The following is a 113377-nucleotide window of genomic DNA, read 5'->3' on the forward strand; positions in this document are numbered from 1 at the left end:
CCCATGCCCAGGCGCCGGAGCCGCCGGGCCCGGCGCCAACCGCGGGCAGCCAGTTGAGCTGCACCGAGAAGATGATGACCAGCACCATGCCGAGCCAGTAATGCGGCAGCGAGACGCCGGCGATGGCAATTGATGTCGCGACCTTGTCGACCCAGGTGTCGCGGAAATAGCCGGCGATCAGGCCGAACAGCAGGCCGAGCGTGAAGCCGATCATCGCGGCGGCGATCGCCAGCATCACGGTGTTGCCGACTGCGCGCATCACCTCCGACAGGACCGGCCGCCCGGTCGCAATCGAATTGCCGAGATCACCATGGATCGCGCGCCACAGCCACAGGCCGAATTGCACGGGCAGCGGACGATCGAAGCCGTAGGCTGAACGCAGTTGCGCAGCGAGCTCCTGCGAGGCATCGGCCGGCAGCACCGCGACCAGCGGGTCGCCGGGCGTGATGTGCACCAGGAGAAAGCACACCAGCGCGACGCTGAGCACGATCGGAATGACGTAGACGATCCGTCTGGACGTATAGGCGAGCACGTTGCGTTCTCTCTTCCTTCTCCCCTTGTGGGAGAAGGTGGCGCGCGGAGCGCGCCGGATGAGGGGTTCTGTCCGCGGCTCCAGTCAGTTCACGACAATGAGGAGTGTCCGCGGAGACGACCCCTCACCCGGCTTCGCGGAAGCTCACCATCGGGCGGCGCTTCGCGCCGACCCGGTGGCGAAGCCACCCTCTCCCACAAGGGGAGAGGGTGCACCGGTCTACGCCTCCCGTGTCACGGCGCGACCGTGACCGGCGAGAAGTCGACGAACCAGCTCTTCGGCTGCACGAATCCCTTGATCTTCGGGCTCATCGCACGCGGCGCCACGTCGTGGGCGACGTAAAGGAACGCCGCATCATCGACCGAGGCCGCGTGCAGTTCGGCGAGCGCCGCGTCGCGGGCCGCAGGCTCGAAGGTCTGGCGGGCCTTCTTCACCAGCTCGTCGAATTTCGGATTGTTGTTGAAGCCCCAATTGTTGGAGACCGGCGGCGCCATGCCGGATTGCAGGAAGCGCACCAGCGCGAAGAATGGATCCATCGCTGCATAGGTGACGTTGATCGCGTTCGAGCCGTTGGCCGACGGATCCTTGGCGCCGCGCCGCCAGTTGGTGAACAGCGTATTCCACTCGATGACGTCGAGCTGCACATCGAAGTAGCACTCCGCCAAAGCCTGTTGCAGATATTCGTTCATCGGCAATGGCAGCATCTGGCCCGAACCCGACGCCGAGGTCTGGATCTTGACCGTCAGCTTCTTGTTCGGACCGAAGCCCGCCTCCTGCATCAGCTTCTGTGCGGCCGGCTTGTCGTACTTGATCTGGAACGTCGGGTTGCCGCGCCAGGGATGGCCGGGCTCGAACGTGCCGGTCGCAGGCACCATCAGGCCCGCGAGCAGGCCGTCGCGCAGTCCTTCGCGATCGATGCAGAGGTTGGCGGCCTTGCGGACGCGGATGTCGTTCCACGGCGAGCCCTCGACGCGCGAGAACTGCCAGGGCCAGACATGCGGCTCCTCGTTGGAATAGAGATTGAAGCCACGCTGCTTGATCTCGGGCAGCGCGTCCGGCGCCGGTGCCTCGATCCAGTTGACCTGCCCGGACAGCAGCGCCGCGGTGCGCGCGTTAGCCTCCGGCATCGGCAGCAGCACCATCTTGTCGGTCTTCGGCACCCGCGCCTTGTCCCAGTAGTTCTCGTTCTTCACCAGCTCAAGGCGCTCGCGCGGTGTGAAGCTCGACATCTTCCACGGGCCGGTGCCCGACGCATCCTTGGCGAACGCCGCCCATGCGGCCTGCGACTTCGCCTTGGCATCGGCGCCCTCCGCCTTGTCATAGAACTGCTGCCACTTGGCCGGGCTGGCGATGAACAGATTGGTGAGGTTGATCGGCAGGAAGCTGTCGGGCTCCTTGGTGGTCAATTCCACCGTCATGTCGTCGATCTTGCGCGCCGAGACCAAGGTCGGCATGCGCGAGGCGGTGACGCCGACCTGGCTCGCGTCATATTGCGGCGCGTCCTGCTTCAGCACCTTGTCGACATTCCAGACCACCGCGTCGGCGTTGAACGGCGAGCCGTCGTGAAAGACGACGCCGGGACGCAGCTTGAACACCCACTTGGTCTTGTCGTTGTCGTCGACCTTCCACTCGGTGGCGAGGCCCGGGATCATCGCGCTCGCCTTGTCCGACGAGGACAGGTCCCACATCGTCAGCGCGTCGTACATCGTCAGGCCGGTGAAGCGATTGCCCTCAAAACCCTGGTCGGGCTGGCCGAGCGTGCGCGGAATATCGGCAGCCGTCATGCCAATGCGCAGCACGGTCTCGGCGCTGGCGATCGCCGGCGCACAATTGGCCATCGCGAGCGCCAGCATGATCGCCGTCGCATTGGTCTTCCTGTTACGCATCTGAGCAACCCCTTCGAAGTCTGGTGACGTTTTGGTGATTATTTCTTGGGCAAGCGTATGCAATGCCTGTGCCAAGGGGAATAGTTCTTCAGCAATTTACCGCCGGGCGCGTCATTTCTTCCCACCTTAGGCTAAGGCCGGGCCATGGTGCCTATTCTGGCATCATGCTTGCAAGTTTTTGGCTCCGACTTCCCCACCAACGGAGCCTTTATATGCGTGCGCGCAATTCGATCCTGATGGCGGCAATGGCGCTTGCCCTGACTGCAGGCTGGCCGGCGATGTCGGCGCGCGCGGAGTCCATTGTGCGCTATGGCATTTCGATGGCCGACATTCCGCTGACGACCGGCCAGCCCGATCGCGGCGCCGGCGCCTATCAGTTCACGGCCTACACGATCTACGATCCGCTGGTGGCCTGGGAGATGGATGTTGCCGACCGGCCGGGCAAACTGGTGCCCGGGCTTGCGACCGAGTGGAAGGTCGACGACAACGACAAGACCAAGTGGCGCTTCACGCTGCGCAGGAACGTCAAATTCCACGACGGCAGCGACTTCAACGCCGACGCCGTGATCTGGAATCTCGACAAGGTGCTGAACGACAAAGCGCCGCAATTCGACAAGCGGCAGAGCGCGCAGGTGAAGACCCGCCTGCCCTCGGTTGCGAGCTACGCCAAGATCGACGACTTCACCGTCGAGATCACGACCAAGACGGTCGATTCCTTCTTCCCCTACCAGATGCTCTGGTTCCTGGTCTCGAGCCCGGCGCAATATGAGAAGCTCGGCAAGGACTGGGACAAGTTCGCCAGCCAGCCCTCCGGCACCGGTCCGTTCAAGCTGACCAAGCTGGTGCCGCGCGAGCTGGCTGAGCTGACAAAGAACCCGGACTATTGGGACAAGAAGCGGCTCGCGAAGGCCGACAAGCTGATCCTGATCCCGATGCCGGAGGCGCTGACCCGCACCAATGCGTTGCTCGCCGGGCAGGTGGATTTGATCGAAACGCCGGCGCCCGACGCCGTGCCGCAGCTCAAGGCCGCCGGCATGCGGATCGTCGACAACGTGACGCCGCATGTCTGGAATTATCATCTGAGCGTGCTGCCGGGCTCGCCCTGGACCGACATCCGGCTGCGCAAGGCGCTCAACCTTGCGATCGACCGCGACGCGGTGGTCGGCCTGATGAATGGTCTGGCCAAGCCGGCCAAGGGCCAGGTCGACCCGTCGAGCCCGTGGTTCGGCAAGCCGACGTTCGAACTGAAATACGATCTCGCGGCCGCGAAGAAGTTGGTGGAGGAAGCCGGCTATTCCAAAGACAAGCCGCTGAAGACGACCTTCATCATCGCCCAGGGCGGTACCGGACAGATGTTGTCGCTGCCGATGAACGAATTCCTGCAGCAGAGCTTCAAGGAGATCGGCATCGATATCGATTTCAAGGTGGTCGAGCTCGAGACGTTGTATTCCCATTGGCGCAAGGGCGCGGCCGACGAGATGAACGCCGGCATCACCGCCAACAACATCGCCTATGTCACCTCGGACCCGCTCTATGCCATCGTGCGGTTCTTCCATTCCGGCCAGGTGGCGCCGACGGGCGTCAACTGGGGCGGCTACAAGAACCCGAAGGTCGACGCGCTGATCGACGAAGCCAAGCAGACCTTCGACACCGCCAAACAGGATGCGCTGCTGGCGCAGGCCCACGCGCTGATCGTCGACGATGCCGCCCTGGTCTGGGTGGTGCATGACACCAATCCGCACGCGCTGTCGCCGAAGGTGAAGACCTTCGTGCAGGCGCAGCACTGGTTCCAGGATCTGACGCAGATCGGGCTGGAGTAGGTTGCTGGTCGTCGCCGCGTAAACCTCTCCGCCGTCGTCCCGGCGCAGGCCCGGACCCATGACCACGATTAGGTGTTGTTGGAAAGCCGTCTGGCGGCTTGCCCATCACGCCGGCCGCGGCGTGTGGGCCGGCCTGCGCCGGAACGACGAAGCCTACTTCGTCGTCAACGCAAAGGCGCCGTCCCAATCGTCCGGCGGCGGCTCCTTCTGGAAAGCGCGGATGCGGGCCTCATAGAGGCGGTAGAGATATTGCAACGCCTGCGCCTCGTCGGTCTTGCGGCCGCGCTCGATCGCGGCGAGCGCGCCATCCCAATCGCGGCTGCGGTAGCAGGCCAGCATCTCGATGGTCAGGTTGCGCAGCCGCTGGAAGCGGCCGGAGCCGGCGACGTCTTCGCGCCCGGCGATCGCATAGATCACCTCGGGCTCCTTCTTGCCTTTCACCATGATGAAGTCGAGTTCGAGGATCGCGAACTTCTCCTTCACCGCGAGCGCGGTCTTCGAGCCGACGATGATCGGGAAGCCGTACTCCTTGGATTGGCCTTCCAGCCGCGAGGCCAGATTGACGCTGTCGCCGAACACCGAATAGTCGAAGCGGACGTCGGAGCCCATATTGCCGACCACGCAAGTGCCGGTGTTGAGACCGACGCCGATGTTGAGCGGCACATAGACGTGGCCACCCTCCTGGGCCTCCTGCTCACGCGCGCGGTTGAGGACGTCGACGCGCTCCAGCATGTCGAGCGCGGCGTCGCAGGCGTTGAGCTGGTGCTGCTTGTCGTCGAGCGGCGCGTTCCAGAACGCCATGATGGCGTCGCCCATATATTTGTCGATCGTGCCCTTGCGAGCCAGGATCGCGTTGGAAAGCGGCGTGAGAAAGCGGTTCATCAACGTCGTGAGACCCTGCGGATCGCTTTTGTAGGTCTCCGAGATCGTGGTGAAACCGCGCATGTCCGAGAACATGATGGTCATCTCGCGCTCCTCGCCGCCGAGCACGAGCCGCTCCGGCGACTGCGCCAGCTGCTCGACCAGCGCGGGCGACATATATTGCACGAACTGCGACCTGATCTGCCGGCGCTGCTGCTGTTCGCGCACGAAGGCGGAGAAGATCAGCGTCAGATAGATCGCCGTGGTCGACATCAGCGGATAGGTGAAATCGATCAGGAGCCGGTGCTGGGAATAGAAATACCAAGAGGTGCCGATCAGCACCGAGGCGAACAAGCCGCCGACAACGACCAGCGTCACCGGACCGAATTTCGGCGCGAAGGCGATGACCAGGAGCCCCATGATCATCGCGGCGAGGAATTCGATGGCGATGCCGTAACTCGGCTGCGAAACGACGTCACCGGTGAGCGCGCTCTCCAGCACCTGGGCATGAACCTCGACCCCGGGCATGGCCGGCGTCACCGGTGTGGTCTTGATGTCGTTCAGCCCGACCGAGGAAGTGCCGATCAGGATCAGCTTGCCCGCGATCCGGTCCGGCGAGACCCGCCCATCCAGCACGTCGACGGCCGAAACATAGATCGAGGGGTCACGGCGGGCGTAATGGATCCAGAGCTGGCCGTAGAGATCGGTCGGAATCGCAAAGCCCTTGATGCCGAGGCTCTGGATGCCGCCCTTGTCGGCCTTGATCAGGATGGTGCCGGAGCCGCCCGCCACCCGCAGCATTTCGAACGTCAGCGACGGCATGGTGACGCCCTGCGCGACCATCATCATCGGCACCCGCCTGACGATGCCGTCGCGTTCCGGCCTGATCGTGAACAGGCCCCGCCCGGCGGCGGCCTCCTCGAGCACCGGCACGTTGCGCAACAATCCCGGAAACTGGAACATGAACTGCTGCGGCTCCTCGCCGAGCATCGCAAGCCCGGTGACCGGCAGCTTTTCGTTGAGGTCGGCGCGCACATTGGGACCGCCGGATTCGCCGAGCACCACGCGCGAGTTCTTGATGGCGTCGGCGAAGATGCTGTCGTTGCTCGGCAGCTGCCGCAGCCGGGCGCGCATCTCCTCATCGAGGCTGCTGAACGTATCGGCCGCGATATCCGGATTGAGACGGTCCGGCTCGGAGAACACCGCGTCGAACGCGATCACCACGGCGCCGAGCCGGGTGAGATTGATGACGATGTCGGCAAGCCGTGTCCGCGGCCACGGCCATTGTCCGAGCCGGGGATCGGCGAGGCTCTTCTCGTCGATATCGACGATGGTGACGGGCCGCGCGGTCTTCTGGCGGGGTTCGAGCACCTGGAAGGTGTCGAACGTCCTGACGCGAATCTCCTGCACCGGAGCCGGATCCACAGCCCGCAGCGCAGCAAAGCCGATCAACAGCGCCACGCAGGCCAGCCGCGCATAACCGAAGCGCCGTGCGAACCACCTCCGTATCGCCTTCAGCCGTTTCATGCCGTCTGGATATCACGCGCGGAGAGTTTGTTCCAATGGAGCCGGCATGCGCGGTGCACAATCAGCCCGACCCGACCCGCCGCCCATGGCGGCTCGGCCGCACAGCCGTCACGTGACGTGAAGCAGGAAGTCGTTGTGGCCGAGCGCCGCGGGGCTGACGTTGCGCAGCGTGATGGTGTCCGCGCTATCGATCGTGATCAGCGTATCGGCCGCGTTGGTCGGCGACTGCGAGACGTGCTGGCTGATCCAGGTATCGACGCTGCTGGTCGAAACCACCGCGGTCAGGTCGATGTGGTCGACGCCGGGCTTGAAGTTCAGGATCGTGTCGTGGTTGAAGTTCGGCGCGAAAACGAACTGGTCCTGGTAACCCGCCGTCCCGAACAGCACGTCCTTGCCAGTGGTGCTCGTCAGGGTCACCGGCGCGGTCGGATTTTGCTGGACGTTGAAGATCAGGTTGACCGTATCGCTCGCGCCGTTGCCGTCGGTCACGGAGAGCGTGACGGTGTCGGTCGGCGCGGTGCCGGGGTGATAGGTGAGCGCCGACGATGCGAGCGCCGCGTTGATGTCGGTGAGGTGCCCCGCTTGCGCGGGCGGTGTCACGCTGCTGCCCGAACCGACCGTCGTCGCCGCCAGCAGGAAGTTCTCGGTGGCCGTGGCATCGACATCCGTCACGGTGAGGCCGGAGATCGTGTCCGTCCCGTTTGGATTCTCGGTGATGCTGATATTGTCGGTATGGATCACAGGTGCATCGTTGGCGCCGATGACGTCGACCGTCAGCGTCGCCGTTCCAACGGCGCCATGCGCATCGATCGTCTCGACCGTGAACGTGTCGGCAAAGGTCCCCTTGGGTAGCGCGTTGATCGCGGCGGCGTCGGGAACATAGTTGTAGGTGCCGTCCGGGTTGACCGTGAGCAGGCCGTAGAGACCTGAGATCTGCGTGACCGCGGCATGATCGGAGTTGAGGATGGCGTAGCTCAACGTTGCCGTCTCACCGTCGTCGACGTCATGGCCGTGCAGCGTGCCGGTGAGCGGGCTAAACGTGTCATAGGCGGCGGTGTCGGTGAGCGTGCCAGCGTTGACGTCGGCTAGCGTCGGCGCGTCGTTGGCGCCGTTGATCGTGATCGTGACGGGCGTGTTGACGACGCCGCCATGATGATCGTCGAGCTGGATCGTGTAGGTCAGCGTCAGCGTCTCGCCGGCGGCGAGGTAGTCGAAATTCTGGTCCGCGGCCGAGAAGGTCCAGGCCTGCGATCCGGTCAGCCCGCCGGTCGAATCCGTCAGCGTCCCCAGCGACAGCCAGTTCAGGATGATGGACTGGTCCTCGGGCAGGCCTGCGGTCGCTCCGGCTTCGGCGACGCCGGTGATGGTCATCGTGTGGGTGTCGCTGAGGTCCACATCGGTGAAGATCACGGTGCCGGATGCGGTGTCCGGCTTGGATGATCCCGTGGTGTCGGGCTGCTCGGCGATGGTGGCCGTCTGCGCTTCCGACGTGACGGTCGGCGCGTCATTGCTCCCGGTGATCGTGATCGTCACCGGCTGGCTGACCACACCGCCATGATGGTCGTCGACCTGGATCGTGTAGATCAGCGTCAGCGTCTCGCCGGCGGCGAGGTAGTCGAAATTCTGGTCCGCGGCCGAGAAGGTCCAGGCCTGCGATCCGGTCACGTGGCCGGTCGAATCCGTCAGCGCCCCCAGCGACAGCCAGTTCAGGATCGTGGACTCATTCTCGGGCAGGCCCGTGGTCGTCCCCTGCTCGGTCACTCCGGTGATGGACACGGTGTGGGTGTCGCTGAGATCGACGTCGGCAAAGCCCACCACGCCCTGGGCCACGTCCGGCTTCGATGAACCCGTCGTATCGGGTTGCTCGGCGATGGTGGTGGTCTGCGGCTCGGCGGTGAATGTCGGGACGTCGTTGGTGCCCGTGATGGTGATCGTGACGGGCTGGGTGACGACGCCGCCATGATGGTCGTCGACCTGGACCGTATAGGTCAGCGTCAGCGTCTCGCCCGCGGCGAGATAGTCGAAACTCTTGTCCGCGGCCGAGAACGTCCAGACATTCGATCCGGTCACGCCGCCGGTCGAATCCGACAGCGCGCCGAGCGACAGCCAGCTCAGGATCGTCGCCTGATCGGGGAGCCCTGATGTGACGCCCGTTTCGGCGACGCCGGCCACGGTGACGCTGTGGGTGTCGCTGAGGTCCACGTCGGTGAAGGTCACCGTGCCGGACGCGGTATCGTGGTTCACCGAGCCGGTCGTCTCCGGGGTTTCGGTGATGGCGGCGGCCTGGGTCGGCGACGTGACCACCGGCATGTCATCGGTGCCGACGATCGTGATCGTGACCGGGACCGTGACGACGCCGCCATGCTGGTCGTTGATCTGGATCGTGTAGGTCAGCGTCAGCGTCTCGCCCGCGGCGAGATAGTCGAAGCTCTTGTCGGTCGCCGAGAACGCCCAGGCGCGCGATCCCGTCACGCCGTCGGTCGAATCGGTGAGCGCGCCGAGCGATAGCCAGCTCAGCACGGTGGCCTGGTCGGCAAGTCCCGTGGTGACGCCGGATTCGGTGACGCCGGTGATGGTGACCGTGTGGGTGTCGGTCAGATCCGCATCGGTGAACGTGACCGTGCCGTCCGCGGTATCCGGCGCGCCGGAGCTCGTCGTCCATGGCAGCTCGGTGATCGAACCGGCCTGCGCCGCGGACGTCACCACCGGCGCGTCGTTGGTGCCGGTGATCGTGATGGTGACGGTCTTGAACGCGGTCTCGTTGCTCGGCGCATAGTTGTTGTCGACGCGCACCAGATAGGTCAGCGTCAAGGTCTCGCCGGCGGCCAGGAAGTCGAAGGCGCCGTCCGCAAGGCTGTAGGTCCAGGTCGCCGAACCGAAATTGGTGTTGTTCGGATCGGGCGTGAGCAGCAACGGGATCTCGACCGCCTTGATGGCCGCCTGTTCCGCCGCTGTGAGCTGCGAAGTCACGTCGTTGCCGCCGGCGTCGTGGTAGCTGAAGGTGCTGAAGCTGACCGCCGCAGTGGGCTTGTCGCCGAGATTGACGTCCGTCCAGGTGATCTGGCCGGTCACCGTGTCGGGCAGCGTGCTATGGGTCAGCCCGGCCTGTTCGGTGAACGAAGCATTCTGGGTCACGACATGCGGCGCACCGGGAGCATGGTCGGGCTTCACGGAAGGGCCCTCTGGCCCGGCATTGCCGGTCAGGGCCAGCAGGAAGCTTGTCGGCAGGGTCACGTCGCCGGTCGCGAGCTTGAGGATGGTCGTGACCGGGACGATGCTATCCGTGAAGTTCGTCGTGAGCTTGGTATTGGGATTGTTGTTGTCGGTGAACTTCAGCGCGAAGACGTCCGAGATCAGCTTCTGCGCATCGGTCGACAGTTGCGCCGACGAGACGAAGCTGACGCTGCCCTGACCGTTGACGATGGTCTGGGTGCCGGCCTGATCGACGGTCGCGATCGGATTGAGCGTCGTCTTGTCGAACAGGATGTAGGAGCCGGTGGTGCCGTCGGGCTCCACCAGCACCTGGAATTTGGCCGGTGGCACGCCGCCGGAGCCCTGCACGTCGAAATCGATTTCGACCAGCACCGCGGTGCCGCGGATGCCCATGGTCGCGACCGGCGTATCGACCTTCATGTCGCCATGCTTGGCGGTCGCGCCGGCGACGAACGAGATGGTGCCCGAGACGAGGCTCATCAGCGACGAATTGTTCGACCCGTTCGGGTCGTAGATCATCTCGTTCAGCACCATCTTGGCGTTCGGTCCGAGACCGAACACGGTGCCGTCGATGAAGGTGATGCCGAGCGTCGAGTCGCTGCCCGACTGCACCACGTCGCCCTTGTTGACGTTGTCGCCCTGGTTCAGGACAACAGCGACGCCGTTACGGACGGCGGTGGCGCTGCCCGTCAGCTTGGTGACATGGCCGATGACCTTGGCCGGCTCCGCGGCACCGCCGGCCTGGGCATATTGGGTGTAGCCGGTGAGTGCGTTGACGAGGTCGCCGGTGAGATGCGCGCCTTCAGGCGACGCCAGCGCCGCGCGTTTCTCGCCCTTGAAATAGTCGTGCAGGACGAGTTCCCGATCGTCCTTCGAGATGACGAGATCGAGCCCGGTTCGCTTGAAGTCGCCGGTGAACAGCAACTGCCCGTCGTCGACCGTGATCGCGCCAGGCGGAGCATTCGAGGTAACGCTTTCGACGTATGCCGATCCGCGGGCGTAAGCGTCCGCGCTCGGCAAATGGCCGTCGAATTTCTCGACAAAGTTCACTGCGGATCACCGCACGGGGGTTAATATTGGTAAAATATCCGAATGATTACTCCTGCATATCATCGGATAAAGCTTGGCGAAACCATCCTTTGCTTTCGCAAGGTGCTCTGGTCGCGCGGTTTGACCGGATGTGACTTGGCTCACTCTCACATGAATCGTGTATTCCGAACCTGCCTGACGGTACAATGAGATGGGATTTGAGCCAAGATGGGTAGTGAGCCACGTATTCGTGGTATTGATTGGCATTTCTGTACTTGCCTTTATTTCCCCGCAGCCCCGAGAGGGCATTTGACCCGATTTTTCCGGCTAAAGCTGTGACTTGGCTTACAAATCGCAGCTATCCCGTGCGCGGACTGGCTGGGTTAACCAGTAGGCAAGGGTGAGGCGCTTCGCGGTGGAAAAAGGTTCGCGGGCTGGTTTCACAAACCGGTAAAGTTTTCGGGACCCGGACCACGCGCCCTTTAGCCTCCTGCCCGGATCTCCCACATCTTAAGTCGATTCGAAGGGATCGCTGGTCATGCTCGCGGCATGAAACGATCCGGTCGCGTGTGCGGTGTAGTGTCCACCCGCCGATGAGCGGACAGGGGGTGTCACATGGGATTCTCGCTTCGCTCGTTCGCGCTGCGCGCCGTCATGTTGGGTTTCGGCTTGGCTTTGGCCGCGCCAATTGCCGAGCTGAATGCCGCCTCGCTGCTGTCGCCCGGCCCGGCAACCCTGCTCCGACAGTCGACCGAACCGTTCGGCCTTGCGACCAGCCTACTTGCCGGCGGCGGCCTGCACGACAAATGGCTCGGCGTGCAGCGCCAGCTCGCGGATGAACTGGTGCAACTCGCCGCCTGCGAGAGCGACCGCGCAGGCTGTGCCTCGCCCGAAGCGCTGCGGTTCCTGGCGATCGTCGATGCCGGTCGCGCGCGCAACGGGCGCGCCCGTCTCGGCGAGATCAACCGCGCGATCAATCTGGCGATCCGCCCGGGCAGCGATCTCGCGACTTACGGCGAGCCCGACGTCTGGGCCACGCCGCTCGCCACCTTCGCCCGCGGCAGCGGCGACTGCGAGGACTATGCGATCGCCAAGTTCGTGGCGCTCGCCAAGGCCGGTGTCGCGCCGGAGGATTTGCGGATCGTGGTCATGCACGACCTGCTGGGCGGCGAGGACCATGCCGTGGTCACAGCGCGGCTCGACGGCCACTGGCTGACGCTCGACAACCGCCGCATGGCGATGATCGAGGACGCCGACATCAGGAGTTTCCGGCCGACCTTCGTGATCGACCAGCACGGCGTCTACCGTTATGTCGATGCGCCGCCCGTCACCGAGGCCGCGTGGCGGCCGGCGGCGCGGTGAGTCGAAGACAGGGTTCACACACGTTCCGTCATTGCGAGGAGCGGAGCGACGAAGCAATCCATGTTCCCACTCACGAGGATATGGATTGCTTCGCCGCGCTCGCAATGACGGAGTGCCGAACCTCCGCCACGGCTTCAGAACATCAGATTGTCCTTCACCAGAACCCAGCGGCCGCCCTTGACCTGCTGCACCTGGGTGATGGTGTTGGCGAGATGATCCGTCTTGGAGAACTTGGTCGGCGGCGAGCTGAAGATATCGAGGAACTTGTCGCCCGACTCCAGCGCATCGAGCATCTTCTGGCCGGTGAGATCCTTGCCCGCCTTCTGGGCGTAGAAGGCAAACGTCATCACCGCGTTGTAGCCGATGATCGCCTGGGTGTTGGCGTCGGAGTTGAACATCTTCTTGTAGCTGAGCAGCCAGTCCTTCACCTTGCCCTTGGCCGTGTCCTCATAGGGTATCTCGAAGCCCGACGCGGCGTAGAGGCCCTCGACGGCTTCCTTGCCGAGCGCGGGCACTTCGAGCACGTTGGTCGGGGTGGCGCCGAGGAAGGTGACGTCCCAGCCGAGCTTCCTGGCCTCGTTCATCGCGCCGATGGTCTCACGGATCACGGTGCCGAGCACGACGAGGTCACAGCCGTCGGCCTTCATCTTGGCGACCTGCGCCGAGAAGTCGGAGGCGCCGCGCTTGTAGCTGGTGATCGAGGCAGGCTGCACCTTCATCGCAGCGAGCTGCTGATTGAAGCCGTCGAGCACGTTCTTACCGTACTCGTCGTCCTGGTGCATGATGCAGGGCTTCTTGAAGTTCTTCCAGTCCATCATGTATTTGAGCGCGGCGCGCGTGCTCTCGACATAGGGCAGCAGGTTGTTGAACTTCAGCCGCTCCTGCGGCTTGGCGGGATCGAACTTGAAGGTGAATTCGGCAGCGGTCAGCGGGAACAGCTGCAGCACGCCGGCGTCGAACAGGATATCCTGCGCGGCGAGCACGGTCGGCGAGCCCATCGGCCCGATCATCGCGAAGATCTTGTCGCGCTCGACCATTTTCTGCGAGGCCAGCACGGCCTTCTTCGGGTCGTAGCCATTGTCCTCCAGGATCATCTTGATCTTGCGGCCGTTGATGCCGCCGCTGGCGTTGATCTCCTCAACCGCCATCTTCATGCCGTTCGACACCGGAACGCCCCAGACCTTGATCGGGCCGGACAGATCCTGGTGCGTTCCGATCACGATCTCGGTCGGCGAGATGCCTTCATTGGTAACCTTGGTCTGGGCTGCGGCCGGCAGACAGGTCAGCGCCAGCGCGCTCACCGCAAGGCCCAGCGCCTTCAGCGATTTCGACATTGCAGTCTCCTCCTTAACAACGGCCCATGGTGAGCGAAGGGTCGGGCCTTCTCGCTCCTTCGCCAATCGCTTCTCAGCTCTCTCCCTGAGCATGATCTATTCGGAAAACCACTTCACACTTTTCCGGATCATGCTCTATGCCACCGCCCGTTCGCCATACATGGCGTCGATCTCGGCCGCGTAGCGCTTGTTCACGAAGCTGCGCTTCAGCTTCATGGTCGGCGTCAGCTCCTCGTCCTCGGGCGTGAGCTGACGTTCGATCAAATAGAATTTCTTGATAGTCTCGACGCGTGCGAACTTGGCGTTGACTGCCTCGACCTCGCGGTGGATCAGGTCCTGGATCTCGCGGGCGCGGCACAGGCTCGCATAGTTGGTGAACGGAATGTCCTGGTCCTGGGCGTACTTCTCGACGTTCTCCTGATCGATCATGATCAGGCAGGTCAGGTACGGCCGCTTGTCGCCGATCACGACCGCGTCGGAGACGTAGGGCGAGAATTTGAGCTGGTTCTCGATCTCGGACGGCGTGATGTTCTTGCCGCCTGACGTGATGATGATGTCCTTCATCCGGTCGGTGATCTTGACATAGCCTTCATTGTCGATCGCACCGACATCGCCGGTGTGCAGCCAGCCCTTCGCGTCGATCGTCTCGGCGGTCTTCTCCGGCTGATTGAGATAGCCCATGAACAGGTAGTCGCCCTTGATCAGGATCTCGCCCTTCGGACAGATCATCACCTCGCCCCATGGCGCGGCCTTGCCGACCGAGCCGAGCTTGATGCGGTCCGCCGGCATCATGGTCGCGACGCCGCAATTCTCGGTCTGGCCGTAGACCTCTCGCATGTCGATGCCGAGCGCGAGATACCAGCGGATCAGATCCGGCGAGATCGGCGCCGCACCGGTCAGCGCGATCCGGCAACGGTCGAGCCCGAGCATGCGGCGGATGTTGCGGAACACCAGCCAGTAGGCCGCACGGTTGGCGAGCCGCAGCGGCAGCGGCGGCGCCTCGCCCTCGAGCCGGCATTCGGTCATCCGGTTGCCGATCGCGAGCGCGCGCGCGTACATCCAGTTCTGGAACGGGGTCGCGTCCTTCAGCGCGATGGTGATGCCGGAATAGAACTTCTCCCAGATCCGCGGCACCGCGAGGAACGCAGTCGGCTGCACCTCGCGCAGATTGTCCGGCACCGTCTCAGGGCTCTCGGCGAAATTCATCACCGAGCCCAGCGCGAGGGAGATGTAGTAGCCGCCGACCCGCTCGGCGACGTGGCAGAGCGGCAGGAACACCAGCCGCTCCTCGCTGTCGGTCGAGGGATAGAGGTCGTTGGCGTGGCGCATCTGGTGCGTCACGCTGCGGTTGGAATGCATCGCGCCCTTGGGCGGGCCCGTGGTGCCCGAGGTATAGACCAGGATCGCGAGATCGGAGGCGGTGCGGCTGCCGGTCATCTCATCCCACAGGGCATCATTGCCCTGCGCATGATTGCGGCCGAGCGCGGTGAACTCGGCGAGCGACAGCACCATCGGATCGGAGAAGCCGGACAGCCCCTCCATGTCGAACACGATGATCTTCTCAAGCGTCGGACAGCGCGACCGGCAGGTCAGCACCTTGTCGAGCTGCTCCTCGTCCTCAACGAAGATCACCCGCGTGCGGGAATCATTGACGAGGTATTCGACCTGCGCCGCCGAATCGGTCGGGTAGATGCCGGAGGACACGCCGCCGGCGCACAGGATGCCCATGTCGGCATAGACCCATTCCGGCACCGCGTTGGCGATGATCGAGGCGACGTCGCCGGGGCGGAAGCCGGTCGCATGCAGGGCGAAGGCGATGTCCTTGGAGATCTGCAGCCATTCGCGCCAGCTGGTCGGTTGCCAGATGCCGAACTTCTTTTCGCGGATTGCGGGCCTGTCGCCACGCGTTTGCACCGCGAGCAGAAAGCTCCTCGCGATCGTGTCGGCGACCGTCAGCACCGCTGGTCCTGCCATGCGCGCTCCCTCCTCTGCCGCCTGCTTCGCGCGCCGGCTCGGCTGCCGGTCTTGTCGGCGAAACAGGCCTGAAATCTAGCTCCAACTCGCTGCCAGTGCCAAACCTTCCTCAGCGCTACTTTCGTCGACGCCAACCCTTCTCCAGCACCAGGCCTTCAACGCCAAGTCTTCCCTGACGCCAAGTCTTCCCTACCGCCACGTCTTCTTCTTTTTCCAGCGCCGCTCGCCCCGCGCGCCGGCTTCCTTGGCGCCGAGATAGAACTCCTGGATATCGGGCGAATTGAGCAACCGCTCGCAGGTGTCGTTCATGACGACGCGGCCGATCTCCAGCACATAGCCGTAATGCGCCGTCTCCAGCGCGATCTTGGCATTCTGCTCGACCAGCAGGATCGACATGCCCTGCTCCTCGTTGACGCGGCGGATGATGGTGAAGATCTCCTTCACCAGGATCGGCGACAGCCCAAGCGACGGCTCGTCCAGCAGCAGCAGCGTCGGCCGGTTCATCAGCGCCCGTCCGATCGCCAGCATCTGCTGCTCGCCGCCCGAAAGCTGCCCGGCCGGCTGGCCGAGCCGCTCCTTCAGCCGTGGAAAATAGCCGTAGACGCGCTCGAGGTCCTGCGCCACACCGTCGCGGTCCTTGCGCAGATACGCGCCCATCATCAGGTTCTCGCGCACCGACAGGAACGGAAACACCTCGCGCCCCTCCGGCACGTGGCTGAGGCCGAGCCGTACGATCCGGTCGGCCTCCATGCGCTGGATCGGCTTGCCCAAAAATTCGATCGAGCCCTTCTGCGGATCGAGGATGCCGGAGATCGTCTTCAGCACCGTGGTCTTGCCGGCGCCGTTGGCGCCGAGCAGCGTCACGATCCGGCCGCGCGGCACCTCGAGGCTGATGCCGCGGATCGCCATGATCGGCCCGTAGTAGCTCTCGATGTTGGAGAGCTTCAGGATGATGTCCGATGTGCTCATGGCATCATCCTCAGGCGCCGAGATAGGCTGCGACGACGTCGGGATGGTGCTGCACCTCGGACGGCGAGCCCATCGCCAGCACGCGGCCGTAGTTCAGCGCGATCACGCGGTCGGAGACCCGGTTGACCAGCGTCATGTCGTGCTCGACCATCAAGACCGTAATGCCGAGCTCGCTCTTCATGTCGCGGATCCAGAACGACATGTCGTCGGTCTCTTCGACATTGAGGCCTGATGACGGCTCGTCGAGCAGGATCAGCTTCGGCTCCGAGCACAGCGCGCGCGCCAGCTCGATCACCTTGCGCACCCCGTAAGGCAGGCCCGAGATCAGCTTGTCGCGGTAGGGCTCGAGATCGAGGAATTCGATCACCTGCTCGACCCGGCGGCGGTGCGCCTTCTCGCCGGCGCGCACGCTCGGCAGGAACAAGAGCTCCTGCCAGAGCTGGGTGGTGGAATGGCGATGGCGGCCGACCAGGAGATTGCTCAGCACGGTCGCATTCTCAAACAGCTCGATGTTCTGGAAGGTGCGCGCGATGCCGAGCTTTGCGATGTCGTAGGCCGGCTCCTGGGTGATGTCTTGATCCTCGAAGAAGATCTTGCCCGAGGTCGGCGGGTAGATGCGCGAGATCAGGTTGAAGATCGAGCTCTTGCCGGCGCCGTTGGGCCCGATGATCGAGAGGATCTCGCCCCTCTCGACCGCGAAGCTGACGGCATCGACCGCCTTGAGGCCACCGAAATGCAGCGACAGGTTTTCGGCGCGGAAATAGCTCATCGGTTCCGCTCCGATTTCACATAGATCTTCTGCCGCTTGAAGGTCGCGCGCTTGTAGAGCGGGAACAGCTGGAAGAAGAGCTTGATCTTGAGCCAGCGGCCATAGAGTCCCAGAGGTTCAAAGAGCACGAACACCACGATGATGACACCGTAGATCGCGCCCTTCAGCCCGTTGGCGGAGGCAAACGCCGCGACCGCATCCTGGATGTGGCCTGCGCGCTCCGTGCCGGCGCCGAGCGTGGCGGCGGCGCCTGCGATCACGCCGGGCATGTCGTCCTTCAGATAGGTCAGGAACGGATCGATCATGACCAGGAAGATCGCGCCCAGCACCGCGCCGTGCAGGCTGAACGTGCCGCCGATCAGGATCACGATGATGAACTCGATCGAGAGCTGCAACGTGAACATCTCGGGCGAGATGAAGGAGAGCTTGTGGGCGAACAGCACGCCGGCAAATCCGGTGATAGCAGCCGAGATCGCGAACGACTTCACCTTGTAGAGCGCGACATTGATGCCCATGCTGCGCGCCGCGGTCTCGCTGTCGCGGATCGCGACAAAGGCGCGCCCGGTCGGCGAGCGCAGCAAATTGAGCGTGCCGACGATGGTCAGCACCAGCACCGCAAGGCAGAGATAATAGAAGGTCGGGCCGTCGCGCGACACCGTGGTGCCGAGCAGCTGCATGGTCTTGACCCGCATGCCCTCATTGCCGTTGGTCACGCTTTCCCAGCGCGCCATGATCTCCTCGACGATGAAGGCAAACGAGATCGTCGCGATCACCAGGTAGATGCCCTGCAGCCGCAGCGCCGGAAATCCAACCAGCGCGCCGACCACGCCGGTCAACAGCCCCGCGGCGAGGAAGTAGACCGGAAACGGCACGTTGAACTGCTGCAGATAGGCCGCGGTATAGGCGCCGATCGCCAGAAACGCGGCGTGGCCGAGCGAGGCCTGTCCGGTGAAGCCGGTCAGAATCATCAGCCCGACGCCGACCGTCGCATAGATGCAGACGAAGACCAGCTGGCTCATCAGGTAGCTGGACAGCACGTAGGGCGCGATCACCAGCACCGCGAGCAGCAGGCCGTAGGAATAGACGTAGCCGGAATGCGGGAACAGCCTGATGTCGTCTTCGTAGTCGGTCTTGAAGAGAAACCGCATATGTCGCTCCTCAGACCTTTTTTCGAACGTGAAGGCCGAACAGGCCCTCGGGCTTGAGCAGCAGCACTGCGAGCAGCACGATGTAGGGCGCGACGTCCTTCCATCCCTGCGGCAGGTAGAAGCCGGCCATGCTCTCGATCACGCCGATCAGGACGCCGCCGACCACCGCGCCCGGGATCGAGCCGAAGCCGCCGAGCACCGCGGCCGGAAACGCCTTCAGCCCCAGCACCAGGCCGACATTGGAATGGATGAAGGTGATCGGCGCCAGCAGCACGCCGGCGCAGGTCGCCACCGCGGCCGAGATCGCCCAGACGATCGAGACCACGCGCTTGACCGGAATGCCCATGTAATAGGCAGCCAACATGTTCTCGGAGCTGGCGCGCATCGCGGTGCCGAGCGTGGTGCGGTTGAAGAACAGGTAGAGCAGCGCGCACAGGATGATGGTCGCCGCGATCACCGACAATTTGTCATAGGCGAGCACCAGGCTGCCGATCCGCAGCACGCCCTGGCTGAACGGCGTCTCGATCTTGAAGTCGTCGGTGCCCCAGATCATGCCGGCGACCGAGCGCAGGAAATAGCCGAGCCCGATCGTCGCCATGATGATGGAGAATTGCGGATAGCCGAGGATCGGCCGCACCACGAGCCGCTCGGCCAGCATGCCGAACAGCGCCATGCAGATCACCGCGCCGGCGAAGCCGACCCAGTAGTTCAGCCCGAGCATGCCGATGAAGGTGAAGGCGAAAAAGCCGCCCAGCATCATCAAATCGCCTTGCGCGAAATTGACGACCTCGGTTGCCTTGTAGACCAGCACGAAGCCGAGCGCGATCAGGCCGTAAACGCAGCCGAGCGCGATGCCGCTGACGAGCTGCTGAACAAAGTCCAGCATCGTTCCCTCCCCGATGCCCGGCGATTCTTATCCGATCGCTCGTCGCATCCCGCCTTCACGCCCTTGTGTCGGAAGCGCTGAAAGCCGCCTATGTCCGCCCCGATTGAGCCAAAACGGCCGATCCCTGTCAACAAACCGCTGTTCCGGCTATATCATCACATTTACGGAGATATGCCGCAGCACGGACTAATACGGATATCGCATTCGATTTGCCCCGTGCGATTCATTGCACCGAAACGGTTTTTGTCCAAGGTTACGCAACCGACGAGCGAACTCCCGGATCGCCACCACATCATGACATCGCAACTGTCCGCACTGGCCCTGCGAGGGTTAACCAAGCGTTTTGACCGCCCGGCGGTCGACGCGCTCGATCTCACCATCCGGGTCGGCGAATTCTACGCGCTGCTCGGGCCGAACGGCGCCGGCAAGACCACGACGCTGCGCATGGTGGCCGGGCTATTGCGGCCCGATGCCGGTTCGGTGTCGATCCTCGGCATCGATGCGCTGGCCGATCCGGTCGCCGCCAAGCAGATCATGGCCTGGGTGTCCGACGAGCCGATGATCTATGACAAGCTGACGCCGCTCGAATATCTCGAATTCGTCGCCGGCCTGTGGGGCATCGATCCCCGCACGTCGGAGCAGTCGGCGCGCAATCTCCTGATCTCGCTCGGGCTCGAGCCGCATCTCAACGAGCGCTGCGAAGGCTTCTCCAAGGGCATGCGCCAGAAGGTGGCGCTCGCCGGCGCGCTGGTGCACGATCCCCGCCTGATCATTCTCGACGAACCCCTGACCGGCCTCGACGCGCTGTCGGCGCGTCACGTCAAGGGGCTGCTGCAGGAGCGCGTCCGCACCGGCTGCACCGTGATCATGACCACCCATATTCTCGAGGTCGCCGAGCGCATGGCCGACCGGATCGGCGTGATCGCGTCGGGCAGGTTGATCGCCGAGGGCACACTGGCCGAGCTGCGCGAGCGGAACGGCCGCAACGACACCACGCTCGAGGACATGTTCATCGCGCTGGTCGATACCGAAGCGGCGGCCGCGTGAGCTCGACCGCCCATCTCACCTGGTTCGCGCGCCACGAATTCCGCCTGGCCTGGCGCGAATGGCTGGCGATGATGACCGGCGGCCGGCGCCGGCGCAATCGCGCCCTGATCGGTCTCTTGGTCTTCGCGGCGATCCTGCATCTGCCGGCCTATGCCGTGGTCGCCCGCTATGTCGACCTCAGGTTTCCGCTCGATCCGTCCTCGCTGATCGTGCTGACCGCGACGATCTTCCTGTCCTGGGCCTTGATGCTCTCGCAGGCAATCGAATCGGTGACGCGGGTGTTCTACGCCCGCGCCGATCTCGATCTGATCATGTCGTCGCCGGCGAAGCTCACCAACATCTTCTCGATCCGGATCGCCGCGATCGCGCTGACGGTGAGCAGCATGGCGCTGCTGCTGTCGACACCGTTCATCGACGTGCTGGTCTATCTCGGCGGCCCGCGCTGGCTCGCCGGCTTCGGCGTGGTGCTGGCGATCGGCCTGTCGGCGGCGGCCGCGGCGATCGCCGTCACCGCGTTCCTGTTTCGCGTGATCGGGCCGAGCCGGACGCGGATGGCGGCGCAGATCGTCTCCGCCGTCATCGGCGCCGGCTTCGTCATCGCTCTGCAGATCGTCGCCGTGCTGTCCTATGGCACGCTGTCGCGCTTTGCCTTTCTGACCTCCGCCACCGCGGCACGCATCGCCCCCGCGCTCGACAACCTGGTCTGGTGGCCGGCGCGCGCATCGCTCGGCGATCTCGAGATCATGTTGCTGCTGCTCGCCACGGCGCTCGTGCTGCTCGGCGTCGTGATGGCGGTGTTCGCGCCGCGGTTTGCCGACACGGTCGCGCGCGTCGCCGCCAATCCGGCCACGGTCACGCAAGGGCGTTCCCGCACGTTCCGGCCCGGCTCGCGGCAGCAGGCGCTGCGCCGCAAGGAATTCCTGCTGCTGCGGCGCGATCCGTGGCTGCTGTCGCAGAGCCTGATGCAGATGCTCTATCTGCTGCCGCCGGCGCTGATGCTGTGGCGCAGCTTCTCCGGTACGTCGACCGCGATCGTGCTGATCACGCCCGTCATCGTCATGGCCGCAGGCCAACTCGCCGGCGGGCTCGCGTGGCTGACCATCTCGGGCGAGGACGCGCCCGACCTGGTAGCGACCGCGCCGCTGCCGCCGTCACGCGTGATCCGCGCCAAGATCGAGGTGGTGCTGATCGCCATCGCGGTGGTGTTTACGCCGCTGGTGGCCGCGCTGGCGTTTGCCTCGCTCGCTCAGGCCGCGGTCACGGCGATCGCAATCCTGATCGCGACCGCATCCGCCGCCGCGGTCCAGCTCTGGTTCCGCGCGCAGGCCAAGCGCAGCCAGTTCCGCCGGCGCCAGACCTCCTCCCGCATCGCGACCTTCGCCGAAGCGTTCTCCTCGATCGGCTGGGCCGCAACCGCGGCGCTGGCGCTGACGATCCCGATGGCTGCGCTGGTCAGCGGCGTTCTGACGCTGCTGACGCTCGCCATCGCCTGGAGGATCAGCCCGCGCCAAGCCTGATACACCGTTACGCCTTCATCACCTCGATCACGGCGGCGGCAAAGGCCTCCGGCTGCTCCTGCGGCAGGTTGTGGCCTGCGCCCGGGATCACGCGATAGGCGCGGCGAGCCGTGTATTTGGCCGCGCTGGCACTGCCGTCGGTGGCAGCCGTCACCCCGTCATCGGCGCCGTCGAGCGTGATGGTGGGCACGGTAATCACCGGCAATGTGTCCAGCCGCCGCTGCAAATCCGCGTATTGCGGGTCGCCTTCGACAACGCCGTAGCGATGGCGATAGCTGTGGATCACCACATCGACATAATCGGGATTGTCGAATGCAACGGCGGTGCGCTCGAAGCAGGCATCGTCGAATGCCCAGCCCGGCGACCATTGCGACCACAGGATCCGCGCGATGCCGCGCCGGTCGGCGGCAAGCCCCGCGCGTCCCCGCTCGAGCTGGAAGTAATACTGATACCAGAGCGGCACCTCGCGCTCCGGCCGCGCCGGCACCATCGCGTGCGCGATGTCCTGGATCATGTAGCCGTTGGTGCAGACCAACCCGACGCAGCGTTCCGGCCAGAGCGCCGCGCCGATCGAAGCGGCACGGCCGCCCCAATCATAGCCAGCGAACACCGCGCGCCTGATGCCGAGCGCATCCATCAGCGCCATCATGTCGGCCGCGATCGCCGCCTGCTCGCCCGAGCGCGGCGTCGCCTTGTCGCGAAACACCGTCGGCCCGTAGCCGCGCAGATAGGGCACGATGACCCGGCAGCCCTGCGCGGCCAGGATCGGTGCGACGTCGACAAAGCAATGGATGTCATAGGGAAAGCCGTGCATCAGCAGCACGACCGGGCCATCCGCCGGGCCGGCCTCGTAATAGGCGATGTTGAGCACGCCTGCGTCGACATGGCGCAACGGCTCGAGCCGCTTGGTGGATGATGCCCGCGGCGCGGAGGTATTGTCGGTCACGCAGAACTCCCTGATCGCTGTGATCTGCGCGGCATGATAGCGCCTGCCGGCTGAATAATCGCCCGGATCGTATTGCAGCCAGCGCCGTGGAGCGATGCGCCGGCCTCATCATGACGGCACGGCAATTGCGCGCTAGTCTCGCGGCGGTGGATGTCGCCGCCGACGGAACAGCTCATGCTGAGATTGCTCGCCGCGCTTGTCGTGCTGGGAACGCTGACCGGTCACGCGGTCGCGCAGGATGCTCAACGCAGCGAATGCCTGGCGATGGCCAATGCGCCGCCGCGCGCCACCCCGGTGAGCTACCGGCGCATCGCGGCCAAGGCGGATGAGGTCGCGATCACCTATGCCGGCCACTCGACCTACTACATCGACACGCCCGGCGGCATCCGGATCGCGACCGACTACAATGGCGTCTATCAGACCGGACGGCTACCCGACGTCGCGACCATGAACCGGGCCCATGCGACGCATTACACGCTGTTCCCCGACCCTAAAATTGCCCATGTGCTGCACGGCTGGGGCGAGAACGGCCAGGCCGCGCACTACTCGGAGCGGATCGGCGACGTCTATATCCGCAACGTTACCACCGACATCCGCCGCTATTGGGGCGAAGACGCCGGCGGCGCGATGATCAAGGACGGCAATTCGATCTTCATCTTCGAGGTCGCCGGCCTCTGCATCGGCCATCTCGGCCACCTCCACGTCAAGCTCGACGACAGCCAGTTCGCCGCGATCGGCCGGCTCGACATCGTGATGGTGCCGATCGACGGCACCTATACGATGTCGCTCGACGGCGTCTCCGAGATCACCAAGCGGCTGCGCGCCTCGGTGGTGCTGCCGATGCACCGCTTCGCCACCCCGCTCGACGAGTTCATGCGCCTGATCGGCCAACAGTTCGAGATCGACCGCCGCGGCGGCGAGCGGACTTTGAGGATTTCGCGCGACACACTGCCGGCGACGCCGACGGTGATCATCCTCGACGGGGTGTGAGGCAGCCCGCCCCTGACACGATTTCGTCAACCGGCGATTTTCGCGCTTGACCTAGAGTGTGCTCTAGCTTGTTCACTCGGAAGCGTCTGGCGGATCAGCCGCACGTCGCATGATCCCGCCGGCGCCATGAAGGCGGTCTTACCATGATGGATGCCCGAACAACCCAGGCGCCCAGCGCGCTCCACATCGGTGAGATCGCGCGCCGCTCCGGCCGCAGCGTCCACACGATCCGCTGGTATGAGACGCAGGGCTTGATGCCGGGCGTCGTCAGGGACCGCGGTCGCCGCCGCGTCTACAGCGATTACCATATCGGCTGGCTCGACCTGATGGAACGGTTGCGCCTGACCGGCATGTCGATCCGGCAACTCCGCGAATATACCACGCTGGTGAAGCAGGGCAGCGCCAGCCTGCCCAAGCGCCGCGCCCTGCTCGCCGCCCATCAGCTCCGTGTGCATGCGATGATCGCCAAATGGACCGAGGCACTGACGCTGGTCGACGCCAAGGTCGAATTCTACGACGAATGGATGGCGGGCGGCCGCCGGCCAACGATTTCGCCGCAACAGCGGGCGCGCGCCATGCGCTCGGTGAGCAAAGCCTGAACAAGGCCTGAGCGCCTCTTCCGACCTCCTCAGAACAGGATACGCGATGGACGATATGCTTCGGCGTAAACCCTTTGCCATGCGCGCATCGCAGCGACTGACGCTGCTGACGCTGTGCCTCGCCGTCACGATCGCGCACATCGACACATTCATCGTCAATCTCAGTGCGCGTGCGATCGGTGATCATTTCGGCGCCGGTGTCGACCAGTTGCAGTGGATCGTGGACAGCTACAATCTGGTCTACGCCGTCTCGCTGCTGCCCGGCGGGATGCTTGCGGACAAATACGGCCGGCGCCGGATCCTGATCTGCGGCGCCCTGATCTTCAGCTTCGCATCGCTGCTGTGCGCGGCCGCGCCGTCCGCACAGGTGCTGATCGGCGGACGTGCCCTCACGGGTGCCGGAGGCGCGCTGATGATTCCGGCCTCGCTGGCGATCATCCGCGTAGTTTGGGACCAGCCGGACGAGCGCGCCCGCGCACTCGGCATCTGGGCCGCCTGCAACGGCGTCGCCATGACGCTGGGACCGAGCCTTGGCGGGCTGCTGATCCCATGGCTCGGCTGGCGCAGCATCTTCCTGGTGATCGTGCCGCTCGGCCTGCTGGTCGCTGTGATGGCCGGATCGACGGTCCCGGAATCAGCGAACCCGCAGCGGCGCGCGTTTGACGCTCCGGCCCAGTTCTGCGGCGCGCTGGCGCTTGGAAGCCTGACCTATGCCGCCATCGGCGCACGGTCGACGCCGGGCGCGACGATCGCCATGCTGGCCGTCGCCGTGCTTTCGACATTCCTGCTGATCGCGATCGAGCGGAAAAAGGGTTCCGAGGCGCTGCTGTCGCCCGAGATACTCAGCGCCCGTCAGTTCCGCGCCGCGATGATCACCACCACAGGCATGACCTTCGGCGGCTATGGCATGGTCTTCGTCTTGCCGCTGGCCTGGCAGTCGAGCGGGCGGTTCGATGCCCCGGCAAGCGCCGCCGCGTTACTGCCGATGTCGCTGGTGTTCGTGTTGGTCTCGCCGCTCTCCGGCACGCTCTCTGACAAATTTGGACTGCGCGCGACAACATCGGGCGGCGTGACGCTGATGAGCGCCGGCCTCCTGATGATCGGCCTTGGCGGCCTGCAACCAAACATCGCCCTAGCCGAGTTCGGACTGGCCATCACCGGCCTCGGGCTCGGCCTCGCGGCAGGACCGCTCTCGGCGATGGCCGTCGGCGACGTCGCGGCTGCGCGGGCCGGTACGGCTGCGGCGCTGATCAACGTGGCGCGGATCAGCGGTGCAACGATAGGGGTCGCGGTGCTCGGCGGATTGTATGCGGCGACCCGTGGCGGCCGCCAAGGCCTGCTGGTTGCGATGCTCGCCGGAAGCCTCGTTCAGCTCGCCGGCGCCGGCGCCGCATGGATGATGGCGCAGCGGAAGGCTCCGCGGCTGCGCATTTGACCAGTCCGCGCGCGGCTCGTTATCCTTCGCACAGCCGACATCCGATCGGCGGCCGACAAGAGCAAGAACAGGGAGCATCATCCATGGCCAGCACTCTGCCCGCCTCTGCGAGCGGGCTCTATGCCAATCCGCGCGAAGACTGGCTCGCCCAATACACCGAGGAGATCATCGATCCCGGCCGGCCGATCGTCGACCCGCATCATCACCTCTGGGATCGCGGCGGACTGCGCTATCTGATCGAGGAGATGCGCGACGACATCGGCTCCGGCCACAACATCGTGGCGACGGTCTATGTCGACTGCCGGTCAATGTATCGCGCCGACGGGCCGGAGGCGTTCCGTCCGGTCGGCGAGGTCGAGTTCGCCAACGGCGTCGCGGCGATGGCGGCAAGCGGCGGCTATGGCAAGACGGCGATCTGCGCCGGCATCGTCAGCCACGTTAACCTTCTGATCGGCGACCAGGCCAAGGCGGTGCTGGAGGCGGAGATTGCCGCCGGCAACGGCCGGTTCCGCGGCATCCGCCACTCCTCGGCCTGGGACGAGGACCCCAACGTCGCCCACATGTATGCGAACCGGCCGAAGGGCATCCTGCTCGACCCCACCTTTCGTAGGGGGTTCGCGTGCCTGGCGCCGCTCGGCCTCAGCTTCGACGCCTGGTTGTTCCACCCGCAGATCGGCGAGCTCACCGACCTCGCCCGCGCCTTTCCCGACACCAAAATCGTGCTCGATCATTGCGGCGGCCCGGTCGGCACCGGCCGCTTCGCCGGCAAGCGCGAGGAGACCTTTCCGGTCTGGAAGGCCTCGATCCAGGAGATCGCCAAATGCCAAAACGTCGTGGTCAAGCTCGGCGGGCTGGCGATGTGCCTGCTCGGCTACGACTTCCACCTGCGTCCGAGGCCACCCTCGTCGGAGGAACTCGCCGCCGCCTGGCGGCCCTATGTGGAGACCTGCATCGAGGCGTTCGGGCCGAACCGTTGCATGTTCGAAAGCAACTTCCCACCTGACAAGGGACAGTGCAGCTATCAGGTGATCTTCAACACCTTTAAACGGCTTGCATCACAATATAGCGAAGTCGAGAAGACGGCGTTGTTCTTGAAGACGGCAAAGGATGTCTATCGGCTCGATATCGGGTAAACTTCCGACCCATGGATGACGGCATCACCATCCGGCCGCTTCGAGAGGCTGATGCAGAAGCGGTGGTCGAGCTTTACGCAAAGGCAGCTGCGGTGGAACCGCGGCTGGGCCCTGTCACGCTGCCGCAATGGGACCAGTTCCTGAAACTGCCGCAGAACCGTGGCGGGCGCGACTTTCGTGTCGCCGAGCGGCACGGCCGGCTGGTCGGCCTAGCCGAATCCTCGTTGCGCGACCAGGGCACGCATCACAGCCGGTTCCTCAAGATCGTCGTGGCGCCCGAGATGCGGCGTCGCCGCATCGGCCTCGCGCTGTTCGATGACATCATTGCGCTCGACAGCGACGCGGATCTCACCGTGCAGACGCTGGTGAGCAGCGACTGGCCGGCCGGTATGGCCTTCGTGGCCGCCTTCGGCTTTGTTCATCTCGAGTCCGAAATCGGGATGAAGTGCGTCGAGCCGTTGCAACCGGCGCGCACCCTCGCCGCTGCCCGTGCCACCATCGAGCAGGTCAGCGACGTGACAGCCTGCGCGGCCGAGGTCGCGCGCATTCACAACGCCGCCTATGCCTCGGACGCCGCCTTCCGCCTGTACTCTCCGGAGGAGATGGCGCAGGTCCTGACCGAGACCGAAGTCTGGATCGCGTCGGAAGATGGACAGGTATCGGGCTTCTGCCTGACCGAGCCCGAGCGGAACTCGATGTGGATCGAGTCGGTTGCGGTCGACCCGGCACGGCAGGGACGTGGACTCGGTCAGCTTCTGGTCTACCGCGTGCTCAGCGCGCACGACGTGTCGGTCGAGCATCCCTGCTGGCTCAACGTCTCGAGCCGCAACGCGCCCGCGCTGAAGATCTATCGCCGACTCGGCTTCAGGCCGCAGCACGAGACCTGCCGCTTCAGCGCCACGCGAGGCGACCTGCTCGCCGCGCGGGAGCGGAGTTTTCGCTAGCGGGCCGCTACGCCCACTCGCCCTTGCGGAACACCGGCACGCTGCGGCCGTCGGCATGGATGCCGTCGATGTCGGTATGCGCGGAGCCGATCATCCAGTCGATGTGGATCAGGCTCTTATTGCCGCCCTGCTCGGCGATCTGCTGCGGCGTCAGCTTGTCGCCGTTGATGAAGCATTTCGAATAGCACTGGCCGAGCGCGATGTGCGAGGCGGCATTCTCGTCGAACAGCGTGTTGAAGAACAACAGCCCGCTCTTCGAGATCGGCGAGGAGTGCGGCACCAGCGCCACTTCGCCGAGCCGGCGCGCGCCCTCGTCGGTGTCGAGCACCTTCTTCAGCACTTCCTCGCCGCGCGAGGCCTTGGCCTCGACGATGCGGCCTTCCTCGAACCTGACCGAGATATTGTCGATCAGCGTGCCCTGGTAGGACAGCGGCTTGGAGGAGACGACATGGCCGCTGACGCGGCGGCAGTGCGGCGTGGTGAAGACTTCCTCGGTCGGGATATTGGCATTGCAGACGATGCCGTTCTTGGCGGTCGAGGCGCCGCCCTCCCACTCGTGGCCGTCGGCGAGGCCGATGGTGAGGTCCATCCCGGGACCGGAATATTTCAACGCGTGGAAGCGCTGGCCGTTCAGCCATTCGGTGCGCTCGCGCAGCTTCGCGTTGTGCCGTTCCCAGTTGGCGACGGCGCCATCCTGATCGACCCGCGACGCGGAGAAGATCGCGTCCGCAAGCTTGGCCACCGCGACGTCCTCGGCATCATCGGGGAATACCTGCCTGGCCCAGGACGTGCTCGGATAGGCGATGATGTTCCAGTTGGTGTCGAAATTGACGATCTTCTCCAGCGCCGGCTGGTAAGCGATCGAATTGGCCTTGCTGGCGCGCGCGACCTTGGCCGGGTCTTCACCCGACAGCAGCATCGGATTGTCGCCAACGATCGCGAGCCGCGCGGTGTTGGCGCCGAACGCCTTGGCCATGCCCTCGTAGAGCCAGCCGGCGGCACGATCGAAGCTCGCGTCATTGGCGTAGCGGTAGCGCGCCAGCGTCAGCTCCTCGTCCGAGAAGAACGGGGTCACGAGACCCGCGCCGGCCTTGTAGGCATGCTCCACCACCCGCCGCACCAGCGGCATCGCTGCGGCAGGCGCCGTCAGCAGCAGGTCCTGTCCCGGCTGCAGCTGCAGGCCGACCTTGATCGCGACTTCGGCGAGCCGATCGAGCTTCACGGGATCGATCGAGGCGGAAAGGCTGCGTTGATGTGCGGTCATGGAGCGTCCGGCCGTATCGTTTGAGGGATTTTCAGGATTCGTAGTCCAATTCGATCCGCATTCGCAAGGTTCCCGCCCGCCGCAGCCGATCACGCGACAGCGAGCGATTGCCGCGAATTTTACCGCTTCGCCGAGGCCAGGACCCGGTCGACCATCTCGGGCGCCAGGCCGAGGTAGTTTTTCGGCGCGGTGAGACGGTCGATCGTCGCCCGGTCGATCCGGCTGGCGACGCGCTGATCGGCGGCCAGCGCCTCGGCCAGGGTCAGGCCCTTGTCGTTGGCGACACGGCAGGCGTCGTAGACCACGTCATGCGCCTCCTGCCGTCCGATCGCGGGCGCGAGACCCATCATCACGGCCTCAGCCACAATGAGCCCGCGGCTGATGTCGAGATTGTCGGCCATCCGCTTCTCGTCGACGATCAGGCCGCCGAGCGCGAACCTGGCCTGATGCAGTGCGCCGGCGGTGAGCACGAAGCTTTCCGGGATCGCCATCCACTCGGCGTGCCACGGACCGGTCGCTCGCTCGAAATCCTGCACCATCGCATCGAGCATCAGGCCGGCATGCTGGCGCACCGCCTTGGCGGCGGCGAGCATCAGCTCCGACGAGATTGGATTGCGCTTCTGCGGCATGGTCGAGGACGCGCCGCGTCCCTTCACGAAGGGCTCATAGACCTCGGCGAACTCGGTCGATGCCATGATCATGATGTCGAGCGCGATCTTGCCGAGCGTGCCCGTGACCAGCGCCAGGAAATTCACCGCCTCCGCCAACCCGTCGCGCGCGACGTGCCAGGTCGAGACGGGAACGCCGAGGCCGAGCTCCTCGCACAATGCCTTCTGGACCTCGAACCCCTTGTCGCCCAATGAGGCCAGCGTGCCGGCGGCGCCGGCGAACTGGCCGACCAGCACGCGCGGCCTCAGCTCCGCCAGCCGCACGGCGTGGCGATCGAAGGCGGCAAGCCAGATCGCGGTCTTGTAGCCGAAGGTCACCGGCAACGCCTGCTGCAGGTGGGTGCGGCCGGCCATCGGCGTGTCGCGGTATTTTTTCGAGAGATCGGCGAGGATGCCGCGCAGCGCGCTGATATCGTCCTCGATGATCTCAAGGCCGTCGCGGAGCTGCAGCACCACGGCGGTGTCCATGATGTCCTGCGTGGTCGCGCCCCAATGGACGTAGCGGCCGGCCTCGCCGCACTGCTTCGCCATTTGATGCACCAGCGGCAGGATCGGGTAGCCGACCACGTCGGCCTCCTGCCGCAGCAGATCGAAATCGAGCGCGGCGACGTCGGTCCGCTTTGCGATCTGCTCGGCAGCTTCCGGCGGGATCACGCCGCAGCGCGCTTCGGCCTTTGCCAGCGCGACTTCGACCTCGGCGTACCGCGCAACCAGCCGCAGGTCGGAAAACACCTCGCGCATCTCGCGCGTGCCAAAGGCGTCGCGGAACAGCACGGAATCGAGCACGGTGGTGGAAGTCGGGAAGGCGGACATGGGCGCATCCTGTTGCCGGTCGCAGTCGGCAACGTCCCTATCACGCCGCCGGCCGCTGCCCTAACCCTCAGGCGGCGCCTCGCCGAACACCTCGGCTGCGATCTTGCTGGTCTCGATTGCAGCCGGGATGCCGCAATACATCGCGACCAGCAGCAGCACGTCCTGCACCTGCGCGGCGGTGCAGCCATTGGCCAGCGCGCCCTTGGCATGAACGCGGAACTCGGCGGGCTTGCTGCTCGCCGCGGTGATGCCGAGCATCACGAGGCTGCGGATCTGGTCGGACAGCCCGCTGCGCTCCCAGACGTCGCCATAGACGTAAGCATTGATGATGTTTTGCAGCGGCGTGCCAAAATCGCCCGCGGCCGCCATCCGCTTGGCGACATCGATCTCGCCGAACATCTTCTGGCGCCGCCGCAGCCCGCGCGCATGGAGATCGCTGATATCCACCATCGTCGTCTGGCTCCCCTGTACGGGCTATTTATACGGATAAATATGTCGTACCTCAATATTCCGATGGGCTGTCGGCTTGCATTTCTGACTTATTTGTCCGTATAAATTTGGCAAAAGCAGATACGGGAGGGGACCAGGATGAAGTTACGGCTGGGGCTGCTCGTCGTCCTCTTCGCTGCGCTTCGGGTCCTGCCGGCCGTGGCCGCGGACAATTTCCCGCAGCGTCCCCTCAAGATCATCGTGCCGTTCCCGGCCGGCGCCGGCCCCGACAATGTTGCGCGGCTGATCGGTCAGCATCTGCAGGATGCGTTCGGCCAGACGGTGCTGATCGAGAACCGCGCCGGCGCGCTCGGCAGCATCGGCGCCCAGGAAGTCGCCCGCAGCGCACCCGACGGCTACACGCTGCTGATGGGCACCAACACCACCCATGCCAGCAATGTCGCGACGCTGAAGAGCCTGCCCTATGATCCGGTGAAGGATTTCGCACCGGTCATCCGCACCACCACGACGGCGATGGTGCTGCTGGTCAACCCGAAGCTCGCGGCCAGGGACCTGCCGCAGTTCCTGAGCTACGCCAAGGCCAACCCCAATCTGACCGCGGGCTACGGCTCCGGCGCATCGCAGATCTCGATCGCGCAGCTGCAATCCCGCGGCGGCCTGTCGCTGGTCGCGGCCTCCTATCGCGGCGTGCCGCAGGCGATGACCGACGTGATGGCCGGGGTGATCGATCTGACCTTCGGCGATTTCTCGGTCGCGATTCCGCAAATGCAGGGCGGCACCCTGCGCGGGATCGGCGTGACGTCGGCGACCCGCAACGAGCTCACGCCCGGCCTGCCCGCGCTTTCGGAAGCGATGCCCGGCTTCGAGGCGACGATCTGGTACGGCCTGTTCGCACCGGCCGGCACGCCGGAGCCGGTGGTCAACAAGATCTATGCCGAGTGCGCGAAGTACCTCGCGATGCCGGAGACCAGGAAGAAGCTCGCCGATGTCGGCGTGATGGTGGCGCCGCTGGCGCCGGCCGAGTTCGGCGCCTTCGTCAAGAGCGAGGTCGTGCGCTGGTCGGCCGAGGTCAAGGCGGCCGGCATCCAGCCGCAGTAGCGCGAAGCGGCGCCGCGTCATGGCTCGCGACACACCTGTCGGCATGATCGGCCTGGGCCTGATGGGCTCGGCACTCTCCGCGCGGCTGATCGACGCCGGCGTCGGGGTGATCGGCTTCGACGTCGATGCGGCGAAAACCGACGGGCTGAGAACCAGCGGCGCCGAGTTCGCGGCCTTCGCCGCTGACGTCGCGGCGCGCTGCCGGGTCATCGTCATCGCGGTATACGACGCCGCCCAGGTCATGGGCCTGCTGCCGGACCTCGCCAACGCGACGCTGCCGCCGCTCGTCATCTGCACCACCACTTGTGCGCCGGGCGAAATCACGGTCATCGCCGAATTCGCGGCGCGCTCACACCTTCCCTTCATCGAAGCGCCGATCTCGGGCACCAGCGCTGAGGTCCGCGCCGGTACCGCCACTGCGCTGGTCGCCGGCGACGCCGACGTCATCGCCGCCGCCGCAGCGACGCTCGACATCCTCTGCCCGAGGCGGATCAATGTCGGCGCGATCGGCAATGCCAGCCGCGCCAAGCTCGCCATCAACCTGATCCTGCAGAACAACCGCGCCGCGCTCGCCGAGGGCCTCGCCTTTGCCGAGGCGCTCGGTCTCGACGGCGCGGCGTTCCTTGCGACCGCGCGGCAATCGGCGGCATATTCCGCGGTGATGGACAGCAAGGGACCGAAGATGCTGGCGCGGGATTTCTCGCCGCAATCGCATATCGCGCAGACCTTGAAGGACGCCGAACTGATCCTGCAGGAGGCTGGCCGGCACGGCCTGCCGTTGCCGCTCACTTCGGTGCAGGCCGACCTGCTGCGCAGAGCGATTGCGCTTCTGGGCCCGGACAGCGACAGCGCCGCTGTCATCGAGGCGATCCGCGCCGGACGCGGCCGGGATGGGGAACATTCATGATCAATTGTGCGATCGCGGGCCTCGGCCGCTGGGGCCGCGCCCTGGTCGAGGCTGCGCAAAGCGAGCCGCGGCTCAGGATCACAAGCGCGGTGGAACCCGATGTCGACGGCGCCGCAGGCTTTTGCGCGGCACATGGCCTCTCCCTCGCGGCGAGCCTGGACGATGTGCTCGCCGATCCCGGCATTGATGCCGTGCTGCTGGCCACACCGCATTCGCTGCACAAGCGCCAGGTGATCGCGGCAGCCGGAGCCGGTAAGCAGGTGTTTTGCGAGAAGCCGCTGGCGCTGCGGCGTGGCGATGCGGCCGAGATGTTCGCGGCCTGCCGCAGCGCCGGTGTGCTGCTCGCGGTCGGGCATAACCGAAGGTTCTGGCCGTCGATGCAGGCACTCCGCGCGATCGCAGCCAGTGGCGAGCTCGGCACGATCCTGCATGTCGAGGGCCACAACAGCAACGAGAACTCGCAGGCCATCACGCAGGGCTGGCGGTTGTCGCCCGAGGAGTCGCCGGGCGGCGGGCTGACCGGCGCCGGCCTGCACGTGCTCGACGGCTTCGTCAGCCTGCTGGGTCCTGCCCGACAGGTTTATGCCCGGTTAAATGAACGCGCGGCGGGACCACCGCCGCTCGACACTGCAACTTTAGCGATTGAATTTGTGAATGGCGTGAGTGCAACCCTTGCTACGGTCCGCGCAACACCGTTCTATTGGCGCGTGCATGTGTTCGGGACGAAGGGATCCGCAGAGGTGCTCGACGAGAGGACGATGGTGCTACGGAAATCCGGCGAGGCGCCTGCTACGACACATTATCCGGCGATCAACACGCTCACTGCGGAACTTGCCGCCTTTGCCGACGCGGTCGAACGCAAGCAGCTGTTCCCGGTGCCAGAATCCGATGTGCTGGCGACGCTCGCAGCATTCGAGGCCGCGCTGCAATCGATGCAGTCGGGGCATCCGATCGCCTGCCATATGGCATACCAGTGACCTGCCATGTCTGAACAACCGGACAGGGCGAGATCGTCCCGCTATCGCGACATCGCCACCGGACTGCAGAAGGACATCCGTCTCGGCACCTACGCGGTCGGCAATCTGCTGCCGACCGAAACCGAGCTGATGGCGAGCTATCAGGCGAGCCGCCAGACCGTGCGCGAGGCGCTGCGCATCCTGATCGACCAGGGCCTGATCGTGCGCCGCGCCGGCCTCGGTTCGGTGGTGATCGCCTCCGAGCCGCCGGTGCTGTTCACCCACAGCGTCAAGTCGCTCGGCGAATGGCTGCGCTATTCCAACGAGACCTACCGCGACGTGGTTGCCAGCAGCGACATCGTCGCTGACCGCAAGCTGGCCGCGCAGTTGAAATGCGAGCCCGGCAAGAGCTGGTTCCTGATCGAGGCGGTGCGCCGATCCGACCAGTTCGCCGCCCCGCTCGGCTGGACCGAGATCTACGTGCTGCGCCGGTTCGCCGACGTCGTGACCCGCAGCGACCACGGCCGCACCCCGGTGCATGAGCAGATCGCCAAGATGTATGGCCAGGTCACCGAGCGCGCGCAGATGGAGATCTTCGTGCGCGGGATGCCGGCACCGATCGCCAAGGCGCTCGGCGTCAAGACCGGCTCGCCGGCGCTCACCGTGGTCCGCCGCTACTACGGGCAGCGCGAGGAACTGTTCGAGGTCACCATCACCACGCACCCCGAAGGGCGCTACACCTACACGATGGATATGCAGCGCTCGCCGCGGCCGAAGCTCTAGCCGGAGCCCTCGAGGCTTTAGCGGGCCCGCGCCAGATGCGTGGGGGCAGAGGTATGTGCCATCTGCGGGGTGCCGCTCACGCCCCAGATCGCAACCGCGATCAACGCGGCCGCCCAGACATATGGCACAGCATTCGGCTTCTTCATTTCCGAGATCATCCCCAACACCACAGGAGGACTGACGAATCTCACGACCTCGATCGCTAGCGTCTCACCAGGCACCCGTTCTTCACAACGCTACTAAGGTTAGACCTTGTCGGTTTCAGGACGTCTTCGTGCGATTCCGGAAATGATTTCGCGGGAACCGGGCTCTCTCATCCGAATTGATGAGGCCGCCGACCTCGCCGGCTTCGGCTCCGTGCGAGACAGGGCAGAGGAGAATTTCCTGCTTAAATTTGAGTCAGATGCACAACAAACATTCCAAAGCACGCCCGCTGAATTCTTTTTGATTGTCCGCTCGACTCCAGCCGTGGCATGCCTGCAGCTGTGACACTGCGATGACAAGGGTTCTCCCGTGACTGCCCAACCCGCCAAACCGCAAGACGGCTCCCGCCGCCATTCCCAGCAAACCCAGGACGAGGTTGCGCGGTCGCTTGAACGGGAGCTGAGGTTCTTGACCGAAGAGCGCCAGGAGCGCGCGGTCCGGCTCGGGCTCGACTTTCCGACCAAGACGCCGAAGACCGACCACTAGAGCCTGCTACCGATTCGACTGCCAGCCGCCCGCTCGGCGACATCACCCGCGCATCTGTTAGTCAAAATCCGCGGTCACGCCCACGGCTCCTGTCGTCCCTCGCGTCAGCGTTCTTCAGACGATCAGGCGGCGCTGTAGCCGCCGTCCACCACATGCGACGCGCCCGTCATGAAGGACGCCTTGTCCGAGCACATCCAGACCACCGCTTCGGCAATTTCCTCCGGCACACCCAGGCGGCGTACCGGCACCTTGGCGATGATCTCGTCGTAGCGTTCGTCCATCGTTTCCTTGGTCATCGGCGTCTTGATGTATCCGGGATTGACGCAATTCACGCGGATCCCGTCCTGGGCATATTCGATCGCGGCAGACTTGGTCAGCCCGACGACACCGTGCTTGGTCGCGACATAGTGGCCCGACGTGGCGAGGCCGACCAGCCCGGCGATCGAGGCGGTGTTGACGATCGCGCCGCCACCGCCCTGCTTGAGCATCTGTGCAATCTCGTATTTCAGGCACAGGAACACGCCCATCAGATTGACCGAGAACATCTTCGCCACCGAGGACTGCGTGAGCTCATGAATGCGCTGGCCGGGCGGGCCGACGGACCGTCCCGCCACGCCCGCATTGTTGAACGCACAATCGATGCGCCCGAACGCCGAAACCGTGCGGGCCACCATGTTCGCGACATCGGCCTCGTCGGTGACATCGCCCTGGATCGCGATCGACTGGCCGCCCGCGGCGTTGATCAAGGCGACCGTCTCCTCGATGCCATCCTTCGAGAGATCGGACACCGCGACGCGCGCCCCTTCGCGCGCCATTGCAATCGCGGTTGCGCGGCCAATGCCGGAGCCGCCACCGGTCACCAACGCAGCCTTGCCGTCCAGAATGCCTGCCATGGGATCCCCCTTCAGCGCGGTCAGCGCTTGCCTTCAATTGCGATCTCGACGAGGTATGGCCGCTGGGCTGCCACGGCCTTTGCAACTGCACCGGCGATGTCGTCGGCCTTCTCAACTCTGACCGCCTCGACGCCCATGCCGGCTGCGAGATGCACGAAGTCGAGCACGGGGCCGGTGATATCCATGTTCTGATAGGGATGCTGGGTGCCGGCTTCGAAATTCTGACGCCAGACATCCACATTGTGCTTGAGAATGCGGTACTCGCGGTTGGCGAGCACCACGAACACGATCGCAAGCTTGTGGTGCGCGGCAGTCCACAGCGCCTGGATCGCGTACATCGCCGAGCCGTCGCCCGAAACGGCGACAACCGGACGGTCCGGCATTGCGACCTTGACGCCGATCGCACCGGCAAGGCCCTGCCCGATGCCGCCGCCACGGCCGCCGAAATAATCGCCGAAGCCGCGATAGTCGAAGGCGCGCGCGAGATCGAGGCTCGCCGTGATGCTTTCATCGACGATCACGACATCGTCGGGCAGGCCGCGACGAAGCTCCGCGGTGACGCGCGGCATCGAGCTCGGCTCGCGGCTCCAGCTTTTCTCGACACGGGCGCGATAGGATTCTTTCTCCTTCGCCTGTAGTTCGGCCAGCGCGGCATTGCGGCGTTGCGCGGCCTGCTTGAAGTCCGCATCCGCCTTTGCCCGCAGCGCTTCCGTCAGCGCGGCGAGGCTGACGGTGATGTCGCCGACGATGCCGGCGTCGAGCCGGTTGTTGAGCGCGAGACGCTCGGCCGAGGCCTCGATCTGCAGCAAGGACGCGCCGTCGGGAATGTGGCCGCCGGACGCAAACCAGATGTCCTCGAAGAACGGACCGCCGATCATCAGCACGAGATCGGTTTCGCCGAGCGCCTTGCGCACCTGCCGGGCGTCGCCCGGGAGCGACTGGCGATAACTCGGATGGCTGGTCGGGAACGACGCGTGATGCCGCAATCCCTCGAACCACACGGTGGCGCCGAGCGCTTCCGCCAGCGCCACCAGCGCCTGCTCGCCGCCCGATCGCGCCACGTCGTCGCCGGCGATGATGGCCGGATTTTTCGACTTCAGGAGCAACGCGACCATCGCCTCGATGCCTGCCGGATCGGGATGCGTCGATCGCCACAGATGATCCGGCGTCGACGCGGCGACCGCGGTTTCCTGCTCCAGGACGTCGATCGGCAGCGACACGAACACGGGCCCTTGCGGCGCATCGGTCGCCACCTTGAACGCGCGTCGCATGATCGGAGCGATCTCGTCGGCGCGCTCGATCTGCACGCTCCACTTGGTCACCGGCGCGGCCATTGCGACGAGATCATGGCCGAGCAGCGGGTTGTTGAGCCGCATCCGCGTATCCTGCTGGCCGGCGGTCACGACAACGGGCGAGTTGGCTTTCAACGCGCCGTAGAGCGAACCGATGCCGTTGCCGAGACCGGGAGCGACGTGCAAATTGGCAACGGTGACACGCCCCGACGCCTGCGCATAGAAACTGGCGGCGCTGACCACGACACCTTCATGCAGCGCCATGATGTATTCGAGTTGCGGAAATGCCGGCAAACTGTCGAGCAGCGGTGTTTCTGTCGTGCCGGGATTGCCGAAGATATGTCGCACGCCATGCGACACGAACGATTCCATCAGCACACGACGCCCACGCATTCGCTTCCTCTCGATCGGCTTGATCCGTTTTGCGTATCATCAGCCTGGGAGCGGCCCATGGCAACCGTGCGCGACGGTTAGCGTGCGCGCGGCCGCTTGCGTCTTCCGCATGGCTTCAAGGCACGGCGCGCATCGTAAGGTCGGCTTCATTCCGCGACGCGGCAATGACACGGAGCGACGTTGGCAACCGGCAATACCAGCGTCAGGTCCGGCGCGCGTCGCGCTGTCGCGCACCCTCCACGAACGCAACCGGCGTCCCCTTCGCGACACCGGCCGCGACATGCTCGGCGTCCCAGTTCGTGAGCCGGACACAGCCATGGGATTGGGCCTTGGAGATCCTGCCGGGATCGGGAGTGCCGTGGATGCCGTAACCTTCCGCCGAGAGGTTGATCCAGACCGAGCCGACCGGGTTGTTCGGGCCGGGCCTGATCGTGAACGGATGCTTCGACCTGACGCCCTTGAACCTGTATTTGGGATTGTAGCGATAGGTCGGATTCTTGTTGATCGCCGTCACCTTCAGTGTGCCGCTCGGCGTCGGTTTCTCCGTGCTGCCGACCGTTGCGGGATAGAAGCCGAGCAGCTTGCCCGCGGCATCGAAGGTCCGCAGCGTCTGCCGCGTCTTGTCGACCTCGACACGCGCAACCGGCGCCGGCTTTCCGGTGTCGAGCACGTTCGCAACCGCGATGGTCGCACCGGCCCTGTCGAACTTCTGCCCGGGGTTGAGCGCCTGAAGCAACGCCTCGCTCATGTGGAATTTCTCGGCGAGCGCTTCGCGCGGGCTGGTGAAGTTCAGCGCCGGCAAGCTCTTCATGCTCTCCATCTTCGCGGGGACCTTGTTCAGGAACGGGCCTTTCACGTCCGCATCGACGATCGTGTAGCTGACGACCGCGGCGCCTTCGCTGGCACCGGCAAGCTTGGTCCAGAGATCCCCCGTCACCGTCTTGTCGAAGGACAATCCATTGGCTTCTGCGAACGCTGCGAGCGCCTTCTGCGCGTTCTCGCCGAGCTTGCCGTCGATCTCTCCGGGGGAGAAATGCGCGCGATCGAGCAGGATCTCGAGCCTGGCAATGGAAGGGCTGAGCTGCTGACGGTCCGGCAATCTTGCCGGCGGCGCCGCGGCGTCATTGATCGAGGCGGCATCGAGACCTGCTGCGACCACGGGCGTGGTCGACAAAAACGAAAGAGCCGCGGCAAAACATCCTAAGGCAAAACGTCGGAACATCGCGCATCCCAACATGGCCACCTTCCGTCAAGCTGCGGAAGGCCGCGAAGTTCCAACATGTCTTTCGCTGCACTGCGTCGGGTAGCAGCAGGCGCTGGAGGCGGCCGATATCTCCCGCCATCGCGCCGCGGCGCCGATCAGACGCATTTCCGCCCACGAGAATGAGCGCTCTGCTATAGGTTACCGATCGTTTTTAGATCGCTTTGCTTGCAATTCATTTTTTGAGTGGACGCAATCATGACATTGATCGATGGCTTGGGTTACCTGGCGTCGGCTCTCGTGTTGTTGACGTTCTGCATGAGCACCATGTTGAGCCTGCGCTCTGTCGCCATATGCAGTAATCTGGCATTCATCAGCTACGGCTTGGGCGCCCGGATATACCCGGTGCTCGCCCTGCACGTCATTCTGCTGCCGTTGAACGTATTGTTGCTGTTCCAGATGGTCAGGCTGCTTCGCAAGGCGAAGCTCGCTGCGGCGACGGACCTTTCCCCGAGCTGGCTGCAACCGTTCATGCGGCCGAAGCACGTCAAGGCGGGAGAAACGATCTTCAGGAAGGGCGACGATGCCGACCTGCTGTATATGGTCGTGTCGGGCGATGTCAGGTTTCCCGAAATCGACCGAGGTGTATCGGCAGGCGAACTGTTCGGAGAGATCGGACTGTTCTCGCTCGAACGGCGCCGCACGCAAACGGCTGTGGCGGCGACCGACGTGGATCTGCTGTGGATCAGCGATGGCGCACTGAGGAAGCTGTGCGAACGCAATCCGGGACTGTCGCTGTACTTCCTGCGACTGACGGCGACCCGGATGACGGAGAATGCAGCCCGCGCAATCGGAGTTGCCGCCGCCGCGCGCTGACGACGCCCGCCGGGCGTCAGAACAGTGCGAAGCAAGCGTCGTCCGTCAGTCCTACGGCGCGGACGAAGCCGAGAGGTTCGGCAGCGGCGCGAACTGCATCTCTGCGACGGCCGAGCCCGCATAGGCACTGGCGATCAGGATCATGACTCGAATGGCGACGAACATGGTGGCCTCCTCAGTCTTTTTCTTGATCCCTTGATGCCAGAGACTCCTTGCGGGCTGGTGAGGAAAGCTGGTTGCCGCAACCTTGCGGTCGTTGGTAAGCGAACGGTTTATGCATCACGTTCACCAGGCGGGAACCGTATTGGCCGATCGATCCGACGGTTAAACGCGCGGTTCACAGTCGCCGGGCATTGTTCGCCTCAATCAAGAAGGCGCAAGCACAATGCCGATTTTCAGGACGATCCTTGTTGTCGTATCGATTTTTCTTGCCGTTTTGTACGTCTACGACACCTGCCGCAGCGACAGCATCCTGTTGGCGGTCCCGGTGAACGACATCATCGCGCGGCGATGGCCGGAACCGGATGCGTTTCGCGCCACCTCGGTGCCCGTTTCCACGACGACCAGCGAGGCGACGCCGGCGGCGCGCGTTAGGGAAACGTTTGCGATGTTCAACCCCAGGGACGCGCGACGCCACATGATGCAACGCAGCCTCTGAAGCTGCGTAGCTCTTCCGGCCTCGTTCAGCCCAGCGATACGCCGGCCTTGGCGCGGCTGATTCCGAGCGTCACGATCCGGTTCAACAGGCCCGGGTAATCGAGCCCGTCATGCCCGGCCGCCATCGCGAACTCCTGGCTCTTGGCGATCTCGGGATTGGGATTGGCTTCGATGAAATACGGCACGCCGTTGGTCGACAGGCGGAAGTCGATGCGCGCGTAGCCGTCGAGCCCCAGCGTCCGGTAGATGCGTTTCGCCAGCCGCTGAATATGCGCGGATAGCTCGGGCGTGAGGTCGTCGGCCGGGCCATCCGCGATCCCGATGCGCTCCTGATAATTGGTGTCGTGCTTGGCCTTTTCGGTCGCGATATGCCGCGCGCCAGGGCCGCCCATGCTGCCGAATTTCAACTCCCACACCGGCAGCACCCGTAGCCGGTTGTTGCCGAGCACGCCGACATAGAGCTCGCGGCCCTCGATGAACTGCTCGGCGATCGCCGCGGTCCCGATCCGCTCATGGATGAAGGCGACGCGCTCCACCAGCTTCTCGTCGGTATCGACGATCGACGCCTGCGAGATGCCGAGCGATCCGTCGCTGCTCAGGCTCTTGACGATCAGCGGCAGTTCGAGACGCGGCGGCCGCTTGACCTTGCGGCGCATCGGAAACACGGCGAAAGCCGGCACCGGGACCCGGCGATGATGCACCAGCGTCTTGGACAGATCCTTGCCGCGCGCCAGGATCAGGCCGCGCGGGTTGCACCCGGTGTAGGGGATCTTCATCAGCTCGAGGTAGCTCGCGATGTGCTGGTCGTACACCACGTCGTAGTGAAACTCCTCCAGCAGCGTGAACACGATGTGCGGCTTGAAGCCTTCGATCGCGTCGCGCACCGGCTTGATTTCCTCCTGCACGCCGAGCGGACGAACCTCATGGCCGGCCGCGCGCAGGGTACTGACGACGTCGTACTCGGTCTTCCACTCGTTGATTTCCCGCGCGGAGTATCCATCGCTGGAATCCGGCGGCACACAATCCGGGTGCATCAGCACCAGAATGCGAAAATGCTTCATAGCGCGATCCATTTGCGGCGCGACGGGCCGAACAGCGCGTGCATGGTCTTGGCGGTCAGCAGGATGATGAAATTGGTCACGAGCTTCTGCTCGGGGCCGACAGCACGCAGATTGAGCTCGCGGCAGCGCGAGATCATGTCGTCGAGCACGGCATCGAGCGTCAGCTGGTTCTCGCCGGTCCAGCGCGCGACCAGCTGCCTGATATGAGCACGATGCCGCCGGATGAACACCGCAGCCGGCTGATACCGCTGATGCCGCGGATCGGCGGAGAACAGCTTGGACAGATCGCGGTCATAGGTCTTCGGCGGCGTGAATGCGTAGAACGCCTGCTTCTTCTTGTAGTGCTCGCCGAGCGTCTGCTTGAGCTCACGCAGCGGATCGACGCGCTCGCGTGTCGTAAGCACCGGCCGCTTGCCGGCGATCTCGCCCATCAGCTCGTCGACATATTCGAGCTTCTTCAGCGCCGGCCAGCCGGCATAGCGCGTCCGCCAGTTCGAGCGCGGCCGCAGCCACACCGCGAAGGTCTCGGCGAAATCCTCATCCGGATGGCTCTGCGCGTACCAGAGCCGCAGATGCTGGACATAGTTGCGGCTGGCCGGATTGGGCCGGTAGTAGCGCGGGTAGTGCTGCGACGACGGACCGAACAGCTGCTGCCAGCGCCGGCGGCGTTGCAGCTGATAGCCGTGCTGGACGGCGTGGCCCGCCTCGTGGCGGAGAATGGCCATGCACTCGGACCATGAGGCGCCCTCGACGTCGAGCATCATCTTCTTCTCGAGCTTCATCAGGCGGGGGTGGGCGAGATAGAACGGAATCGCGATGCCGGGCACATCCGCCGGGCTGAACCATTCGCTGGATATCCAGGTGTGCGGCCGCAACCTTATGCCGCGCTCTTCGAGCTCCTCGTAGAGCGTGCCGACGCAATCCGCGAGCCAGGTGCCTTCGACCGCAACCCTCAGACTGCTGAGGCGTTGCTTGAGCAATTGCTCATCCGTGAGCTTCTCCCAGGCATATTTGTGGCGCGGCATGGGCTTCCAAAGTCAAAATCAAACCGGAATCGGGATGGTGTCATAGGTTGCCGCCGGCAACAACCGCCCAGCCTTTGCGGCAGGCCCGGACCGGAGTGACCGGCGCGATCGGCGCTGCCGCCATCAGTCGGCAGCCGGCGCGGAAAGACCACGCGGCCGGCCTTCCACCAGCCGGATCGCTGGTCCCGTCCCTGGCGGGTGCCTGCGCACTTTCTGATATGGTCGGCCGTTATTCTGGCGGGGCGATTTCAGGGGGCGACAATGGATTATCGGCGGCGGCTGCTTTTTCACGGCATGGCCTTGTTCTTGATCGGGCTGCTCACCGGCCTAGCCGAGCAACACTTCACCAATGTGCGGATGGCGCTCGCGGCGCATCTCGAAGGCGTGATGAACGGCACCTTCCTGCTCGCGGTCGGAGCAATCTGGGGCGAGGTCAGGCTGGCGTCCGGCCCGAGCGCTTTCGCCTACTGGGCGCTGCTCTGCGGGACCTATGGCAACTGGGCCATGACGTCGCTCGCCGCCGTTCTCGGGACCGGCGCGCTCTCACCGATCACCGCGGCCGGGAGTAGCGCCGCGGCGTGGCAGGAGACGCTCGTCACCGCCGGGTTCGTCTCGATCGGCCTTGCGATCATCGCGGCATCGGTGTTGCTGCTGTGGGGGCTGCGCGGCAAGGCCGCGCTCATCGCACCTAAGGCCTGACCCAGCGCTGCACGGCCGCGGCGGTGTCGGCCGGGTTGGTGTTGAAGCAGATGGCGGCGTCGGACGCGAGCCGGTGCACCAGGTTGAGGATCTGCTCGAACAGCACGAGCCGCTCCGGCGGCTCGCGCAGCCCGGCGCCGATCACGACGCAATCGTAGCGGCGCGCGTTGAGGGCCGCTGCCGTCACCGCTTCGGCGGTCTCGCCGAGGTCGATGAGACAGCTTTCGACGTCGTAACCAAGCGTGCGCAGACCCTCGATCTGCGCATCGATATAGCTGCGCACGAGTTCCGGCGTGAACTGCGGCATGACGGAGAGATCGACGAAGGCTGGATCAAGGCCGATCGCCAGCACGGAGGGCTTCGTCATGGTTGCAATTCCCGGTCACGTTGCGGTGCCCCGAACATGCCGCCGCTTTGCGTCGAAATCGCGAAGCCTTCAGTGCTGGCCATGATCCTGCGCGGCGCGCGCGGCGAGCGCGGCGCGGCGCTTGAGGAACTCACGCTCGCGCGCGTTGCCGGCCAATGCGGCGGCGGCCTCGAACGCTGTGCGCGCCTCCGCGAAGCGGCTCAGCCGGTGCAGCAGATCGCCACGCACACTCGGCAGCAGATGATAGGATTTCAGCGCCGGCTCATCGGCGAGACCGTCGACGATCGCCAGCGCGGCCTGCGGCCCTTCCGCCATGCCGATCGCAACCGCGCGGTTGAGCTCGATCACGGGCGAGTCGAGCAGCGCGGCGAGATCGCCGTAGAGCGCGGCGATACGGCGCCAGTCGGTCGCGGCAGGCGTATCGGCCTCGGCGTGACAGGCGGCGATCGCAGCCTGCAGCGCGTAGAAGCCACCGGCACCGCCGAGCTCGCGGGCGCGCGCCAACGCGAGCCGGCCGCGGCGAATCTGCAGGCGATCCCACAGCGCACGGTTCTGGTCCATCAACAGGATCGGTTCGCCGGCCGCGTCGGTGCGCGCCGCCATCCGCGAGGCGTTGAACTCCATCAGCGCGAGCAGGCCGTGCGCCTCCGGCTCCGATGGCGCGATCGAGGTCAGCACGCGGCCGATGCGCAGCGCCTCGTTGCAGAGCTGCGGCCGCAGCCATTCGTCGCCGCGCGCCGCGGTATAGCCCTCGTTGAAGATCAGATAGGCGACCTCGAGCACCGAGGCGAGCCGCTCGGACAGCTCCGCGCCGCGCGGCGTCTCATAGGCAAGACCTGAGTCCGACAGCGTGCGCTTGGCGCGCACGATGCGCTGGGCGATGGTCGCCTCCGCCAGCAGGAAGGCGCGCGCGATCTCCTCGGTGGTGAGGCCGCAGATCATGCGCAGCGCCAGCGCGGCGCGGGCCTCGCGCGACAGCAGCGGATGGCAGGCGGTGAAGATAAGCCGCAGCAATTCGTCGCCGATATCGTCGTCGAGCGCGGAATCGAAATCGGGCATGGTCTCCTGCTCCCGCGCCAGATCACGCGCCAGCATGCCGTGCTTGGCGGTCAGCATGCTGTTGCGCCTGATGTGATCGAGCGCACGCCGCTTGGCGGTCGCCATCAGCCAGGCACCCGGCTTCTCCGGCACGCCGTCGGCCGGCCAGTGCTCGAGCGCGGCGACCAGCGCTTCCTGGGTCAGATCCTCGGCGAGCGGCACGTCGCGCAGCATCCGCGACAGGCTGGTGATCAGCCGCGGCTGCTCGATGCGCCACACCGCGAGGATCGTGGCCTGGATGTCGGCGGCCGTCATCGCCGCCGACCTGGGTGGTCGCCTGCACGCGTTGTCTTCACGCGAACCGGAAGCCGCTTCGCCTGAAAACGCCCTGTCTGCTACGCATCAAGCGACGGCGGACACATCGACCTGGCAGGCGCCGTCGACGCCCGGGGTGGCAAAGGGGCGCACCTCGCAGGTGCCGTCCCAACCGGGCATGTGCTCCTTGTGCAGCTGCATGAACTCCACCGCGGCCGCCACCGCCTCTTCCTTGTTGCGCAGCTCGAAGATCGCGTAGCCGCCGATCATCTCCTTGGTCTCGATGAACGGCCCGTCGATCACATTGAGCTTGCCGTCGGTGATGCGGACCTGGGCACCCATCGCGACCGGCAGCAGCCCGCCGGTGTCGATCATGCGGCCGGCCTTGATTTCCCGCTCGGCGAGCTTGCCCATCGCCTCCATCAGGGCCGGCGTCGGCGGCCGCGGGGGCTGGGACGAGGTGACGATGTACATGAACCGCATCGGAAAACTCCTGTTTTGGGCGAGAAGCGACGATGACCGCCGCAAAACCGGCTCGCTATAGGGGACGACGATCCGGGCCGGACCGGATCGACATGGGGACGGGAATTATTTTCGGGGCGGACCGCGGAACAGGGCAAACTGCAGCCGGATCGGTGGCGCCCTCTCCGGCTGCGACCGCCGCGGATGCGCGGGGCCAAAAATATCGAAAACAACCCCATGCAAAGGAGGCTGCCAGCTACTGACGTTCGCCCCGGCAACTTGACACGTTGGGCAAATCAGGGATAAATTTCCAATATTCCGAAATCGTGCAAGCCCGTTCGCCCGCAAGTGCCGCATGCGGGGGAAATGACATTCGTCAGCCCCCTCACTGCTCCCGCAGCATGATCAGCGGGTCGGCGCTGTCGGGGACGCGGCGCCACTGGGCGTTGTCGTCAGCCTCGAACTGCCAGCTCTCGCCCTTGGGCGACATCAGGATCATCTGGCCGTGGTCGAGCCGCCACAGCGTCGGATTGAAGGCCGCGACCGCGGGATCGCATTTGCCCTTCATGAACACCTGGAAATTGTCGTTGCCGGCGTCGGTGTTGGTCAGCACCAGCGCGCAGATCGCCTGGCCGTTGCCGCGGACCATCGACCAGTCGCCGATCATCTGGTCCATCGACTTGGCGAGCGAGCGGGCGGCAGCGAGATTCTGCAGGATGTAGACGCCCTCGTTGGTGCGCATGCCCTCGAAGATGCCGGTCTCGACCTCGGTGAAATCGATCACCGCCTCGCCCGCCGCGTTGTGCAGCCGCACGATGTCGCCGAGGCCCTTGATGCTCCAGCCGGTGATATCCTTGGTGAAGGGCAGCGCGGCGGCGCAGGCCGGCTCGAGCTCGAGCTTGAAGCCTTGCGGCGTCGCGTCGCTCTTCAGCGTGACGACGCAGGTCTTGCTGCGCTCGGTGGTGGCGAGCTCCCACTGCCCGATCATGTCCTTCTTCAACGTCGTGACGTCCTGCGCGGCGGCCTGACCGCACACGGCCAGCAGCAGACACAGCACGACGCTGAAGCGGGACAATGCCATCAGCGATCCTTCACCGGCGTTTCGGCGACCGGCGTCAGCGGCGGCTTGCCGGCGAACCAGTTCTTGATGTTGTCGACCACGAGCTGGTCCATCGCGTTGCGCGTCACCACCGAGGCCGAGCCGATATGCGGCAGCAGCACGACGTTCTGCATCGCCTTCAATTCGTCCGGCACGTTCGGCTCGGCCGCGAACACGTCGAGGCCGGCGGCGAGGATGGTGCCGGATTTCAGCGCCGCGACCAGCGCCGGCTCGTCGACCACGGAGCCGCGCGCGACATTGATCAGCACGCCACGCGGGCCGAGCGCCTTCAAGACGTCGGCATTGATCATCTTCGCGGTCGAGGCGCCGCCCGGCACGATGACGATCAGGGTGTCGACCGCCTTCGCCATCTCGATCAGATCGGGATAGTGCTTGTAGGAAACGTCCTTGGACGGATTGCGCGAGTGATAGGACACCGGCACCCGCGAAGCCTCGAGCCGCCGCCCGATCGCCTGGCCGATGCGGCCCATGCCGACGATGCCGATCTTGCGGTCGCGCAGCGAGCCGACGCTGAGCGGATAATTCTGGGTCTGCCACAGCCCGGAGCGCACGTAGCGGTCGGCCTTGACGAATTCGCGCAAGGTCGCGATCAAGAGCCCCATCGCGACGTCGGCGACCTCCTCGGTCAGCACGTCGGGCGTGTTGGTGACCACGATATTGTGATCGCGCGCATAGGCGGAATCGACGTGGTCGTAGCCGACGCCGAAGCTGCCGACGATCTCCAGCTTGGGAAACAGCGCCATCGCGGTCTTGTCGGTCGCCATCGTGTGATAGGTGACGGCGATGCCGCGGATCTTGGCCATCGTGTCCGGCGTCAGGCGCTCGAGGTCGCCGCGGCTCTCGGCCTTGTGCAGCACGTATTGATCGGAAAAGCCGTTTTCGAGGATTGGCCTGACAGGTCCATAGATCAAGAGATCGATCTTTTCGGAAGAAATCGGGGCCATCAACTGTCCTTTCCTAACGCGCTTTCATGCCAACGCCGCAACAAGAGGTGCGAAACTAGCGCCAGCACCCCATAGATGACAATCCCGGCCAGCGATAGCAGCAGAAGTGCTGCAAACATGCGGGGAATATTCAGCCGGTAGCCTGATTCAGCGATCCGGAATGCGAGCCCCGAGCCGGCACCGGCACTGCCCGCTGCGATCTCCGCGACCACGGCGCCGATCAGCGACAGCCCGCCGGCGATGCGCAGGCCGCCGAGGATATAGGGCAGCGCGGCCGGCAGCTTCAGGAACAGCAACGTCTGCAGCCTGGATGCGCCATAAAGTTGAAACAATCCGGCGAGGTTGCGATCGACCGAGTTGAGCCCGAGCGTGGTGTTCGACAGCACCGGAAAGAACGCCACGATCCAGGCGCAGACGATCACCGCGGTCTGCTGCTGCAGATAGATCAGCAGCAGCGGCGCGATCGCGATCACGGGCGTGACCTGAAGCACCACCGCATAGGGAAACAGCGAATATTCCAGCCATTTCGACTGGTTGAACAACAGCGCCAGCACCACGCCGCCGATCGCGGCGGCGACGAAACCTTCGAGCGTGGTCAGGAGCGTGACGCCGAGCGATTGCGACAGGATCGACCAGTCCGCAACCAGCGTCCTCAGCACCAATAGCGGGCTCGGCAGCACGTAGGGCTGGATGCCATAGGCACGGACGATCGCTTCCCAGAGCACGAGCCCCGCGGCAAACACCGCGACGGGAAGCAGAAAGCGGATGAGGTCGCGCGGAGACTTCATGCGCCCGCCTGCCCCGCATAGGATGGTGCCAGCGCATGGGAAACCTCGCGACAGAACGCGGCATATTCGGCCGAGGTGCGGAACTCCTCGCCGCGCGGCTCGGACGAGGTAATGCGAAACTCGGCGCCGATCCGGCCCGGACGCGCCGTCATCACGATCACGCGCTCGGAGAGATAGACCGATTCGAACACCGAGTGCGTGACGAAGATGACGGTCTTGTGCAAATCGCGCCACAGCGACAGCAGATCGTTGTTGAGACGAAAGCGCGTGATCTCGTCGAGCGCCGCGAACGGCTCGTCCATCAAGAGGATGTCGGGATCGGTCACCAGCGCGCGCGCCAGCGACACCCGCATCTTCATGCCGCCGGACAATTCGCGCGGATAGGCGCCGGCGAACTCCGCCAGCCCGACCTGATCGAGCGCAGCATCGATGCGCATTTCGGCGTCGGTCGCCGGCGCACGGGCGAGCTTCAACGGCAGGCGGACATTGTCGCGCACGGTGGCCCACGGCATCAGGGTCGGCTCCTGGAACACAAAGCCGATCCTGTGGCTGCCGCGCCGCTCGCTGCCGTGATGCGCGAGCTCGACCGTGCCGGCGCTCGGCGCGGCGAGGCCAGCGATAATCCGCAGCGCGGTGGATTTGCCGCAACCGGACGGCCCGAGCAGCGAGATGAACTCGCCTTGCCGAACGTCGAGATCGAGCGGCCCGAGCGCCATCACACCGCTGTCATAGGTCTTGGTGACGGCGCGCAGGCGCACCGCTGACCCGGCGCCAGATCCAGACAACGCAGGCTCGGCCATCGCGACTTCCGGCCGTCAGTTCTTCGGCCGGAGCTCGACGCCGACCGCCTTGTTGACGAAGCGCAGCGTATAGCCCTGGCGATAGTCGATGGTGCTCTTGACCACGCCGGCGCGCACCATCTTGTCGAAGAAGCTCGCCATCCGCTCGTCGGTCATGGCGCCGATGCCGTTCTTGATGGAGTCGCCGGAATCGACGATGCCGTACTCGCGCATCTTGGCGACGCAATAGGCCAGCAGCTCGTCGTTCATGTCGGGATTGAGCTTCTTGATCATCGCATTGCCGGCCGAATTGTCGCCGTAGACGTAATTGTACCAGCCGACAATCGAGGCATCGACGAAGCGCTGCACCAGGTCCGGCTTCTTGTCGACCAGATCGCGGCGGGTCTCGATCAACGTCGAATAGGAGTTGAAGCCATAATCGGCGAGCAGCAGCACGTTCGGCTTGAAGCCGGCGGCCTTCTCGACCGCAAAGGGCTCTGACGTGACATAGCCCTGCATGGCCGTCTGCTTGTTCACGATGAAGGGCTGCGGGTTGAAGGTGTAGGGCTTCACCTTGTTCTCGTCGAAGCCGTATTCGGATTTCAGCCACTGGAAGTAGCTGGTGATGCCTTCCTTCGAGATCAGCAGCGTGAGCGGCTTCAGGTCCTCGATCTTGCCGACCTTGACCTCCGGGTGGGTCAGGAAGACCTGCGGGTCCTTCTGGAACATGGTCGCGACAGCGACCAACGGCACGTTGTTGGTGACCGCGTCGAAGGTCTGCAGCGAGTTCGCGCTCATGAAGAAGTCGAGCTTGCCCGCGATCAGGAGCATGCGATTGTTCTCGTTGGGGCCGCCGGGCACGATGGTGACGTCGAGGCCGTATTTCTTGTAGGTGCCGTCGGCGAGGGCCTGGAAGAACCCGCCATGCTCGCCCTCGGCGACCCAATTGGTGCCGAACGAGACCTTGTCCAGAGTCTTGTCCTGCGCCCGCGCCGGGCAAAGACAGGCGGAAACGCTGAGGGCGACGGCCAGCAGGCTCGTGGTTAACGCTCGAGGCAAAAAGGCCCGGATCATGGTTGGACTCCGTCTGATATTATGGCCCATGATGGAAGGCGGGAAGACGTGGACCGCGCCCGGAGACGCGGACGCCCCACTGATGTTAAACAAACTAGCCTGCAAATCCATCCAATGAAACGCTTGTATTGAAACGACCGGCTTGATGACCTCGACGCTTCCGCCCCGTGACTGGACCGCCATCCATTGGCCCGATATCGCCAAGGGCGCGGCCGCGCGCTGGATCGCGGTGCTGCCGCTCGCCGCAACCGAGCAGCACGGGCCGCATCTGCCGCTTGGAACCGACGTCATGATCGGCGAGGCGTATCTGGCGCGGGTAAAGGCGCTGCTGCCGGCGGCTATCCCGGCGACCTTCCTGCCCGTGCAGCCGGTCGGCATCTCCACCGAGCACATCGATTTTCCGGGCACGCTGACCTTGCCGACCGAGGTGGCGCTGAAGAGCTGGATGGCGCTCGGCGAGAGCGTGGCACGCGCCGGGATCAGGAAGCTCGTGATCGTGACCAGCCATGGCGGCAACTCCGCCGCCATGCAACTGGTGGCGCAGGATCTGCGCGCGCAGCACAAGATGCTTGTGGTCACCACGAGCTGGTCGCGCTTCGGCGCGCCCGACGGGTTGTTCGATGCCGACGAACTGCGCCACGGCATCCACGGCGGCGCGGTCGAGACCTCGATCATGCTGGCGAAATATCCGCAACATGTGCGCAAGGATGCGATCGCGGACTTCAAGCCCGCGAGCGTGCAGATCGAGAAGGATCATCGCATTCTGTCGACCCAGCGGCCGGCGCCGTTTGCCTGGCAGGCGCAGGACCTCAATCCAAGCGGCGCGATCGGCGACGCCACCAAGGCTTCGGCCGACAAGGGCGAGAAGCTGATCGAGCACGGTGCGCGCGCATTCTGCGAGCTGCTTGCCGACGTCGACAGGTTCGATCCGGGCGTATTCACGGGCAACTGACCGGGAATTCCTTCGTCCTGGTCGAGGCGACGAAACAATCGACGAAACCATATTTCCCGGCCGGCCTTCGAACCGGAACCGGACAGCCTCCGTCCAACGGGCATGCGGACCACACCGGCGCCGCACTCAAACAGGATGGAGTATTTCCATGTCGATCAAGACCAAGTTCGCCGCCCTCGCCCTCACCGCGCTCGCCGTGACCGGCACCATCGCATCCACCACGTCGCAGGCCGAAGCCAAGCCCTATGGCTGGGGCTGGGGCGTTGGCGCGGGCCTCGTCGGCGCCGCCGTTGTCGGCAGCGCGATCGCGGCCAGCGACGGCTACTACTACAACGGCTATCGCCGCTGCGGCTGGGTGCGCCAGTTCGACGCCTACGGCAACTACATCGGCCGCGTGCGCACCTGCTACTGATCGACGGTTTTTTCTAAAGGCTGCGGATCCTGCGTTCGGCACGGGTCCTCATCCACCCCGTGTCGCAACCGACCCGTCCGGCGATCCCCCCGGGCGGGTCAACCTTTGTCGGCTCGCGACATCCCGACGCGGCTCACAGATACTTCGCGATCAGCCGGAAATCGCGCAGCACGTTACGGCCCTTGGGGCCGGATGCCTTCAGCGTGTCCTCCAGGCTGTGACCGATGTGATCGTGGATCAGCGCCTTCTTGGCGCTCTCGATCGCACTCTCCACCGCCTGCAATTGCTGGGCGATCTGGGCGCATGGCTTACCCTGCTCGATCATCTCGACGATGGTCTCGAGATGGCCGTTGGCGCGCTTCAGGCGTCGGGCAATCGCGGCATGCGGGTGGTCGTCGGACATATGGTTCTCCCTATCCTCCCGGGAGGATACCTATGATCCTCCCCGGGGGATAGCGAATTCGGCTTGACACGCCTTTGTGTTAGGCGTAGTGCCCGATTGTCGGAACATTCGTTCCGCGCCGGGTCTTACCCCGGACACCAACCCGACCACGAGCCAGCAGAAGGCACATGGGCAGTAGCAACTCAGGCGACAGTAGACCCACGACGGGACTATTGACGCCGCAACACAGCAAGACTGATCGCGCAGATATCGCCTGCGTGGGTGGGTGGTCGCGCCTTAGCTGACCGCCGCTCCTCACCGGCCTGCCGCGCGACAGCGGAAGTGGAGGTGAGCGATGTTCGAAAAGCTCGCAAGATTCCGGCCGTTCGAGCCACCGCGCATGGCGCCGTGGACGATTCCGGCCACCCATTCCAATGACAACCTCCCGGGTTTTCGCCATCCGGAGAGCCGAGGCCGGCGTCCAACCCCGGCACCGGTATGTCATTGGGTCTTGATCGACGGCCACCTGGAATGCCGGTGGACCGTCGAAACCAGCACCGAACCCACCAACGGTGAGCGATGCGCGGACCGGCCTTCCGGCCCGCGCATAACAATCGCGCGCGCCACCAAATCCAAGATGGCAGCGAGCGCCTAGAGGACGGACATGGACGAAGGACCTAGACGTCCCGTTGCCCGCCGTTCCGGCGCCGCAACGGGACTCCCTCCGGGGAACGACATCACGTTTGGAATTGCCGCTGCTCACGGCAGCGGAGGTTGCGCGCGCACCTAGCTGCTCCGCGTTCCTCGTGCCGTGCCCAACGGGCAGCGAGGAGACGATCGGAGCAAGCATGGCAGAGACCGCAAGACATATCGCAACAGAACCGTCGCGCCGGCAGCGGCGCATCGTTCCGAGTCCGTTCGACCCGGTGATGCAAAGCCTTGCCGGCATCATCGGCGAAAGTGCGGGCCTCGTCGGCCACCTCGCAGCACTCGGCATCGCGCTCGCTTTCGATACCGGCACCACCGCAACGAAGCACCGGCCCACGGCAACGCCACGGCCGACACCCGATGCGGCCAACATCATCCGTTTCCCGGCCCGCCAAAACACCAAGCCACACAACTGAGAAGGAATGAGTCATGACCGTCGTCAATGACTTGAAGATGCACGCCTCCGATCGTGAGGCCACCGCCAACCCGGCCGGCACCGCCGTACTGGACAATGCCCATCTCGGCGATATCCGCGGCGCGTTCGGCAGCATCGCGCGGGACGATACCGCGCCGCGCGCGACCCTGTTTGCCCGCCTGAAGACCCTGCTCGCCATCGTCGGTCCCGGCCTGATCGTCATGGTCGGCGACAACGATGCCGGCGCCTTCGGCACCTATACCCAGGCCGGCCAAAACTACGGCACCACGCTGTTGTGGACGCTGCTGCTGCTGATCCCGGTGCTCTATGTCAACCAGGAGATGGTGGTACGGCTCGGCGCGGTCACCGGCGTCGGCCATGCCCGGCTGATCTTCGAGCGCTTCGGCAAGTTCTGGGGCGCCTTCAGCGTGATCGACCTCCTGGTGCTGAACGCGCTGACCATCGTCACCGAATTCATCGGCATCACCTTCGCGCTCAGCTTTCTCGGCGTCTCGCAGTTCTGGGGCGTATTGGCTTCGGCGGCCATCGTGATGCTGGCGGTTTCCACCGGCGACTTCCGGCGGTTCGAATGCTTCGGCATCGTGCTGGTCGCCGGCAGCCTGCTGCTGGTACCCGTGATCCTGATGGTGCACCCGCCGATCGGGCAGATCGCCTCCGACTTCTTCGTCCCGAAGATGCCCGAGGGCGCCAAGCTCAGCGAGGTGATGCTGCTGATCGTTGCCATCGTCGGCACCACCGTGGCGCCGTGGCAATTGTTCTTCCAGCAGAGCTACATCGTCGACAAGCGGATCACGCCCCGCTTCATCCGCTATGAGCGGATGGATCTGTGCATCGGCATCGTGCTGGTCGTGGTCGGCGCCGTCGCGATGATCTCGTTCTGCGCGGCGGTGTTTTCCGGGACACCGGAATTCGGCAACTACACCGACGCCCTGGGGACCGCGGTCGGGCTTGAAAAATATGCCGGCCGGCTGCCGGCGGTGCTGTTTGCGCTGGCACTGCTGGATGCCTGCATCATCGGCGCCGCCGCGGTCTCCCTTTCAACGGCCTATGCGATCGGCGACGTGTTCGCGGTCAAGCATTCGCTGCACCGCAAGCCGTGGGATGCGAAAGGCTTCTACAGCGTCTATTGCGGGCTGATCGTGCTCGCCGCGGTGCTGGTGCTGACGCCGGGCACGCCGCTCGGGCTGCTCACCAACGCGGTGCAGACGCTCGCCGGCGTGCTGTTGCCGAGCGCGACCGTGTTCCTGCTGCTGCTCTGCAACGACCGCCACATCCTCGGGCCCTGGATCAATTCGACGAGGCTGAACCTGTTCACCGGCGCTGTCGTGGCTGGGCTGGTGATGCTGTCAGTGATCCTGACCGCCGCGGTGCTATTCCCCGACCTCAGCGAGGCCTGGATCATCGGCATCCTCGTCGGCGGCAGCGTGCTCGCGCTCGCTGTCACGGCATTGGTCAAGCTGTACGAGATGTCGTCGCGCCGCCACGCGTCGTTCCGCTTCAAGCGCCGGCCGCCGCTGTTCGACCGCGATAGCTGGCGGATGCCGCCGCTCGACCGGCTGCCGCCGGCGCGGCTCAGCCCGCTGAGCCGGATCTGGATGATCGTGCTGCGCGGCTATCTGGTCGTCGCCGCCGGATTGGTGCTGCTGCGGATCGTTCAGCTCGCGACGGTCGGGGCGTGACGACGCTTGGCCGCGGCCAACGATGGGGCGCGCTCGCGTTGTTCAGGCTGGCGAGCGCCATCCTGCGCGGCGCAACCGCGCTCCATCAGCGACGCATGATGACAGGCGCCGGCTTGAGGACGGCGCTGTCGATGGCGCGATGCATGGAAAGGGCCGGCGCGAGGGTCGTGCTCGGCAGGGCATCGCAGCCGGCATTCATCAAGACAAGGGAAGAGGACAATGGTGGCGTCGATTGAACGGCCGCGGCTCGGCCGATTTGCCACAGGCGGCTGCTCGATCGCAGCCGGCGAGGGCTCGGGTCGCGTGCTGTTACGTGACTGTCATAGTGGCATGCAAATCGAACAGGTATCCGGCGGACCTCAGTTGCTATTGCGAATGATTTGCAATAAGTGCCAGGGGATGCTAGGTGCTGGTCCGGCTTTGGATGGGACAACACGGATCGGACCGGGGACGGCGGGCAATGACTTCAAATCTCGGGTGGCAAGCGGCCGCCAAATCTGCAGTGATGCCTGGCAAAATCGCCAACCGTTCGCGGAAAGCCGCGTCATGACCTGCGTCCGCCTCTTCAGGGTCCAGATCGCCGCCGGCGCAGCGCTCGGTGCGGCCGCCTTCGGCACGCCGGCCGCCGCGGCCGATCTGCCGCTCAAGTCTCCCGCCGCCAAGGCGGTCTATAGCTGGACGGGCTTCTACGTCGGCGCCCATGTCGGATATGGCGACGGCACGCTCGGTCCCGGCACCAATCCGATCCTGGAGCAAGGTGTGGTCTTTCCGCCGACGATCACCGGCGGGATCGGCGGCTTCCAGGCCGGCTACAACAAGGAATTCGCCAATCGCTTCGTGCTCGGCATCGAGGCGGACGCGACCTTCACCGGCCCGACCGATACGGTGCGCCGCCCGCCGGGCCCCTTCAACGCATCGATCGATTATGTCGGCACGGTGCGCGGCCGCGCCGGCTACAGCTTGGGCACCTGGATGCCCTATGTGACCGGCGGCTTCGCCTGGGGCCACACCGAAGTCCGGGTCAACGATGCCGCGGACAGCGTGATTTCGCAGCCCGGCCAGTATCAGACCGGCTGGACGGTCGGCGCCGGTGCCGAATTCGCCCTGAGCGGCAATTGGACCGCCAAGCTCGAATACGAGTACATCGACCTGTCGCGCCGCACGCTCGGCCTCAACGATTTCGGCATGCCCGGCGTCAGCATCGACCCGCGCATCCACCTGCTGAAATTCGGCCTGAACTACCAGCTCGGCGACTCGCCATGGTCGGCGACGCCGACGCGCACCGCGCTGCCGGAATCCAGCGACTGGAGCGTGCATGCGCAGACGACGCTGCTTGGTCAGGGCTATCCGTCATTCCGCGCGCCCTATGGCGGCACCAACAGCCTTCCCGGCGTCGGACAAGCGCAGCAGACCTGGACCACGACCGCGTTCCTCGGCGTCAAGCTGTGGGAGGGCGGCGAGCTCTACTTCAATCCGGAGACCGCGCAGGGCTTTGGCCTCAATGGCACGCTCGGCCTTGCCGGCTTCTCGAACGGCGAAGCGCAGAAGGCCGGCGCGGAGTATCCGAAGATCCGGCCGCAGCGCTACTTCATCAAGCAGACCTTCGGCTTCGGCGGCGAGCAGGAAGACGTTCCCGACGGTCCCAACCAGATCGCCGGCAAGCGCGACATCGATCGCCTCACCATCGTAGTCGGCCGCTTCGCGGTGGGGGACTTCTTCGACGGCAATTCCTACGCCAAGGACCCGCGCGCCGACTTCATGAACTGGGCGATGTGGGCGTCGGCCGCCTACGATTTCCCGGCCGACCTGCCCGGCTACACCCGCGGCGCCGTGGTCGAGCTCAATCGCAAGGATTGGGCGGTGCGCGCCGGCGTATTCCAGGTGCCCAATGCACCGAACAGCGACGTGTTGGTCTCCAACCCCAACAACGGCGGCGCGGTGGTCGAGTTCGAGGGCCGCTATTCGATCTTCGATCAGCCGGGAAAGCTGCGCGTCGGCTTGTTCGGCAATCGCGGCAACACCGGCAATTATCGCCAGGCACTGGCGATCGAGGACGCCAACCCGGCGCTCGACATCAACGACGTGATGGCCGGCATCCGCAAGGACAACACCAAATACGGCTTCTACCTCAACGGCGAGCAGCAGATCGCAACCGATGTCGGCCTGTTCGGCCGGCTGAGCTGGAACGACGGTCGCAACGAGATCCTGTCGTTCACCGACGTCGATCGCAGCGTCTCCGGCGGCCTGTCGATCAAGGGCAGCTCCTGGGGCCGGGCCAATGATACGATCGGCATCGGCGGCGCGGTCAACGGACTGTCATCGGCGCATCGCGACTTCCTTGCCGCCGGCGGCCTCGGTCTTCTGATCGGCGACGGCGCGCTGAACTACAGCCCGGAGCGGATCTTCGAGACCTACTACGCCTACCAGGTGAACAAGAACCTGACGCTGACGGCGGACTATCAGTTCATCACCAACCCCGCCTACAACGCCGACCGCGGCCCGGTGCACATCTTCTCCGGACGCATCCACGGCGAGTTCTAGCCTCGCCATCTCGCACCGTCGTCCCTGCGAAAGCCGGGACCCATAACCACCGTTGTTCGTGGCTATGGCAGGCCGGGGCCGCAGCGAGACAAACACAACGCCCTGTGGTTATGGGTCCCTGCTCCCGTGCGCAATTGCGCACTAGGCAGGGACGACAGCGAATTTGTCGCGCTGCTCTTCGCAATGATGTCCTGGAATTGGTTCGAGCGGCAAACGCCCTCTCCCCACTTAGATATATGTAGACCCCCCGGGCTTGCCGCAAGCCCGGGGTCATCCCGTAGAACGCGCGCCCAATCGAACAAGGGAGTGCGGGATGCGGGAACATGATGTGGTGATTGCCGGTGGAGGTCCGACCGGGCTGATGCTGGCGGGCGAGCTGGCGCTGGGCGGCGTCGATGTCGCGGTCGTCGAGCGGCGCGCGGGAGCGGACCTGATCGGCTCGCGGGCAGGCGGCCTGCATGCGCGCACCATGGAGGTGCTCGATCAGCGCGGCATCGGCGATCGATTCGTCGCGGAGGGGACGCGGCATCCTGCGGTGCTATTCCACTCGCATCTGGTTCCGCTCGATATCACCGACTTTCCGACCCGGCGCAATTTCACGCTCGGGCTGTTCCAGAGCCATATCGAGCGCATTCTCTGCGAATGGGTCGACGAGCTCGCCGTGCCGGTCTATCGCGCGCGCGACGTGACCGGCTTTGCGCAGGACGACGCCAGCGTCGATGTCGAACTGTCGGACGGCCGAATCCGCGCGCAATATCTCGTTGGCTGCGATGGCGGCCGGAGCATCGTCCGCAAGGCGGCCGGCATCGAATTCGCCGGATGGGATCCGACCAGGAGCTGGCTGATCGCCGAGGCCGAAATGTCCAGCGAACCGCAATGGGGCTTTCGCCAGGACGACACCGGCACCTATGCGATCGGCAAGGTGGACGATACTAAGCGCGTGCGCGTGGTGCTGACCGAGCGGCAGCTCGGCACCGAGAGAGAGCCGACCTTGCGCGACGTCAGCGAGACGCTGGCCGCCGCGTACGGCACCGATTTCGGCATCCACGATCCGGTCTGGATCTCGCGCTTCACCGACATGACCCGGCAGGCGGTGAGCTATCGCAAGCAGCGCGTGCTGCTGGCCGGCGACGCCGCCCATGTGCACCCGCCGATGGGCGGACAAGGCCTCAATATCGGCGTGCAGGACGCGGTGAATCTGGGCTGGAAGCTCGCCCAGGTGGTCAAGCTGACATCGCCGGACAGCCTGCTCGACAGCTATCAGGCCGAGCGGCATCCGGTCGCGGCCCGCGTGCTGCGCAACACCATGGCGCACGTCGCGCTCAACCGCACCGATGCGCGCAGCAAGGCGCTGAGCGAGGTCGTCTCCGAATTGCTGCGCATGGACGAGCCGCGCCGCCGCTTTGTCGCGATGATGTCGGGCCTCGACCTGCACTACGATCTCGGCGATGGCCATCCATTGCTCGGACGCCGCATGCCCGATCTCGACCTCGTCACCGCCGACGGGCCGCTGCAGGTGTTCGCGCTGCTGTACCAGGCGCGGCCGGTGCTGCTGAATTTCGGCGAGCCCGGCAGCATCGACATTGCGGGATGGACCGACCGGGTCGAGCTGCTCGACGCCGAGTATTCCGGCACCTGGGAGCTTCCCGCGCTCGGCCCGGTTCCGGCACCCGCCGCGGTGCTGATCAGGCCCGACGGCTACGTGGCGTGGGTCGGAGACCGGACCCGCACCGGCCTCACGGCAGCGCTGACCAAATGGTTCGGCGCGCCGAGCGCTTGATGAGATGGTGCCGTAGCGGCATCGGCATTGCGTCCCCTCCCCCGCGAGCGGGGGAGGTGAATCGAAACCGTAGCCCTACCCCGCCGGCTGGAACGAGTCCGCGCGTGCCATCGCCCAGGCGTCGCGGAAGCGGGGATCCTGGGTGCCTTCGAGCAGTTCGCCCGGCCGCAGCGCCGGATAGAGCTGTGCGAAGGTGCGGACGTCGGTGGTCGAGCTGCGCTGCGAGAAGTGGATCGGGCGCAGCTCCTTGGTGTGCTCGAGGCCGGCGGCGGCGAGCAGCTCGGTCAGCGCGTGCAAGGTCGAGTGGTGGTAGTTGTACACGCGCTCGATCTTGTCCGGCACATAGAGCGCGCGGTTGCGGATCGGGTCCTGCGAGGTGACGCCGGTCGGGCAGCGATCGGTGTGGCAGCTCAGCGACTGGATGCAGCCGAGCGCGAACATGAAGCCGCGCGCCGAATTGCACCAGTCGGCCCCGATCGCCATCGCGCGCGCCATGTCGAAGGCGGTGGCGATCTTGCCGGACGCGCCGATCTTGATGCGGTCGCGCGCGCCGATGCCGATCAGCGCGTTGTGGACGAAATTGACGCCCTCGCGCATCGGCATGCCCAAATGGTCCATGAATTCGAGCGGCGCGGCGCCGGTGCCGCCCTCATTGCCGTCGACCACGATGAAGTCGGGATACAGCCCGCTCTCCTTCATCGCCTTGCAGATCGCGAGGAATTCCCAGGGATGGCCGATGCACATCTTGAAGCCGGCCGGCTTGCCGCCGGACAGCTTGCGCATGTTGGCGACGAATTCCATCATCTGGATCGGCGTCGAGAACGCCTTGTGATAGGCGGGCGAGATGCAGTCCTCGCCCATCGGCACGCCGCGGATCTTGGAGATCTCCTCGGAGACCTTGGCGGCCGGCAGGACGCCGCCATGGCCGGGCTTGGCGCCCTGGCTGATCTTGAGCTCGACCATCTTGATCTGGTCGTCGCCCGCGACGCTGGCAAACATCTCCGGATTGAAGGTGCCGTCACGGTTGCGACAGCCGAAATAGCCGGAGCCGACCTCCCAGATGATGTCGCCGCCCATCTCGCGGTGATAGGGGCTGACGCCGCCCTCGCCGGTGTCGTGGGCGAACCCGCCCTTCCTGGCGCCGGCATTCAGCGCCCGCACCGCGTTCGGGCTCAGCGCGCCAAAGCTCATCGCCGAGATGTTGAAGACCGACGCCGAATACGGCTTGGTGCAGTCGGGCCCGCCGATCGTGATGCGGAATTTCTCGTCGGCGCGCGGCTTCGGCGCCACCGAATGATGCATCCACTCATAGCCTTCGCGATAGACGTCCTCCTGGGTGCCGAACGGGCGCTTGTCGAGCACCATCTTGGCGCGCTGATAGACCACCGCGCGGGTGTCGCGCGAGAACGGCATGCCGTCCTTCTCGCTCTCGAAGAAATACTGCCGCATCTCCGGGCGGATTTCCTCGAGCAGGAAGCGGACATGCGCCGAGATCGGGTAGTTGCGCAGCACCGCGTGGTTCTTCTGCGTGAAGTCGCGGATGCCGAGCAGGGTCAGCGCGCCGAAGATCACCAGCGGGATCAGGATGATCTTGAAGACCTTGTGGTCGAAAATCCCAACCAGCAGCAGGAGCACGGTGACGACTGCGCAGATCGTCAGCACGATGAAACGCGGCGAGAACGGAAGCAGCAGCGTGTCCATGGAATCCTCCGGTCTGCCTGGAATGCCCTGTCGGCGTTGAGCCTAATCCAACTCGCGGAACAAGTGCACTACGGTTATACGGCCGAGCAGTCACAGATGTGACAACCGCCCGGATGGGCGGGTGCGGTTGCCGCAATCAGCCGGATTGGCTTGCTTTTGCACTGCACCAAGAAGCGGTATCGAGCCCGCCCCTCAATGGCCATGCGGCTGCAATTCGTGCGGGATGTGGCCCGGCTTCAGGCCATCGCTGGCAAGCCATGCATTGGTGGTGTCGAGGGCGCGTGCGATGTGTTCTGAGGTCCGGGAGAAATCGTAGGGCGAGCCGACCAGCGGGCAGAGCGGCGGCACGACGAAATACTCGACATCGGGCCCGATATTCTCGAGCTCGTTGACGAGCTGCCGCGCGATCAGCAGCGTCAGCGCATGCAGCGCATTGGCGAGCGCGCCGGTCGGCGGCGCCTGGTTGGCGCAGGCATGTCCGGTCGGCAGCACGATCAGGCGCTTTGCGCCATGCTTCACGGCGACGCGGACCGGCGTGTTGCTGGAGATCGCGCCGTCGGCGAGGAAATGATCGCGGTAATGCACCGGCGTGAACGCGCCGGGGATCGCGGTCGACGCCACGATCGCCTCCGCAGCCGAGCCTTCCGACAGCACCACGCTGTCACCGCTGATGATGTCGGTGGTGACGATGTGGATCGGCATCCGCGCGTCCTCGAGATTGCGGAACGGGATGTAGTCGTCGATCAGCCTGCGGACGCCGTCATGCGGGATCAGGAAGTCGCGCCGCCACAGGAAGCTCATCAGCGTTCGCCAGGTCACCGGGAACACATCCTGCCGGTTCAGGCCGCGCCAGATCTCGGCCAGCCGCGCCACGCCCGAGACCGAGGGGTCGCCGGCATAGAACGCGCCATTCAATGCACCGACGCTGGAGCCGACCACCATGTCGGCGACCACGCCATGCGCCGCCAGTGCCTGCAGCATGCCGACCTGGATCGCGCCAAAGCTGCCGCCGCCGGCAAACACAAAGGCGGTCTTCGGTGCATCCGGATCGGTGATGGACAAGGTGCGGCTCCTCGGGTCGCCGCGTTCGGGCAGCGCTGCGCGGCGTTGCGACCGTTATAGCAAGTGACAAATGGTGCACGCCACCTGCACGGCCGTCGTCCTGGCGAAGGCCAGGACCCATAACCCCAAATGCAAAAGGCTGGAGCCCGGTGGGGCCCCAGCCTTCGCAAAGCAGAGGACGGTGGTAACGGGTCCTGGCTTTTGCCAGGACGACAGTCTTAAGCGGTCTCAGCGCTCGACGAACGCCTTCTCGATCACGAAGTGACCGGGGGTGTTGCCGCTGCCTTCCTTGAAGCCGCGGGTCTCGAACAGCTGCTTCAGCTCTTCCAGCATCGCCGGGCTGCCGCACATCATGATGCGGTCGGTCTCGATGTCGAGCGGGCCCTGATGCAGGTCGGTGAACAGCTGGTTCGACGTGATCAGGTCGGTGATGCGGCCGCGGTTGCGGAACGGCTCGCGCGTCACGGTCGGATAGTAGGACAGCTTCTCGGACAGCATCGGCCCGAACAGCTCGTCGTCGCGCAGCTTGGCGACCAGCTCCTCGCCATAGGCGAGCTCGGAGACCTGGCGGCAACCATGCACCAGCAGGATCTGGTCGTAGCGATCATAGACCTCGGGGTCCTTGATCAGGCTCGCGAACGGCGCAAGGCCGGTGCCGGTCGACAGCAGCATCAGCCGCTTGCCGGGAATTAGATTGTCGGTGATCAGCGTGCCGGTCGCCTTGCGGCCGACCAGGATGGTGTCGCCCTCGCGGATCTTCTGCAGCTTGGAGGTCAGCGGACCGTCCTGCACCTTGATCGAGAAGAACTCGAGCTCTTCCTCGTGATTGGCGCTCGCCATCGAATAGGCGCGCAGCAGCGGCCGGCCGTCGACCTCGAGGCCGATCATGGCAAACTGCCCATTCTGGAAGCGGAAACCGGAATCGCGGGTCGCCCGGAAGCTGAAAAGCGTATCGGTCCAGTGCTGAACGGAAAGAACTTTCTCTCGATAGAACGCGCTCATGTGTTTTCGTTTTCTCGACTGACCAGATTTAGAATGGTTTGATTTCTAGACTGCTCGCGACGGCGCAGAAGTGGCCGAAATCACTGAAGATCTCGCGTGTCCATTGCGCCAATGCATGAGATAGTCAAGATCAACTGGCGTGCAATTGCGATCTCAGAATGGCAGTCGTTCGATTTCGCGCAGAGGTTCAGCCACGACATCGTTAACACGTCCTGCTGGACGTAATTTACTTGCTGAGATCGATGCCGATCTGGCAATTAATTGCTACGAAAACCGCGGCGAAGGGAAAATGATCTCGTGGTCCTGATCAGCCAGCGAATCTTCCTGGAAACCATCAAAAAATATTGTCTGGCGCGCTCGATTGCGGTCGAGGTGCGGTCAGGCGGCTGGCTGGTCATCATGACCAAGGGCAATCAGCGGCGGCTCGCGATCGGCTACGATATCGGGCTGAACAGCGCGGTCGCACATCAGGTCGCCAACGACAAATCGGCCTGCGCGGAGGTGCTGGCATCGGCCGGCGTCCCCGCCGTCGCGCACACGCTGTTTCTCGGCAACAAGCTCAGCAAGCACATCCCGGGATCGGATTCGTTCGACGCGATGCGGCTGTTGCTCGACCGGCATCCGCATGGCCTCGTCGTCAAACCCAATGAGGGCACATCCGGCGAGTTGGTCTTCCATGTCACGACGCCCACGCAACTCGAGACCGCGGTCACGCGCATCCTTGCCGCGCATCCGAGCCTTGCGATCTCGCCCTATGTTGCCCTCGATGACGAGGTGCGCGTGGTGCTGCTCGATGCACTCGCGCTGATCGTCTACGGCAAGACGCGCCCAATGGTGGTCGGTGACGGCATCCATTCACTCCGCGCGCTGGCGCAGGCGACCGCGACGACGGAGCAGCTCAAGACCCTCACCGAGGATTTCGACGCCGCCGCGCTCGACGCCATTCCGCCGGCCGGCGAGCGGCGGCTGCTCAACTGGCGACACAACCTCGATGCCGGCGCCGAGCCTGTGCTGCTCACCGATGCTGCGACCCGCGACGCCTGCATCGCGCTCGCGACCAAGGCCGCGCAAGCCGTCGGCATCCGCTTTGCCTCCATCGATGTCGTGCGCGCCGATGGCGCGTGGAAGGTCCTCGAGGTGAATTCGGGCGTGAAGATGGAGGCGCTGGGCCGCCGCGATCCGGCGCTGGTCGAGGCCGCATATTCGGCAGCGCTGGACGCGGTGTTCGCCTGAACCGCGTGCCGTGTGCTGCCTTCAGCGCCCGGTCAGTCCTGCGGGCGCTGCTTTTCATAGGCGGCGACGATCAATTCCGATTGCTCGATCTGTGCGGTGAGACGATCGATCTCGGCCTGCGTTTCTGGAAACACCTCAGCACCCGCCGTGTTTCCTGATTGCAACTCCGCGATCAGCTCGCGATTCTTCGTGATCTGCTCGCGGTGCCAATCGATTTCCGGATCCTCTTGCATGAGCCGACATCCCGATCCGCGAAAACTACGACGCCAGCTCCCGCAGCAGGACGGGTGGGTAAACCGGCTTCTCGAAGAACTTGACGCCGTCAGGCAGCGCGCCGGCCAGCGGCAGGCCCGAGATCACCAGCACGCGCACTGCCGGGTCGCAATCGAGGGCCAGACGGGCAAGCTCGATCCCATCCATTTTTCCGGTAAGCTTGATGTCGGTGACGACCAGCGACGGGCGACGCCTCTTGATGGCCAGCGCTGCTGTTTCTGCGTCTTCGCATTGGATGACGTCGAAACGACCTTGTTCCAACAACAGCGCGATCATGTCGCGCTGGATTGTATCGTCTTCGACCACGACTGCGATTTGGCGAATTGGCCTTGTGTAACCCATGGCGTCCTCCAAACTGGCATCCTCCAGCGATCAACCACAATCAATGATTGAGAACGCCTAAAGTTCTGGTTCCAAGATCAACAGCTGCCGAATTCCGACAGGGCTTTGCAGGTTCCAACCGGAACAACTTTCGAGGTGTCGGAGTCATTGATGGGCGGCGAGCCGGATGGCTCGGGACTGAGGAAAGGAAGTCGCGCCAGGAGGCAAAGCTCATGAAGAACGGTGTACATTCGGATCAGGATTTTTGTGAGCCCTACGGGGCTGACGTGGCGGCCGGCGCGCCAGGCCGTCCATCCTCTCGACGACTGATCAAAGATCAGTTCGTTGATGCCAACGTGCAAGATACGATTGATCCCCCCGGCGTTGGCCTGCCGCGCGACATCATTTCCGAAATGGAAGCAGCGCTCCAGCAGCAGGTCGATCGGCTTGTCGCGAAGCGACATTAGCCGGCGAAGCGACGCGCTTGCAGACTTCAACAGCGCAATCTCGCCTGCCGATGATACTCCAGAAGATCGCGGCGCGTGGAAACTCGAAGCAAGATCCCCGCCGGATCGATGGAGTCTTGATGGGAGCGATCCTTGGACGCGCGATCTTCCAGGTCATGGTCGTTCTGGCGGCGGTCGGCATCGTTGCCCTCGCTTGCACTGCGGTCCGCGGCGGCTACGCGCATGCGGCGACGCAGCTTGCGGCAAAATTCACTCCGCCATTTTGATCCATTCAGCGGCTTGCTCCTGCCGCTCAAGGGAGTACGCTGATGCGCATTAATCGACCCGGATCCAGATTATGCGCAAACTCCTTTTGAGCTTCCTGGCAGCCGCGGCGTTCGCCGCCGCCTTCAATCCTCCGGCCGCCCACGCCGTGTTCTGGCGCGGGGTCACGGCCCCGACGAACATCGACATCCACGGATATCCGATCATCAAGGAACCGCCGCCGAGCCCGTGCCAGTTGATCCATGTGAACGGATACTGGGTGCGGCAGTGCCTGGATCTGCGGTATCGCTATTGGCGATGAACGAAGCAGCGCCGTGCTTTCGACCTCTCCCCACTTGGGGAGAGGTCGCGGTTCGCTTGTTAGTTCGCGCCACCTGGAGAATCGTCGAGTGCCTTGAAGGCGTCCTCGAGCTGCGGCGACAGCGCGACGTTGAGCTTCTCGCCGGTCGGCAGGCGGGCGACGAACCATTTGTTGTAGAGCGGGATGATGTCGCGGTTCGAGGCGAGCTTGCGGAACGCGCGCTCGACCACGTCCTTCATCTGCGGTTCGCCCTTGCGGTACATGATGCCGTAAGGATCGTAGGACAGATAATCGCCGGTGACGCGGAATTTGTCCTGCGACTTGTGCCGCGCGATCAGGCCGTAGAGCAGGATGTCGTCGGTCGCGAAGGCATCCGCCTTGCCGTCCACCAGCATCTGGTAGGACTGCTCGTGGTCGCCTGCGGTGACGATGTTGAGGCCGAGCTGTTGCTTGGCGTCGACATTGTGCATCGCCTGCTCGTTGGTGGTGCCCTTGGTGACCACCACCGTCTTGCCCTTGAGGTCGACGACCTGGTTGACTCCCGAGGCCTTCGGCACCATCAGCTTGGTGCCGGCCACGAACATTAGCGGCGAGAACGCGACCTGCTTGCCGCGCTCTGCGTTCGCCGTGGTCGACCCGCATTCGAGGTCGATCTTCTTGTCGACCACCGCCGGGATGCGGTCGTCGGAGGTGACCTTGACGTAGTCGATCTTGAGGTTGGCGTCGTCGACCTCGGCCCCGATCTCGTCGACGATCGCATCGCACAGCTCGAGGCTGTAGCCGATCGGCCGGTTGGAGTGGTCGAGGAACGAGAACGGCGGCGAACTCTCGCGATAGCCGATCCGCACGGAATGCGTGGCCTTGATGTTGGCGAGCGTGGGGCTGAGCCCCTCGCCCGCCGACTGTGCGGACGCCGGACCAGCGAGCAGGGCTGCCGCCAGCAGACATGCCGACAGCAACCGGCCCTCAGCCCGTACCGGCCTCCAGCGGGCGCGATGCATGCATCCCTCCCGTCAATGGCCGGCCATCACCGCGCCGGGCACGGCATCGCCCGGCACCGCGTCATCGGGCACGGCGTCGTCGGGCCCGAGCTCGTGCTCGGCCTTCAGCTCGCCCTCCCACTTCGCGACCACCGACGTCGCCAGCGAGTTGCCGATCACGTTGGTGGCGCTACGGCCCATGTCGAGGAAGGTGTCGATGCCCATGATCATCAAAAGGCCGGCCTCGGGGATGCCGAACTGCGACAGCGTCGAGGCGATCACCACCAGCGAGGCGCGCGGCACGCCGGCAACGCCTTTGGAGGTGATCATCAAGGTCGCCAGCATCGCGAGCTGCGTGCCGAGCGACATTTCGATGTGGTAGGTCTGCGCGATGAAGATGCTCGCGAAGGTGCAATACATCATCGTGCCGTCGAGGTTGAAGGAATAGCCGAGCGGCAACACGAAGGCCGAGATCCGCGAGGAGGCGCCGAACTTGTTCAGCCCCTCCAGCGTCTTCGGATAGGCCGCCTCCGAGGAGGCGGTCGAGAACGCGATCATCAGCGGTTCGCGGATCAGCCGCAGCAGATGGCTGTAACGCGGCCCGATCACAATGAAGCCGACTGTGACCAGGATGCCCCACAGGATCAGCAGCGACAGATAGAAGCCGCCCATGAACACGATCAGCTTCCAGAGCACACCGAGGCCGTTCTTCGAAACGGTCGCCATGATCGCGGCCCACACCGCGATCGGCGCGAACAGCATCACGTAGCCGGTGACCTTGAGCATGATGTGCGCGAGGTCGTCGATCAGGCTCATGATCGGCTTCGACCGCTCGGGCATGGCGCCGAGCGCGACCGCGAAGAACACCGCGAACACCACGATCTGCAGGATCTCGTTCTGCGCCATCGCGTCCGCGATCGAGGTCGGGATCAGATGGGTCAGGAATTTCTCGATCGAGAAGGCCGACACCGGCAGGCCGGTGGACTGGGTCTTGTCGGGCAGCGTGCCGGGGAAATTGGCGCCGGGCTGCAGCAGGTTGACCATCACGAGGCCGAGCAGCAGCGAGACGAAGGAGGCGGAGATGAACCAGCCCATGGTCTTGGCGAAGATGCGCCCGAGCTTGGCGCCGCTGCCCATATGGGCGATGCCACCGACCAGGGTTGCAAACACGAGGGGCGCGATGATCATCTTGATCAGGCGCAGGAACAGCATCGCGATCAGGTTGACGTCGGCTGCGATCTCGGCACGGCTGTCAGGAAAGTAGTTGAAGACAATGGTCCCCATTGCGATGCCAAGGACCATCGCAATCAGGATGTACTGCGTAAACCTGTTCGACATTCTCTTACCCCCGTAAGTTCCCGGCGAAGGGCAAGTGTGGCAGATTTACGCAGCTACGCAACACGCTTCGCGTCCAGCGGGACTTTGCCGATCTGTTCCCGTTGTGGAATGCCAGCGCGGGGACTAGCGTTCATGCAGCGCACAATCTGTGCACTAAGCTGCGCGCGTCGCAGTCAAACTGCATGCGAAACGACCAACGCGAGGGGGAGAGATCACAATGAACGACACCGTCAATCGCCAGATCCTGCTTGTTGAAAAGCCGACCGGCAAGCTTGGCCCCGAGCATTTTCGGCTGACCAAGGGCACGGTCCCCGCGCCGAAGGAGGGCGAGGCGCTGGTGCGGACGCGCTACATCTCGCTCGACGCCGCCAACCGTGCCTGGATGCACGGCGCCACCTACCGCGCTGCGGTCGAAGCCAACACCGTGATGGCCGGCGGCAGCATCGCCGAGGTGGTGTCGTCGAATGACCCCGGCCTGAAGCCGGGAGATATCGTGTTCGGCGACACCGGCTGGCAGGATTACGCCGCCGTGCCGGCCAAGCACCTGTCGAAGATGCCGAAGCTCGAGCCGATGACCCACCTGCTCAGCGTCTACGGGGTGGCCGGCCTGACCGCCTATTTCGGCCTGCTCCATGTCGGCAAGCCCAAGGAGGGTGAGACCGTGGTGGTCTCGGCCGCCGCCGGTTCGGTCGGCTCGATCGTCGGCCAGATCGCCAAGATCAAGGGATGCCGGGTGGTCGGCATCGCCGGCGGCAAGGACAAGTGCCACTGGCTGACGTCGGAGCTCGGCTTCGACGCCGCGGTCGACTACAAGGACGGCGCCACCTACAAGGCGCTGCGCGCGGCGGCGCCGAAGGGCATCGACGTCTATTTCGACAATGTCGGCGGCGACATCCTGGAGGCCTGCCTGGCGCAGATGAACAACCGCGGCCGCATCGCCTGCTGCGGCGCGATCTCGCAATATGACGGCGTGCCCTCGGCGCACGGCCCGCGCGGCGTGCCCGGCCTGATCGTGGTGAAGCGGCTGATCATGCAGGGCTTCATCGTGATGGACTACATGGACCAGCGCGACGCCGCGCTCGCCGACCTGCAATCCTGGGTGTCCTCGGGCAAGCTCAAGGTGCAGGAAGACGTCATCGACGGCATCGAGAATACGCCGCAGGCGCTGATCGGCCTGCTCGCCGGCGAAAACCGCGGCAAGCGCATGGTGAAGGTGTAGAGGCAAAAGCTCCGGTTCCGTCATGCTGAGGTGCGCGCTCTTGCGCGCCTCGAAGCATGCACGGCCCCGATGCGGCGCCGCGGAGCGAGCTGGACCGTCGCCCTTCGAGGCTCGCTTCGCTCGCGCCTCCAGCGACAACGGCAAAGCCGTTGCGCGGGGGTGACGAGCGTACAGAGAAAGTGCAGTCTTAGTGCACCGTGCCCTGTGCCTGAGGTGCAGCTTGCGGCCCGGCCGCCTTGCCCTTCTTCGCCTTGCGCCAGTTCTCGAAATTCTGCACCACGACGAAGAACGCGGGCACGAACAGCACCGCGAGGCAGGTCGAGGCGATCATGCCGGAGAACACGGTGATGCCGATCGACTTGCGGGCGTTGGCGCCGGCGCCGGTCGCGAGCACCAACGGCAGCACGCCGAGGATGAAGGCAAACGACGTCATCAGGATCGGGCGGAATCGGGCGCGCGCCGCGTCGATCGCCGATTCCAGCACCGGCTTGCCGTAGCGCACATGATGTTCGAGCGCCACCTCGACGATCAGGATTGCGTTCTTGGCCGACAGCGCGATCAGCAGGATGGTGCCGATCTGGGTGTAGAGGTTGTTCTCGATGCGCAGGCTGAGCAGCACCAGCGTCGGGCCGAGCAGCGACAGCGGCACGGCCAGGATCACCGAGATCGGCGCGTACCAGCTCTCATATTGCCCGGCGAGCACGAGATAGACCAAGAGCAGCGCCAGCGCGAACACATAGTAGATCTGGCTGCCGACCTCCTTCTCCTGGTACGACATCGCCGTCCACTCATAGCCGGTGCCCGGCGGTAGCGTCTTGGTCGCGATCTCCTCCATCAGCGTCATCGACTGGCCGGACGAATAGCCCTGCGCCGGCAGGCCGATGATGGTCGCCGACGGATAGAGGTTGTAGAGGCTGATCAGCGAGGGCCCGACCGAGGGCGTGATCTTGGCCACCGTGCCGAGCGGGATCATGTCGCCGTTGCCGTTGCGCACCATCATGTTCTCGATGTCGCGCAGGCCCAGCCGGTACTGCGCCTCGGCCTGGGTGTAGACCTGGAAGGTGCGGCCGAACTTGGTGAACTGGTTGACATAGCTGGCGCCGAGATAGGTCGACAGCGCCGCGAAGATCTGGTCGGGGGTGACGTGCAGGGTCTGGGTCTTGATGCGATCGACCTCCACGTCGAACTGCGGCACCATCGAGCGGAACGAGGATTGCACCCGCTGCAGCGCGCTCTGGGTCTGCGCATTGGCCACGATTGCCCCGGTGACCGCCTGCAGCTTGCCGTAATCGGCATTGCCGTCGCGCAGTTCGACCTGCATGGCAAAGCCGGCGGCATTGCCGATGCCCTGGATCGGCGGCGGCGGGATCACCAGGATACGCGCCTCCGGGATCACCGCGAGCTTGTCATTGAGCCCATAGACCAGCGAACGGAGGTCCTCGCCCGGGCCGCGCGCGCTCCAGTCCTTCAGGATCAGGTAGGCGACGCCTGCATTGGCGAGGCTCGACGAGTTGTCGAGCGCCGAGATGCCGGCGATGCTGACCACCTGATCGACGCCGGGCGTCTTGCCGGCAATCTCGGTGACCTTGTCGAGCACGTGCTGGGTGCGGTCGATGGCGGCGCCGTCGGGCAATTGCACCGCGGCGAGCAGATAGCCCTGGTCCTCGATCGGAATGAAGCCGGTCGGCACCCGCGACAGGCCGTAGCCGGCGAGGCCGATGATGACGAGCGCGATGGCGACCGACGTCTTGGCGTGCCCGGCGATGCCGCCGACCACGCGGGTGTAGCCGCGCTCCAGCCGATCATAGGCCGCGTTGAAGCCGCGATAGAAGAAGTTGCGCTGTTCGGGCGGCGCCGGAGGACGCAGCCATAGCGCGCATTGCGTCGGCTTCAGCGTCGCGGCATTGACCGCGCTGAGCAGCGCGGTGGCCGCGATCACCAGCGCGAATTGCGCGTACATCCGCCCGGTCAGCCCCGGCAGGAAGGCTGCCGGCAGGAACACCGAGATCAGGACCAGCGTGATGCCGACGATCGGCGCGAACAATTCGTCCATCGCCTTGATCGCGGCGTCGTGGCCGGACATGCCGCGCTCGATATTGTGCGCCGCGCCCTCGACCACGACGATAGCGTCGTCGACCACGATGCCGATCGCCAGCACGATCGCAAACAGCGTCGAGAGATTGATGGTGAAGCCGAGCGCCGCCATGCCGGCGAACGCGCCGATGATGGTGACCGGCACGGTAGTCGCGGGCACCAGCATCGCCCGCCAATCCTGCAGGAAGACCAGGATCACGATCAGCACCAGCAGGCCGGCCTCGATCAGCGTCTTGTAGACCTCCTCGATCGAGGCGTTGACGAATTTAGTGGTGTCGAACGGCGTGTCGTATTTGATGTCCTGCGGGAACTGCCTGGCGAGCTCCGCCATCTTCTTCTCGACCGCCTTCTCGACCTGCAACGCATTGGCGCCGGGCGACTGGAATACGCCGATGCCGGTGGCCGGCTTCTGGTTCAACGAGAAGATCTGGCTGTAGGTCTGGGCGCCGAGCTCGACCCAGCCGACATCGCGGACGCGGGTGACGTCGCCGACATTGCCTGACTTGACGATGATGTCCTCGAACTGGCTCTTGTCGTCGAGCCGGCCGTTGACGTTCAGCGTGTACTGGAACGCCTGTCCTGCCGGCGTCGGCGGCGCGCCGACCTGACCGGCGGTGACCTGCTGGCTCTGCTGCTGGATCGCCTGGATGACGTCCTGCGGCACCAGTCCGCGCACCTGCAGCTTGTTCGGATCGAGCCAGACCCGCATCGAATATTGCCCGGCGCCGAACACCGTGACGTTGCCCACGCCCGGCAGACGCGACAGCTCGTCGCGAATGTTGATGGTGGCGTAGTTCGACAGGAACAGGCTGTCATACGTCTTGTTCGGCGAGGTCAGCGTCACGAACAGCAGGATCGAGGTCGACTTCTTCTGAACCGTGACGCCCTGGTTCTGCACCGAGGTCGGCAGCTGCGACAGCGCCGCGGAGACGCGGTTCTGCACCAGGACCTGCGCGAAATTGAGATCGGTACCGATCTTGAAGGTCACCGTCAGCGTGTAGGTGCCGTCGGCGCCGCTGTAGGACTGCATGTACAGCATGTCCTCGACGCCGTTGACCTGCTGCTCGATCGGCAGCGCCACGGTGTCGACCACCGTCTTGGCCGAGGCGCCGGGATAGCGCGTCGTCACCTGCACCGTCGGTGGCACCACGTCGGGATATTGTGCAACCGCTAGATTATACAGCGCCACGCCGCCAAGCAGGATCATCAGGATCGCGATGACGTTGGAGAGGACCGGCCGCTCGATGAAGAATTTCGAGATCATGGCGCGCCCCTATTTGGCCGGTGCCGGCGTCGCGTCGCCCTTCTGCATCTGCGGATCGACCTTCTGCCCGGGGATCGCACGCAACAATCCTGCAGTCACGACGCGGTCATCCGCCTTCAGCCCGCTATCGATGACGCGCAGCCCCTCGTCGAGCGGGCCGGTCGTCACCTTGCGCTGCTCGACCACATTGTCGGCATTGACGACCAGCACGTAGCGGCCGGCCTGGTCGCTGCCGATCGCGACATCAGGCACCAGCAGCGCATTCTCCTGCTTGGTGAAGGGCACGCGGACGCGGACGTAGAAGCCGGGCAGCAGGGTCCGGTCCGGGTTTGGGAACACGCCACGGACCGCAAGCGTGCCGGTCGACTGGTTGAGGGTCGGCGAGATGTAGTCGATCTGGCCCTTGTGCGGGTAACCGGTCTCGGTCTGTAGCCCGACTTCGACGGGCAATTGCCGCAGCTCGTTCACCGACATGCCGCGACGCCGCGCTTCCTCGCGCACGCGCAGCACGTCCTGTTCATTGACGTTGAAGTTCACGTAGATCGGATCGAGCTGCACGATGGTGGCGAGCTGGGTGGGCGACGTCACGCCGACCAGTTCGCCGACCGAGACCAGATGGTTGCTGACGATGCCGTCGAACGGCGCGGCCACGTTGGTGTAGCCGTAATTGACCGCGGCGATCTTGGTGTTGACCTGGGCCTGTTGCAGACCAGCCTGCGCGTTGTCCCGCGTCGCGGTCGAGGTTTCCAGCGTCGCCTGCGAGACGGCCTGGCGCTGCACCAGATCTTGCTGCCGCTTGAAGTCGGACTCCGCCTGCTTCACCGTCGCCTGCGCGCCGACCTCGGCGGCCTGCGACTGCTCCAGTTTCAGCTTGTAGGTCTCCGGCTCGATCGTGAACAGGGTGGTCCCCTGTTTCACGAAGGAGCCGTCCTGATAATTGATCGACTGCAGGAAGCCCTGCACGCGCGCGACCAGATCGACGGTCTTGATCGGCGCGGTGTTGCCGGTGGCATCCAGATAACGTGTGATGGCGCGCTGCACCGGCGTGGCGACATCGACCTTCGGTGGTGGCGGCGCAACAAAACTGTTTTGCTCGCAGGCACTTAAACTGACGAAGGCCGATACGACGCAGAGGATGCGTGTCAGCGGCGCATTTCGCAGCCGCAAAAAATCGCTCCGACCGAAATGTGCCAACGCGCGCGCATGCCTCATTTCCGAGCCTCAGTTCAAATGACTTAACTCAAACGTGGTAGGCGGCAAAACAATCAACCTGCTTCTTCCATAGCAACAATCCGCTTGCAGCGGAACTCGAAAGCGAAAATGATGTCGCTCGCGAAGGTTGTTACAGCAAGAATTTTCAGAGCGCAGTTCAGTTGAGCCGACGGCTTCCGGCGCAACGAGAGGATTTAATCAAATGATCAATGCGTTGACACGTGCAACGAAGCTTTCCGCATGGCTCGCGCTTGCGGCATTCATGAACACTGCGCCGGCCTTGTCGCAGGCGCCGACCCAGGCGCAGCGCGACGCCATCAAATCGCAATGCCGCAACGACTACATCGCGCATTGCTCCAGCGTCCCGCCCGGCGGCGAAGCCTCGCTGCAATGTCTGCAGAAGAACATGGCAAGCCTCGGCTCCGGCTGCGCCAGCGCCGTGAAGGCCGTGGAAGCACCGGCGGCTGCGCCCGCGGCAGCCAAGACCGACGCGGCGAAGACTGATGCGCCGCCTGCGGCGGCAACCAAGCCCGCCAGTGAGGCCGCAGCACCGAAGGCGGCCGGAGCGCCATCCAGCGCGCAGATCTCCGCGATCCGCAGCGCGTGCCGCTCCGATTATCCCAAGGTTTGCGCAGGTGTGCCGACCGGCGGCGCGCCGGCGCTGCAATGCCTCGAGAAGAACAAGGCGAAGCTGTCGCCGGCCTGCGGCAAAGCCGTAGCCGCTGCCGGCGGTGGCGCGGCACCGGCCGAAGGCGCGGCGACGGCGGCAGCACCGGCCGCGCCGGCCGCTGCACCGGCCGTGATCGTGTTGCGGCCGCTGCGGCCGCGTGAAGAACTGTTCGTGCTGCGCTCGGCCTGTGGCGGCGACGTCCGCTCGATCTGCGGCGGCGTCCAGCCGGGCGGCGGGCGGATCGTGCAATGCCTGGCAACCAATGCCGGCTCGCTGTCGCCGGCATGCCGCGACGTGCTGGCGCCGTTCGCGGCGCGCTGATCCTGTTGTCACGCGACTGACCGAAAAGGGGAGCGATCGATGCTGCGTATTGTCCTGACCGCCGCGCTGCTTTGCGGCTCAACTGCCGTCTTTGCCCAGGAGCTGACCACGGCGCAACGCGACGCCTGCATGGGCGACTACCAGAAGTTCTGCAAGAGCGTGACGCCCGGCGGCGGGCGGATCATCGCCTGTCTCGCCAAGGAAAGCGACAAGCTGACACCCGCCTGCAAGAAGGTGCTGGCGGAAGCGGAAAAGAAATAACCGCACAAGCGGTGAGACGACAGGTGTCCGGCGAGCGTCGGACACGAAGCCGCAGCACCTTGTTGTCACCTGAAGGCCAACCATACCTCACTCCGGGAGAGGGAATATCATGCGCTCACTATTGCTGATCGCTGCGGCCCTGCTGTCCTTTGCCGCGACCATGACCTTCGAATCCTCCGATGCCAACGCCGTCGTGTGCGGGCGCGGCCCCTATCGCGCCGGATGCGCCGGCTATCGCGGCGCGGTCGTCGTCCGCAAGCCCGTCGTCGCCGGCTGCCGCTGGGTATGGGTCGGCGGGGTCAAGGTCCGCCGCTGCTACTGAACTTTTCGGCTCCACGCTTGTAGCCACCCCGCGCATTTTCCCTCTGGCGTTCCCGCCAGAGGGCGATTAGTCTGGACCCAAATTGTAAGTACACTGTCAATCTGGGAGGCAGACGTTGCGGATCGCCGTGATCGGCGGAGGGCCCGGCGGGCTCTATTTCGCCTATCTGTGGAAGAAGCGTCACCCCGACGCCGAGATCGATCTGTTCGAGCAGAACGCGGCCGGCGCCACCTGGGGCTTCGGCGTCGTGTTCTCCGAGCAGGCGCTGGACTTCCTGCGCGCCGACGACCCCGAGACGGTCGACGCCATCACCCCACAGATGGAGAGCTGGAAGAACATCACCCTCAATCTGCGCGGCCAGAGCGTCGAGATCGACGGCGTCGGCTTCTCCTCGATCGGCCGGCTCAAGCTGCTGACGATCCTGCAGGAGCGCGTGCGCAGCACAGGCGTCGCGCCGCGCTTCGATACCGTGGTGCAATCGGTCGACGAACTCAGCGGTTATGACCTGATCGTTGCCGCCGACGGGCTGAACTCGATGGTCCGGCGCGGCAATGAGGCCGCGTTCGGCGCCTCGGTGTCACATTCCTCCAACAAATTCGCCTGGTACGGCACCACCAAGACCTTCGCGACGCTGTCGCAGACCTTCGTGGCGACGGAGCGCGGCAGCTTCAACGCCCATCACTACCGCTACGCCAAGGACATGAGCACCTTCCTGGTCGAGTGCGACGCGGCGACCTGGGCGGCCTACGGCTTCGCCGACAAGACGATCGAGGAATCGCAGGCGATCTGCGAAGGGGTGTTCGCCGCGACGCTCGATGGCCACAGGCTGATCTCGAACAAATCGGTTTGGCGCAATTTCCCGTGGATCTGGAACGAGCGCTGGTCGCACGGCAACATGGTGCTGATCGGCGATGCGCTGCATTCCGCGCATTTCTCGATCGGCTCGGGCACGCGGCTGGCGATCGAGGATGCGATCGCGTTGACGAAGGCGCTGGAGACCGAGAACGGCATTGCCGCCGCACTGGCCCGCTACGAGGCCGAGCGCAAGCCGATCGTGAAGAAGCTCGTCACCGCGGCGCGGACCAGTGCCGACTGGTACGAGCATTTCCCCGCGCACATGAAGTGCGACCTGATGGATTTCGCCTACAGCTACATCACCCGCTCCGGCCGGATCGACGACGCGCGGCTGCGCGCGATGTCGCCGGCCTTCATGGCCCGTTACGAAGCGGCAAAGGGACGCTCATGACCGCGATCGCCGACCAGGTTCCGCAGGACAACCCCGGTGCGCGCGAGATCGGCTTTGCGATTCCCGAGCACTACAATGCGAGCCGTATCCTGTTCGACAATCTCGGCAACGGGAATGCCGAGCGACTGGCGCTGACCGGTCCCGCCGGCACACGGACGTATCGCGAGCTCTGCGCCGACGCTGCACGCTGGGGCCACGCTTTCCTGTCGCTTGGACTGAAGCGCGGCGACCGCGTGCTGCTGTTCCTCGACGACACGCCGACTTATCCGGCGGCGTTCTTCGGCGCGGTGCGCGCCGGCTTCGTGCCGCTGCTCATCAACACGCTGACGACGCCGGAACTGCTGCAATTCTATCTGTCCGACGCCGGCGCGCAGGTCGCCGTCACCGATGCGGAGTTCTGTTCGCGTTTCAGCGCCGAGGCCTGCAAGGACACGCCGCTGCGCACGCTGGTCGTGGTCAACGGCACCGCAGGCGTCCATGCCGTTGCCGAGACGCGTAATGCCGGCGAATGGTTGCAGGGATTTCCGAGCGAGCTCGACGCGGCCGATACCCATCGCAACGAGATGGCGTTCTGGATGTACTCGTCAGGTTCGACCGGCCGTCCCAAGGGCATCGTGCATTTGCAGCACGACATGGCCTATAGCGAGCTCGCCTTTGCCCGCAACGTGCTCAAGCTTTCGCCGGGCGACATCTGCTTCTCAGTGCCGAAGATCTTCTTCGCCTATGGCTTCGGTAATTCGATCACCTTCCCGTTCTCGGTCGGCGCCGCGACGCTGCTGCTGCCGGGCCAGCCGAAACCGGCTGCGATCTTCGCGGCGATCGGGCAATATCGACCGACCGTGTTCTTCGGGCTGCCGACGCTTTACATCACCCTGACCAAGGCCGAAGGCGCCGACGCTGCCGACTTCTCCTCGCTGCGGATGGCGGTCTCGGCCGCCGAGGTGCTGTCCGCCGAGGTCTTCAACGGCTGGAAGCAGCTCACCGGGCTCGAGATCATCGAAGGGCTCGGCTCGACCGAGGTGCTGCACGTCTATCTCAGCAACCGCGCGGAGCAGAAGAAGCTCGGTGCCGCGGGCCTGCGCGTGCCCGGCTACGAGATCATGCTGCGCGACAGCGTCGGCCGCGAGGTCGGCGACAATGAGGAAGGCATTTTGTGGGTGCGCGGCGATTCCGCCACGCCGCTGTATTGGAACCGGCCGGACAAGACCGCCGAGACCGTGCGCGAGGACGGCTGGATCTATACCGGCGACCGCTTCATGCGCGACAGCGACGGCTTCCACTTCTTCCGCGGCCGTGCCGACGACCTGATCAAGATCTCCGGCCAGTGGGTCTATCCGCTGGAGGTCGAGCTCTGCCTCGCCGATCACCCCGACGTTCGCGAATGCGCCGTCTACGCCGCCGAATTGCCCGACCGCCGCATGACGCTGCGCGCCGTGGTGGTGATGAACAAGGCCGGCTTCGACACCGATGAGGCGACGCGGCGGTTGCAGGACTACGTGAAGACCAAACTGCTGCCGTACAAATATCCGCGCGAGGTGAAGTTCATCGACGAGCTGCCCAAGACCGGCACGGGGAAGATCGACCGGCAGGCGGTGATGCGGATGTAGAGGATGCGTCCGACGGATGACACTGTCGCCAAACGTTCAGTGTCGTCCCGGCGAAAGCCGGACCCATAACCACCAATCTCTGCCACTATATCGCACCGGGGCTCCAGCGTCGCGCCACAGAGCATTCGTGGCTATGGGTCCCGGATCGCGCTCGCTCCGCTCGCTTGTCCGGGACGACGATTGAGTTTGCGGCAGCCACATACTCCGACGTCGTCCCGGCGAAGGCCGGGACCCATAACCACCAATCTCTGCCGCTACATCGCGCTGTGGCCCCAGCGTCGCGCCACAGACGCATTCGTGGTTATGGGTCCCGGATCGCGCTCGCTCCGCTCGCTTGTCCGGGACGACGATTGTGTTTGCGGCAGCTACATATTCGATGTCGTCCTGGCGAAGGCCAGGACCCATAACCACCAATCTCCGCCGCTGCATCGCGCTGTGGCCCCAGCGTCGCGCCACAGAGGCATTCGTGGTTATAGGTCCCGGATCGCGCTCGCTCCGCTCGTTTGTCCGGGACGACGATTGAGTTTGCGGCAGCCGTATATTCAGTGTCGTCCCGGCGAAGGCCGGGACCTAAACGACCGGCCTCTGCCGCTACATCGACGCTGGGGCCCCAGCGTCGCGCCACAGACCCATTCGTGGTTATGGGTCCCGGATCGCGCTCGCTTCGCTCGCTTGTCCGGGACGACGATTGAGTTTGCGGCAGCCACGAATTCGATGTCGTCCTGGCGAAGGCCAGGACGACGGCTGAGTTTGTGACAGCTAACCGCCCAACCCCGTCCCGCCATACAGCCACGCGATATCGTCGCACCATTCGTTCTGCGACTTCGCGCTCATGATCGCGTTGCGGATGCGGGCGTGCTCGCCCGCGGGGTGATAGACGTGCTCGCCGATCGCTCGGGACATCAGCTGCACGCGCGCCGTGCGCGGGAAGCGTCGGGCGCGATAGGCATCGAGCGCGGCCGCCTGATCGTCGTGACTGGCCAGCATGTGCGACAGGCAGACCGCATCTTCCATCGCCTGGCAGGCGCCTTGCGCGAAATACTGCAGCATCGGATGCGCGGCATCGCCCAGCAGTGCGACGCGGCCGTCGATCCAGCGCTCGGTGGGATCGCGGTCGCACAATACCCAGAGCTTCCAGTTGGTGCCGTGGCGGATGATGTTCTGCGCCCGCTCGTGAACGTGGGTGAAGCCCTTCATCACCTCGGCTTCGGAAACCGGCTTGCCAGCGACCGGCTCCGGCGCATCGTTGTGATAGGTGACGACCAGGTTGAACACCTTCCAGCCCGACAGCGGGTAATGCACGATGTGGCATTTCGGGCCGGCCCACAGCGTCGCCGCGTTCCAGCGCAGATCCTCCGGCATCTGCTCGGTCGGAATCACTGAGCGGTAGGTGGTGTGGCCGGAGACGCGCGGCGGGCCATCCGCCGTGACCTGCTTGCGGATGTTCGACCACAACCCGTCGGCACCGATCAGCAGGCGTCCGGTGACGCGCTCGCCATTGGCGAGCTTTACGGTCACCGACGAGCCATCCTGCTCGTAGCCGATGACCTCGCTGGACACGCGCAGCTCGATCAGTTCGTGGTTCTGGCAGGCGCGCAGGAACACGCCATGCAGGTCGCCGCGATGCACCACGGCATAGGGATTGCCGAACCGCGCGCGAAACGTCTCGCCGAGATCGATGTGGGTGATCTCATCGGCGGTCAGCGCATCCATCAGCCGGAGCTGATCGATATAGACGGCCATGTTGCGCGCGGCCTCGCCGACGCCGAGATAGTCGAAGGCGTGGAATGCGTTCGGCCCGAGCTGGATGCCGGCGCCGATCTCGCCGAGCGCGGCCGCCTTCTCCAGCAGGATCGAGCGAATGCCCTTCTGGGCGAGCCCCAGCGCCACGGCTAGGCCGCCGATGCCGCCGCCCGCGATCAGGACCGGTTTGCTGTCCGCCATCAGCCCGACCTCCCCAAATGTTCGAGCGCGTCTTCGGCACGCAACGGCACGCGCGAGGACTCGTTGTTGAGGTCGACCAGTTGGGTCAAGAGCGAGAGAAGCGTCTTGCGGTCGGCCGGCTTCAGTGGCTGCAGCATCCGCGCCTGCGCCTTGTCGACCGAGGGCATGATGTCGCCGAGCACGGCCGCACCGGCCTTGGTGAGGTAAAGCAGCTTGACGCGCTTGTCCTCGGGCGCCGGCTTGCGCACGATGTACTCCTTCGCCTGCAGCCGCTCGATCACATTGCCGAGCGTGGAGCGGTCGAACGCGATCACCGCCGAGAGCCGGGTTGCATCGATCCCGGGATGGGTCGAGATCGTGACCAGCGCGGCGTATTGCACGGGCGTCAGATCGAACGCCTTGCACTCCTCGATGAACAGCGCGACCGCGATCTGCTGCATCCGCCGGAACAGATAGCCGGGCGCGGTGTAGACCGCGTCCATGGTGACGGGCGTTGGCTTGCTATTCGGCATCGGGCTGCTTGTCCGGGGCGGCGTCGGCGAACGCCTTCACTTGCTTTGCCGCGGCCTCGGCCTTGAGCAGGCGCGGATAGGCCGAGACGTCGACGCCGAAGCGCCGCGCATTGGCGAGCTGCGGCACCAGGCAGAGATCGGCAAGCGTCGGCGCATCGCCGAAGCAGAACGGCCCGGCCTCGTCAGCGATTAGGGTCTCGCAGGCCGAAAGGCCCTCGCGATTGGCCCAGGCCGCCCATTCGGTCACCTGCTCCTCGGGCAGGCCTAGCTTGCGCAGCCGTGCCAGCACCTTCAAATTCTGCACCGGGTGAGTGTCGCAGGCGATCGCCTGCGCGAACGCCCGCACCTTGGCGCGCCGCAGCGGGTCTTTCGGCAGCAGCGGCGGATTGGGATTGGTCTCGTCGAGCCATTCGATGATCGCGAGCGACTGGGTGAGGATCGCGCCGGCGTCGCTCTCCAGCGTCGGCACCAGCCCCTGCGGATTGATCGCGAGATAGGCCGGCGCGCATTGCTCGCCCTTGCGCAGATGATGCGGCAGGTGTTCAGAAGTCAGCCCCTTCAGATTCAGGGCGATCCGGACCCGGTAGGACGCGCTGCTCCGGAAATAGCCATGCAGCTTCATCGGAACCTCCCTTGCATTTCGTCATTGGCTTGTTTCGTTGACGCTAGCCATATTGTCAGTATACTGTCAATTAAATTGCACCAAACAAGAACGATGGGAGGCTTGCCATGGAAGCCGTGCAGAAGACCCCGGAGCGCGAGGCGTTCTACAAGAAGATCGACGGTCAAAACCTCTCGGCGTTGTGGAACGTGATGAACGATCTCATCACGCCGGAGCCGAAAAGCGCCTGCCGCCCGCATCTTTGGAAGTTCGACCAGATCCGGGACTACATGAACGAGGCCGGCAAGCTGATCACGGCCAAGGAAGCCGAGCGCCGCGTGCTGGTGCTGGAAAATCCCGGCCTGCGCGGCCAGTCCAAGATCACGACCTCACTTTTCGCCGGCGTACAGATGGTGGTGCCGGGCGACATCGCTCCCGCCCATCGCCACGCCCAGTCGGCGCTGCGCTTCGTGCTCGAGGGCAAGGGCGCTTTCACCGCGGTTGACGGCGAGCGCACCGCGATGTCGCCGGGTGATTTCGTCATCACGCCGTCGATGACGTGGCACGACCATTCTAACGAAACCAATGAGCCGATGTTCTGGCTCGACGGGCTCGACATCCCCATGGTGCAGTTCTTCGACTGCTCGTTTGCTGAAGGCGCCAAGGAAGACCAGCAGTCGATCTCCAAGCCGGCCGGCGCCAGCTTCGCTCGCTACGGTCACAATCTCCTGCCGATCGATCAGAAGCGAACATCGAAGACCTCGCCGATCTTCAACTACCCCTATGAGTACACCCGCGAGGCGCTGGAGAAGGCCAGGACCAGCGACGAGTGGGACGCCTGCCATGGCCTCAAGCTGAAATTCTCCAACCCCGAGACCGGCGATTTCGCGATGCCGACCATCGGCACCTTCATCCAGCTGCTGCCGAAGGGTTTCAAGACCGCGCGCTATCGTTCCACTGATGCGACCGTGTTTGCTGCGATCGAGGGCAAGGGCCGCACCCGGGTCGGCGACCAGACCTTCGAATGGGGGCCGCGCGATCTGTTCGTGGTGCCGAGCTGGCACTGGGTCACCCACGAGGCCGATGCCGATTCCGTGCTGTTCTCGTTCTCCGACCGTCCGGTGCAGCAGAAGCTCGATCTGTTCCGCGAGGATCGGGGCAACGCGTAGCCGGAAACGTGTACTCGCTGTCGTCCCGGCGAAAGCCGGGATCCATAACCACAGGGTCTCGTTGTTGGAGTTGCTGAGGCCCCAGCGTGTTCTAACAACTAGGCCCTGTGGTTATGGGTCCCTGCTTTCGCAGGGACGACATTTGCAATTGCGGCTGACGCTCCCTACCGCCAGTGCAGCAGCCGCGTCTCCAGCAAGTTGATCAGCTTCCCGACCGCAAGCCCGAACAGCGACAGGATCACGACGCCGGCGAGCAGTTGGTCGGTCTGCATCAGATTGCCGGCCTGCAGCACGAAGGCACCGATGCCGTATTGCGCGCCGATCATCTCGGCGCTGACGACGAGCAACAGCGCAACGGATGCGGTGATGCGGAAGCCGGCGAGAATCGAGGGCAGCGCGCCCGGCCAGATCACGCGGCGTACGATGGCGTGGAAAGGCACGTTGAAGCTCTGTGCCATCCGGATCAGATTGCGCGGCACCGCGTCGACGCCGCTATAGACCGAGATCGCGGTCGAGAAGAATACGCCGAGCGCAATGGTCGCGATCTTCGGCTCCTCGCCGATCCCGAGCCAGAGGATCAAGAGCGGCAGCAGCGCGATCTTCGGGATCGGGAACAGCGCCGAGATGAAGGTGATGCCGACGCCGCGCGCCATGGTCGACAACCCGATCGCGAAGCCGACGATGACGCCGGCGGCGGTGCCGATGATCCAGCCGGTGCCGATCCGCATGATCGACCAGGAGAGGTGCTGCCATAGCGCGCCCGACATCGCGAGCTTGGTGATCGCGACCGCGATCGCCGACGGCGCCGGCAGGAACAGCGGATTGACCCAGCCGGCACTGCCGGCAAGCTGCCAGACCGCGATGACCAGCGCGAGCGCGATCCAGCCGGCAGAGCGGCTGCCGCCGGGCGTAAAGCCGGCGCCGCGAAATGCGACCGGCCGCGTCGCTTCCGCCGATCGGCCCTTCGCCTCCTGCGGGGAGCGGTCAAGCATGCTGGACCTCGCGCTCGGCATCGATCGCCTCTGTGCGGATCAGCGACCACAACTCGCCCTGCAATGCGGCCATCCGTCCGCGCGCGTCCGCCGTGCCGCGCTCGGCGCGCGTCATCGGGATGGTCACGATCTCCCGGATGCGGCCGGGGCGACGCGACAGCACCACGACACGGTCGGCAAGCCGCACCGCTTCCTCGAGGTTATGCGTGACATAGACCGCGCCCATCGCGCCGTCGGCGAGCAGGCGCACGAAATCCTCCATCAGCAGCTCGCGGGTCTGCGAATCCAGCGCCGACAGCGGCTCGTCCATCAGCAGGATCGCCGGACGAACCGCCAGCGCACGCGCAATGCCGACGCGCTGGCGCATGCCGCCGGACAGCTGCTTCGGATAGGCAGCGCGAAAATCCGACAGCCCCGTGCGGCGTAGCGCGTCGTCGATCACGGCGCGGCGCTCGCCGACGCTCAAGCCTGTATGCAGCAGCGGAAACGCGACGTTCTCCTCGACCGTATTCCATGGCAGCAACGCAAAATCCTGGAACACGAAGGTCAACGGATTGAGGCTGCCGGCCGGCGGCGCGCCGCGCAGCTCGGCAGCACCCTTGCCCGGCCGCAGCAGGCCGCCGAGAATGGACAGCAGCGTGCTCTTGCCGCAACCGGACGGACCGACGATCGCGACGATCTCGCCGGCGGCGACCTGGAAGGAGACATCGTCGAGCACGTCGAGTGCGCCGAAGCGGTGGCTGATATGGTCGGCGATCAGGTCCATGGTGTCACAGCCTCACTGCCAAACCCGTCATCCTGAGGAGCCGCGAAGCGGCGTCTCGAAGGGTCGACGGCCCGGATGTAGCAGGGCCGTGCACCCTTCGAGGCTCGCCCAGCAGTGCAAGTGCGCCGCAAGGCTCGCACCTCAGGATGACGGGTTGAGTGTGGTGCGCGTGGCGCTGCATCATCAATCCGCCTTCACATAATCCTTGGCGATAATTGCATCCGCATCAAAACCCTTGTCGACAAAACCCTGCTCCTGCAGCCATTTGATCTGGTTGTCGAGGTTCTTCACGTCGAGCTTGCCGTCCGGATCGATATAGGCGCAGTTGCCGACCACCTGCGCGACCGGCAGGTTGGTGTATTTGGCAATGATCTCGAGCAGCGGCTTGGTCTTGTCGTTGATCGGCGCCACGCCATCCTTGATCGCGGTCAGGATCACGTCGTGATACTCGTGGTCGGCGCGGGTGAGCGCGGTGAGCAGCCGCTTCACCAATTGCGGGTTGGTCAGCGTCTTCGGCGACGCGAAGATGGCGCCCAGCTGCCACGGCGTCTCGTCGCCGACCCAGCCCAGAAACTTCGCGCCGTTGGAATCCATCAGCGTCCGCGCGGTCGAGACCGGCAGCAGCGCGGCATCGACGGTTTCGCCCTTCAGTGCCGCGGCCGCGTTCGACAGCGACTGCAGCGGCACGATCTTCACGTCCGAGAGCTTGAAGCCGTATTTGTCGGCGAGCAGGCCGAGCGAGTAATGGAAGCTGGAGCCGACCTGGGTCACCGCGACGCGCTTGCCGGCCAGATCCTTCGGCGTCTTGAGGCCGGCGGCATAGGCGTTGTTGCTGGCGAAATAGCCGATCAGGGGATAGCCGGCCTTCTCGCGGCTCATGCCGCCGATCACCTTCAGCGTGCCCTTGCCGGCGAGATTGTAGAGACCAGCGGTGACGGCGGTGATGCCGAAATCGACATCGCCTGACGCGGTCGCCACCGCGATCGGCTGTGCCGCGTCGAAGAACTTGAGCTCGACATCGAGGCCGGCGTCGCGGAAATAACCCTTGTCCTGCGCGATGAACACCGGCGCCGAGGACGACAGCCGCAGCACGCCGATCTTCGCCTTCAGGAGATCATCGGCCCGCGCGATGCCGCTCGCGGCCCATATCAGCAGACCCGCGAGTGCGAGCCGCGCCCAACCCTTCATTGCCGTCTCCACTTGTAGCCCGTTCCGATCAAATCGGAACGGGCTCTCGATTCCTGTTTTGACGCGTTTTCTTCACGCGAACCGGGATCCACTTCGCTTGAAAACGCTCTAGACTCCTTCAGGCACGGCCTGATCGCGGCCGATGAACGCGCCCTGTCTGCCAAGCTGTTGTTGCAACTTTTCGACGGAAATGTCGCGCGGAATTGTATTACCCGAAAGTGCGAGCGCTGCCGCGGTTCCCGCCGCCTCGCCCATCACAAAACAGGCACCGGAGACGCGCGCCGCCGATTGCCCTTCATGGGTCATCGAAGCGCAGCGCCCGGCGACCAGCAGATTGTCGACGCCGTCAGGCACCAGCATGCGGTACGGCAATTCGTTGTAGCCGCGGCTCTCCGGGATCGGCGGAAACTCGAAGGTCACATCGCCCGGCACGTGCTTTTCCATCGGCCAGCCATTGACGCCGATCGAATCCTCGAATGAGGCGCAGCCCAGCACGTCCTCGCCTGACAGCATGTAGCCGCCGATCACGCGCCGCGTCTCGCGAATGCCGAGCTGCGGCGGCAGATCGACGATGTAGGAGTTCTCGAAGCCCGGTACCGTGCGCAGGAACTTGAACGCCTCGACCGCCTGGCGGCGGCCCTCGATTTCGCCGCGCGTCATGTCGTCGGGATCAATCCCGGAAATGGCGCCGCCGTCGCTCCGCGTCACCTGGGTGAAATTCACCCGCCACTCGATCTGCGATTTCTGCGGCCGCACGATCGCGGACTTGCGCGGGAATTTGTGGGTGCCGGCGGCCTCGGCCTGCGCCATCCGTTCCGGAATCGTCCGCCACGCATCGCCCGCCTTCGCCGGATCGATGCCGTTGAGGCGGAACATCATCGAGGGGTAGAGCATGCCGCCCTGGTTGTCGCCGACCTCGTAGGGCGCACCGGCCCAAACCGCGAGATCGCCGTCGCCGGAGCAATCGATGAAGATGCCACCGCGCACCGCCTGACGGCCGGCCTTGGTTTCCACCATCAGCGCACGAATGTGCGCGCCGTCCATCACGACGCCGGCACCGAGCGCGTGGAACAGGATATCGATCTTGTGATGCGCCAGCAGGTCGTCCGCCGCGATCTTGTAGGCCGCGGTGTCGTAAGCCTGCGCGAGGATCTTGCCGAGGATCAGATGCGGCGCGTTCAGCCCGCCGAGCCGGTCGATCCGCGCCAAGAGGTCGGAGGCAATGCCCTGCACGACCCGGCGCACCTCGCCGAAGATGTTGGCGTGCAGCCCGCAGAAGTTGGTCACGCCGGCCGCGGTGCCCATGCCGCCGAGAAATCCGTAACGCTCGATCAAGAGCGTTCGCCGCCCGGCGCGTGCCGCGCCGACCGCGGCCGCGATGCCGGCCGGTCCGCCGCCGAGCACCACCACGTCATATTCGCCATAGACCGGGACCTGCCGCGCAGGTTCTTCGATCGTGCTCGCTCGCATCATTTCCGCCCTGAACAAGTTTGATTGGGCCGACTATGAATTGATGCGGATTGCAGTACAATCCACCAAATTATGTAATCAGCTTTCGCGAATCGCGAAAACCGCCGAGAAGCGCAAATGGATACGCTGGTCAATCTCGAAGCCTTCCTCGCCACCGCGGATGCCGGCGGCTTCTCCGCCGCGGCGCGCAAGCTCAAGGTCGCGACATCGGTCATCGCCAAGCGCGTCACCCAACTCGAAGAGCGGATCGGCACCGCGCTGTTCCACCGCTCGACCCGCCAGTTGCGGCTGACCGAGGCCGGGCAGCAATATGTGCATCGCGCCCGCGGCGTCGTTGCCGATGTCGGCGATCTCCTGTCGCGGATGGGCGAGAAGCAGTGCGATCTCACCGATCATCTGCGCATCAAGGCGCCGACCTCGCTGACCGTGGCGCGGCTCGCCGATGCCTTCACGGTGTTCCAGAAGCAGAACAGCAGCGTGAAGCTCGAGATCGTGATGATCGACCGCCCCGTCGATCCGGTGACCGAAGGCTTCGACATCGCAATCGGCGCCTTCCCGCATTCCTTCGGCGGCGTGGTCGACGAGCCGCTATGCCGGCTGCCGCGGCTGGTATGCGCCGCGCCGGCGTATCTGAAGAAGCACGGCACGCCGAAGCATCCGCGCGACCTGGTCGATCATCGCTGCCTCAGCTTCCTGCCCACCGGGCCGGAATGGCCGTTCGAGGGACCGCGCGGCCGCATCAACATCCAGGTCCGCCCGATCCTCTCTTCGAACGAGGGCCGCGTGCTGACGCAAAGCGCGATTGCCGGCAACGGCATCGCGCTGCTGTCGCATTATCTGGTCGCTGACGCGCTGCGCGCGGGCACGCTGCAGCCGATCCTCACCGAGTTTCCGATTCCTGAACTGTGGGTCAAGGCCGCGGTTCCCGAACGCCGCATCGATGCCGCCGCGGTACAGGCGCTGCTGAAGACATTGAAGAAGTCACTGTCGCAATCGCTGTGATGCGACGGCAGCCTTGCCCCGCGCACGCCGACCTGAGACAAGGACGTGAAAGGATCGCCGGCTTGAAACTCCTGCTATCAGCCTCGCTTGGCCTCATCATCATCGCGACTCCAGCCGCGGCGATCGAGACCTGCCGCTTCATCGAGCCCAAGGCGGAACGCGAAGCCTGCTACCATCGCCAGGAGCAGGAGCTGGCGGCCAAGCGCAAGCCTGCGCCGACGGTCACGCAGTCGAGCGAAGCGAAGACATTCGAACAGCTGCAGCAGATGCGGCGCGACGACGAAGAGGTCTATCGCAGCATCCGCGGCATCTGCAACGGCTGTTGAGCGGCGCGCCTAGGCCGCGCCACCCCATCGTCCGGCGCGCTTCTCGGCAAAGGACGCCAGCCCTTCGGCGGCCTCGGCGGTCTGCCGCTTGGCCGAGTGCAAATGGACGAGGCGCTTGTAGGCCGCATCGTCGACCCCCATCCCGCCGAACGAACTCTCCATCGCGAGCTTCTTGGTCTCGGCCAGTGCTTCCGGCGCATTGCCGAGCAATTGCTCCACGACCTTGCTGCCCGCGCTTTCGAGATCGGCAAGCGGCACCACCTCGTGGACGAGGCCGATGCGGCGGGCATCCTCGGCGCCGAAACGTTCGCCGGTCAGCGCGTAGCGCCGCACCTGGCGGACACCGATGGCGTCGCAGAGCTGCGGGATGATGATCGCCGCGGTGAGGCCCCAGCGCACCTCGGTGATCGAGAACAACGCGTTGTCGGCCGCGATCACGATATCGCAGGCCGAGATCACGCCGGTGCCGCCGCCGAAGCAGCCGCCCTGCACCAGCGCCACGGTCGGGACCGGCAGCGTGTTGAGACGCTGCACCGCCTCGAAGGTGGCGCGCGACGCGGCTTCGTTCTCCTCCGGCGATTTCGGCCGCACGCCATTGATCCATTTCAGGTCGGCGCCGGCCTGGAAATGCTTGCCGTTGCCCTTGAGCACGACGACGCGGACCGGCTTGGTCGAGAGGTCGTCGATCGCGGCCAGCACGCCGGCAATCAGCGCGCCGTCATAGGCATTGTTGACCTCGGGCCTGTTCAGCGTGACGGTCGCGACCCCGCGCGCATCGAGGCTCCACAGGACTGGGCTGGCCGACATGACGTTTCTCCCTGGCTCGGCATTGCTCTTGCCCGGCACTATGACGAGAGCCGTCGCCTTGATCCATCACTTTCGAGCGCGCGCGGCCGCATCACATGCATGACGGGTTGCGCGATGCCCTGCGCTTGTGGAAACTGACGCAGCACGTTGCAAGGACAAGTTCCACTCATGCGCATTTGCATTTTCGGCGCGGGCGCCGTCGGCAGCCACTTTGCGGTCCGGCTGGCACGCGCCGGTCACGAAGTGTCCTGCGTGATGCGCGGGCCGCATCTCGACGCGGTCAGGGCCAACGGGCTGACGCTAAGGGTCGGCGACAGCAGCGTCACTGCCAAGGTAAAGGCGTCGGCCGATCCTGCCGAACTGGGGCCGCAGGACGTCGTCATCAGCACGCTGAAGGCCACCGGCGTCAGTACGCTCGGAACCGGACTGTTGCCGCTGCTTGAGCGGGACACGGCAATCGTGTTCGCGCAGAACGGCATTCCCTGGTGGTACGGTCTCGGCCTGCCGCCGCAGCATCCCGCGATTCCCGACCTCGGCTTCCTCGATCCCGGCGGGCATCTGCGCGGCGCCATCCCGAAAGAGCGGATCATCGGCGGCGTGATCTTCTCCTCCAACGAGGTGATCGCGCCCGGCGTGGTGGCGAACCTGTCGCCGGATCGCAACCGACTCCTGATCGGCGAATGCGACGATCGCCGGAGCGAGCGCATCGCCCGGCTGCGCGCGGCGCTGCACGAGGCCGCGATCGAATCGCCTGAGGTCAAGGAGATCCGCGAAACAATCTGGTCGAAGCTGCTCACCAACATGTCGATGTCGGTGCTCTGCCTGCTGACCGGGCTGACCGCACGCGGCGTCCGCGACGATCCCGACATGCAGGACGTGATCCCGCGCCTGCTCGACGAGGCCAATGCGGTGGCGACACGCTATATCCCCGAGGTCAAGCGCGTCACGCGCTCAGGGCCCGCGCCGGACCACAAGCCGTCGATCCTGCAAGACTACGAGCTCGGCCGCGCCATGGAGATCGACGTGCTGGTGCGCGCACCGGCGGCATTTGCCCGCGCGGCCGACATTCCGACACCGATGCTCGATCTGATGGCCGCGCTCGCCATTCAGAAGGCGCGTGACAAGGGCCTGTATCAGGGCTGACAATCCGGATCTCACGATAACAAGCAGGGACATCGAACCATGCACGTCAAGGACAAGGTCTGTGTCGTCACCGGCGGCGCGAGCGGGATCGGCGAAGCGGTGGCGCGGGCCTATGCGGAGGCCGGCGCGCGCGGCGTCGTGGTCGCCGATCTCAAGACCTCGCGCGACCGGCTCGCCAGCGTCGCCGGCGACATCGACGGCCTCGCCGTCACCGCCGATGTCGGGCTCGAGGAAGACGTCAAGGCGCTGATCGCCGCCGCGGAGGACAAGTATGGCCCGGTCGACGTGTTCTTCTCCAATGCCGGGCTGTCGCGCAAGGGGCAGGAAACCGCGTCCGACGCCGACTGGGATGTCAGCTGGCGGGTGCATGTGATGAGCCACGTGTTCGCGGCGCGCGCGCTGGTGCCCGGCATGCTCGCGCGCGGCTCCGGCTATCTGCTCAACACAGCATCGGCCGCGGGGCTGCTGGCGTCGCTGAACTCGATGCCCTACGGCGTGACCAAGAACGCCGCGGTCGCGCTCGCGGAGCATCTGGCGATCCAGTATGGCGATCGCGGTATCCGCGTCTCCGTGCTCTGTCCGCAGTCAGTGCAGACAGGCATGACGACGCCCGGCCCGAGTGCGGCCCGCGTCGACGGCGTGCTGCAGCCAGGCGAAGTGGCGCGGATGGTGATCGAGGCCATGGCCGAAGAGCGTTTCCTGATCCTCTCGCACCCGCAGGTGCAGGAATACATGCAGCGCAAGGCCACCAACCGCGAACGCTGGCTGTCCGGCATGCGCCGTCTGCGCGATCGGATCTATGGCGGCGCGGCGTCGTGACGCCTCTATCGTCATTGCGAGGAGCGACAGCGACGAAGCAATCCATTCTTCCACATGCGGCGAGATGGATTGCTTCGCTTCGCTCGCAATGACGATGCCTAGTCCTCGGATACCGGTGCGAATCCTTCGAGCAAACCCGAGTATCTCTTCGCGACAGGCGAAGCGTAGGCGCCACGGCGCGATGTGGTCAGCTTGAGGGCGGCCAGCGCTTCCGCCTGCTTCACCGCGGCAGCCACACCGTCGACCACCGGCACGCCGAACTGCACCGACAGCGCATGGGCCAGGTCGGCCATCCCGGCGCAGCCGAGCACGACGGCATCGGCCCCCTTCTCCAGCGCCCGCGCGATTTCCGCCTGCAGCTTCTCCCTCGCGCCCGAGCCCGGTTTCTCCAAATCGAGCACCGCGACGTCGCAGGCGGTGACCGCCGCGCGATCGGCGAAGCCGTAGCGGCGGACCAGCTCCTCCAGCGGCACGATCGAGCGCGGCAGCGTGGTCACGATGCCGATGCGCCTGGCGATCTGGCCCGCCGTGACCAGCGCCGCCTCGCAGATGCCGACCACCGGATAGCGCGCGGCCGACCGCGCAGCATCGAGGCCGGTGTCGTCGAAGCAGGCGATGATGCCGGCGTCGGCATCCGGCGTCTTCAGCAAGGCTTCGATCAATCCGGGAACGGCAAACGCCTCGTCGTAGAAGCCTTCGATCGAGGCGGGCCCCATCGATGACGTGACGGCCACGATCTCGGTGCCATCGGCGGCAACCGCCCGGGCCGCCGTGGCGATGGTCGCGGTCATCGACGCTGTGGTGTTGGGATTGACGATCAGGATCCTGGTCATGGGCACAGAGTAGCCCGGATGCAGCACAGCGCAAACCGGGATGGTGTCACAGGCGAAGGCCGTGCCTGCTTACGAATGCTTCGCAACCCAGGCCGCGAACGCATCCAGCACCTCGGCCATCACCTCACGGTCGTCGCGGCCGGAGCGCTTCAGGACATGGAAGGAATGGTCGGCCTCCTGCACCAGATGCAGATTCGCCCGGCTACCCAACTCCTTCACGACAGGCTCGAGCAGCTCGAGCTCAGCCAGCGCGTCGCGCGTGCCCTGCAGGAACAGCATTGGAATCTTGACCTCGGCGAGATGCTTGGCTCGCTCGCGCGACGGCTTGCCGGCGGGGTGCAGCGGAAAGCCGAGGAACACCAGCCCGTGGACGCCTTCGAGCGGCGCCTTGGCCTGTGCCTGCGATGTCATGCGGCCGCCAAACGACTTGCCACCGGCGAACAGCGGCAGTTCGCCGCAATGCCGCGCGGCCTCCGCCACCGCGGCACGCACCGTCGCCTGTGCGACGGCGGGCGGATCGGGCCGCTTGCTCCCCTTCTCCATGTAGGGAAACTGATAGCGCAAGGTGGCGATGCCGCGCTCGGCCAATCCTTCAGCGATCACTTGCATCGACGGATGCGTCATGCCGGCACCGGCGCCGTGAGCGAACACATAGGCCGCACGGGCCACTTCCGGGCGCAGCAGCAGCGCGGACACCGTGCTGTCGCCCGAGACCATGATCGTGAGCAGTTGTGCGCGTGGCGCGTTCAAGATGACATCTCGACGAATTGCTGCTCCGGCACTTCTAGCCGTAGCCGCCGATGCGCGCAAATGCCGCCGAGGAGCGCGCGCCGCAAGTGAACTGGCTCACAGCCAATCAAAATTTCCTTTGCAACATTTCCCTTGCAACATTTCCCTTGCAACATTTCCGTTGGTAGACCAAGCGGCGTCACTATAGGATATTGCACGACGCACTACACGCTTAACGCGAACCTGTTTCGGCGATTTTTAACATCTCATCAATATGACGCGCGGGTACCGCGAATCGGGGGACGGGGCATGCCTCGCAAGACGATCTTTTTCATCGGGTTGTTGATTGTCGCCGGCGTCCTCTACTTCAAGGACGATATCGAGACGGTGGCAAGCGGCTTCCGCGTCAAGGTCGTCGACTACCAACCGCCGGCAAAGACCGTATGGCTGGACCAGAACGTCAGCGCCGAGCGGCTGCGCTGGTTCTACCATGCCGACCAGGGCACGCGGACCTTCGGCATTCCGCTCGAATGGTTCATGGCGCTGGAGCAGCCGACGGTGTGGCCGCTGTTCACCGCGGCGGCGCGGCTGAGTGACACCAATTACCTCGGCCGCTTCGGCTTTATTCCCGACACCGTGATTCCCGGCAAGCCCGATGCGCTGCCGATCGGCTTCGCGCCGGGCGGCCCGATGACCGATGCCAACGGTGCGCCGTGGCGCAATCCACACAGCAAGGCCGGGATGAACGGCGTCGGACTGACCTGCTCCGCCTGCCACACTGGAAGCTTCAGCTATCGCGGCACCGAGATCGTGATCGACGGCGGACCGGCCAACACCAATCTGTTCGAATTCCAGAAGAGCGTCGGCGTCTCGTTGCTGTTGACCCGGTTCTGGCCGGGCCGCTTCGCGCGCTTTGCCGACGAGATCCTCGGCAAGACGGCCAGTCTCGACGAGCGCATGGCGCTGCGCGGCCAGCTCGATCTCGTGCTCAAGCAATATGCCAACATCAATGCACTGGAGACCAAGGTCGCCGCCAACAGCGTCGAGGAAGGCTATGCGCGGCTCGATGCGCTCAACCGGATCGGCAACCAGGTGTTCTCGATCGACCTGAACAATCCGAACAACTACGCCTCGCATTCCGCGCCGGTGCATTTCCCGCGGATCTGGAACGCGCCGTGGTTCAGCTGGGTGCAGTATGACGGCTCGATCATGCAGCCGATGGTGCGCAATGCCGGCGAGGCACTCGGCGTCAGCGCCGAGCTCAATCTGCTCGATGAATCCCGGGGCCTGTTCAAATCGAGCGCGCGGGTCGACGTGCTGCACGAGATGGAACGGATGATCGCCGGCGAGCCGCCCAGCGAGGACAAGGGCTTCGGCGGCCTGGCATCGCCGAAATGGCCGGAGAACATCCTCGGGCAGATCAACATGGATCTCGCGAAGAAAGGCGGCGAGCTCTACAAGACGCACTGCCAGGGCTGCCATGGACCCGCGATCGACAGCAAAGCGCTGCCGGAGAGCGAAGCCTTCGCACTGTTCAAGGACAAGAAGCGCTGGATCAAGAACGACGCCGGCCAGCCGCTGCTCGACGTCGAGATGATTCCGATCAGCCATATCGGCACCGACAGCGCACAGGCCGAGGGCCTCCAGAACCGCACCGTCGAGACGCCGGCCAATCTGAACATCAAGGACGGCAGCTTCGGCCCCGCGCTCGGCGAACTGGTCGAGAAGACCGTCGACTACTGGTACGACCAGAACAAGACCCCGCCGGAGGATCGCAAGCGCATCAACGGCTACCGGCCGAACGAGATCCAGGCGCCGCTCGCCTACAAGGTCCGGCCGCTCAACGGCATCTGGGCGACCCCGCCCTACCTGCACAACGGGTCGGTCCCGAGCATCTTCGCGCTGCTGTCGCCGGTGAAGGATCGACCCTCGACCTTCTATCTCGGCAACCGGGAGTATGATCCCAAGGATCTCGGCTATGTCTGGAAGGACAAGATCAAGAACGCCTTCCTGCTCGACACCAGCAAGCGCGGCAACAGCAATTCCGGCCACGAATTTTCGAACGAGAAGCGCCTCGGCGTGATCGGCCCGGAGCTGAAGGAAGACGAGCGCCGCGCCCTGATCGAGTTCATCAAAACGCTGTAGCCGTCACGGGTCACGACTGCTGCCGTCATGGCCGGGCTTGGCTCGGCCATCCACATCTGTTGCGCAGGCGACGTTGAAGGCGTGGACGCCACCCGACAAGGCCGAGCGCGACGAGTGGCGGGTTCGTGTATCCGGCCCCGCGCTCTGTAACGCCTGCTCTCAACTCTCCTTCAACTTGGGCACGGGTTGCCGGCGCGCCGGGCGAGTCATGGCCTCGAGCTCGAGCAGCTGGTTGAGCTGCTCCTCCGTCAGCAGCCTCTCCTCAAGCACGATGTCGGCGACGGAGCGGTTCTCCTTCAGCGCGCGGCGTGCCACGCGCGACGAGGCCTCGTAGCCGAGCGCCGGCGCCAGCGCCGTGATCAGGCCGATCGAGCCCTGCACCAGGCTGCGGCAGCGCTCGCGATCGGCCTCGATGCCGTCGACGCAACGCTTGGTCAGCGTATCGATCGCCGCCGTCAGCATGCGCAGCGAGCTCAGCACGCAGTAGCCGATGGTCGGCTCGAATGCATTGAGCTGGAGCTGGCCGCCTTCGGCGCACATCGTCACCGTGAGATCGTGCCCGATGACGAGGAACGCGACCTGGTTGACCACTTCCGGAATCACCGGGTTGACCTTGCCGGGCATGATCGACGAGCCGGCCTGCACCGCAGGCAGCCGGATCTCGCCGATGCCGGTACGCGGCCCCGACGACAGCAGGCGAAGGTCGTTGCAGATCTTCGATACCTTAACCGCGACGCGCTTCAGCACGCCGGAGAACAGCACGAAGGCACCGAGGTCCGAGGTCGCCTCGATCAGGTTCGAGGCCAGCACCATCGGCTGGCCTGAGAGTCGCGACAGTTCCTCGACCGCCAGCGCGGCATAGCGCGGATCGGCATTGATGCCGGTGCCGATCGCGGTGGCGCCGAGATTGACCTCGCGGAACAGGCTCGAAATCTCGTTCAGCCGCGCGACGTCCTCCTTCACGGTGGCGTGGAAGGCGTCGAATTCCTGGCCCAGCGTCATCGGCACCGCGTCCTGCAATTGGGTGCGGCCCATCTTGAGAACGTCGGCGAATTCCACCGCCTTGCCTTTGAAGGCATAGGCGAGATCGTCCAGTGCGCGCACCAGCGGCTGGGTGGCGAAGATCACCGCGAGGCGCAGCGCGGTCGGATAGGCATCGTTGGTCGATTGCGCCATGTTGACGTCGTCGTTCGGATGCAGCGTGTGATAATCGCCGGGCTTCTTGCCCATCAGCTTGAGCGCGACGTTGGCGATCACCTCGTTGGCGTTCATGTTGGTCGAGGTGCCGGCGCCGCCCTGGATCGCGTCGACGACAAAGGACTCGGCATAGACCTTGTCGGTCGCGACCTGGGTGCAGGCCCGGTCGATCGCATCGGCCTTTTCAGGCGAGAGATAGCCCAGGCGCTTGTTGGCGCGGGCAGCAGCTTGCTTCACCAGCGCCAGCGCGCGGACGAATTCCGGAAAATGGCCGACCGGCACGCCGGTGATCGGAAAGTTCATCACCGCGCGCTTGGTGTGGATACCCCACAGTGCATTGGCCGGCACATCGTCCTCGCCGAGCAGATCGTGCTCGGTGCGGGACTGCGCCTGCTCGATCGGCACGGTGCGGACGGTTGCGATCGCGAGCTCGCTCACACCGCCGCCGTCGCCGGAGGGCGGCGCAGCGCCTGCAGTGGTGGCGGTCTCAACCTTCGATTCGGCCATTGGTCCCTCCGTTACCTGCTGAACATCGCGTCGTCGGCGACCGCACCATGATGCGCCCGACGGACATCGAAAGCCAATGCCTATCGGCAAAGTCTTGCACACCGGCTAACCGAAAACCGCGGAAAAGCCGGATCGGAATGCGCGTCGCAGCGGGAATCGAGGGCTTACCTTATCTGTCATGATAACAACAACTTATAGCTCGATGCCGCGGTTCGTTTCGCGACAGATGCGGTTGCTTTCTCCGCCCCGTGATCGCGTGCTAGATCAGCATCGACTGGCGCAATGGCGCTGCCGATTTTGAACGAACCAAGGACCAGAACCGTGTCCGACAACAACGAAGCGATAACCATCAGATTCCGCTGCCCGGCGGAGCTCGAGGGCAAGATTCCAGAGCCGGTGCCTGCGTCATTGGGTCTTCCCGGATGGCTCAGGGCGATGCCGACGCAGGCCTTCAATGCGATGAGCAATCGCGAAGAGGATACCGTCAAGCGCTGCCCGCCATTCGTCGATGCAATGACGTCAGGCTTCCTGCTTCCGCTGGTCTGCGATCTCAAGGTCGAGAATGGCGAGATGACGTGGGACAATGACCTTCCTGCCGGGGGCGCGCTCGAATTCCCGCGCTCGCCGGTCGGATTCCACGACGAAAGCCAGGTGGCCGGCTCGCCGCTGTTCGAGCCCGACCGTTTCCTGATCAAGTTCGTCAATCTGTGGACCATCGAGGCGCCGGCGGGCTACTCGCTGTTCTTCACGCATCCGGTCAACCGGTTCGATCTGCCGTTCACCACGCTGACCGGCCTCGTCGATTGCGATCTGTTTCGCGACGGCTGGGTTCATTTCCCGGCACGCTGGCACGACACCAATTTCAGCGGCGTGTTGCCCAAGGGCACGCCAGTTGCGCAATGCTTCCCTGTGAAGCGCGAAAATTGGGTCGCGCAGACCGCGGCGATGACGCCGGATGAAACAGCGCGCGCACAGGAGCTGTCCAACAGGATGGCCCGCGAGCCCGGGCTCTATCGCCGCCAGTTCCGGTCGTAGATCGAGCGCGCGAGGGCGACGACGGGTGTAAGTGGGACAAGACCCTTTCCTCTTGTCGTCCCTGCGAAAGCAGGGACCCATACGCCGCGGCCGTGTTGCGAAAGCGACTCGTCGTTCCGGCATCATGCAACTATTCGCACTGGTGGTTATGGGTCCCTGCTTTCGCAGGGACGACATCGAGTTTGTGGGGCGATCTAGAACAGGTTCGGTGTCATAACCCGCGAAGGCGAGTGATCCAGCATTCCAGAGACGGAGGAGTTTGACCGAGAAGCCGCGGCGTACCGGATCGCCCGGTCAAGCCGGGCGATGACGAGCGTGAGGCCGCGGCTAAGTCGCCTAGCTCAGAAATTTCTTGAACCCGCTGGGACGCAAGAAGAAGCGGCCATGCGATGCCATCGCAAGCGCGGCCGTGGTGCGGCCGATCATTTGCGGCCGGCCGCGCAACGCCAGGCGCAGATTGGCTTCGCCGGCAGCGCGGTCGCCCATTTCCAGAAGACAGGCGGAGAAGCTGGTGCGCGTCAGGGGATCGTCGGGGCGCTGCGCCAGCACCTGACGGTAGAGATCCGCCGCGGCCGCGTATTCGCCGTCGAGCAGCAGCACACGCGCGAGCGCGGCCAGAACATCCGGATGTCCCGGCGCCGCACTGCGCAGCTTCTCCAGAATCTCTCGCGCGCGGCCACGCTCATTGCGCTGGGGCAGCAACTGCGCGAGCAGCAGCTGAAATTCGAGGCTGCCGGGCGCGAGAACAAGCGCGCTCTCAAGCACGGCTACCGCCTCGTCGATGCGGCCGTCCGCGTGCAATTGCCCTGCCAGCGCCTGAAACGCGGGGAGGTATGGCGGCCGCCGCGCGCTGGTTCGCCGCAACACATCGATCGCCTCGCTGCGGCGACCGGCGCCGCCGAGCGCCGCGCCGAGCAGGGTCTCGAGGCCGGGATCCTCGACACGGCGGGTGGCTCGCTCGAGCGGCGCGATCGCCTCCTCGTTGCGGTTCTGGATCATCAGCGCCCGCGCCAGGATCGAGGCGGCGCCGACATCGGTCCGGTTCGCCTTCAAGACCTCCGCCGCCAACCGTTCGGCTTCGACGACCTGCCCCGTCTGCAAGGCGACCACGGCGCGTTGCAGGAGCGGGGATGGGCCGGGCCCGCGATTGGCGGAAGGGGGCGGAGGTTTCGGCATGCGGTCCGTCGGAGATGGTTCTTCCCAGCCGTTATCACTGCCGCCGACGGAGCGTCCAGCGAAAGTCGCATCCGGACACTGAGATACCGCCGGTTCCGGCGCAGCCCGCGGCTGTCACGCGACAGACATCGAACCACCCTCTCCGGCCCGATTTTTCGACTGCTTAACCTATTCGACCTAGCCTGAATTGCCGAAAACAGGGCCCAGCTTGATGTTCGCGACTACTCTTGAAGCAATTCGGTCGACCTCCTCGAAGCGAACCGCTTACGTCAGGGGCATCCTCGCGCTTCTGGCCATCGCAATCGTCTTCAAGGCCGTGTGGCTTGCTCAAGTGGGACTCGGGCATGGCCGCGAACTCGTCGATTTTGCCGCCTTCTACATCACCGCGAAGCTGGTGTGGCTCGGCACGGTGGATCAGGCCTATCAGTTCGCGAAGCTCATCGTCATCCAGAAGGAGGCGTCGGGCGGGCACGACGGTTTCATGTCGTGGACCTATCCGCCGCAGTTCAGCCTGCTGCTGGCGCCGTTCGCGCTGATCCCGGTCGGGATTGCCTATCTGCTGTTCGCGGCCTCGACGCTGACGCTTTACCTCGCCGTGCTACGCCGTCTCGCAGGCGACAACTTCGTCCTCGTGCTCATGATCTTCTTTCCGACAATCGGGATCACGCTGGCCTGCGGGCAGAACGGCCTGCTGACGGCCGCGCTGATCGGAATGGTCTGCCTGTTCTTCGAGGAACGGCCAGCGCTGGCCGGGGCCGCGCTCGGGCTGATGATCATCAAGCCGCATCTCGCGATCGCGTTCGCGGTCTATGCCGTGCTGCGGCGGTCCGGGATCGTGGTGATGACGGCCGCCGCCGTCGTGCTGATCAGCTCGGCGGCCTGCACGGCGGTCTTTGGCGTCGAGATCTGGAGCGCCTTCCTGCAAAGCGTGCGCGATTCGTCGGTGTTCCTGGAGCACGGCAATTACCCGATGCATCGCATGATCTCAATCTATGCGGCGCTGCGGACGGCAGGCTTGTCCGCGTCGACAGCGTTTGTCGCCCAGGGCGTCGTCGCGGTGCTGGCGCTTGCCGTGGTCCTCATTGCAACCTACCGGCCGATGCCGGCACGCGAGCGCCTCGGCCTCGTCGCGATCGTATCGGTCTGCATCAGCCCTTACGCGTACGACTACGACTTCCTGATCTTCAGCGTCGGCCTGGCGCTGCTGTTGCCGGCGCTGCTGGCGAGCGCACGCGAGTGGGAACGAGGGATCATCTACGCCCTGCCGATCCCGATCGGCGCGTTCGGCTACCTGCAAGCAACGCAGATGGCATCTTCCCACAATGGCGAACAGGCGCTCAGCACGTTCTCGATCGGCGGCTTCGCGATCATTCCGCTGATCGCACTCATCGTCGGTATCGTGCTGTTGCGCAGCTCAGGGACGGAAGCAGTCGGAGGACCGACCGTCAGATGCGCATCCGCTTGAAGATCGTCTCCGGCAGCGCGCAGATGATCGCCATCACCAGCCGGAACCGCCTAGCCACATAGATCACGTCGCGCGGCCTCGTCACATCGGCGAGGTAGATATCCTCGGCAACCCGATCCGGATCGACCGTCAACGGCGCCGGCAACTTCATATGCGCGGTCATCCTGGTGCGCACGAAGCCGGGCTTGACGGTGACGACGCGGACCTTGCCCGCGAGCGCCAGGCGGTTGCGCAGCCCGGACAGGAATTGCGAGAAACCGGCCTTGGCCGCGCCATAGTAGTAGTTCGACGCCCGCCCGCGATCGCCGGCGACCGAGCTGACCCCGACGATGGTTCCCGAACCGCGCGCCTCGAAGGCCTGCGCGAACAGTTCGAGCAGCAAGCTCGGCGCCTCGAAGTTGGTGCGCATGATCGACGTCGCAAGCTCGGGATCGGTCTGCGCACGCAGCTGGTCGCCGAGTTCTCCGACGACGCACACCACGGTGTCGGGGAGCACGGACAGGCCGGCGACGAAGCCGGCCAGCTGCGCGGTCTGCAACACGTCAAGCGCTTGAACCGTCGTTTCGACGCCGCTTCGCGTCCTGATGTCGTCCGCGTTACGCTGCGCGGCCTCGATGTCGCGGGCGGCGAGCGTCACGCGCCAGCCCTCTTTTGCGTAGCGCAGCGCGGTTGCGTGCCCGATATCCGAGCTGCCGCCGATCACCAGAATTGATTTTGTGCCGATCATCAAATTCCAAGCCGAGCTGAAAGATGGGAGATGAGGCGCGCATTCGCGCCGGTCTGCTGGCGGATGTCCCGCAAGGCCGCAAGGCCGGGATATCCGGATTCGAATGTCGCGCGGGACTGCCGCGCATCCTTGGCGAGGTAGAGCCGGCCGCCGGCATCGACCACCAATGCGTCGAGCTGGTCGAGAAAGGCGAACAGCGTCTCGGTGACCGGAAAGTCCATCGTCAACGTATAGCCGCGCAGCGGAAACGACATCGGCCCGCCGCCATCGCCGAGCTGCTTGAGCACGGCAAGAAACGACGCATCGCCGCGCCGGGAGACCCGATCCAGGATGTCGGCAAGCACGCGGCGCGCGTGCGCCTGCGGAATCACGCATTGATACTGCACGAAGCCGCGCCGGCCGTAGATCCTGTTCCAGTCGGCGATCGCATCGAGCGGGAAGAAGTAGGGATCCCAATGGACGAGCCGTTGTTCGCCCTGCTGCGCAGCACAGCGACGGAAGTACAGCTCGTTGAACGCTCGCATCGATGTGCGGTTGAGCAGCCACCCGGGAAACAGCTTCGGCACCGACAATCGCGGCATGCGAGGGCTGGGGAACGGCGCGAGCTCGGGCGCCAGCAGCTCCTTGTCGCGGCGCGTCGCGTGCTCGGCCAGATAGACCAGCGACCGCCCGAGCGCCGCGCCGCGCGCAAGGCAGTCGATCCAGGCGACCGAATAGGTGGCCGATGCGCTGCGTTCGAGCAGATCGATCGCCGCCTCAAGATTGCCGGCGACGCGGGTATCCTGCCGCAACCAGGCCGTCTCGATCGGGAGCAGCCGCAACGTCGCCTCGAGGATCATGCCGGTCAGGCCCATGCCTCCGAGGGTCGCCATGAACAGTGCAGCGTTCTCCGAGCGCGAGCACGACACGATCTCGCCGCCCGGCAGCGCGAGGCGGAATGACTCGACGATATTGCCGAAGCCGCCGTCGCGATGGTGGTTCTTGCCGTGCACGTCGGCCGCGATCGCGCCGCCGACGGTCACGAATTTGGTGCCGGGCACGACTTTCAGGAAGAAGCCGCGCGGCTCGAACGCGGCAAGGATGTCGGCGATGGTCACGCCGGCTTCGACCGTCAATTCGGCAATTGCCGCATCGAAGCTCCGCATCCGGTTCAGGCCGCGCGTTGAAATCGTGGTGTGGGTGCCGATCGCCGCGTCGCCATAGGCGCGGCCCGCCCCGCGCGCGACGACGCCGGACCGCCCGAGCAGAGCATCCCGTGCGCCCACGGGCGTCCGTGGCGCCAGCAGTTCAGTCGACACCTTCGGATAGTTGCCCCAGCCGGACAGGCTCTCGTCCGGATTGAAGGTCGCCGTCGCGCGTCCTGGCAATGCAGCCGCCGGCATCGCTAGATGGCGGCGAGCATGATGACGCCGATCGCGCCAAGCGCGATCCAGCTGGCGCGATCGCGGAGCGCGAACATCACCGGATCGTCGTCGATCAATCCGCGCTGTGCAAACAGCATCACGCGACCAATCCAGTACATCAGGATCGGGCAGCAGGCCCATAGCAGCTGCGGATGACTGTAGAGCGCGCGAACCGTATCGGACGAGATGTAGAGCGTGAAGATCACGACGGCGTTGAAGCCCGATGCCGCGGCGAGGATCGCGATCATCGACTTGTCTTCGACCCGGTAGCCGCGCGCCGCCAGCACCGCGCCATCGGGCTGGCCGGCGAGTTCGACGTGGCGCTTCACCAGCGCCAGCGACATGAAGATGAACAGCGAGAACGCAAGCAGCCATTCCGACATCGGCACGCTGATCGCGACCGCGCCGCCGATCACACGGACGGTGTACAGCGTCGCCAGCACGACGACATCGACGATCGCGATGCGCTTGAGCCACAGCGAATAGGACGTGGTCAGCGCGAAATAGCCCAGCAGGACACCGGCGAACGCGGCCGATATGGACAGTGCGATCGCGAATGCGGCCGTTAGCGCCAGAGCCATTGCGCCGGCGGCTCGCGGCGCCGCGATGACTCCGCTTGCGATCGGACGGCTGCGCTTGGCCGGATGCGCGCGGTCGGCCCTGATGTCGAGAATGTCGTTCAGGATGTAGGCGGCCGACGCGCAGAGCGAGAATGCGATCACCGCGAACAGCGACGTCGCCGCCGATCCCGGCGCAAATTTATGCGCGGTCAGCAGCGGCACCAGCACGAGGGCGTTCTTGGCGTATTGATGCACCCGGAGCAGCTTCAACCAGCTCTGCACACCGGCCCGCACAGGCGCCGCCGGTTCGGATCGACCGGGACGCCCGACGCGCGACGCGAAGTCCGGCAATGCGACCGTTGCGCTGCCGATATAGTCAAAGCCCTGGCGCAGCACGGGCGGCAGGTCTTCGCTCCGCACCGCCGGCGACCGGCCAGCCGGTGCGGCGGCCCAGGCCGTGAAGACACCGAGATGCTGGGCAACAGCGCTGACGAACGGCTCGGGATGGATTTCCGAACAGAGATAGACCGGGCGGCCTTCGCCCAGCACCTGCAACAAGAAGGTCACGGTATCGCGGTCGAACTGCGCGCGGGATGAATCGAAACCCGACGAAACGGCAACGTGCGTCGATCGCGCATCCGGTCCGAACGCTGTGGCAATCGCGGCGGCGACCGCGAGAACGCGACGGCTCAATTCGGAAGCGATCCCCGCCGGGAAGGCGCTTCCCGGCACCATCACCTCGTCGACATCGACAACGAGCGGCCGGCCGCTTGAGCGCAACGGATCACGAAGGGCGTCGCTGCCGCCCTGCTCAACCCGTTCTGGAACGCTCGATCGCATGCGCGCGGACTTCCGGTGGCCCCCTCCCCATTGTCCGCAGCGTTCCCTAATTTGGGGTGAATTTGGGGGCAAACGCCCGCCGCACCGCGCCGGGGGGCAGCGCGCGAAGGCCGTTGCGGCTTCGATGGGGGATGGAAGCGGTCGCCGACGAGCGTGCGCTGCGCGCAACCAGGCGGAAAATGGCGATCCCGGGAAGACTCGAACTTCCGACCTACGGTTTAGGAAACCGTCGCTCTATCCGGCTGAGCTACGGGACCGCACGGCCCGCGGCTCAAGCATGCGGGCGCAGCCCTCCCATAGCAGAGGTGCCGAATGATCGCCAGCCCGCGCCCCAACGGGTGCGCGCGAAGTTGTGCCTGGTTCGCCGCGTCGCGCGTTATGCGACCTGCCGCGCCGGATTCGCGGCAGCATCCGCCGCGCCAGCCCGGCGCGCCGGCAGAAACTCGATCGCCTCATCCTGCAGCGAGCCGAAGCGCAGCGTCATGATATCGAGCGCATAGTTCTGGTAGAGCCGCCACGGCCGGCGCGAGCCCTGCTTTGGGAACCTGGCGGCAGCGCGCTGGATATAGCCCGAGGAGAAATCCACCCAGGGCAGTTCGGTCACGGTCGGATCGTTCCGCCGCGGGGTCACCTGCGCATAGCCGTTCGCCTTCATGTGGTTGAGCATGCGGCAGACATATTCGCAGGTCAGGTCGCATTTCAGCGTCCAGGATGCGTTGGTGTAGCCGAAGGCGGCGGCAAGGTTCGGCACCCCCGAATACATCAGCCCCTTGTAGTTCATGGTCTTCGACAGATCGACCGGCGCGCCGTCGACCTTGATCTCGAGCCCGCCGAGCACCTGCAGATCGAGGCCGGTCGCGGTCACCACGACATCGGCGTCGAGCACTTTGCCGCTCTTGAGCTTGATGCCGCCGGGCGTGAAGGTCTCGATCTGGTCGGTGACGACGGACGATCCGCCGTCGCGCAAGGATTGAAAGAGATCGCCGTTCGGCACCAGGCAAAGCCTTTGGTCCCACGGATTGTAGCTCGGGGTAAAATGCGTCGCGACGTCGTAGTCGGGGCCGAGCGCGTGGCGCACGCCGCCGAGGATCAGCTTCTTCACCCGCTCCGGATCGCGCTTGCAGAGCCGGTAGAAGTACATCCCGAACAGCACGTTCTTCCAGCGCGTGAGGCCGTAGGCGAGCTTCGCCGGCAGCCGCGCCCGCAGCCAGTTGGCGACCTTGTCCTCGTCCGGCCGCGCCACGACGTAGGTCGGCGAACGCTGCAGCATCGTGACATGGGCGGCGGTCTTGGCCATTTCCGGCACCAGCGTCACCGCGGTCGCGCCGCTGCCGATCACCACCACCTTCTTGCCGGCATAGTCGATGTCGTCGGTCCATTTCTGCGGATGGACGACGCGGCCGGCGAAATCGGCGATGCCGGGGAAATCAGGCGTGTAGCCGTGCTCATATTTGTAGTAGCCGCTGCACATGAACAGGAAGTTGCAGGTGAGGCGCTCGATCGTCTGCTCCGGTCCGCGCTCGACTTCGACCGTCCATTGCGAATCGGCCGACGACCAGTCGGCGCGCACGACGCGGTGGTTGAAGCGGATATTCTTGTCGATGCCGTAGACGCGCGCAGTCTCGCGCACATAGTTCAGGATCGACGGCCCGTCGGCGATCGCCTTCGGCTCGGTCCACGGCCGGAACGAATAGCCGAGCGTGTACATATCGGAGTCGGAGCGGATGCCGGGATAGCGGAACAGGTCCCAGGTCCCGCCGATGCAATCGCGGCCTTCGAGAATGGCGTAGCTGCGGTCCGGACAATTGGTCTGCAAATGATAGCCGGCGCCGATGCCTGACAACCCGGCACCCACGATCAACACGTCGAAATGAGCAGACATGCACTGACCCTCCCGCGTCATAACTGACAATATATGTTGTCAGATAACTTGACATCTGACAATGGCTCATGTCAATAGCCTTTCATGGCAAGCAGCCGAAAAGCCCGCCTCTACGGCGGTATGGACGCCGACGAGCGCCGCACCGAGCGGCGGCTGAAGCTGATCGACGCGGCGATCGAGGTCTATGGCGAGGTCGGCTATCGCAGCGCGACGGTGAAGGCGATCTGCGAGGCCGCCGAGCTCACCGAGCGCTATTTCTACGAGTCCTTCGCCAACAGCGAAGCCCTGTTGATCGCCGCCTACAACCATGTCGTCGGCCGTCTGCACGAGGAAATGACGGCTGCCGCCGCGGCCGCCGGCGACGATGCCGAAGCACGGCTGCACGCCGCGCTGACGCTGTATTTTACCCGGCTGAAGGAGCATCCGAAGCCCGCGCGGGTCTTCCTGCTGGAAATCTCCGGCATCAGCCCGGCGGTCGATGCCGTCAAGCTCGACGCCGGGCGCGTGTTCAGCGACATCCTGGTGCCGCCGACGCGCGATGCGAAGCACGGCGACAGGGGGGCGGCTGCGACGCTGCTCTCGACCGGCATGGTCGGCGCGGTGATCTCGATCGCGCTGCGCTGGGTTTCCAAGCAATATCCGCAAACCGTCGCGGACGTGGTCGCGATTGCCGCCAGCTTCTGCCGCGTCGCATTGACCGAGGCTGATCGCCGCCGGAACCTGCACCTGCGGTAGCGGTGGACCCGCACCGCTCGCCGATTTTCGATCATGTTTCGCCGAGGTTTCCGGCCTGCCCCGAAGCCGCACCGCCGATTTAACTTGCACGACAGGCGGCGCGGGTTGTCTTATGCACGGTACCGGGTGCAACCAGGCTTTTCCTGTTTCACCTTGCGAAACAACGAAAAAACTGCATCAGGCGGAGCTTAAGCCTTTGGTCGACGTGCACAGGCTGGACGACGTGACCGCGCGCCTAGGCGACGTGGTTCTCGATCCCGCGACCTGGCCGTCCTTCATGGACGAGGTCTGCGCGGCCGTCGGCGCGACCGGAGCTGCGATGCTTCAGAGCGACATCCGCACCGAAGACATTCCGCGCTCGGAATCGATCAGCGACTATTTCACCAAGACCTATTTCCCGCACAATCTGCATCTCACCGACATCCGCGCGGCACGCGGCGTACCGCTGATGCTGGCTGGCACCAACGTCATCACCGATGCCGACCTGTTCGGAAGCGAGGCGGAGATGTTGCGCGACCCGCTTTATGCGACGCTCGGCGAGTTCGGGCTGAAATGGTTCGCGGGGATCGGCTTTCGCGCCGGCCCGGCATTGTGGGCACTGAGCATCCAGCGTTCGCCGAAGGAAGGCATGTTCGACGCCGACGAGGTCAAGGCGCTCTCGCGGGTGTCGGCGCGGCTCACCGAAGCCGCGACACTGTCTACCGTCGTCGGCCGCTCCGCGATCTCGGGCATCACCAGCGCGCTCGACCTGATCCAGGTCGCAGCGATTGCCGTCGGCCGCTTCGGCGCCGTCATCGGCATGAACGGCCATGCTGAGAGTTGCCTCGGCCACGACCTCGCGATCCGCAACAACCGCCTCACTCTGCTCGACCGGCAGGCCAATGCCGATCTGACCAGGCTGATCGATCTGCTGGCCCACAGTTCGGACCTGCAACCGCTGCCGACAGCGCCGATCGTGGTGCGCAGGATCGACAAGCGGCCGATCGTGATCCAGATGCAGCCGGTGCCGCCCGCCGCGCGCTCGCCGTTCCTGGGCGCGCGCGCGATCCTGTTGATCCGCGATCTCGAGGGCAGCGCCGCATTCGATTCTGCGCTGCTGGCGACGACCTTCGAGTTGACGCCGGCGCAGGCGCGCCTCGCCACGCGGCTTGCGCGCGGTGATTCAGTCGAAGCGGCGGCGCAGGAGGCCGGCATTGCCCTTGCCACCGCGCGCAACCAGCTCAAGACGATCTTCCAGAAGACCGGCACGCATCGGCAGGCGGAACTGGTCGCGTTGCTGCACAGGGTGAAGTGAGCAATTCGAGGCGAATTGTTCCGATGTTCCGGTTGGCTTCAGATGAGAATTCTTTAGATATTCCAATACCGCACGGCTGTGTTCCATCAGACACAGCGGCTTGAGCGTCATTCCACAGATCGGGAAAAACTTCGGGTTCCCGGGTGACAAGGGTCACTAAAATGGCGACAATCTGCTCACTCTGTGTCGTTCGGGTTTGCTTGCAATGTCCGTGATGCCGTCACGATCATCGACGTTGGCTGTCGCCATTTTCGCCGCCGCGTTCGCGCTGGTGCCGATCAGCGCGTATGCGCAATGGTGGCGCAGCGCTCCGAAGGATTTTGAAGATTGCGCCGACCTCGCCGAGAAGGCGAAGACCAAGCAGGACAAGACCGCGCAACTCGCCGACTGCAACGCCAAGTTTGCCGGACGCCGCAAGCCCGGCGGCGGCTACACCTATTACGACTTCATGCAGGATCGCAGCTTCGACATCGCCGGTCCCAATCCGACGCCGGACGAGCAGAAAAAGATCGACCAGGAATATACCGGCTATCTCGAGAAGGAGCGCCGCTCCAGCATCGCCGCGGCGTTCAATGCCAAGCAGCTCGAGCGGCAGGAAAAGCCGCAGGAGCGGCCGCCGGAGCTCCAGCAGGCCTCGCTGCATAGCGAGCCCGCGAAAGTCCCCGTCCCTGCCGCAAAGCCAGTCAAGCCGCGGGTCGCAGCCGTCCCGATTCCCGAGCCGCGACCGCGGGTGCGCAGCTGCGTAAAGGGTACGTTCTCCTGTGACTGGCCGCGGCTGTCCGACGGACTGAACGACCTGAAGAAGCTGTTCACGCCGGCAACGCCACAGCCGACCAAGCTCGCGAAGCGCAACTAGTCGGTAATCACCATCGCCCAGAACCTGCGGTACGGCGACTTCGGATTGTCGACGTAGGCGACGCCGACGCGCTTGGCGCCCGGCATCAGCAGGTTCTCGCGATGGCCGGGCGAATCCTCCCACTGCTTCAGCATCTCGGCGAAGGCGATGAAGCCGGCTCCGATATTTTCCGCGGCGCGCTGCTTCTTGAGCGGTGCGATGCGCGTGAAGAAGCTGCCGCCGGCGGAATGGCTGACCGATCCGGTCGCCGACATCGCCTGCGCCTGCTTCAGCGCCATCGCATTCAGCTTCGCGTCGAGCTTGACCGCGGGCATGCGGTTGGCGCGCCGGTAGGCACTGATCGAGCCGGCATAGTCGGCGGCATCAGCGGCCGTGGCGATGCCGAGTACGAGGGTGAGTGCGAGCAACAGCAGCTTCATCCGAGGCCTTCCCTGCAATGGGTCAATGCGCGCGAGCGCGCTTGTAGCGTCGGTGCGTGACCGGTTTGTGCGCTGCTGCGGCCGATTGGCTCGCTGCCGCGCGCTGCTCCTGCAGACGCGCATCATAGCCTGGCGAGGGCACCACGGTCGGCGGCGCAGCGCGCAGCGGGCTGGCGGCGAGCGCAACAAGCGCGAGCAGCATGACGCAGGATCGTCTCATGATGTCACCTCCTCGGTTGTGCGAACGATATCGCAGATGTTCGTCTGCGCTCATCACACTGCCGCGCGGATCTGTTCCGGCGTCAGCCCCGGCGAACCCTTGCCGTCTGCCTCGGCCTTCCGGATCAACGCGATGATGCGGCGCGACAGCGGAGCCTTAAGCCCGCGGCGATCCGCGATCGCTGTGATCACACCTTGCAGATAGTCGATCTCGGTACGGCGGCCGCGCTGCAGATCTTCCCACATCGAGGAGCGCGCTTCGGGGGCGATCTTCATGGTGCGGCCGAGCAGCATGCCGAACAGCGCATCAGGCAGCCGCAGCAGATGCGGCATCCAGCCCGACGGCAGCGGCGTCGGCGACACCGGCGCGATGCCCTCCGCGCGCACCGCGGCAAGGCCCTCCGCCATCTGGTCCGCGAACAGTTGCCGCCAGCCGCGCTGCGCGAGCTGCTGCCGCAGCGGAATGTTGGACAGCGCATTGAGCGCGTTATTGAGATTGACGATCAGCTTACCCCACTGCACGCCATCGATATTGGCGGTGGCCTTGATCGCAAGACCCGGCACCGAAAGCCGCGCCGCGGTGCCGGCATCATCCTCTGCGATTAGGATGTCGCCCGAGGTCGAGCGATGGAAGCGGCCATCGCCGAGCGCGACCACGTTGAACGGCACCATGCCGCCGAGCACCTTGCGGTCCGGCAAGCGGTCGCGCAGCAGCGGCACGTTGCCGACACCATTTTGCAGGCTGACCACTACGGCATCGGCGGGTGCATGGCGCGCGATCAATTCGGCGATCTCGCCGGTATCCGCGCTCTTCACCGTCACCAGCACCGCCCGGGCATCGCGCAGGATCGACGGATCGTCGGATAGAACGAGCCGGTCGGCCGGTATCATTCGCTCCGAGCCGTCGAAACTGCTGACCCGCAAACCGTGGCCCGCGATCTCCTGGATCAGCCGCGGCCGCGCCAGCAGCGCGACGTGGCGGCCTGACGCAGCCAGCATGCCGCCGACGAAGCAGCCGATGCTTCCGGCGCCCGCAATCCCGATCGGCCGGTCGTCATTCATCTGGCTAAACATCCATTCATCAAGGGCTCGATAGCAGACCTTTGGTTGCCTGCCTATTTCGATGCGCCGCCGCCCGGGTGGCCCGCCTTGTAACCGTCATGGGCCGAAGCTATGTTTCGCGCACGGGGCACGGTTGCGGCAGGAGACGATCATGGGTTTACTCGACGTACTCAACGGCATGCAAAACGGCCCCCGCGGTCCGAGCGCGCCAAGCACATCATCCGACAGTTCGAGCGGCGGCGGAATGTCGCCGATGACGATGGCCATCCTGGCACTGCTCGCCTGGAAGGCGGTCAAGCATTTCACCGGCGGCCAGCCGGGCGCAACCGCTCCCCAGTCGACCCCGGCGCAGGCGCCGCAGCTCCCCGGCAATGTCACCGCTGGTCTGCCCGGCGGCGCCGGTGGTGGCGGACTCGGTGATCTGCTCAGGGGCGGGCTTGGCGGCCTTCTCGCCGGCGGCGCGGCCGGCACCGTGCTCAGCGGCGGCCTCGGCGATCTGCTCAACCAGTTGCAGCAGAAGGGCCATGGCGACGCGGCGAATTCCTGGGTCAGCAATGGCCCCAACAAGCAGATCTCGCCCGGCGACCTCGCCAACGCGCTCGGCGCCGATCAGATCGACTCCCTGGCGTCGCAGAGCGGCATGTCGCGCGACCAATTGCTGCAGGGCTTGAGCCAATACCTGCCCGACGCGATCAATCATCTGACGCCGGACGGGCGGCTGCCGAGCGGCGACGAGCTGCGCGGCAGGCTTTAGCGGCAGCGTTGATTCCATCTGAGGAGGACGACAGTCATGGGCGGCATCATCTGGGTCATCATCGTCGGCTTTGTCGCGGGGATCATCGCGCGGTTCCTGTCTCCGGGACCGAACAATCCGAGCGGCTTCATTCTCACCACCGTACTTGGCATCGCCGGTGCCTTCCTCGCGACCTTCATCGGCCAGGCCATCGGCCATTACGGTCCCGAACAGGGTGCCGGCTTCATCACCGCCACGATCGGCGCGCTGGTGGTGCTGTTCATCTGGAACCGGCTGGTCGCGGCCCGCGTGATCCCGGATATCGGCAACAAATAAAGTCGCCGCGGCACTGGTTCAAAAATCAAAATGCCCGGGCCTGGCCCGGGCATTTTTTCGTTTCGGCGGCAGCTTGGAAGCCACGTCACTGAATGAGATGCATGCCGGCGTCCATTCGGACGAATTCGCCGGTCATGTTGCTGGACGCCGGGCTCGCCAGGAAGCAGACGAGATTGGCGATATCTTCGGCGGTTGACGCGACCTTCAGCGGCACCCGCGCGACCACCGCATCACGCACCTGCTTCGCGCCCGCCTCGCCGCGTCCCTTGGTGAACCACGGCGTATCGATATAACCCGGACACACGGTGTTGACGCGGATGAGCGGCGCCAGCGCGCGCGCCAGCGACTGCGTCATGGTGTTGAGCGCGCCCTTGCTCGCGGCATAGGCCACCGACGATCCGCCACCGGAAATGCCTGCGACCGAGGAGACGTTGACCACGGCCGAGGGACGGCCCGAGGCCTTCGCCCCGGCCTCGAGCAGCGCACGCGCGGCACGGACCATCTGGAACGGGCCGATGGTGTTGACCGCATAGATGCGTTGGAAGTCTTCCGCGGTCAGGCCGTCGAGATCGTGATGCGGCACATGCTTGGTGGTGCCGGCATTGTTGACGAGCACGTCGACGCGGCCCCAGCCCTGCGCCGCGGCCGCAATCTTCTTGCAGTCCTCATCGCGCGAGACGTCGCCCTGAACCACCAGCACCTCGGCGCCCTGCTTGCGGCAGAGTTCGGCCGTCGCCTCGGCCTCCGCCTTGCTGTTAGAATAGTTGACGATGAGGCGCGCGCCCTGCGTGGCGAGGATTTGCGCGGTGGCGGCGCCGAGCCCCGATGCCGACCCGGTCACGATCGCGCACAAGCCATCCTTGGACATCTGCATTTTCCTTGTTGTTGTGAGCCAGATGATCTCCGGCGGTGGCATACCATACCGCGCGGAAATACACCTGCAAACCGCGCCGGTCCATTACAAATAGGCGTGTGAGCCCTTCTGCAGGCTGGCCCACTGCGCCTCGTCATGGCCGCAGATGATCTTGACGCCTGCCGCCTCGAGCCTGGCGATCTCGTCGAGCGAATTCATGAACTGCTCGACATCGAGGCTGTTTCGCGGCGAGACCCGCTGATCGAGATTGGCGCGTACGCTGAGCGAATCTGACGCGAGCAGGTATTCGCCGCTCTGATCCAGCTTGACCAGCGCACCGGTCGTCCCCTTCGAGTGTCCCGGCAGCGGGATCAGCGTCAGTTTGCCGTCGCCGAACACATCCATCTGCTTGTCGAAGATTTCCGTCTTTAGCGGATGATCCCAATCCGCCTTGATGTATCCACGATCGGACGCGTTATCGGCCTTCGCCGCCTCGAGCTCGAGCGCGTGGATGAAGACCGTCGCCTTCTTGAAGAAGGCGTTGCAGCCGCAATGATCGGTATGCAGGTGAGAACAGATCACCACGTCGATATCGTCGGGACCGAGGCCTACGGCCTTCAGGCTGGTCAGCACATGGTCGTCCGCCGGCATGATCGGCTGCATGTATTTGGCGAGCGGGCCAAGCCGGCCTTCCGGATCGGTCGCGACATCGGGATGGCATCCGGTGTCGAACAGCACATTGCCTTGCGTGTGCCGCAGCAGCATGCAGGACACCGGTAGCTCGATCGTCTCGCCGCGCGGCGCATCAGGCAGATAGGTCCGCTTCGACATCCGCAGCCGTCCACCCGACAGCATATGCATCTTCATCACGTCACCTCTGATTTCAGCCTCAAGCTAAACATGGGTTGACGGAAACTCATAATGCCCCTCGCGCCGACTGGTCTCGCCGGGTTGCCGAGCCATGAACCTGCCGCCTCATGCGGACGGCGGCCCGGTTTCATCTGACGGACTGAACCGGTGCCGCCAGCCAGTCTGCTGCCGCACTTGGCA

106 protein-coding genes and 1 tRNA gene (1 of these 107 cut by a window edge) are annotated in these 113377 nt (G+C 65.0%); 46 read left to right on the top strand and 61 right to left on the bottom strand.

The window, feature by feature from the left end; all coding sequences use genetic code 11:
- Positions 1–532, bottom strand: partial view of an ABC transporter permease gene (locus CK489_RS05465; RefSeq protein WP_095731554.1) — the 5' portion only. It extends 422 nt beyond the left edge of the window; the window shows 532 of its 954 coding nt (coding positions 1–532); the start codon lies at positions 530–532; the stop codon falls past the left edge of the window.
- A 233-nt stretch (positions 533–765) separates the two neighbouring features.
- Positions 766–2418 (bottom strand): ABC transporter substrate-binding protein, encoded by a 1653-nt coding sequence (locus tag CK489_RS05470; RefSeq protein WP_198960839.1) that lies wholly within the window; start codon positions 2416–2418, stop codon positions 766–768.
- 212 nt (positions 2419–2630) lie between these two features.
- On the opposite strand from CK489_RS05470, the gene CK489_RS05475 reads away from it, so the two are divergent.
- Complete coding sequence (locus tag CK489_RS05475; protein WP_095731556.1) at positions 2631–4238, top strand: ABC transporter substrate-binding protein; 1608 nt, start codon at positions 2631–2633, stop codon at positions 4236–4238.
- A 153-nt stretch (positions 4239–4391) separates the two neighbouring features.
- Here CK489_RS05475 and CK489_RS05480 read toward each other — a convergent pair whose 3' ends face one another.
- Positions 4392–6626 carry a CHASE2 domain-containing protein gene (locus tag CK489_RS05480; protein WP_050631008.1) on the bottom strand — a complete coding sequence of 745 codons (2235 nt, stop codon included), beginning with the start codon at positions 6624–6626 and terminating at the stop codon, positions 4392–4394.
- 108 nt (positions 6627–6734) lie between these two features.
- On the bottom strand, positions 6735–10889 hold the full coding sequence (locus CK489_RS05485; RefSeq protein WP_095731557.1) for a VCBS domain-containing protein: 4155 nt from the start codon (positions 10887–10889) through the stop codon (positions 6735–6737).
- A 594-nt stretch (positions 10890–11483) separates the two neighbouring features.
- Here CK489_RS05485 and CK489_RS05490 point away from each other — a divergent pair.
- A complete protein-coding gene (locus CK489_RS05490) occupies positions 11484–12230 on the top strand; it encodes a transglutaminase-like cysteine peptidase (RefSeq protein WP_095731558.1) in 747 nt (248 codons plus the stop codon).
- A gap of 134 nt (positions 12231–12364) precedes the next feature.
- Here CK489_RS05490 and CK489_RS05495 read toward each other — a convergent pair whose 3' ends face one another.
- The 6 genes from CK489_RS05495 to CK489_RS05520 all read right to left on the bottom strand — a co-directional run bounded on the left by CK489_RS05495 (position 12365) and on the right by CK489_RS05520 (position 19310).
- The gene (locus tag CK489_RS05495; RefSeq protein ID WP_050631005.1) at positions 12365–13564 is read right to left on the bottom strand and encodes an ABC transporter substrate-binding protein; all 1200 of its coding nucleotides are present in this window, start codon (positions 13562–13564) and stop codon (positions 12365–12367) included.
- Between the two features lie 135 nt (positions 13565–13699).
- Positions 13700–15538: an AMP-dependent synthetase/ligase gene (locus CK489_RS05500; protein WP_095731559.1), complete on the bottom strand. Its 1839-nt coding sequence runs from the start codon at positions 15536–15538 to the stop codon at positions 13700–13702.
- Positions 15539–15727: 189 nt separating this feature from the next.
- Complete coding sequence (locus tag CK489_RS05505; RefSeq protein WP_095731560.1) at positions 15728–16507, bottom strand: ABC transporter ATP-binding protein; 780 nt, start codon at positions 16505–16507, stop codon at positions 15728–15730.
- A 10-nt stretch (positions 16508–16517) separates the two neighbouring features.
- Positions 16518–17276, bottom strand: coding sequence for an ABC transporter ATP-binding protein (locus tag CK489_RS05510; protein ID WP_095731561.1), 759 nt, complete (start codon positions 17274–17276; stop codon positions 16518–16520).
- Entirely contained in the window at positions 17273–18424 is a 1152-nt protein-coding gene (locus CK489_RS05515) for a branched-chain amino acid ABC transporter permease (RefSeq protein WP_050631002.1), read from the bottom strand. The genes CK489_RS05510 and CK489_RS05515 overlap by 4 nt, the downstream gene beginning before the upstream one ends.
- Positions 18425–18434: 10 nt before the next feature.
- Entirely contained in the window at positions 18435–19310 is an 876-nt protein-coding gene (locus CK489_RS05520; protein WP_021080282.1) for a branched-chain amino acid ABC transporter permease, read from the bottom strand.
- 294 nt (positions 19311–19604) lie between these two features.
- Here CK489_RS05520 and CK489_RS05525 point away from each other — a divergent pair, with 294 nt between their 5' ends.
- Both CK489_RS05525 and CK489_RS05530 read left to right on the top strand, forming a co-directional pair.
- A complete protein-coding gene (locus CK489_RS05525) occupies positions 19605–20357 on the top strand; it encodes an ABC transporter ATP-binding protein (protein WP_050631001.1) in 753 nt (250 codons plus the stop codon).
- Positions 20354–21874 carry a permease gene (locus tag CK489_RS05530; protein ID WP_095731562.1) on the top strand — a complete coding sequence of 507 codons (1521 nt, stop codon included), beginning with the start codon at positions 20354–20356 and terminating at the stop codon, positions 21872–21874. The genes CK489_RS05525 and CK489_RS05530 overlap by 4 nt, the downstream gene beginning before the upstream one ends.
- Positions 21875–21881: 7 nt before the next feature.
- On the opposite strand, the gene CK489_RS05535 is transcribed toward CK489_RS05530, so the two are convergent.
- Positions 21882–22820 carry an alpha/beta fold hydrolase gene (locus CK489_RS05535; RefSeq protein WP_245350262.1) on the bottom strand — a complete coding sequence of 313 codons (939 nt, stop codon included), beginning with the start codon at positions 22818–22820 and terminating at the stop codon, positions 21882–21884.
- Between the two features lie 174 nt (positions 22821–22994).
- Here CK489_RS05535 and CK489_RS05540 point away from each other — a divergent pair, with 174 nt between their 5' ends.
- The 5 genes from CK489_RS05540 to CK489_RS05560 all read left to right on the top strand — a co-directional run bounded on the left by CK489_RS05540 (position 22995) and on the right by CK489_RS05560 (position 27921).
- On the top strand, positions 22995–23810 hold the full coding sequence (locus tag CK489_RS05540) for an MBL fold metallo-hydrolase (protein WP_095731924.1): 816 nt from the start codon (positions 22995–22997) through the stop codon (positions 23808–23810).
- 143 nt (positions 23811–23953) lie between these two features.
- Entirely contained in the window at positions 23954–24409 is a 456-nt protein-coding gene (locus tag CK489_RS05545; protein ID WP_198960840.1) for a MerR family transcriptional regulator, read from the top strand.
- Positions 24410–24455: 46 nt separating this feature from the next.
- The gene (locus tag CK489_RS05550; protein ID WP_095731563.1) at positions 24456–25844 is read left to right on the top strand and encodes an MFS transporter; all 1389 of its coding nucleotides are present in this window, start codon (positions 24456–24458) and stop codon (positions 25842–25844) included.
- An 83-nt stretch (positions 25845–25927) separates the two neighbouring features.
- The gene (locus CK489_RS05555) at positions 25928–26977 is read left to right on the top strand and encodes an amidohydrolase family protein (protein WP_050631000.1); all 1050 of its coding nucleotides are present in this window, start codon (positions 25928–25930) and stop codon (positions 26975–26977) included.
- A gap of 11 nt (positions 26978–26988) precedes the next feature.
- Complete coding sequence (locus tag CK489_RS05560) at positions 26989–27921, top strand: GNAT family N-acetyltransferase (protein WP_095731564.1); 933 nt, start codon at positions 26989–26991, stop codon at positions 27919–27921.
- Between the two features lie 7 nt (positions 27922–27928).
- Here the strand turns inward: CK489_RS05560 and CK489_RS05565 are convergent, their stop codons facing one another.
- From CK489_RS05565 to CK489_RS05575, 3 genes are all read right to left on the bottom strand, one after another.
- Positions 27929–29185, bottom strand: a complete 1257-nt coding sequence (locus CK489_RS05565) for an aminopeptidase (RefSeq protein WP_095731565.1) — start codon at positions 29183–29185, stop codon at positions 27929–27931.
- A gap of 119 nt (positions 29186–29304) precedes the next feature.
- Positions 29305–30666 (bottom strand): class-II fumarase/aspartase family protein, encoded by a 1362-nt coding sequence (locus CK489_RS05570; protein WP_095731566.1) that lies wholly within the window; start codon positions 30664–30666, stop codon positions 29305–29307.
- Positions 30667–30726: 60 nt separating this feature from the next.
- The gene (locus tag CK489_RS05575; RefSeq protein ID WP_095731567.1) at positions 30727–31116 is read right to left on the bottom strand and encodes a carboxymuconolactone decarboxylase family protein; all 390 of its coding nucleotides are present in this window, start codon (positions 31114–31116) and stop codon (positions 30727–30729) included.
- A 138-nt stretch (positions 31117–31254) separates the two neighbouring features.
- On the opposite strand from CK489_RS05575, the gene CK489_RS05580 reads away from it, so the two are divergent.
- From CK489_RS05580 to CK489_RS05595, 4 genes are read left to right on the top strand one after another with little or no spacing between them, the layout of a single operon-like run.
- Positions 31255–32214, top strand: a complete 960-nt coding sequence (locus CK489_RS05580) for a Bug family tripartite tricarboxylate transporter substrate binding protein (protein ID WP_095731568.1) — start codon at positions 31255–31257, stop codon at positions 32212–32214.
- Between the two features lie 19 nt (positions 32215–32233).
- Positions 32234–33121 carry an NAD(P)-dependent oxidoreductase gene (locus CK489_RS05585; protein ID WP_095731569.1) on the top strand — a complete coding sequence of 296 codons (888 nt, stop codon included), beginning with the start codon at positions 32234–32236 and terminating at the stop codon, positions 33119–33121.
- Positions 33118–34098: a Gfo/Idh/MocA family protein gene (locus CK489_RS05590; protein ID WP_095731570.1), complete on the top strand. Its 981-nt coding sequence runs from the start codon at positions 33118–33120 to the stop codon at positions 34096–34098. The genes CK489_RS05585 and CK489_RS05590 overlap by 4 nt, the downstream gene beginning before the upstream one ends.
- A gap of 6 nt (positions 34099–34104) precedes the next feature.
- Positions 34105–34860, top strand: a complete 756-nt coding sequence (locus tag CK489_RS05595; RefSeq protein ID WP_050630992.1) for a GntR family transcriptional regulator — start codon at positions 34105–34107, stop codon at positions 34858–34860.
- Between the two features lie 17 nt (positions 34861–34877).
- Here the strand turns inward: CK489_RS05595 and CK489_RS42585 are convergent, their stop codons facing one another.
- A complete protein-coding gene (locus CK489_RS42585) occupies positions 34878–35006 on the bottom strand; it encodes a hypothetical protein (RefSeq protein WP_283806327.1) in 129 nt (42 codons plus the stop codon).
- Positions 35007–35373: 367 nt separating this feature from the next.
- Here CK489_RS42585 and CK489_RS41670 point away from each other — a divergent pair, with 367 nt between their 5' ends.
- Entirely contained in the window at positions 35374–35550 is a 177-nt protein-coding gene (locus CK489_RS41670) for a hypothetical protein (protein WP_198960841.1), read from the top strand.
- Positions 35551–35672: 122 nt separating this feature from the next.
- On the opposite strand, the gene CK489_RS05605 is transcribed toward CK489_RS41670, so the two are convergent.
- From CK489_RS05605 to CK489_RS05615, 3 genes are all read right to left on the bottom strand, one after another.
- A complete protein-coding gene (locus CK489_RS05605; protein ID WP_095731571.1) occupies positions 35673–36443 on the bottom strand; it encodes an SDR family NAD(P)-dependent oxidoreductase in 771 nt (256 codons plus the stop codon).
- A gap of 20 nt (positions 36444–36463) precedes the next feature.
- Positions 36464–38128: a thiamine pyrophosphate-binding protein gene (locus CK489_RS05610; RefSeq protein WP_095731572.1), complete on the bottom strand. Its 1665-nt coding sequence runs from the start codon at positions 38126–38128 to the stop codon at positions 36464–36466.
- 202 nt (positions 38129–38330) lie between these two features.
- On the bottom strand, positions 38331–39350 hold the full coding sequence (locus tag CK489_RS05615) for a L,D-transpeptidase family protein (RefSeq protein ID WP_095731926.1): 1020 nt from the start codon (positions 39348–39350) through the stop codon (positions 38331–38333).
- Between the two features lie 237 nt (positions 39351–39587).
- On the opposite strand from CK489_RS05615, the gene CK489_RS05620 reads away from it, so the two are divergent.
- Complete coding sequence (locus CK489_RS05620) at positions 39588–40205, top strand: cyclic nucleotide-binding domain-containing protein (protein WP_095731927.1); 618 nt, start codon at positions 39588–39590, stop codon at positions 40203–40205.
- A gap of 385 nt (positions 40206–40590) precedes the next feature.
- On the top strand, positions 40591–40863 hold the full coding sequence (locus CK489_RS05625; RefSeq protein ID WP_095731573.1) for a hypothetical protein: 273 nt from the start codon (positions 40591–40593) through the stop codon (positions 40861–40863).
- A gap of 25 nt (positions 40864–40888) precedes the next feature.
- Here the strand turns inward: CK489_RS05625 and CK489_RS05630 are convergent, their stop codons facing one another.
- Together CK489_RS05630 and CK489_RS05635 are read right to left on the bottom strand one after the other, a co-directional pair.
- A complete protein-coding gene (locus tag CK489_RS05630; protein WP_050630988.1) occupies positions 40889–41923 on the bottom strand; it encodes a D-alanine--D-alanine ligase family protein in 1035 nt (344 codons plus the stop codon).
- Positions 41920–42948 carry a putative zinc-binding metallopeptidase gene (locus tag CK489_RS05635; protein WP_050630987.1) on the bottom strand — a complete coding sequence of 343 codons (1029 nt, stop codon included), beginning with the start codon at positions 42946–42948 and terminating at the stop codon, positions 41920–41922. Before CK489_RS05635 ends, CK489_RS05630 begins: the two co-directional genes overlap by 4 nt.
- A gap of 261 nt (positions 42949–43209) precedes the next feature.
- On the opposite strand from CK489_RS05635, the gene CK489_RS05640 reads away from it, so the two are divergent.
- Entirely contained in the window at positions 43210–43647 is a 438-nt protein-coding gene (locus CK489_RS05640; RefSeq protein ID WP_095731574.1) for a styrene oxide isomerase, read from the top strand.
- Here CK489_RS05640 and CK489_RS05645 read toward each other — a convergent pair.
- From CK489_RS05645 to CK489_RS05680, 8 genes are all read right to left on the bottom strand, one after another.
- A complete protein-coding gene (locus tag CK489_RS05645) occupies positions 43637–44014 on the bottom strand; it encodes a hypothetical protein (RefSeq protein ID WP_095731575.1) in 378 nt (125 codons plus the stop codon). The genes CK489_RS05640 and CK489_RS05645 overlap by 11 nt on opposite strands.
- 69 nt (positions 44015–44083) lie before the next feature.
- Positions 44084–45367: an RNA polymerase sigma factor gene (locus tag CK489_RS05650; RefSeq protein ID WP_095731576.1), complete on the bottom strand. Its 1284-nt coding sequence runs from the start codon at positions 45365–45367 to the stop codon at positions 44084–44086.
- An 87-nt stretch (positions 45368–45454) separates the two neighbouring features.
- The gene (locus CK489_RS05655) at positions 45455–45850 is read right to left on the bottom strand and encodes a YciI family protein (RefSeq protein WP_095731577.1); all 396 of its coding nucleotides are present in this window, start codon (positions 45848–45850) and stop codon (positions 45455–45457) included.
- A 364-nt stretch (positions 45851–46214) separates the two neighbouring features.
- Positions 46215–46910 (bottom strand): AprI/Inh family metalloprotease inhibitor, encoded by a 696-nt coding sequence (locus tag CK489_RS05660; RefSeq protein ID WP_095731578.1) that lies wholly within the window; start codon positions 46908–46910, stop codon positions 46215–46217.
- Complete coding sequence (locus CK489_RS05665) at positions 46910–47893, bottom strand: 2-hydroxyacid dehydrogenase (RefSeq protein WP_095731579.1); 984 nt, start codon at positions 47891–47893, stop codon at positions 46910–46912. The genes CK489_RS05660 and CK489_RS05665 overlap by 1 nt, the downstream gene beginning before the upstream one ends.
- A complete protein-coding gene (locus tag CK489_RS05670) occupies positions 47893–48681 on the bottom strand; it encodes an ABC transporter permease (RefSeq protein WP_095731580.1) in 789 nt (262 codons plus the stop codon). The genes CK489_RS05665 and CK489_RS05670 overlap by 1 nt, the downstream gene beginning before the upstream one ends.
- Complete coding sequence (locus CK489_RS05675; protein ID WP_095731581.1) at positions 48678–49481, bottom strand: ABC transporter ATP-binding protein; 804 nt, start codon at positions 49479–49481, stop codon at positions 48678–48680. The genes CK489_RS05670 and CK489_RS05675 overlap by 4 nt, the downstream gene beginning before the upstream one ends.
- Before the next feature lie 15 nt (positions 49482–49496).
- Positions 49497–50534, bottom strand: a complete 1038-nt coding sequence (locus CK489_RS05680; protein WP_050630978.1) for an ABC transporter substrate-binding protein — start codon at positions 50532–50534, stop codon at positions 49497–49499.
- Positions 50535–50679: 145 nt separating this feature from the next.
- Here CK489_RS05680 and CK489_RS05685 point away from each other — a divergent pair, with 145 nt between their 5' ends.
- Both CK489_RS05685 and CK489_RS05690 read left to right on the top strand, forming a co-directional pair.
- The gene (locus CK489_RS05685; RefSeq protein WP_095731582.1) at positions 50680–51486 is read left to right on the top strand and encodes a creatininase family protein; all 807 of its coding nucleotides are present in this window, start codon (positions 50680–50682) and stop codon (positions 51484–51486) included.
- Positions 51487–51634: 148 nt separating this feature from the next.
- Positions 51635–51898, top strand: coding sequence for a hypothetical protein (locus tag CK489_RS05690; protein ID WP_050630977.1), 264 nt, complete (start codon positions 51635–51637; stop codon positions 51896–51898).
- A 133-nt stretch (positions 51899–52031) separates the two neighbouring features.
- Here the strand turns inward: CK489_RS05690 and CK489_RS05695 are convergent, their stop codons facing one another.
- Positions 52032–52301 (bottom strand): metal-sensing transcriptional repressor, encoded by a 270-nt coding sequence (locus CK489_RS05695; protein WP_050630976.1) that lies wholly within the window; start codon positions 52299–52301, stop codon positions 52032–52034.
- A gap of 334 nt (positions 52302–52635) precedes the next feature.
- On the opposite strand from CK489_RS05695, the gene CK489_RS40585 reads away from it, so the two are divergent.
- From CK489_RS40585 to CK489_RS05720, 5 genes are all read left to right on the top strand, one after another.
- Entirely contained in the window at positions 52636–52935 is a 300-nt protein-coding gene (locus CK489_RS40585; protein ID WP_128089654.1) for a hypothetical protein, read from the top strand.
- An 88-nt stretch (positions 52936–53023) separates the two neighbouring features.
- Positions 53024–53404, top strand: a complete 381-nt coding sequence (locus tag CK489_RS05700) for a hypothetical protein (RefSeq protein WP_158226410.1) — start codon at positions 53024–53026, stop codon at positions 53402–53404.
- A 37-nt stretch (positions 53405–53441) separates the two neighbouring features.
- Complete coding sequence (locus CK489_RS05705; protein ID WP_095731928.1) at positions 53442–55103, top strand: NRAMP family divalent metal transporter; 1662 nt, start codon at positions 53442–53444, stop codon at positions 55101–55103.
- A 546-nt stretch (positions 55104–55649) separates the two neighbouring features.
- Entirely contained in the window at positions 55650–57644 is a 1995-nt protein-coding gene (locus tag CK489_RS05715; protein WP_095731584.1) for a carbohydrate porin, read from the top strand.
- A 313-nt stretch (positions 57645–57957) separates the two neighbouring features.
- Complete coding sequence (locus tag CK489_RS05720) at positions 57958–59424, top strand: FAD-dependent monooxygenase (RefSeq protein ID WP_095731585.1); 1467 nt, start codon at positions 57958–57960, stop codon at positions 59422–59424.
- A gap of 75 nt (positions 59425–59499) precedes the next feature.
- Here the strand turns inward: CK489_RS05720 and CK489_RS05725 are convergent, their stop codons facing one another.
- From CK489_RS05725 to CK489_RS05735, 3 genes are all read right to left on the bottom strand, one after another.
- Positions 59500–61125, bottom strand: a complete 1626-nt coding sequence (locus CK489_RS05725) for an FMN-binding glutamate synthase family protein (protein WP_050630971.1) — start codon at positions 61123–61125, stop codon at positions 59500–59502.
- Between the two features lie 192 nt (positions 61126–61317).
- Entirely contained in the window at positions 61318–62187 is an 870-nt protein-coding gene (locus tag CK489_RS05730) for a patatin-like phospholipase family protein (protein ID WP_094194269.1), read from the bottom strand.
- 228 nt (positions 62188–62415) lie between these two features.
- On the bottom strand, positions 62416–63189 hold the full coding sequence (locus CK489_RS05735) for a ferredoxin--NADP reductase (protein ID WP_050630970.1): 774 nt from the start codon (positions 63187–63189) through the stop codon (positions 62416–62418).
- A 297-nt stretch (positions 63190–63486) separates the two neighbouring features.
- On the opposite strand from CK489_RS05735, the gene CK489_RS05740 reads away from it, so the two are divergent.
- Positions 63487–64422 carry an ATP-grasp domain-containing protein gene (locus CK489_RS05740; RefSeq protein ID WP_095731586.1) on the top strand — a complete coding sequence of 312 codons (936 nt, stop codon included), beginning with the start codon at positions 63487–63489 and terminating at the stop codon, positions 64420–64422.
- A gap of 32 nt (positions 64423–64454) precedes the next feature.
- Here CK489_RS05740 and CK489_RS05745 read toward each other — a convergent pair whose 3' ends face one another.
- The 3 genes from CK489_RS05745 to CK489_RS05755 form a co-directional block, all read right to left on the bottom strand.
- Positions 64455–64655, bottom strand: a complete 201-nt coding sequence (locus tag CK489_RS05745) for a hypothetical protein (protein ID WP_050630969.1) — start codon at positions 64653–64655, stop codon at positions 64455–64457.
- Positions 64656–64680: 25 nt separating this feature from the next.
- The gene (locus CK489_RS05750) at positions 64681–65037 is read right to left on the bottom strand and encodes a response regulator (protein ID WP_245350264.1); all 357 of its coding nucleotides are present in this window, start codon (positions 65035–65037) and stop codon (positions 64681–64683) included.
- A gap of 77 nt (positions 65038–65114) precedes the next feature.
- Positions 65115–65513 carry a hypothetical protein gene (locus CK489_RS05755; protein WP_143278101.1) on the bottom strand — a complete coding sequence of 133 codons (399 nt, stop codon included), beginning with the start codon at positions 65511–65513 and terminating at the stop codon, positions 65115–65117.
- Between the two features lie 89 nt (positions 65514–65602).
- Between CK489_RS05755 and CK489_RS41230 the strand changes: the two genes are divergently transcribed.
- A complete protein-coding gene (locus tag CK489_RS41230) occupies positions 65603–65749 on the top strand; it encodes a hypothetical protein (RefSeq protein ID WP_157860960.1) in 147 nt (48 codons plus the stop codon).
- Positions 65750–65820: 71 nt separating this feature from the next.
- A complete protein-coding gene (locus tag CK489_RS05765; RefSeq protein ID WP_095731590.1) occupies positions 65821–66048 on the top strand; it encodes a hypothetical protein in 228 nt (75 codons plus the stop codon).
- A 59-nt stretch (positions 66049–66107) separates the two neighbouring features.
- Here the strand turns inward: CK489_RS05765 and CK489_RS05770 are convergent, their stop codons facing one another.
- Both CK489_RS05770 and CK489_RS05775 read right to left on the bottom strand, forming a co-directional pair.
- Positions 66108–67049 carry an amino acid ABC transporter substrate-binding protein gene (locus CK489_RS05770; RefSeq protein ID WP_095731591.1) on the bottom strand — a complete coding sequence of 314 codons (942 nt, stop codon included), beginning with the start codon at positions 67047–67049 and terminating at the stop codon, positions 66108–66110.
- Between the two features lie 12 nt (positions 67050–67061).
- Entirely contained in the window at positions 67062–68366 is a 1305-nt protein-coding gene (locus tag CK489_RS05775) for a dicarboxylate/amino acid:cation symporter (RefSeq protein WP_050630966.1), read from the bottom strand.
- A 217-nt stretch (positions 68367–68583) separates the two neighbouring features.
- Between CK489_RS05775 and CK489_RS05780 the strand changes: the two genes are divergently transcribed.
- Positions 68584–69585 (top strand): NADP-dependent oxidoreductase, encoded by a 1002-nt coding sequence (locus CK489_RS05780; protein ID WP_095731592.1) that lies wholly within the window; start codon positions 68584–68586, stop codon positions 69583–69585.
- Positions 69586–69772: 187 nt separating this feature from the next.
- On the opposite strand, the gene CK489_RS05785 is transcribed toward CK489_RS05780, so the two are convergent.
- Both CK489_RS05785 and CK489_RS05790 read right to left on the bottom strand, forming a co-directional pair.
- Positions 69773–72943, bottom strand: a complete 3171-nt coding sequence (locus CK489_RS05785; protein ID WP_095731593.1) for an efflux RND transporter permease subunit — start codon at positions 72941–72943, stop codon at positions 69773–69775.
- A 9-nt stretch (positions 72944–72952) separates the two neighbouring features.
- Positions 72953–74110 (bottom strand): efflux RND transporter periplasmic adaptor subunit, encoded by a 1158-nt coding sequence (locus CK489_RS05790; protein ID WP_095731929.1) that lies wholly within the window; start codon positions 74108–74110, stop codon positions 72953–72955.
- A 247-nt stretch (positions 74111–74357) separates the two neighbouring features.
- On the opposite strand from CK489_RS05790, the gene CK489_RS41675 reads away from it, so the two are divergent.
- The 5 genes from CK489_RS41675 to CK489_RS05815 all read left to right on the top strand — a co-directional run bounded on the left by CK489_RS41675 (position 74358) and on the right by CK489_RS05815 (position 78582).
- The gene (locus tag CK489_RS41675; protein WP_050630963.1) at positions 74358–75146 is read left to right on the top strand and encodes a cysteine rich repeat-containing protein; all 789 of its coding nucleotides are present in this window, start codon (positions 74358–74360) and stop codon (positions 75144–75146) included.
- 39 nt (positions 75147–75185) lie between these two features.
- Entirely contained in the window at positions 75186–75407 is a 222-nt protein-coding gene (locus CK489_RS05800; protein ID WP_021080229.1) for a cysteine rich repeat-containing protein, read from the top strand.
- Positions 75408–75516: 109 nt separating this feature from the next.
- Complete coding sequence (locus tag CK489_RS05805) at positions 75517–75729, top strand: hypothetical protein (protein WP_095731594.1); 213 nt, start codon at positions 75517–75519, stop codon at positions 75727–75729.
- A gap of 115 nt (positions 75730–75844) precedes the next feature.
- A complete protein-coding gene (locus tag CK489_RS05810; RefSeq protein ID WP_095731595.1) occupies positions 75845–76975 on the top strand; it encodes an FAD-dependent monooxygenase in 1131 nt (376 codons plus the stop codon).
- Entirely contained in the window at positions 76972–78582 is a 1611-nt protein-coding gene (locus CK489_RS05815; RefSeq protein ID WP_095731596.1) for a benzoate-CoA ligase family protein, read from the top strand. The genes CK489_RS05810 and CK489_RS05815 overlap by 4 nt, the downstream gene beginning before the upstream one ends.
- 759 nt (positions 78583–79341) lie before the next feature.
- Here the strand turns inward: CK489_RS05815 and CK489_RS05820 are convergent.
- The 3 genes from CK489_RS05820 to maiA are packed head-to-tail and all read right to left on the bottom strand — an operon-like array spanning position 79342 to position 81660.
- Positions 79342–80526, bottom strand: coding sequence for a 3-hydroxybenzoate 6-monooxygenase (locus CK489_RS05820; protein WP_095731597.1), 1185 nt, complete (start codon positions 80524–80526; stop codon positions 79342–79344).
- Complete coding sequence (locus tag CK489_RS05825; RefSeq protein WP_095731598.1) at positions 80526–81038, bottom strand: MarR family winged helix-turn-helix transcriptional regulator; 513 nt, start codon at positions 81036–81038, stop codon at positions 80526–80528. The genes CK489_RS05820 and CK489_RS05825 overlap by 1 nt, the downstream gene beginning before the upstream one ends.
- Positions 81028–81660: a maleylacetoacetate isomerase gene (maiA, locus tag CK489_RS05830; RefSeq protein WP_050631572.1), complete on the bottom strand. Its 633-nt coding sequence runs from the start codon at positions 81658–81660 to the stop codon at positions 81028–81030. The genes CK489_RS05825 and maiA overlap by 11 nt, the downstream gene beginning before the upstream one ends.
- Positions 81661–81767: 107 nt before the next feature.
- On the opposite strand from maiA, the gene gtdA reads away from it, so the two are divergent.
- Positions 81768–82808 carry a gentisate 1,2-dioxygenase gene (gene gtdA / locus CK489_RS05835; protein WP_095731599.1) on the top strand — a complete coding sequence of 347 codons (1041 nt, stop codon included), beginning with the start codon at positions 81768–81770 and terminating at the stop codon, positions 82806–82808.
- Between the two features lie 164 nt (positions 82809–82972).
- On the opposite strand, the gene CK489_RS05840 is transcribed toward gtdA, so the two are convergent.
- The 4 genes from CK489_RS05840 to CK489_RS05855 form a co-directional block, all read right to left on the bottom strand.
- On the bottom strand, positions 82973–83800 hold the full coding sequence (locus tag CK489_RS05840) for an ABC transporter permease (RefSeq protein ID WP_198960842.1): 828 nt from the start codon (positions 83798–83800) through the stop codon (positions 82973–82975).
- Positions 83793–84566 carry an ABC transporter ATP-binding protein gene (locus CK489_RS05845; RefSeq protein ID WP_095731601.1) on the bottom strand — a complete coding sequence of 258 codons (774 nt, stop codon included), beginning with the start codon at positions 84564–84566 and terminating at the stop codon, positions 83793–83795. Before CK489_RS05845 ends, CK489_RS05840 begins: the two co-directional genes overlap by 8 nt.
- 183 nt (positions 84567–84749) lie before the next feature.
- Entirely contained in the window at positions 84750–85754 is a 1005-nt protein-coding gene (locus CK489_RS05850) for an ABC transporter substrate-binding protein (RefSeq protein ID WP_095731602.1), read from the bottom strand.
- Positions 85755–85862: 108 nt separating this feature from the next.
- Positions 85863–87224, bottom strand: a complete 1362-nt coding sequence (locus tag CK489_RS05855) for an FAD-dependent oxidoreductase (RefSeq protein WP_095731930.1) — start codon at positions 87222–87224, stop codon at positions 85863–85865.
- A 117-nt stretch (positions 87225–87341) separates the two neighbouring features.
- Here CK489_RS05855 and CK489_RS05860 point away from each other — a divergent pair, with 117 nt between their 5' ends.
- Complete coding sequence (locus CK489_RS05860) at positions 87342–88226, top strand: LysR family transcriptional regulator (RefSeq protein WP_095731603.1); 885 nt, start codon at positions 87342–87344, stop codon at positions 88224–88226.
- Positions 88227–88288: 62 nt separating this feature from the next.
- Positions 88289–88552, top strand: a complete 264-nt coding sequence (locus tag CK489_RS05865) for a hypothetical protein (protein WP_244486431.1) — start codon at positions 88289–88291, stop codon at positions 88550–88552.
- Between the two features lie 9 nt (positions 88553–88561).
- Here CK489_RS05865 and CK489_RS05870 read toward each other — a convergent pair whose 3' ends face one another.
- Positions 88562–89359: an enoyl-CoA hydratase-related protein gene (locus CK489_RS05870; RefSeq protein ID WP_050631567.1), complete on the bottom strand. Its 798-nt coding sequence runs from the start codon at positions 89357–89359 to the stop codon at positions 88562–88564.
- 168 nt (positions 89360–89527) lie between these two features.
- On the opposite strand from CK489_RS05870, the gene CK489_RS05875 reads away from it, so the two are divergent.
- Positions 89528–90502, top strand: coding sequence for a 2-dehydropantoate 2-reductase (locus tag CK489_RS05875; RefSeq protein ID WP_095731604.1), 975 nt, complete (start codon positions 89528–89530; stop codon positions 90500–90502).
- Positions 90503–90541: 39 nt separating this feature from the next.
- Positions 90542–91321 (top strand): SDR family oxidoreductase, encoded by a 780-nt coding sequence (locus tag CK489_RS05880; RefSeq protein ID WP_050631566.1) that lies wholly within the window; start codon positions 90542–90544, stop codon positions 91319–91321.
- 98 nt (positions 91322–91419) lie between these two features.
- Here CK489_RS05880 and CK489_RS05885 read toward each other — a convergent pair whose 3' ends face one another.
- Positions 91420–92154 (bottom strand): aspartate/glutamate racemase family protein, encoded by a 735-nt coding sequence (locus CK489_RS05885; protein ID WP_050631565.1) that lies wholly within the window; start codon positions 92152–92154, stop codon positions 91420–91422.
- Between the two features lie 69 nt (positions 92155–92223).
- The gene (locus CK489_RS05890; protein WP_095731605.1) at positions 92224–92904 is read right to left on the bottom strand and encodes an alpha/beta hydrolase family protein; all 681 of its coding nucleotides are present in this window, start codon (positions 92902–92904) and stop codon (positions 92224–92226) included.
- Positions 92905–93192: 288 nt separating this feature from the next.
- On the opposite strand from CK489_RS05890, the gene CK489_RS05895 reads away from it, so the two are divergent.
- Positions 93193–95028: a di-heme-cytochrome C peroxidase gene (locus CK489_RS05895; RefSeq protein ID WP_095731606.1), complete on the top strand. Its 1836-nt coding sequence runs from the start codon at positions 93193–93195 to the stop codon at positions 95026–95028.
- Positions 95029–95187: 159 nt separating this feature from the next.
- Here CK489_RS05895 and CK489_RS05900 read toward each other — a convergent pair whose 3' ends face one another.
- Entirely contained in the window at positions 95188–96732 is a 1545-nt protein-coding gene (locus CK489_RS05900; protein ID WP_095731607.1) for an aspartate ammonia-lyase, read from the bottom strand.
- 321 nt (positions 96733–97053) lie between these two features.
- Here CK489_RS05900 and CK489_RS05905 point away from each other — a divergent pair, with 321 nt between their 5' ends.
- On the top strand, positions 97054–97767 hold the full coding sequence (locus tag CK489_RS05905) for a hypothetical protein (RefSeq protein WP_094194361.1): 714 nt from the start codon (positions 97054–97056) through the stop codon (positions 97765–97767).
- Positions 97768–98103: 336 nt separating this feature from the next.
- Here the strand turns inward: CK489_RS05905 and CK489_RS05910 are convergent, their stop codons facing one another.
- Positions 98104–98943, bottom strand: a complete 840-nt coding sequence (locus CK489_RS05910; RefSeq protein ID WP_245350265.1) for a tetratricopeptide repeat protein — start codon at positions 98941–98943, stop codon at positions 98104–98106.
- A 331-nt stretch (positions 98944–99274) separates the two neighbouring features.
- Here CK489_RS05910 and CK489_RS05915 point away from each other — a divergent pair, with 331 nt between their 5' ends.
- A complete protein-coding gene (locus CK489_RS05915) occupies positions 99275–100408 on the top strand; it encodes a glycosyltransferase family 87 protein (protein ID WP_245350266.1) in 1134 nt (377 codons plus the stop codon).
- On the opposite strand, the gene CK489_RS05920 is transcribed toward CK489_RS05915, so the two are convergent.
- The 5 genes from CK489_RS05920 to CK489_RS05940 form a co-directional block, all read right to left on the bottom strand.
- Entirely contained in the window at positions 100389–101135 is a 747-nt protein-coding gene (locus CK489_RS05920) for an SDR family oxidoreductase (protein ID WP_050631561.1), read from the bottom strand. The two genes, CK489_RS05915 and CK489_RS05920, sit on opposite strands and share 20 nt — an antisense overlap.
- Positions 101135–102517 carry an FAD-binding oxidoreductase gene (locus CK489_RS05925; protein WP_095731610.1) on the bottom strand — a complete coding sequence of 461 codons (1383 nt, stop codon included), beginning with the start codon at positions 102515–102517 and terminating at the stop codon, positions 101135–101137. The genes CK489_RS05920 and CK489_RS05925 overlap by 1 nt, the downstream gene beginning before the upstream one ends.
- A gap of 2 nt (positions 102518–102519) precedes the next feature.
- Positions 102520–103938: a UbiA family prenyltransferase gene (locus CK489_RS05930; protein WP_095731611.1), complete on the bottom strand. Its 1419-nt coding sequence runs from the start codon at positions 103936–103938 to the stop codon at positions 102520–102522.
- Positions 103939–104118: 180 nt separating this feature from the next.
- Positions 104119–104195 (bottom strand) — tRNA-Arg (locus tag CK489_RS05935).
- Positions 104196–104314: 119 nt separating this feature from the next.
- Positions 104315–105820, bottom strand: a complete 1506-nt coding sequence (locus CK489_RS05940) for a flavin-containing monooxygenase (protein WP_095731612.1) — start codon at positions 105818–105820, stop codon at positions 104315–104317.
- Positions 105821–105904: 84 nt separating this feature from the next.
- Between CK489_RS05940 and CK489_RS05945 the strand changes: the two genes are divergently transcribed.
- The 3 genes from CK489_RS05945 to CK489_RS05955 all read left to right on the top strand — a co-directional run bounded on the left by CK489_RS05945 (position 105905) and on the right by CK489_RS05955 (position 108705).
- Positions 105905–106555 (top strand): TetR/AcrR family transcriptional regulator, encoded by a 651-nt coding sequence (locus tag CK489_RS05945; RefSeq protein ID WP_063781921.1) that lies wholly within the window; start codon positions 105905–105907, stop codon positions 106553–106555.
- Between the two features lie 223 nt (positions 106556–106778).
- On the top strand, positions 106779–107849 hold the full coding sequence (locus CK489_RS05950; RefSeq protein ID WP_143278102.1) for a helix-turn-helix transcriptional regulator: 1071 nt from the start codon (positions 106779–106781) through the stop codon (positions 107847–107849).
- Positions 107850–108063: 214 nt separating this feature from the next.
- A complete protein-coding gene (locus CK489_RS05955; protein ID WP_430649223.1) occupies positions 108064–108705 on the top strand; it encodes a hypothetical protein in 642 nt (213 codons plus the stop codon).
- Here CK489_RS05955 and CK489_RS05960 read toward each other — a convergent pair.
- The 3 genes from CK489_RS05960 to CK489_RS05970 are packed head-to-tail and all read right to left on the bottom strand — an operon-like array spanning position 108702 to position 110405.
- Positions 108702–109124: a CAP domain-containing protein gene (locus CK489_RS05960; RefSeq protein ID WP_050631555.1), complete on the bottom strand. Its 423-nt coding sequence runs from the start codon at positions 109122–109124 to the stop codon at positions 108702–108704. The genes CK489_RS05955 and CK489_RS05960 overlap by 4 nt on opposite strands.
- Positions 109125–109146: 22 nt before the next feature.
- The gene (locus CK489_RS05965; RefSeq protein WP_095731613.1) at positions 109147–109344 is read right to left on the bottom strand and encodes a hypothetical protein; all 198 of its coding nucleotides are present in this window, start codon (positions 109342–109344) and stop codon (positions 109147–109149) included.
- Positions 109345–109397: 53 nt separating this feature from the next.
- Entirely contained in the window at positions 109398–110405 is a 1008-nt protein-coding gene (locus tag CK489_RS05970) for a 2-dehydropantoate 2-reductase (protein WP_095731614.1), read from the bottom strand.
- 151 nt (positions 110406–110556) lie between these two features.
- On the opposite strand from CK489_RS05970, the gene CK489_RS05975 reads away from it, so the two are divergent.
- Both CK489_RS05975 and CK489_RS05980 read left to right on the top strand, forming a co-directional pair.
- Positions 110557–111159: a YidB family protein gene (locus CK489_RS05975; RefSeq protein WP_095731931.1), complete on the top strand. Its 603-nt coding sequence runs from the start codon at positions 110557–110559 to the stop codon at positions 111157–111159.
- Between the two features lie 36 nt (positions 111160–111195).
- Complete coding sequence (locus CK489_RS05980; RefSeq protein WP_021080200.1) at positions 111196–111474, top strand: GlsB/YeaQ/YmgE family stress response membrane protein; 279 nt, start codon at positions 111196–111198, stop codon at positions 111472–111474.
- An 85-nt stretch (positions 111475–111559) separates the two neighbouring features.
- Here CK489_RS05980 and CK489_RS05985 read toward each other — a convergent pair whose 3' ends face one another.
- Positions 111560–112342, bottom strand: coding sequence for an SDR family NAD(P)-dependent oxidoreductase (locus CK489_RS05985; RefSeq protein WP_095731932.1), 783 nt, complete (start codon positions 112340–112342; stop codon positions 111560–111562).
- 90 nt (positions 112343–112432) lie between these two features.
- Positions 112433–113194, bottom strand: a complete 762-nt coding sequence (locus CK489_RS05990) for an N-acyl homoserine lactonase family protein (protein ID WP_095731615.1) — start codon at positions 113192–113194, stop codon at positions 112433–112435.
- Positions 113195–113377: the final 183 nt, after the last annotated feature.

It is taken from the genome of Bradyrhizobium sp. UFLA03-84 (assembly GCF_002289535.1).
GTDB lineage: Bacteria > Pseudomonadota > Alphaproteobacteria > Rhizobiales > Xanthobacteraceae > Bradyrhizobium > Bradyrhizobium viridifuturi.

Excerpts from the sequence above, each read along its gene's own strand:
- CK489_RS05470 (WP_198960839.1), bottom strand. The coding sequence starts at position 2,418 with ATGCGTAACAGGAAGACCAATGCGACGGCGATCATGCTGGCGCTCGCG.
- CK489_RS05475 (WP_095731556.1), top strand. The coding sequence starts at position 2,631 with ATGCGTGCGCGCAATTCGATCCTGATGGCGGCAATGGCGCTTGCCCTG.
- CK489_RS05480 (WP_050631008.1), bottom strand. The coding sequence starts at position 6,626 with ATGAAACGGCTGAAGGCGATACGGAGGTGGTTCGCACGGCGCTTCGGT.
- CK489_RS05490 (WP_095731558.1), top strand. The coding sequence starts at position 11,484 with ATGGGATTCTCGCTTCGCTCGTTCGCGCTGCGCGCCGTCATGTTGGGT.
- CK489_RS05495 (WP_050631005.1), bottom strand. The coding sequence starts at position 13,564 with ATGTCGAAATCGCTGAAGGCGCTGGGCCTTGCGGTGAGCGCGCTGGCG.
- CK489_RS05500 (WP_095731559.1), bottom strand. The coding sequence starts at position 15,538 with ATGGCAGGACCAGCGGTGCTGACGGTCGCCGACACGATCGCGAGGAGC.
- CK489_RS05505 (WP_095731560.1), bottom strand. The coding sequence starts at position 16,507 with ATGAGCACATCGGACATCATCCTGAAGCTCTCCAACATCGAGAGCTAC.
- CK489_RS05510 (WP_095731561.1), bottom strand. The coding sequence starts at position 17,276 with ATGAGCTATTTCCGCGCCGAAAACCTGTCGCTGCATTTCGGTGGCCTC.
- CK489_RS05515 (WP_050631002.1), bottom strand. The coding sequence starts at position 18,424 with ATGCGGTTTCTCTTCAAGACCGACTACGAAGACGACATCAGGCTGTTC.
- CK489_RS05520 (WP_021080282.1), bottom strand. The coding sequence starts at position 19,310 with ATGCTGGACTTTGTTCAGCAGCTCGTCAGCGGCATCGCGCTCGGCTGC.
- CK489_RS05525 (WP_050631001.1), top strand. The coding sequence starts at position 19,605 with ATGACATCGCAACTGTCCGCACTGGCCCTGCGAGGGTTAACCAAGCGT.
- CK489_RS05540 (WP_095731924.1), top strand. The coding sequence starts at position 22,995 with ATGCTGAGATTGCTCGCCGCGCTTGTCGTGCTGGGAACGCTGACCGGT.
- CK489_RS05545 (WP_198960840.1), top strand. The coding sequence starts at position 23,954 with ATGATGGATGCCCGAACAACCCAGGCGCCCAGCGCGCTCCACATCGGT.
- CK489_RS05550 (WP_095731563.1), top strand. The coding sequence starts at position 24,456 with ATGGACGATATGCTTCGGCGTAAACCCTTTGCCATGCGCGCATCGCAG.
- CK489_RS05555 (WP_050631000.1), top strand. The coding sequence starts at position 25,928 with ATGGCCAGCACTCTGCCCGCCTCTGCGAGCGGGCTCTATGCCAATCCG.
- CK489_RS05560 (WP_095731564.1), top strand. The coding sequence starts at position 26,989 with ATGGATGACGGCATCACCATCCGGCCGCTTCGAGAGGCTGATGCAGAA.
- CK489_RS05565 (WP_095731565.1), bottom strand. The coding sequence starts at position 29,185 with ATGACCGCACATCAACGCAGCCTTTCCGCCTCGATCGATCCCGTGAAG.
- CK489_RS05570 (WP_095731566.1), bottom strand. The coding sequence starts at position 30,666 with ATGTCCGCCTTCCCGACTTCCACCACCGTGCTCGATTCCGTGCTGTTC.
- CK489_RS05575 (WP_095731567.1), bottom strand. The coding sequence starts at position 31,116 with ATGGTGGATATCAGCGATCTCCATGCGCGCGGGCTGCGGCGGCGCCAG.
- CK489_RS05580 (WP_095731568.1), top strand. The coding sequence starts at position 31,255 with ATGAAGTTACGGCTGGGGCTGCTCGTCGTCCTCTTCGCTGCGCTTCGG.
- CK489_RS05585 (WP_095731569.1), top strand. The coding sequence starts at position 32,234 with ATGGCTCGCGACACACCTGTCGGCATGATCGGCCTGGGCCTGATGGGC.
- CK489_RS05590 (WP_095731570.1), top strand. The coding sequence starts at position 33,118 with ATGATCAATTGTGCGATCGCGGGCCTCGGCCGCTGGGGCCGCGCCCTG.
- CK489_RS05595 (WP_050630992.1), top strand. The coding sequence starts at position 34,105 with ATGTCTGAACAACCGGACAGGGCGAGATCGTCCCGCTATCGCGACATC.
- CK489_RS42585 (WP_283806327.1), bottom strand. The coding sequence starts at position 35,006 with ATGAAGAAGCCGAATGCTGTGCCATATGTCTGGGCGGCCGCGTTGATC.
- CK489_RS05605 (WP_095731571.1), bottom strand. The coding sequence starts at position 36,443 with ATGGCAGGCATTCTGGACGGCAAGGCTGCGTTGGTGACCGGTGGCGGC.
- CK489_RS05610 (WP_095731572.1), bottom strand. The coding sequence starts at position 38,128 with ATGCGTGGGCGTCGTGTGCTGATGGAATCGTTCGTGTCGCATGGCGTG.
- CK489_RS05615 (WP_095731926.1), bottom strand. The coding sequence starts at position 39,350 with ATGTTCCGACGTTTTGCCTTAGGATGTTTTGCCGCGGCTCTTTCGTTT.
- CK489_RS05620 (WP_095731927.1), top strand. The coding sequence starts at position 39,588 with ATGACATTGATCGATGGCTTGGGTTACCTGGCGTCGGCTCTCGTGTTG.
- CK489_RS05625 (WP_095731573.1), top strand. The coding sequence starts at position 40,591 with ATGCCGATTTTCAGGACGATCCTTGTTGTCGTATCGATTTTTCTTGCC.
- CK489_RS05630 (WP_050630988.1), bottom strand. The coding sequence starts at position 41,923 with ATGAAGCATTTTCGCATTCTGGTGCTGATGCACCCGGATTGTGTGCCG.
- CK489_RS05635 (WP_050630987.1), bottom strand. The coding sequence starts at position 42,948 with ATGCCGCGCCACAAATATGCCTGGGAGAAGCTCACGGATGAGCAATTG.
- CK489_RS05640 (WP_095731574.1), top strand. The coding sequence starts at position 43,210 with ATGGATTATCGGCGGCGGCTGCTTTTTCACGGCATGGCCTTGTTCTTG.
- CK489_RS05645 (WP_095731575.1), bottom strand. The coding sequence starts at position 44,014 with ATGACGAAGCCCTCCGTGCTGGCGATCGGCCTTGATCCAGCCTTCGTC.
- CK489_RS05650 (WP_095731576.1), bottom strand. The coding sequence starts at position 45,367 with ATGACGGCCGCCGACATCCAGGCCACGATCCTCGCGGTGTGGCGCATC.
- CK489_RS05655 (WP_095731577.1), bottom strand. The coding sequence starts at position 45,850 with ATGCGGTTCATGTACATCGTCACCTCGTCCCAGCCCCCGCGGCCGCCG.
- CK489_RS05660 (WP_095731578.1), bottom strand. The coding sequence starts at position 46,910 with ATGGCATTGTCCCGCTTCAGCGTCGTGCTGTGTCTGCTGCTGGCCGTG.
- CK489_RS05665 (WP_095731579.1), bottom strand. The coding sequence starts at position 47,893 with ATGGCCCCGATTTCTTCCGAAAAGATCGATCTCTTGATCTATGGACCT.
- CK489_RS05670 (WP_095731580.1), bottom strand. The coding sequence starts at position 48,681 with ATGAAGTCTCCGCGCGACCTCATCCGCTTTCTGCTTCCCGTCGCGGTG.
- CK489_RS05675 (WP_095731581.1), bottom strand. The coding sequence starts at position 49,481 with ATGGCCGAGCCTGCGTTGTCTGGATCTGGCGCCGGGTCAGCGGTGCGC.
- CK489_RS05680 (WP_050630978.1), bottom strand. The coding sequence starts at position 50,534 with ATGATCCGGGCCTTTTTGCCTCGAGCGTTAACCACGAGCCTGCTGGCC.
- CK489_RS05685 (WP_095731582.1), top strand. The coding sequence starts at position 50,680 with ATGACCTCGACGCTTCCGCCCCGTGACTGGACCGCCATCCATTGGCCC.
- CK489_RS05690 (WP_050630977.1), top strand. The coding sequence starts at position 51,635 with ATGTCGATCAAGACCAAGTTCGCCGCCCTCGCCCTCACCGCGCTCGCC.
- CK489_RS05695 (WP_050630976.1), bottom strand. The coding sequence starts at position 52,301 with ATGTCCGACGACCACCCGCATGCCGCGATTGCCCGACGCCTGAAGCGC.
- CK489_RS40585 (WP_128089654.1), top strand. The coding sequence starts at position 52,636 with ATGTTCGAAAAGCTCGCAAGATTCCGGCCGTTCGAGCCACCGCGCATG.
- CK489_RS05705 (WP_095731928.1), top strand. The coding sequence starts at position 53,442 with ATGCACGCCTCCGATCGTGAGGCCACCGCCAACCCGGCCGGCACCGCC.
- CK489_RS05715 (WP_095731584.1), top strand. The coding sequence starts at position 55,650 with ATGACCTGCGTCCGCCTCTTCAGGGTCCAGATCGCCGCCGGCGCAGCG.
- CK489_RS05720 (WP_095731585.1), top strand. The coding sequence starts at position 57,958 with ATGCGGGAACATGATGTGGTGATTGCCGGTGGAGGTCCGACCGGGCTG.
- CK489_RS05725 (WP_050630971.1), bottom strand. The coding sequence starts at position 61,125 with ATGGACACGCTGCTGCTTCCGTTCTCGCCGCGTTTCATCGTGCTGACG.
- CK489_RS05735 (WP_050630970.1), bottom strand. The coding sequence starts at position 63,189 with ATGAGCGCGTTCTATCGAGAGAAAGTTCTTTCCGTTCAGCACTGGACC.
- CK489_RS05745 (WP_050630969.1), bottom strand. The coding sequence starts at position 64,655 with ATGCAAGAGGATCCGGAAATCGATTGGCACCGCGAGCAGATCACGAAG.
- CK489_RS05750 (WP_245350264.1), bottom strand. The coding sequence starts at position 65,037 with ATGGGTTACACAAGGCCAATTCGCCAAATCGCAGTCGTGGTCGAAGAC.
- CK489_RS41230 (WP_157860960.1), top strand. The coding sequence starts at position 65,603 with ATGGGAGCGATCCTTGGACGCGCGATCTTCCAGGTCATGGTCGTTCTG.
- CK489_RS05765 (WP_095731590.1), top strand. The coding sequence starts at position 65,821 with ATGCGCAAACTCCTTTTGAGCTTCCTGGCAGCCGCGGCGTTCGCCGCC.
- CK489_RS05770 (WP_095731591.1), bottom strand. The coding sequence starts at position 67,049 with ATGCATCGCGCCCGCTGGAGGCCGGTACGGGCTGAGGGCCGGTTGCTG.
- CK489_RS05775 (WP_050630966.1), bottom strand. The coding sequence starts at position 68,366 with ATGTCGAACAGGTTTACGCAGTACATCCTGATTGCGATGGTCCTTGGC.
- CK489_RS05780 (WP_095731592.1), top strand. The coding sequence starts at position 68,584 with ATGAACGACACCGTCAATCGCCAGATCCTGCTTGTTGAAAAGCCGACC.
- CK489_RS05785 (WP_095731593.1), bottom strand. The coding sequence starts at position 72,943 with ATGATCTCGAAATTCTTCATCGAGCGGCCGGTCCTCTCCAACGTCATC.
- CK489_RS41675 (WP_050630963.1), top strand. The coding sequence starts at position 74,358 with ATGATCAATGCGTTGACACGTGCAACGAAGCTTTCCGCATGGCTCGCG.
- CK489_RS05800 (WP_021080229.1), top strand. The coding sequence starts at position 75,186 with ATGCTGCGTATTGTCCTGACCGCCGCGCTGCTTTGCGGCTCAACTGCC.
- CK489_RS05805 (WP_095731594.1), top strand. The coding sequence starts at position 75,517 with ATGCGCTCACTATTGCTGATCGCTGCGGCCCTGCTGTCCTTTGCCGCG.
- CK489_RS05815 (WP_095731596.1), top strand. The coding sequence starts at position 76,972 with ATGACCGCGATCGCCGACCAGGTTCCGCAGGACAACCCCGGTGCGCGC.
- CK489_RS05820 (WP_095731597.1), bottom strand. The coding sequence starts at position 80,526 with ATGGCGGACAGCAAACCGGTCCTGATCGCGGGCGGCGGCATCGGCGGC.
- CK489_RS05825 (WP_095731598.1), bottom strand. The coding sequence starts at position 81,038 with ATGCCGAATAGCAAGCCAACGCCCGTCACCATGGACGCGGTCTACACC.
- maiA (WP_050631572.1), bottom strand. The coding sequence starts at position 81,660 with ATGAAGCTGCATGGCTATTTCCGGAGCAGCGCGTCCTACCGGGTCCGG.
- gtdA (WP_095731599.1), top strand. The coding sequence starts at position 81,768 with ATGGAAGCCGTGCAGAAGACCCCGGAGCGCGAGGCGTTCTACAAGAAG.
- CK489_RS05840 (WP_198960842.1), bottom strand. The coding sequence starts at position 83,800 with ATGCTTGACCGCTCCCCGCAGGAGGCGAAGGGCCGATCGGCGGAAGCG.
- CK489_RS05845 (WP_095731601.1), bottom strand. The coding sequence starts at position 84,566 with ATGGACCTGATCGCCGACCATATCAGCCACCGCTTCGGCGCACTCGAC.
- CK489_RS05850 (WP_095731602.1), bottom strand. The coding sequence starts at position 85,754 with ATGAAGGGTTGGGCGCGGCTCGCACTCGCGGGTCTGCTGATATGGGCC.
- CK489_RS05855 (WP_095731930.1), bottom strand. The coding sequence starts at position 87,224 with ATGCGAGCGAGCACGATCGAAGAACCTGCGCGGCAGGTCCCGGTCTAT.
- CK489_RS05860 (WP_095731603.1), top strand. The coding sequence starts at position 87,342 with ATGGATACGCTGGTCAATCTCGAAGCCTTCCTCGCCACCGCGGATGCC.
- CK489_RS05870 (WP_050631567.1), bottom strand. The coding sequence starts at position 89,359 with ATGTCGGCCAGCCCAGTCCTGTGGAGCCTCGATGCGCGCGGGGTCGCG.
- CK489_RS05875 (WP_095731604.1), top strand. The coding sequence starts at position 89,528 with ATGCGCATTTGCATTTTCGGCGCGGGCGCCGTCGGCAGCCACTTTGCG.
- CK489_RS05880 (WP_050631566.1), top strand. The coding sequence starts at position 90,542 with ATGCACGTCAAGGACAAGGTCTGTGTCGTCACCGGCGGCGCGAGCGGG.
- CK489_RS05885 (WP_050631565.1), bottom strand. The coding sequence starts at position 92,154 with ATGACCAGGATCCTGATCGTCAATCCCAACACCACAGCGTCGATGACC.
- CK489_RS05895 (WP_095731606.1), top strand. The coding sequence starts at position 93,193 with ATGCCTCGCAAGACGATCTTTTTCATCGGGTTGTTGATTGTCGCCGGC.
- CK489_RS05900 (WP_095731607.1), bottom strand. The coding sequence starts at position 96,732 with ATGGCCGAATCGAAGGTTGAGACCGCCACCACTGCAGGCGCTGCGCCG.
- CK489_RS05910 (WP_245350265.1), bottom strand. The coding sequence starts at position 98,943 with ATGCCGAAACCTCCGCCCCCTTCCGCCAATCGCGGGCCCGGCCCATCC.
- CK489_RS05920 (WP_050631561.1), bottom strand. The coding sequence starts at position 101,135 with ATGATCGGCACAAAATCAATTCTGGTGATCGGCGGCAGCTCGGATATC.
- CK489_RS05925 (WP_095731610.1), bottom strand. The coding sequence starts at position 102,517 with ATGCCGGCGGCTGCATTGCCAGGACGCGCGACGGCGACCTTCAATCCG.
- CK489_RS05930 (WP_095731611.1), bottom strand. The coding sequence starts at position 103,938 with ATGCGATCGAGCGTTCCAGAACGGGTTGAGCAGGGCGGCAGCGACGCC.
- CK489_RS05940 (WP_095731612.1), bottom strand. The coding sequence starts at position 105,820 with ATGTCTGCTCATTTCGACGTGTTGATCGTGGGTGCCGGGTTGTCAGGC.
- CK489_RS05945 (WP_063781921.1), top strand. The coding sequence starts at position 105,905 with ATGGCAAGCAGCCGAAAAGCCCGCCTCTACGGCGGTATGGACGCCGAC.
- CK489_RS05955 (WP_430649223.1), top strand. The coding sequence starts at position 108,064 with ATGCCGTCACGATCATCGACGTTGGCTGTCGCCATTTTCGCCGCCGCG.
- CK489_RS05960 (WP_050631555.1), bottom strand. The coding sequence starts at position 109,124 with ATGAAGCTGCTGTTGCTCGCACTCACCCTCGTACTCGGCATCGCCACG.
- CK489_RS05965 (WP_095731613.1), bottom strand. The coding sequence starts at position 109,344 with ATGAGACGATCCTGCGTCATGCTGCTCGCGCTTGTTGCGCTCGCCGCC.
- CK489_RS05970 (WP_095731614.1), bottom strand. The coding sequence starts at position 110,405 with ATGAATGACGACCGGCCGATCGGGATTGCGGGCGCCGGAAGCATCGGC.
- CK489_RS05975 (WP_095731931.1), top strand. The coding sequence starts at position 110,557 with ATGGGTTTACTCGACGTACTCAACGGCATGCAAAACGGCCCCCGCGGT.
- CK489_RS05980 (WP_021080200.1), top strand. The coding sequence starts at position 111,196 with ATGGGCGGCATCATCTGGGTCATCATCGTCGGCTTTGTCGCGGGGATC.
- CK489_RS05985 (WP_095731932.1), bottom strand. The coding sequence starts at position 112,342 with ATGTCCAAGGATGGCTTGTGCGCGATCGTGACCGGGTCGGCATCGGGG.
- CK489_RS05990 (WP_095731615.1), bottom strand. The coding sequence starts at position 113,194 with ATGAAGATGCATATGCTGTCGGGTGGACGGCTGCGGATGTCGAAGCGG.